The organism is Kocuria palustris, assembly GCF_016907795.1.
Lineage (GTDB): Bacteria > Actinomycetota > Actinomycetes > Actinomycetales > Micrococcaceae > Kocuria > Kocuria palustris.
The window spans coordinates 691427-805608 of record NZ_JAFBCR010000001.1 but is presented as its reverse complement, the minus strand read 5'-3'; the positions used below and the strand labels follow the sequence as shown (position 1 = coordinate 805608).

Below are 114182 nucleotides of genomic sequence, written 5' to 3'. Positions count from 1 at the left end.
TGCCACCGGCAGGATCGCTCCGCGGGCCTCATCGAGCATCACGAGCACGGTGAACACCGAAGACAGCAACACCGAAGAACAAGGAGCGTGCATGTCCGCGATCAGTCGCGATGAGGTCGCCCATCTGGCAGACCTCGCGCATATCGAGATGTCGGAGGATGAGCTGCAGTCGCTGGCCGGCGAGCTCGGCCAGATCGTGCAGTCGGTCGCCTCCGTCAGCGAGGTCGCCGGGGACGACGTCCCCGCCACGAGCCACCCCCTGCCCCTGCGCAATGTGATGCGCGAGGACGTCGTGGGGCAGACGCTCAGCGCGGAAGAGGCCCTGTCGGGCGCACCGGACGCGGAGGACGGGCAGTTCAAGGTCCCGGCCATCCTGGATGAGGACTGAGGCGATATGAGCGAGAACATCATCGAACTGTCCGCGGCCGAGCTCGCGCAGAAGCTGCAGGCCGGTGAGGTCACCTCGGTGCAGGCCGTGCAGGCGCACCTGGACCGCATCGCGGCCACCGACGGCGCTGCCGCGCAGGAGCGCAGCCACGGCAAGGCCGGTCTCAACGCCTTCCTGCACCTCAATGCGGAGGAGGCCCTCGAGGTCGCCGCAGACGTGGATCGGGATCGCGCCGAGGGCAAGCAGCTGCCGCCGCTGGCCGGCGTGCCGATCGCGGTCAAAGACCTCATCGTGACCAAGGGCCTGCCCACCACGGCGGCCTCGCGCATGCTCGAGGGCTGGATGAGCCCCTACGACGGCACCGTCACCGAGAAGCTGCGCGCGGCGCGCATGCCGATCCTCGGCAAGACCAACCTCGACGAGTTCGCCATGGGCTCCACCACGGAGCACTCGGCCTTCGGCCCCACCCGCAACCCCTGGGACCTCACCCGCATCCCGGGCGGCTCGGGCGGCGGCTCGGCTGCGGCCGTCACTGCGTTCCAGGCCCCGCTCGCTCTGGGGACGGACACCGGCGGCTCCATCCGCCAGCCCGCTGCCGTGACCGGATCGGTCGGCGTGAAGCCCACCTACGGCTCGGTCTCGCGCTACGGCGTGATCGCCATGGCCTCGTCGCTGGACCAGGTCGGCCCGTGCGCGCGCACCGTGCTGGATGCGGCCATGCTGCACGAGGTCGTCGGCGGCCATGACCCCAAGGACTCGACCTCGCTGAGCGATCCGGCCGAGGGCTTCGTCGAGGCCGCACGGGCAGGTGCTGCCGAGGGCGGGCTGAAGGGCCTGCGCGTCGGCGTGCTCAAGGAGCTGACCGGCGAGGGCTTCCAGCCCGGCGTCGAGCAGCGCTTCCGCGAGGCCGTCGAGGCACTGGAGAAGGCAGGGGCGAGCGTCGTCGAGATCGAGACGCCGAACTTCAAGTACGCCCTGGGCGCCTACTACCTGATCATGTCCTCGGAGGTCTCCTCCAACCTGGCCAAGTACGACGGCGTCCGGTTCGGCCAGCGCGCCCTGCCCAAGGACGGGCACGTGACCATCGAGCGCGTCATGTCCGCCACGCGCGCGGAGAACTTCGGCGCGGAGGTCAAGCGCCGCACGATCCTGGGCACCTACGCCCTGTCGGCCGGCTACTACGACGCCTACTACGGCTCGGCGCAGAAGGTCCGCACGCTCGTGCAGCGCGATCTGGACGCGGCGTTCGAGCAGGTCGACGTCCTCGTCTCGCCGACCGCTCCCACCACGGCCTTCCCGCTGGGCTCGGTCGACGAGCAGGCCGATCCCATGCAGATGTACCTCAACGACATCGCCACGATCCCCACCAACCTGGCGGGCGTCCCGGCGATCTCGATCCCGGCGGGCCTCTCGCCCGAGGACGGGCTGCCGGTCGGCTTCCAGTTCATGGCCCCCGCTCGTGAGGACGCGCGCCTCTACCGCGCGGCTGCCGGTCTGGAGCGGCTGCTCGAGGAGGCGAACGGAGGCCCGATCTGGAAGGACCTGCCGGACGTCGTCGAAGCCGTGGCCAAGCTGTCGGAGACCACTGAGGGAGGCGCCAAGTGAGCGATCAGATCCTGTCCTTCGAGGAGGCCATGCAGGACTTCGACCCCGTGCTCGGGTTCGAGGTCCACGTGGAGCTCAACACCGCGACCAAGATGTTCGACTGGGCGCCGAACACCTTCGGCGACGAGCCGAACACCAACACCACGCCCGTCTCGCTGGGACTGCCCGGCGTGCTGCCCGTGGTCAACGGCAAGGCCGTGGAGTACGCGATCAAGCTCGGGCTCGCCCTGGGCTGCCAGATCGCCCCGGTCTCGCACTTCGCCCGGAAGAACTACTTCTACCCGGACACGCCCAAGAACTTCCAGACCTCCCAGTACGACGAGCCCATCGCCTTCGACGGCCAGCTCACCGTCGAGCTGGAGGACGGCACGCCGTTCACCATCGAGATCGAGCGGGCCCACATGGAGGAGGACGCCGGCAAGCTGACCCACAAGGGCGGTGCCGGTCGCATCCAGGGCGCGGAGTTCTCGCTGGTCGACTACAACCGCGCTGGCGTGCCGCTGGTCGAGATCGTGACCCGCCCGATCGTCGGAGCCGGGGACCGCGCTCCGGAGCTCGGCAAGGCCTACGTCAAGGCGATCCGCGAGATCGTGAAGAACCTCGACATCTCGGATGCCCGCATGGAGCGCGGCAACGTGCGCTGCGATGCCAACGTCTCCCTGATGCCCAAGGGCACCACCGAGTTCGGCACGCGCTCGGAGACCAAGAACGTGAACTCCCTGCGCGCGGTCGAGCGCGCCGTGCGCTACGAGATCCAGCGCCATGCCGCGGTGCTCAAGGCCGGCGAGAAGATCGTCCAGGAGACCCGTCACTGGCACGAGGACACGCGCTCGACCACCTCGGGCCGTCCCAAGTCGGACGCCGATGACTACCGCTACTTCCCCGAGCCGGACCTGGTGCCCGTGTGCCCGGATCCCGCCTGGGTGGAGCAGCTGCGGGCCTCGCTGCCCGAGCCTCCGGCGCAGCGCCGCGCTCGCCTGAAGGAGGAGTGGGGCTACTCGGACGAGGAGTTCCGCGACGTCGTCAACGCAGGCGTGACCGAGGAGATCGCCGCCACCATCGAGGCCGGCGCCTCCAAGGCCGCTGCCCGCAAGTGGTGGATGGGCGAGATCGCTCGTCTGGCCAACAACGCGGGCGTGGAGATCGCGGATCTGGGCGTCACCCCGGAGCACGTGGCCGAGGTCGAGTCGCTGATCGGCGAGAAGACCATCAACGACAAGATCGCCAAGCAGGTCCTGGGCCACGTGGCCGAGGGCGAGGGCACCCCGGCGCAGATCGTGGAGGCCCGCGGCCTGGCCGTGGTCTCCGACGAGGGCGTGCTGATCTCCGCGATCGACGACGCCATGGCGCAGATGCCGGACGTCGTCGAGAAGGTCAAGGGCGGCAAGGTCCAGGCCGTGGGCGCTCTGATCGGTCCGGTCATGAAGGCCACCAAGGGCCAGGCGGACGCCGGCCGCGTCCGCGAGCTGATCCTGGAGAAGCTCGGGGTCTCCTGAGCCGTCTCGTGAAGGTCGATCGCGCCCGGGAGCCATGCTTCCGGGCGCGATCTGCACTCCGGCCCGGATCGGCATTCCCGGCCCGACGACACCCTGAAGGAGCACACATGACCACCATCTGGAACTACCGCGGCGACGACCGGGCCCTGTGGGCGGTGATCGCCGCGATCGTCGGCTCCTATGTGCTGGCCATGCGCCTGGCGCGGTGGGATGCCACCTGGCAGTGGGTTCCGCTCGCCTTGCCGGTCGCGGTGCTGCTCATCTGGTTCTTCCTGGCCGAGGCGGGTGTGCGTGATCTGGGGTTCCCCGCGCCCAGGGATCGGGGCAGCGCCGCAGCCGGGCCGCTGGGCGGGGCGAGCGCGCTCGTGATCGGCGCTGCGCTCGGTGGCGCCGGGGCGGCGGTCCTGCCGCTGCTCCAGGGCGGCCAGCCCGAGCTGCTGGGCCAGGCGGCGGTCTCGAGGCTCGGCGGACCGGCGGTGGCCGCTGTGCTGGCTGCGGTCGCTGCGGCGGCGCTGGAGATCGTGTTCCGCGGTGCGCTGCTGCGGCTGGCGATCGCACGGTGGTCGTCAGGCACTGCGATCACGGTCTCGGTCCTGCTGGCGGTGCTCGGGCTTCTGCCCGTCATGCTCACGCGCAGCGCAGGCACCTGGTCCTGGCTGGCGGCCTCGGCGTGCGCGGTGGCGGTGCTGAGCCTGATGCTGGCCTGGGCTGCCGTGCGCACCAGGTCGCTGTGGATGCCCCTGGGCTGGGCGGCGGGACTCGCAGGAACGGGCGCCGCCGTGCTGCAGGGCTGGCCTGCTCAGGCCCTCGGGGCATGGGCCGCCGCCGGCGCCGCTGCCGCTGCCGGTCTCCTGCTGATCCCCGCGGTCCTGGTGCTCGAGCGGGTGCGGCCCTCCGGCTCAGAACGCCGGGCGGCGTGAACGGGCGGATTCCTTCGGGTCAGGCCAGCCCCAGGCGCTCCAGGGCCCAGGCGTCCTCCCACGCGTTGTCGCGCCACTGCTGATAGCGCCCCGAGGCTCCGCCGTGGCCGCCGGCCATCTCGATGCGCATGAGGATCTGCTCGCGCTTGTCCGGGTTCTCGTGACGCAGGGCCGCCACCCACTTGGCGGGCTCCACGTAGAGGACGCGGGTGTCGTGCAGCGAGGTCACGGCCAGGATCGGCGGGTAGTCCCTGGCGGAGACGTTCTCGTACGGGGAATAGGCCTTCATGGTCCAGTAGACCTCCGCGGAGTCGAGGGGATTGCCCCATTCCTCCCATTCGAGCGCGGTCAGCGGCAGCTCGGGCATGAGCATGGAGGTCAGCGGGTCCACGAACGGCACCGCGGCCACCGCACCGCAGTACAGCTCGGGGGCCAGGTTCAGCACGGCGCCGACCAGGAGTCCGCCGGCCGAGCCGCCCATCAGCACGACCCTGTCGGCGTCGATGTCCGAGCGCGCGCCCAGGTGCCGGGTCGCCGCGACGACGTCTGTGAAGGTGCGCCGCTTGTGCTCCTTCTTGCCGGACTCGTACCACTGCCGCCCGAGCTCGCCGCCGCCGCGCACGTGGGCGATGGCCCAGACCGCACCGCGGTCCAGCAGCGAGATCCGCGAGTACGAGAACGACGGATCCATGCTGATCTCGTACGAGCCGTAGGCGTAGACCACCGCGGGTGCCGGCTGCGCGGCGTCCCGGCGGCGGATGAGGGTGATCGGGACCCGTGTGCCGTCCTCGGCTTGGGCCCAGTCGCGCTCCACGCTGTAGGCGGCAGCCGAGTAGTCGCCCAGCACCGGCTGCTCGCGGCGCAGGACCGGATCGGGCAGCTCGGTCCCCGGCGCATCCAGGATGAGGTCGAAGACGCGCCGCGGGATCACGAAGGACTCGGCGGTGAAGCGCAGGACGGGGGAGTCCGGCTCAGCGGCGGTGAGGGAGACAGCCGTGAGCTCGCCGGGCACCTCGAGGACATGGGGCTCGGCCTGGCTCTCCGTGCCGAGTCCCTTCAGCGGGAGGATGCGCAGCCCCGGCAGGATGTCCTCACGGACCTCGAGAACCAGGTGATGCTGTGTGGCGGCGAAGCCCAGCACGCGCAGTCCCTCCCTGGGCGCCACGATGTCGATGCCGGGCGGGAATCCGTCGCCGGGCAGTTCCGCCGACTCGCCGGGCAGGTCCGACAGCTCGATCAGGCTCAGGCGTCCATCCGGAGCCTGGCGATCGTGCTGGAGCAGGACGACGTCCCGGCCGTCGATCCGCACGGGCTCCGCCGAGGCGAGAACGCCCGCCCCGCGCGGCACGACCACCTGTGGGGCCTGCTCGCCGGCCTCCTCGATGCGCAGGATCGAGACCTCGGAGTACTCGGAGCACCCGGCCTCGAGCACGAGCCAGCGCCGGTCCGAGGAGAGCTCGGCCCCCAGCCACAGGCCGGGGTCGTCCTCCTGGGCGATGGTGATGTCCTGCTCGAGCGGGGTCCCGAGCACGTGCCGGCGCAGGCGCCAGGGCCGCCAGGTGTCGTCGACCTCGGTGTAGAAGACGGCGTCTCCGGCGGGCGAGAGGAAGGCGCCGTAGGAGGTCTCGGGGATCTCGTCGTCGAGCGTCCGATCGGCGTCGAAGTCGTGGACGCGCACCGTGAAGCGCTCATCCCCGGTGGTGTCCTCGGCCCAGGCCATCCGGGTGCCGTCGTGGGTGATGTCGAAGGCGCCCAGCGACCAGAACTCGTGCGGCTGCGCCCGGGCGTTGCCGTCCAGGAGGGTCTGCTCGCCGGGCAGGGACTGGCCTGCCACGATCTGCGGCGGCTCCCACCCCTCCTCAGCAGCCGGGACGCGGCACTGCACCGAGTGCTCCCCGCCCTCCACGGTGCGCGTGAAGTACCACCAGTCGCCGCGCCGCCACGGCACCGACAGGTCCGTCTCCTGCACGCGGGTCCGGACCTCCTGGAAGAGCTGCTCGCGCAGCGGGGCCAGCTGGGCGGTGGCGGACTCGGCGTAGGCGGTCTCGGCCTCCAGATGCGCGATGACCTCCGGGGACTCCTTGTCCCGCAGCCACTCGTACGGGTCCAGGAAGGCATCGCCGTGGAACTCGCGGACGTGGTCGCGACGCACGGCCGACGGGGGAGCGAGCGGAAGATCCGAGTTCTGGGAGGTCATGGCGCCCATCGTAGGAAGCCCGGCAGACAGTACAGCGAGGTGCTGGCCGGACGCGCCGGCGTCCTTGTGCTGTCGTGGCGCCCGCCGACAATGGTCCTCATGACCGAAGCACGTGCCCCTGAGACGTCACACCCGTCGTTCGGCTCCCAGCGCGCCGATCTGTGGCTGCAGATCCTGCTCGTGCTGGGCGTCTCGCTGGGGGCCAGCGCCCTCTGGTCGCTCCTCGACCTCGCCGAGACGCTGTCCACCAGTTCGATCGCCGAGTCGAGCGCCTCCATGAACGCCGCGCAGAGCGGCTTCCCGCTGTTCGACGTCCTGCGCCGCAGCCTCGGGATCCTCTTGGCTCTGGTCCCGCCGCTGCTGGCGCTCTATCTGCTGGCGGGCTCGGCCGGTCAGCTGCGTGGGCTGCTGCACCGGATCGGCCTGGACCGCCGGGCCCCGCTGGCGGATCTGGGCCTGGGGACGCTGCTCTTCGCCGTCATGGGACTGGGCACCCTGGCGCTGTACCAGGCGGGCCGCCAGCTCGGGATCACCGCCGAGATCGTCACCAACGCGGGCGGGACCTCCTGGTGGGAGGTCATCCTGCTGCTGGCCTCGGCGCTGCGACACTCGCTCGTGGAGGAGATCATCGTCGTCGTGTTCCTGGCCGATCGCCTGCTGCGCGTGGGATGGACGTGGCCGGCCGTGCTGATCGGCTCGGCCCTTCTGCGCGGCAGCTACCACCTGTACCAGGGCGTCGGTCCGGCGCTGGGCAACGTGGTGATGGGACTGGTGTTCCTGTGGCTCTACCGCCGCACCGGACGCGTGATGCCGCTGATCATCGCCCACTTCCTGCTGGACGCCGTCGGCTTCCTGGCCGGACCCCTGCTGTTCTGACGGAGGGCTCCACAGACCACGGAACCCTGGTTTGCGCCGGAGCCGTGCTCGTCCGAGAATGGGAACCAGGTCACGAGAGCCAGCGACAAGCCCCAGCTAGCTGGCCGGCAACCCTCCTTCCGCGGTGGGGTGCCCTGGGTGAGGACCGGGCCGGTCGCGCACGCGGCACGGCAAGCGCGGGTCACGGCACCCGGTCCGACGGGTGCGTCGGACCTCGGTCCGCGGCCCCGGAAGACAAGGAGTCGCCGACATGTCCGCTCAGCAGCCCACCCCCTCCGCCCCGCAGGGCTGGAGCTTCGAGACCCGTCAGATCCACGCCGGCCAGGAGCCCGATCCCGTCACCGGCGCCCGCGCGCTGCCGATCCAGCAGACCACCTCGTACGTCTTCCCGGACGCCGAGACCGCAGCCGGTCGCTTCGGGCTCAGCCAGGTCGGGCCCATCTACACCCGACTGACCAACCCCACCACCGAGGTCGTCGAGAACCGCATCGCCTCCCTGGAGGGCGGGACCGCGGCTGTCATGGTCGCTTCCGGTCAGGCGGCCACCACCTACGCGATCCTCAACGTGGCCGGGGCCGGCGATCACATCGTGGCCAGCCCGTCGCTGTACGGAGGGTCGTTCAACCTGTTCAAGCACACGCTGTCCCGGCTCGGGATCGAGACCACGTTCGTCTCCGATCCGGACGATCCCCAGGCCTGGCGCGACGCCGTCCAGCTCAATACGAAGGCCTTCTACGCGGAGTCCATCCCGAACCCCCGCAACGACGTCCTGGACCTGGAGACGGTCTCCGCGATCGCCCACGAGTCCGAGGTCCCGCTGATGGTCGACAACACCATCGCGACCCCCTACCTGCTGCGGCCGTTCGAGCACGGCGCGGACGTGGTGATCCACTCCGCCACCAAGTTCCTCGGCGGGCACGGAACCTCGGTCGGCGGGTTCATCGTGGACTCCGGGCGCTTCGACTACACCCGCTATCCGGATCGCTTCCCGGGCTTCACGGAGCCGGACGAGTCCTATCACGGCCTCGTGTTCGGCGAGGTCTTCGGGGAGAACGGGCCGTTCGGGGCCAACGTGTCCTTCGCGTTCAAGATCCGCACCCAGCTGCTGCGCGACATGGGCGCTGCCATCTCCCCGTTCAACGCCTTCCTGATCGAGCAGGGCATCGAGACGCTGTCGCTGCGCATGGAGCGCCACGTCGCCAACGCTCAGACGGTCGCCACCTGGCTGGAGGCCCACGAGGGCGTCGAATCCGTGTCCTACGCCGGGCTCGAGTCCTCTCCGTGGCACGAGCGTGCGCAGAAGTACGTCCCCGGCGGCGCAGGTTCGATCCTCGGCTTCGTGCTCGACGGCGGCTCGGAGGCCGGCCAGGCCTTCGTGGACGCGCTGAGCCTGCACTCGAACGTCGCGAACATCGGTGACGTCCGCTCGCTGGTCATCCACCCGGCCTCCACCACGCACGCTCAGCTCTCCCCGGAGGAGCAGCTGGCCGCCGGCGTCGCCCCGGGGTTCGTGCGCCTGTCCGTGGGACTGGAGCACATCGACGACATCCTCGCGGACCTGGAGCTCGGCTTCGCCGCGGTCAAGGCGCGCGGCGCAGGGGGAGCGGTCTGAGGTGACCGCCATCCAGAGCACGACCGCGCGCTCGCAGCAGCCCTTCCGCACCGAGGGGCTGTTGCGCCGCGCCCGCATCGGCGACCTCGGGCTGGAATCCGGGGCCGTGCTGCCCGATGTCGAGCTGGCCTACGAGACCTGGGGCGAGCTCGACGACCGCGCCTCCAACGCGGTGCTCGTCCCGCATGCGCTGACCGGAGACACCCATGTCACGCGCGGACGGGTCGCCGAGGACGCCACCTCCTTCGACCGTGTCTCCGCCGAGGCACCGGGCTGGTGGGACGGACTGGTCGGGCCCGGGCGGGCGATCGACACCGACCGCTTCTTCGTGGTCGCCATCAACATGCTCGGGGGCTGCTACGGCTCCACGGGTCCGTCGACTCTGATCCCGGAGGACAGCCCGCGGGCCGGTCTTCCGTGGGGATCGGACTTCCCCGCGGTGACGATCCGCGACTCGGTGCGCGCCGAGCAGCGCCTGGCCGAGCAGCTGGGCATCGCGTCCTGGCGGCTGGTCGTCGGCGGTTCCATGGGCGGTGCGCGGGCCCTCGAGTGGGCCGCCACGTTCCCCGAGCAGGTGCGCGCCTGTGCGGTGATCGCCTCGACCGCCGCCTCGAGCGCCGAGCAGATCGCATGGGGCCAGGCGCAGCGCCTGGCGATCCGCAACGACCCCGACTTCCGCGGCGGCGACTACTACGACGGCGTCATCCCCTCCGTGGGCCTCGGAATCGCACGGCGGATCGCGCACACCACCTACCGCGCGGCACCGGACCTCAATGCGCGCTTCGGCAATGCGGCGCAGGCCGGCGAGGATCCGGGGGCGCCGCTGCCGGGGCGCCGTCGGGGCCGGTATGCGATCGAGAGCTACCTGGATCATCAGGCCGCCAAGCTCGTGGGCCGCTTCGACGCCAACTCCTACCTGGTGCTCAACGACGCCCTCATGGGCCACGACGTCGGCCGCGGCCGCGGCGGCGTCAGGCAGGCGCTCGCGGCCACCACCTGCGACTGGCTCGTGGCCTCGGTCGACTCGGATCGGCTCTACCTGCCCTCGGAGTCCGAGGACCTCGCCCGGCTTCTGCCCGGCGACGTCCCCCACCGCACCATCCGCTCCGGCGCCGGGCACGACGGCTTCCTGATCGAGCACGAGCAGATCGGCGAGCTGGTCCGAGCCGCCTTCCTCTCCTGAGGGGGCCCTACCGAAGCGACGCATCGACCCTCCTCGCCGCCGAGGGGACCCATTCGTCACGATTCACGCCGGATTAGACGTCCGATGCGTCCCGTCGGCGATCCCGTGCGCCCTGTGCGTCCCCTCGGGGTACTGGGCGCACGAGATCCCCGGTCCACACGGAATCCCGGGCAACGGAGATCCGAAGTACGGAGTTCATGCCTCCACAGACGCCCTTTCGGGCACTGGACCGGGGCGACGACGGCGGGGAGCGGATCCGTTCGCATCTGTCGGCGCCGTGATCCGCTGCACTGTCTGCCATGCCGAGACCACGTCACAGTCCACCTGCCTGCCTGCAGGGCCGCGTCTTCACGACCGCCGAGGCTGAAGCGGCAGGCATCGCGAAGCGTCATCTGTCGGGGAGGCAGTACTGCTCCTGGGGCGAGGGCCTGTGGTCCTGCGCCGATTCGCGCCCTGACCCCCGCACCAGATCCGGTCTGCTGAGGATCCTCCCGGCTCTGCAGCAGGAAGGCTGGGCAGCCAGCCACACGACGGCCGCCATCCTCCACGACTTCCGGCTCCCCGGCAGGCTCGGGCATGTCGGCGGCATCCATCTGTGCTCCTCGACAGGATCAAGGCCTCGAGGACGCGGCGTTGTCGGGCATCGGAGTCAGTTCCATGCCGAGGATCTCTGGACCGACGGATCGGTCCGCATCACGTCCCCGGCCCGAACACTGCTGGACCTGGCCGCATCGACAGACGCTCGCGGTCGGCACGTCATGACTCACCAGCAGCTCGTGGCCGTCATCGACGGTGTGATCTGCGAGCACCGCACGGGCATCAGCCGGGGCGTGCCGGCGCTTCGCAGCCAGAGAGACCTCAGCACCGATCTCGAGCGGTTCGAGAGCTATCGCGGCGTCCGCAGGGTGCGCCAGGCCCTGCTGCGCGCGGTCGTCGGAGTGGACTCGCCGCTGGAGACCTATACGCGGCTCGTGCTGGAGGACCATCGCTTCACCGGGTGGGAGGCTGATGTCGAGATCCGATCCCCGGGTGGCCGTCGGGTCCACCCTGACCTCGCGGATCGCAGGCACCGGCTGGCCGTGCAGGTCGACGGTGCGGTCCACGAGGACCCGCGGCAGCGACTTCGGGATGTGGAGCGGCAGCGGGCTGCGGAAGCGGCCGGGTGGACGGAGCTGCGTGTGGTGCACACGGATCTCGACGTCGTGGATCCGACGGATCCTGGATGCGAGCCGAGGATCGCCACCCTGGTGCGGGCACATCGGCAAGCGGTCCGGGCGCGGGAGCTCGCAGGGCCCTGACGAGCCGCCGCCCGAGTGCGAGATCTCGTGAAGGGACGCGTGCGACACGATTCAGGCGCGGGAAGACGTTCGTTGCGTCCCCTCAGCGGCAGTTCCTCCGCGCGGGAGCGAGAGGAGCGACGGAAGCGGGGCGTGCTGCGCGCGGATGCCATGATGGTCGGCATGAGCGAGAACCCCGTCGTGATGTGGAACCGTGACCCCGCCGAGTCCCCGGAGGCGCCCCTGCTGGTGCTCTTCCACGGCTACGGCTCGAACGAGCAGGACCTCATGGGCCTGGTGCCGCAGCTGCCGCAGGATTTCGTGGTGGCCTCGGTGCGCGCCCCGCTGGCCCAGCCTCCCGGCTACAGCTGGTTCCCGCTCTACGACGAGGAGGCCTTCGGCCCCGATGCCATCCGCGCCGCGGTCGAGCCGCTCGTGGGGTGGCTGCGGGAGCAGGCCGAGGGGCGTCCGTCGACCACGCTGCTGGGGTTCTCCCAGGGCATGTCGATCGCCACGTCGCTGGTGCGGGCCATGCCGAGCGAGATCACTGCGGTCATCGGGCTGTCGGGCTTCGTGGTGCCGGAGCCGCTGGAGATCTTCCGCGACGACGAGCTGAAGGAGAAGCCCTTCAAGCTCTTCTGGGGCCGCGACCCGCAGGACCCGATCGTCAACGACCAGCTGGTGGACATGACCGCCGAGTGGCTCGTGGAGCATGCGGACACCATGAAGGTCCACTACCAGGGCATCGGCCACAGCGTCTCGCCGCAGGAGATCGGGCACGTCAATGAGTACCTGACCCGCATGGTCCTGGGACGCTGAGCCAGGCCGGGGTCCGTTCAGCCCTCGGCGCGGATGACCAGCGAGGTCCCGTTGTAAGTGATGACGTCGCCGTCGTGCAGCTGTCGGCCGCGGCGGGTCTCGATGTCGTGGTTGACCTGGACCATGCCCTCCTCGACGGCGGTGCGCGCCATGGCGCCGTCCTCGACCAGGCTGCCGAGCTTGAGGGCCTGGCCCAGTCGGATCATCTCGTCGCGGATGGGCAGCTCTTCGGGGGTGCTTCCGGTGGTGGTCATGGCTCCATTGTGGCCCACCGAGGCCATGAGCCCAGCTCGGGGAGGACCGGAAGGGCCCGGGAGTAGCCTGATCCGGTGCCCACCTCAGAACCCCTCCCCGAGAATGCCGACCAGCCCGAGAACCCGCAGCCGCCCCAGGATGTCGTGAGGGCCCCGGCGCAGACCCACAGTCCCGTCACGGTGCTGATCGCCCAGATCGCAGCCGTGCTCGCAGGCGGCGCCATGGCCGTCCAGTCGCGCGTCAACGGCGAGCTGGGCGCGCGCACCGGGGACTCCGTGGCCGCAGGCCTCACCGGCTTCTCCGTGGGCTTCGCGATCGTGCTGCTGGGCACCGCGCTGATCCCCGCCGGTCGGCGCGGCCTCATCACGGCGCTGGGCGCCTTTCGGGCCCGACGCCTGCCCGCGATCTTCCTGCTCTCCGGCGTCTTCGGTGCGTTCCTGGTGGTGGTGCAGACCGTGACCACGCCGATGGTGGGCGTCTCGGTGTTCATCCTGGGCATGGTCGTGGGCCAGTCCGTCGGCGGGCTCGGGGTGGATCGTGCGGGCATCGGCCCCGGAGGCATGAAGCCGCTGACCGGTTGGCGCCTGCTGGGCACGGCGATCATCGTGGTCGCGGTGCTGATCGCGCAGCTGCCCCACCTGGGCGGCGAGGAGGGAGCTCCTCAGCGCAGCATGGCGGTGGTCCTGGCGCTGCTGCTCCTGCCGGTGCTGGCCGGGCTCGGCTCCGCCCTGCAGACGGCCTTCAACGGGCGGATCGGGGCGGAGGCCGGGACGCCGATCACCCCGACCGTGCTGAATTTCGCCGAGGGCGTGCTGGCGCTGATCGTCGCCACGGTGATCCACCGGCTCACCGCTGACCTGCCGCCGTGGCACTTCCCCTCCGAATGGTGGCTCTACCTGGGCGGCGTGTGCGGCGTGCTGTTCGTGGCGGCAGGAGCGGTGCTCTCGCGGATCATCGGGATCCTGCGCACGAGCCTGTCCCTGACCGCCGGGATGCTCACCGGCGCGCTGCTGCTGGATCTTCTCGTGCCGACCAGCGGCGCGGTGGTCGCCCCGCTGACGGTGCTGGGGACGGCGCTGACCTTCGTGGGCCTCGTCGTCGTGTCCCTGCCCTGGAAGCGGCGGGCGAGCACCGCCTGAGACGACGACGGCCGCCGCGCTCGTCAGGGAGCGCGGCGGCCGACGTGAGCGGTCGGGTCAGCGGGCTGCGTGCCGTCCGCTCTGAGCGGCGGTCGGTGAAGAGCCCGACGAGTAGTCGATCGACGTGTCCTGGGCGGCCGGCTTGGAGCCGCCCGAACGGCGCACCGCGCGTCGCTCGGAGGCCAGCCCGATGCCGATCAGCACGATGCCGAGCACCAGCCACCCCGAGAGCACGAGCCACTGCATGGTGGTGTCGGCTTCCGGGAAGTAGGAGATGTCGCGGATCAGCGTGGAGATCGCCCCCGGCGGGAGGTACTGCCCGATCTCGCCCCACGGGCCGGGCAGGAACTCCTTGGGGGAGTTGGTGCCGGAGATCGGGTTGGCGAAGAACATGAACAGCAGCGCGGCCACCGGGATGCCGGGGGTGCGCAGCACGGTCACCAGACCGGCGACGGTCGCGGACATCGCCGCGAACGCCAGTCCGACGGCCAGCCAGGTCAGCTCGAACTCGCGCTGGAAGACGTCGAGCAGCGGCCCGCCCAGAGCGGTCACGGCGAAGCCCGCGAGCACGCCGTAGAGCAGCACTGCCACGATCTTGCGGCCGCCGCCGATCACCTGCAGCCCGATCACGATGCCTCCGGCGAGCCCGCCCATGACCATGGGGAAGGACAGCACGCCGAGCCCGGCGCCGTTGGGGTCGTTCTCGCTGAACGGAATCAGGTCCGTCTGGGTCACGGGCATGCCTGTCTTCTGCCCCAGCTGCTCGCCCACGCGGCGCAGGATCTGGCCGGTCGCGGCGTTGTTCGCCGAGGCGGAGAGGACCTCCACGGGCTGGCCGATCACGATGGCGCCGTAGACGTCGCGGTGCTCGATGGCCTCGACGGCGGCGTCGCGGTCATCGCCCGTCGTGATGTCGAACAGATCCGGCTGGGTGTCCTCGAGCTGGTCCTGGACCATCTCGACCTGCTGCTCGGGGCCCGCGATCATCAGCGGGATCGACTTGGGCTCGGAGGTCACCGTGGGCCAGGAGAAGGCCAGGACGATGATCGAGATGACCACGGCGGACATCAGCGCCGTGATGAGGACCTTGGGCCACGGCGTGACCGGCTTGGCGCTGAGCTGGCCGTGGACTTCCAGGCTGGGACTGGACATGGGGAGACCTCTCGATCGGGCACTGGCGCCGTGGATGGGAAACGGAGAGCTGATCTCCGCGCGGGAGGCTAGCACGCAGATGGAGATGGCGTCTCCGGTTGTGCGACCATGGGACCTATGTCCTCTCCCTCATCCGGTTCCCGCAGCGACGCCCGCGCCAACCGCAGAAAGATCCTGGCGGCCGCAGACAGGGTCTACGCCGCCGAGGGCGTCGACGTCACGCTCGATCGGATCGCCCAGGAGGCGGGCGTGGGCGTGGGGACCGTGTACCGGAACTTCGCGAACAAGGGGGAGCTGATCGAGGCGGTCCTGGCGGATCGCCTGGACGGCATGCTGAGCTTGGCGCGCTCGTGCGCCGAGCACGACGACGCCCGCGAGGGCCTCTTCCGCTTCCTGCGCACCGTGGTGGGCTGGATCAGCGACTCCGTGGCCATCGGGCAGCTGCTCGACGGGCGCTCGGAGCACCAGGCGCGTCTGCTCAGGGTACGCGCGCAGTTCATCCCGCTGATCGCGCGCGCTCAGCGCGACGGCCAGATCCGCGCCGACTTCAGCTCCGCCGACCTGCCGATGTTCTTCACGATGCTCGGGGCGGTGCAGGAGCGCGCCGGGGCGGTGGACCCGCAGCTCGTGCACCGCTACGCGGATCTGCTGCTGGACGCCATCGCCCTGCCCGAGGCGACCTCGACGCACCCGCCGCTGAGCGAAGCGCGGCTGGTCGAGCTGCTCGGTCGGAGCGGCTGATCAGGGTCGCCGTACGGGGAGCAGACATGACCGCATTCGCCGTCTGGAGAGCTGAGCACCGTTGAGCGCACCGGGAGTCGCAGGCCGTCGTCGTCGTTGACTACCCTGGCGGTCGGTGCCTTCGTGCACCCGAGGACCCCGTACGGAAACCCCACGCCAGGCCGCAGCCAGCGGTCGCGGCAGATACCGGAGTGTGCATCTCATGGCCCCCAAGTCCACGCTGGACAACGTCATCTCGCTGTGCAAGCGACGCGGCTTCGTGTTCCAGGCGGGTGAGATCTACGGCGGCTCGCGCTCGGCCTGGGACTACGGCCCCCTGGGCGCGGAGCTGAAGGAGAACATCAAGCGCGAGTGGTGGCAGACCTTCGTGCGCGGACGCCAGGACATGGTGGGCCTGGACTCCTCGATCATCCTGCCCTCGGCGGTGTGGGAGGCCTCGGGCCACGTCGCCACGTTCACGGACCCGCTGGTCGAATGCACCTCGTGCCACACTCGCCACCGCCAGGATCACCTGGAGGAGGCCTTCGAGGACAAGAAGGGCCGCGCGCCCGAGTCCATGGCCGAGGTCAACTGCCCCAACTGCGGCGCCAAGGGCGAGTGGACGGACCCGCAGCAGTTCTCGGGCCTGATGAAGACCTACCTGGGCCCCGTCGACGACGAGAAGGGCAAGCACTACCTGCGCCCGGAGACCGCCCAGGGCATCTTCGTGAACTTCCTCAACGTGGTGACGGCCGCCCGTCAGCGTCCGCCGTTCGGGATCGGCCAGATCGGCAAGGCCTTCCGCAACGAGATCACCCCGGGCAACTTCATCTTCCGCACCCGGGAGTTCGAGCAGATGGAGATCGAGTACTTCGTGCACCCGGACGAGGCCAAGCCCTCGTTCGACACCTGGGTCGATGACTGCGAGCGCTGGTTCACCGATCTGGGCGTGAACCCCCAGAACCTGCGCCGCTTCGACGTGCCGGACGGCGAGCGCGCCCACTACTCGGACGCCACGATCGACCTGGAGTACCGCTTCGGCTTCCAGGGCTCCGAGTGGGGCGAGCTGATGGGCGTGGCCAACCGCACGGACTTCGACCTGAGCAACCACACCGAGGCCTCGGGCACCAAGATGCAGTACTTCGACCAGGCCTCCGGCGAGCGCTACACCCCGTACGTGATTGAGCCGTCCTTCGGCCTCACGCGCTCCATGATGGCGTTCCTGGTGGACTCCTACCGCGAGGAGGAGGCTCCCAACACCAAGGGCGGCACGGATGTGCGCACCGTGCTGGGCCTGGATCCGCGCCTGGCCCCGGTCAAGGCCGCGGTCCTGCCGCTGTCCAAGAAGGACGACCTCAAGGGCGTGGCCGGGGACCTGGCCGCCGAGCTGCGGCGCCGCTGGAACATCGACTACGACGACGCCGGGGCCATCGGCCGCCGCTACCGCCGCCAGGACGAGATCGGCACGCCGTACTGCGTCACGGTGGACTTCGACACCCTCGAGGACCAGGCCGTGACCATCCGCGAGCGCGACGAGATGACCCAGGAGCGCGTCTCCCTGGACAAGGTCAGCTCGTACCTGGCCGACAAGCTGGGCTGCTGAGCGGGGGGATCGCATGAGTGTGGAACTGCGCTCCTGGGAGCAGGGCGATGACCTCGCCCTGCTCGAGGTCCTGCCTGCGCCCGAGGCCGACCCCGTCGTCGCCCTGCGGGCACTGTTAGGTCCGGACACCGACGAGCCCGCGTGGTCGCGCACGGTCGTGGCCATCGACGACGACGTGGTGATCGGCGGCGGAGCCGTGCAGCTGCACCCGCTGCACCCGGAGCGGGTGTGGGCCTTCGCAGAGGTCGCCACGGCCAACCGCGGCGAGGGCACGGGCCGGCTGATCGCGGACCGCCTGCGGCAGATCGCAGCCGAGGCCTTCCCGGACAAGCCGCTGCGCACCAAGGCCGCACCCGAGACCTCGGGGGCGGGCTTCGCCGAGCACTCCGGCATGGTGCCGGTCATGACGCACCGCCATGTCGTCATCGCGCCCGGCGCCCTGCCGCCGCAGCCGATCGGCGAGGGCGACTCGGCCACCGAGGCGATCGAGGACCTGGCCACCGGCTCCGTCGAGCTCACCAAGGCGGTGGGGGAGTTCTACCGCGCCGTCAACGCCTGGGACGCCCCGGCCGAGCTGTCGCTGGGGAAGGTGAACCAGCAGTTCCTCTCCGAGACCTCCCAGGCCTACGGGGCGATCGTGCTGCGCCACGGGATCGACCGCGGGGCGGGGCGCAGCGGGAGCATCGGCGCCTTCGCGATCAGCTACCGCTCGCTCGAGCTGGATCAGGAGCGCTCGCAGGCCGACGCCGAGCGGCTCGAGGAGCTCGACGACCTGCCCACCGACGTCCTGGTCGGCTGGGACCCGCAGCTGCCGGACGAGGAGGCCGCGATCGCGGTCGCCAAGCTCCTCGGCCTGCTCGTGGCCCGCTACCCGGTGCGCGTGGAGGTCACCGACGCCATGCGCCCGCTGGCGATCGTGTGCGCCCAGCTCGTCGCGGACGGGGTGGCCAAGGTCGTGGACGAGTCCGTGACCTATGCCGATCCGGCCGAGTGAGCCTCACCGTCTGAGCCCGCACCTTCTGGGCTGATGACAGCGGCCGGTGCCTCCCCATCACTGGGGAGGCACCGGCCGCTGTCGTGGCATGGGAAGCGCGCGCCGGCCGCGCCGCTCAGAACGCCCAGGGATCGACGCCGTGGTCGCGGGAGAGCTCCTGGCGCAGCTGCGCGTCCAGGCGCTCGAGCCGTCGGCTCATGCCCACGCCGTCGACGATCCACCAGATGACGGTCACCAGCCCAGTCAGAGCCATGACGATCAGCGCGGCCCAGAAGACGGGGCCCGGCCCGGTGATGGCCGCGTCCCCGACGCTTCCGGGCTCGACGGTGTCGAAGCCCTCTTCATAGGTGACCATGAGCATGGCGTAAGCCGTGATGGCCCCCGCCCAGGCGGTGCCCGCCAGGATCAGCTTGACCAGCCCGCGGCCGACGGCGCCGAGGTAGAAGTCGTGCACGGGGACGTGGAGGAGGAACGGGCCGAGGATCCACAGGATCCAGGCCGCGATGGGCTTCTTGGCGCGGGCCTCATAGCGCACCGCGGCCTGGCGGTGCGCGGGATCCATGGGCGCAGGGGCCCAGGGGCCGGGGCGTGCGGGCCAGGGGCCGGCGGGGTGCGGGTAGGTCATGGCCGACTCAGAACGACCAGGGATCGACGCCCTGTTGGGCGGCGATCTCGCGGCGGATGCGGTCGTTGGTGCGCTCCAGGCGCGAGGTCATGGTCACGCCGTCCACGATCCACCAGATCAGGATGGCGACGAACGAGCCGATGCACAGCACGACCCCGAGAATGATCAGCACGCCAGCGGTGCTCTCGCTGCTGCCGGAAGCGGCGACCCCGCCGATCATCCCGCCGAACAGGGTGATGAACGCGAAGACGATCAGCCCCAGCTTCAGCAGACCGCGTCCCACGGCGCCGAAGTAGAAGTCGTGGATGGGCAGGCCGATCAGGAACGGCCCGCCCAGCCACAGCAGCCATGCCACGGTGTTGTTCTTGGAGCGCGCCGAGTAGCGCCAGGCGGCCTGCGTGGCCGCCGGATCCATGGGGGCGCCCCAGCCCTGACGCGGTCCCGGCTGAGGAGCCGCTGCCTGTCCGGGCGTCCCGGGCGCGGGCTGGTGACCCCAGGGGCCCTGCGCCGCATCGGGGGTCGGCTGCGAGCCGGTCGGAATGTGCGTCACGGCGATCTCCTGTCGGTCGGGGAGGAGCGGCATCGAGGTGCACCACCGGGCCTGCTCCCATCTTAGACGACTGATTTGCGCATGTGAACTCCATCGCCGGATTCCGGACCAGGCATCGGCGACCCTGGAATGTGCCGGAGATCGCCCGAACAGGGCGACGGTCCTGTGGGAAGATGCCCGGATGACCACCACCGCCGAGCCCCGCCAGGAGACCGCCCTCGCGCAGCAAGCGCAGGGGCCGTCGTCGTACCGTCAGCCGTTCGGCCCCGGGACGATCGAGACCACGCTTGCCGACGAGGCCGTGACCCTGGACCTGCCGCCGCTGCGGCTGGGCGGGCTGACGATCGACGTCCCCGTGGTGCTCGCGCCCATGGCCGGGGTGACGAACAAGGCCTTCCGCGCGCTGTGCCGCGCCCACGGCGGCGGGCTGTACGTGACCGAGATGGTCACCGCCCGCGCCCTGGTGGAGCGGCGGGAGAAGTCCCTGCAGATCGTCCACCACGACCCGCACGAGACACCGCGCTCGGTGCAGATCTACGGCGTGGACGCGGTCAACGTGGGCAAGGCCGTGCGGATGGTGGTCGAGGAGGACATCGCCGATCACATCGACCTGAACTTCGGCTGCCCCGTGCCCAAGGTGACCAAGCGCGGCGGGGGATCGGCGCTGCCGTGGAAGACGGATCTCTTCGAGGCGATCCTCTCCGCCGCCGTCCGCGAGGCCCAGGGGCTGCCCGTCACGATCAAGACCCGCAAGGGTATCGACGACGACCACCTCACCTACCTCGAGGCGGGTCGGATGGCCCGCGACCTCGGCATCGCCGGGATGACCCTGCACGGGCGCACCCTGGAGCAGCACTACTCCGGCCAGGCCGACTGGTCGTCGATCGCGCGGCTGCGCGAGGCGATCCCGGACATGCCGATCCTGGGCAACGGCGACATCTGGTCCGCCGAGGACGCCGTGCGCATGGTGAACGAGACGGGTGTGGACGGCGTGGTCATCGGCCGCGGCTGCCAGGGGCGGCCCTGGCTGTTCGGCGATCTGCAGGCCGCTTTCGACGGCAGCCGGGAGCGAGCCCGCCCCGGACTGCGCGCCGTGGCCGCCACCATCTACCGCCACGCCCAGCTGCTGGCCGATCAGGACGGCGACGAGCTGCAGGGCCTGCGGGAGATCCGCAAGCACGTGGCCTGGTACTTCAAGGGCTACCCGGTCGGTGGCGACCTGCGCGCGAAGCTGTCCCTGGTCGAGACGCTGGATCAGCTCGAGGAGCTGCTCTCCTCCATGGACCTGGATCAGCCGTACCCCGGTGCGGATGTTGAGGGGCCGCGCGGTCGCGCCGGCAACCCCAAGAAGGCCGCTCTGCCGGACCGGTGGCTCGAGGACCGGCAGATCCACGACGACCAGCGCCTGGGTCTGGTCGACGCAGAGCTCGACGTCTCCGGCGGCTGAGGCGCCCCCGAGCGGGCACAATGGCCTGGTGATGGATGAGCTGAGCCACGAGAACCAGCAGGAGCTTCCCCTCGAGGGCGTGGCGGAGATGCTCGCTGCCGTCGACCGCACCCGCGAGGCCGAGCCCGGCTACAGCGCCCGCGACATCGAGCGGTGGGTGCGCGAGGACCACCACAACAAGTACCGCTCGCACTTCGAGCGCGACCGCGCCCGCGTGCTGCACTCCTCGGCTCTGCGCCGACTGGCCGCCAAGACCCAGGTGGTCGACCCCGGGGCCGACGACTTCGCGCGCAACCGCCTCACGCATTCGCTCGAGGTCGCCCAGATCGGCCGGGAGATCGGCCGGCTCATGGGCTGCAACCCGGACGTCGTCGACGCCGCCTGTTTGTCTCACGACCTCGGCCACCCGCCGTTCGGGCACAACGGGGAGACGGAGCTCAACGCGCTCGCCGGGGATATCGGGGGCTTCGAGGGCAATGCGCAGACCCTGCGGCTGCTCGTGCGCCTGGAGCCCAAGGTCATCGCCCCGGACGGCAGCCCCGCCGGGGTGAACCTCACCCGCGCCGCGCTGGATGCCACGTGCAAGTACCCGTGGCGGGCCTCGGAGGCGCCCCAGCAGGCGGACGGGACGCGCTCGCGGAAGTTCGGCGTCTACGAGGACGACCTGCCGGTCTTCGAATGGATGCGCGAGGGCGCCCCGGCGCGCACCAAGTGCCTCGAGGCCCAGGTCATGGACCTGGCCGATGACATCTCCTACTCGGTGCACGACGTCGAGGACGCCGTTGCCGCAGGAGCCGTGCGGCTGTCCCGGCTGAAGGACCCCGCCCAGCGCGAGCGCGTGTTCGACAAGACCCGCGAGTGGTACCTCCCGGGTGCGGAGGACGCCGAGATGGACGAGGCGCTGACCCGCCTGGAGAACGCCCCGGAATGGGCCTCCGAGATGCGGGGATCGCGCCAGGACCTGGCTCGGCTCAAGGACATGACCTCCCAGCTGATCGGGCGCTTCGCCACGTCGGCCGTGGCCGCCACGCGTCGAGTCACGGGCTCGGATCCGCTGACCCGCTACGACGCCTCCCTGGTGGTCCCGCACGAGACCGACGTGCAGATCGCCGTGCTCAAGGGCATCGCCGTGACCTACGTGATGACCGAGCGCGACTCGCAGGTGGTCTACGACCGCCAGCGCGAGACCCTGCGTCTGCTGGTGGAGGCCATGATGGACTCGGATGGCCGCTACCTGGCCCCGGAGTTCCGCGGCGACTGGCACGACGTCGGCGGAGGCCCCGGTGCCGGGGCCCTGCGCCTGCGCATCGTGATCGACCAGGTGGCCTCGCTGACCGACACCTCGGCGGTGCGGCTGCATCACCGCATCCTGGGCACGGACCGGCGGCTGGGGGACACCCCTCTGTGGTGAGCGCGCCGTCGTGACCGCTGCTCCGGCGACGGGCCGAACTGCCAGGTTCTCCTCAGCCCGCGCTCAGCTCCCTTAGACTTCCCCCGCGTCCGCATCACGGCGGAGGCACAGCGGGACTCTGCAGGTGAGCTCCCGCACCACCGATTCGCCGACAGGCACCGACGACACGCGCAGGACGCGGGAACAGGCGGCACACCGTGATCGGAATCCTCTGGGGCATCGGCGGCATGGCAGGGATCCTGCTCATCGCCTTCCTCCTCTCCTCGAACCGACGGGCGATCAAGGTCCGCACCGTCGTGGCCGCGCTCGGCCTGCAGGTCGTGTTCGGCATCGCCGTGCTCTACTGGCCCTTCGGGCAGCGGGTGCTCGGCGTCGTCTCCGACGGCGTCCAGGAGGTCATCGGCTCCGCGAACGCCGGCATCAGCTTCGTCTTCGGCGGACTCGTGCCGGAGGACGGCGTGGTCTTCGCGCTGCAGGTCCTGCCGGTCATCATCTTCTTCGCCTCGCTGACCGCGGTGCTCTACCACTGGGGCATCCTGCAGTTCGTCGTGAACTGGCTGGGCCGCGGCATCGGCTGGCTGCTGGGCACCCGCCGCGCCGAGTCCGTGAACACCGCAGCCAACATCTTCGTGGGCCAGACCGAGGCGCCACTGGTCATCCGTCCCTACATCCCCGGGCTCACTCGCTCCGGGCTGTTCGCCGTCATGGTGGGCGGGCTGACGACCGTCGCCGGCTCCGTGCTGGTCGGCTACTCCCTGCTGGGCGCCCCGCTCGAGTACCTGATCGCCGCCTCCTTCATGGCCGCGCCGGGCGCGCTGCTGATGGCCAAGATCCTGGAGCCGGAGACGGTCTCGGATGAGGAGGCCGACCGCCTGGAGAAGGCCGGTGCCGCCAAGCTGGCCGCCGAGAACAGCGACGTCCCCGTCGTCGCCGCGACCCACGACGCCGCAGCCGATGCCCCCTGGGCCGATGGCGAGCGGCCTGAGGAGGCCGTCGTCGTGGAGGATCCGGGAGACGCTCTCAAGCACCGCAACGTGATCGACGCCGCCGCGGCCGGCGCCAGCGACGGCCTGCGCCTGGCGCTGACCGTGGGCGCCATGCTGCTGGCGTTCATCGCGCTGATCGCCCTGGTCAACCTGATCATCGGCACGGTCGGCGGCTGGTTCGGCGCCCCTGATCTGACGTTCGAGCAGATCCTGGGGTGGGTCTTCGCCCCGATCATGACCATGATCGGCGTGCCGTGGAACGAGGCCGTGGCCTCCGGCAGCTTCGTGGGGCAGAAGGTCGTGGTCAACGAGTTCGTGGCCTTCGCCGACTTCGGCCCGCAGATCGAGAGCTTCAGCCCCAAGACAGCGGCCATCACCACGTTCGCCCTCACCGGCTTCGCCAACCTCAGCTCGCTGGGCATCCTGCTCGGCGGCCTGGGCGGGCTGGCCCCGGAGCGCCGTCCGGAGATCGCCGAGCTCGGCATCCGCGCAATCCTGGCGGCCACGCTGGCCAACCTGATGTCCGCTGCCATCGCCGGCATCATGCTCGCCTGAGCGGTTCAGGCGCACGCGACGCGGCCCGTCGGACACCTCAGTAGGATGGGGCGCCGAGGGGCCGCGTCATTGTCGGCCGCCGGCCCGAGACCGGACCAGCCCCCAGCACCGGGCCCCGCCCGCACCCACCCTCCAAGGAGCGCCAGATCATGGCATCGGCACAGCAGTCCCCGAACGGCCGCGTCCCCGCCGGGATCGACTCGTCAGAGCTCCAGGAGGCATCGCGCGCCCCCGGGATGATCGTCTCCGCCATCGTCCTGCTGATCGCCGCGATGTCGATCGTGGTGCCGCACCTGATCGAGGTGGCTGCGTGGGTGCGCTTGCTCGGGCTGGTCGTCGGGCTGATCCTCGTCGGCGTGGGCACCGTGGTCTTCGTCCAGGAGCTGCGTCGGCAGTCGATCATCCGGCGCTGAAGACGGCCCTCCGGCGGCAGCGACTGTCGGCATGCCGTCATCCCGTTGAACGGAACCGGCCTTCGAGCGGCGAGTGACGCGGATTACAGTGAACCGGCCCGCGCCCCGTGGGTCCGAACCCCGAATCGCCCTGCGCGAAGGAGACACGACCGTGCCCGCTGAGACCCCCGTGAACCAGGTCCTGCGCGGCCGCGCCTGGGTGGCGCCGCTGTGCTGGATCGCCGTGCTGCTCGACGGGTTCGACGCCGTCGTGCTGGGTGCGGTCATGCCGTCCATGATCGAGGACCCGGGCTTCGGCCTCACGCCCGCCTCCGGCACGGCCGTGGCGACCGCCGGACTGTTCGGCATGATGGTCGGCGCTCTGGGGATGGGGTGGGCCACTGACCGCTTCGGCCGCCGTCGGATGCTGATCGGCGCGGTGACGATCTTCTCCCTGCTGACCCTGGCCATGGCGTTCACCGACTCGATCGCCGTGTTCGGGATCCTGCGCTTCCTGGCCGGCGTGGGCCTGGGCGGCTGCCTGCCCACCGCGATCTCCATGGTCACCGAGTTCTCCTCCGCCCGTCGCACAGGCAACGCGACCACCACGGTCATGACCGGCTACCACGTGGGGGCGGTGCTCACCGCCGCCCTGGCGATCTGGATCGTGACGCAGCTGTCCTGGCACGCCATGTTCATCGCTGGCGCCCTTCCGGCCGTGATCCTGGTGCCGCTGATGCTGCGCTACCTGCCGGAGTCCCCGGAGTTCCTGCTCTCCCAGGGCCACCGCGACGAGGCCCGGGCGGTCGCGGAGCACTACGGGATCGACTTCGCCGCGCGGCTGGAGCGCCAGGAGGCCCTCACCCGGGCCGGATCGGACGCCCAGCAGGAGAAGGTCGGGGCCGGCCTGCTGCTGTCCGGTCCGTACCGTCGCAACACCGTGATCCTGTGGATCGCCTCCTTCATGGGCCTGCTGCTGGTCTACGGCCTGAACACCTGGCTGCCGCAGATCATGCGCGCCGCCGACTACGACCTCGGCAACGCCCTGGGCTTCCTGCTGATCCTCAACGTGGGCGCGATCGTCGGGCTGTTCATTGCCGGACGGGCCGCCGACCGGTTCACCCCGCGGGTCGCGGGCATCGTCTGGTTCATGGGCGCTGCCGTGATGCTCGCAGCGCTGGTGATCCGACTGCCGCTGGGCGGGATCTACGTCATGGTCTTCATCACCGGCTGCTTCGTGTTCTCCGCGCAGGTGCTGGTCTACGCCTTCACCGCCTCCAACTACCCTGCGCAGGTCCGGGCCACCGCGCTGGGCATGTCGGCCGGCACGGGGCGTCTTGGCGCGATCTCCGGACCGCTGGTGGGCGGCACCCTGCTCTCCGCCGGGCTGGCCTACCCGTGGGGCTTCTTCGCCTTCTCGCTGGCCGCGCTGCTGGGCGGCGGGGCGCTGTCGGCCACCCGGACCCTGGACCCCGAGGCCCAGGACAGCCCCGTCCACAGGCAGCCGATCGACTGATCGGGGGCTTGGCGGCGGGTCGTAGACTGGTGCGGTGGCAGGACTGATCAAGCGCGAGGACATCGACGAAGTGCGCTCGCGGACGGATATCCGCGAGATCGTCGAGGGCTATGTCACGCTCAAGTCCGCCGGCATCGGCTCCTACAAGGGGCTGTGCCCCTTCCATGACGAGCGCACGCCGTCGTTCCACGTCCGCCCGCAGTACGGCACGTACCACTGCTTCGGCTGCGACGAGTCCGGCGATGTCATCGCCTTCGTCCAGGCCATGGAGCACACCACATTCGCCGAGACCGTCGAGCGGCTGGCCGCCAGGATCGGCTACGAGCTGCACTACGAGCAGGGCAGCGGCCCGGACAAGGCCATGGTGGGCCGCCGTCAGCGGCTGCTGGACGCCCACAAGGTCGCCGCCGAGTACTTCCAGGCCCAGCTGCGCACCGCCGGGGCCCGCGCCGCGCACACCTACCTGGGCGATCGCGGCTTCTCCCCGCAGGACGCCGCCGACTACGGCGTCGGCTACGCCCCGCAGGGCTGGACCAGGCTCCTGGATCACCTGCGCAAGCGCGGCTACACGGACGATGAGCTCGAGGGCACCGGCATGTTCTCCTCCGGGCGCAGCGGGCTGATCGACCGCTTCCGCGGCCGGCTGATCTTCCCCATCCGGGGGATCGGCGGGGAGATCATCGGCTTCGGCGCCCGCAAGCTCTACGACGACGACCAGGGCCCCAAGTACCTCAACACCCCCGAGACCCAGCTCTACAAGAAGTCCACCGTGCTCTACGGCATCGACAAGGCCAAGCGCCAGATCGCCAAGCAGCGCCAGGTGGTCGTGGTCGAGGGCTACACGGACGTGATGGCCATGCACCTGGCCGGGGTGCCCACCGCCGTGGCCACCTGCGGCACCGCATTCGGCGCCGAGCACATCAAGGTCGTGCGCCGCTTCCTCTCGGACGACGGCTCCGGCGGCGAGGTCGTGTTCACCTTCGACGGCGACGAGGCCGGGCAGAAGGCGGCCCTGCGTGCCTTCGAGGAGGATCAGCGCTTCATGGCCCAGACCTTCGTGGCGGTGGAGCCGAACGGCATGGATCCGTGCGAGCTGCGCCTGGCTCGGGGGGACGCCGCTGTGCGCTCGCTGCTGAGCGCCAAGCGGCCGCTGTTCGAGTTCGCCATCCGCGCAGCCATGAAGCGCTACGACTTGGAATCGCTGGAGGGCCGGGTCCAGGCCATGCGTGCGACCGCTCCGATCGTCGGGCGCATCCGCGACACCACGCTGCGCCCGGCCTACGCCCGCCAGCTGGCCGGGTGGCTGGGGCTCGAGGTCCCGGACGTCGTGCAGGCCGTCGAGGCCTCCGCCCGCGCCGACGCCCGCGGTGAGAGCGGCGGTCAGGGGCGCGGCGCGGGGCAGCAGCGCACGTTCGACCGCCCGGTCGACGGCTCCGATCAGCAGCCGCGCAGTCCCCAGGGCGGCCCAGGGGCTCCCGACGACGACACCGCCCAGCCTCCGCGCATCGAGTGGCCGGATCCCCGCGATCCGCTGCTGCGCACGGAGAAGGAGGCGCTGGAGGTCGTCGTGCAGGTCCCGCACCTGCTGGGTCCTGCCGAGTGGCAGCAGTTCACCGAGGCCGAGTGCGCGCATCCGGTGCACACCGCCGTGCACCGCGGGGTGGTCCAGGTGCTCGCCGGGATCGGCGCGGATCAGCAGATCACGCCCGGGCGCGGCTGGATCGAGGCCCTGCGCGCTGCGCTGCCGCAGGAGCTGCACGGCTATCTGGCGGGACTGTCCATGCGGGCGCTGCCGGCCTCGTCCGAGCAGCAGCTCGAGCGCTACGCCTCCGGGGTGATCAACCACCTGTTCGACCGCCAGATCCATCGCCGCCAGGCCGATCTGCGCGCGGAGCTGCAGCGGACGTCGTCGGTGGAGCAGCCCGAGCGCTTCCGCGAGATCAGCCGCAGCCTGCTCGATCTGGAGGCCCGCCGTCGCCAGCTGCGTCCGGCCTGAGCCGAGCCTGTGACGGGTTTTGCGCGGGCGCACCGCACGGGGTAGGGTGTATGTCTGTTGCACCGCGATGTGCACATTCCCCCGTAGCTCAATTGGCAGAGCATTCGACTGTTAATCGAAGGGTTACTGGTTCGAGTCCAGTCGGGGGAGCAGCACGAACGAGGCCCCACCAGGCATGATGCCCGGTGGGGCCTTTCTCGTCTCGAACCAGAAACTAGCCGGATCCCACGCTTACCCCGCGTTTTCGTTCGAGCTCGTGCGAGGCATCCATCTCTCTTCCACCTCGAGGAATCCATCCGCGTGCCGTTGGTAGCTGAGTCCACGCACCCGATCTCGGAGCCTGGTCGGGAGTGCGATCGGGTCGGGTCGGTCAGCTACCTCGGAGAACGGGCCAAGGACCTTCTCCTTGAAGTACACAGCGGTGAGGTACTGGTCCGCACTGTTCCTGAGTGGCCCCAGTGCGGCATCGCGTCTGTGAGTCTGCCTGCCCCACGGCCACCAGGGCTGGCCCTGGCTGACGTAGAAGTCCAGGTGGGCGACGTGAAACAGGTCAGGAGCCGAGAGCAAGCACGCCTGCGAGTACTCCTTGAGGCGCTTAGGCGGTGTGCCCGAAGGCGCTCCAGGCTGAAAGAGGTCACCAACCCAGCGGATCCGAACCGCATGTCGGACGGCTGCGCCGAACGGACGCCCGGGGAAGATCAGAGGCTTGGTGTCGTCCTGCATGTCTTCCGAGGCGTAGGTCACAAAGCCACTGGTGCCGTGCTTCTGAACGTAGCTCCTGATCTGTTCGAGCTTCCAGTAGTCGCTACAACCGGGGCGTTCTGGCCCGTGAAGGCTGACCTTGAGGTGCTTGAGGGTGCTTCGGGTGGCCAAGTAGAAGGACGTTCCCTGGGCCCAGACGCGCCACTCCAGACCCAGGATGATGGGCGTGGCCCCATCCGGGGTCTTCGGTAGGACATAGAGGGGTGCGTTCTCCGTTGCTCGGGTCTCAGGCATCGTTACCGATCACCTCGAGCGCGGCAGATGCGTCCGGCGCCACGGACGCTCGCTGAACGTAGTGCTTCGAGGTCACAGCCGTGCCGGAGTGGCCCAGCACCGCTGCCGCATCCTCCGTGCCGGAATGCCGATCCACCAGCGTGGCCACCGTCTTGCGGAACGTGTGCCAGGTGACCCACTCGAAGCCCCGCAGGTGCTCCGATTTCCGGGCGTCGCGCCACTGCCGCTCGAGGTTGTTCACCTCCCGCAGTGTCCCCGTGGACGACGGGAGCACCAGATCGCGGGTGTTCGGCAGCTCTTCCACTCATCGGCGCAGCAGCACATCGGCGGCGAACCGCGGCACGGACACCGTTCGGAAGCCGGCCGCCGTCTTGGCGTGGCCCTGCCTGATGAGTCCGGCCTCGGTGCGAACTACGGTGCCGGTGATGGTCACCGTCACGGGGGAGGCCCCGAGGTCCACGTCCGCCCATCGCAGGGCCAGGAGCTCGCCCACACGCGCCCCGGTGCCCAGTGCCACGTCCACGACTTCCGCGAGGTCCTGGGCCCGCGCTGGTCCGCTGCTCGTCGGCTCCGCCAGGTAGGCCCGCAGGCCGCGCCGCAGCGCCCGCACCTCGTCCACGCTCAGCGCCCGCACCGCCTTCGCACGGCGCTCAGGCAGCCGCGTGTCCGGCACCGGGTTGGCCCGCACAGCGTCATGCCGGGCCGCCAGCCCGAACATCTGCGCGAGCACCGTCTTGGCCGTCTTGGCCCGCCCTGGCGTCGTCGCGGCCACACCCTTCAAGAAGCGATCCAGCTGGCCCGTGGTCGCCTCCCACAGCGTGAGCCCGCCGACGCCCGGCACGATCACCGTCTCGATGATGCGCCGGTACTGCGCCACCGTCTGCGGCGACCGCGAGGACTGCGCGATCTCCGCCACCCACACCTCGGCCAGTGCGGCCACCCGCATGGACGGGGTGATGAGGTCGCCGGCTGCGGCCATACGCTGCGAGAAGGTGCGCTCGGGAGCGCGCCGCGCCGCGGTCGCGCTCGTGCTCGTGGCCTCGAGCTGCCGTGTCTTGCCGGTCAGATCCCGGTAGCGGGCACGGGCGCGCACGCGGCGCTTCCCGAACTCGGTGGTGCTGATCTCACCCAACGTGCCGATGGGCAGCTGCGGCCTAGGCATCGATCTCGCCTTCCTCGCCCAGGGCCTCGGTGGTGCCCTTTCGGCTGTGCCTCTGATGGATCCCTCGTGCTGACTGGAGGGTGAGCTCTCGGTATTCCTCGTAGCTGTACATCTCGGCGGCCGCTGCAAGGTCGATGACACCTTCCATGGCCACATCGCCGGGGCTCTCCCTGGTGATGGTGGAGGCTTCTGTGGCGTCCATGCCCTGCAGCGCGTCCGGCGGTACCTCCAGCGCCACGGTCAGCGAGATCTGGCGTCGGAAATAGGTGGCGGCCAGGGCTGCCAGTTCATCACGGGTCCGCATCGCGGCTTGGTAGGACCGTTGGACCGTCATTGCGTCCTGGTCGTTGACCAGCCTGGTGAGGTCTACATCGAGGCTCCCAGCGATCGCAATGGCCTCGTCCAGCTTGACCGGCCGGCTGCCAGCTTCGATGCGGGCAATCGTCGTCTGGTGGAACACAGGCCACCCCGACTCTATCGCCCTGGGTCTGGTGGAGGCTCTTATCCCACGGAAGGTTGCAGAGCATGGCAGCACCGAGGAAGTACCCTGACGAGCTTCGCGAACGCGCGGTCCGGCTGGCGGTGGACCAAGCAGAAGAAGGCAACGGCCGTGCGGTGTTCCGCCGAGTCGGTGAGCAGCTCGGGATCAATCCCGAGACCCTGCGCGGCCGGGTCCGCCAGGCCCAGATCGATGAGGGCCAGCGCCCTGGAACCACCACCAGTGATGCGCAACGACTCCGCGAGCTGGAGTCCGAAGTCCGTGAGCTGCGCCGAGCGAATGCGATGGCGGATTCAAGCGGTGAGCGCAAGGAACTCTGCGAGCTTCTCTGATGGTGTCAGATAGCCCAATGTCTTCCGAGGGCGTCCGTTGAGACTGTCCTGGATCATGTCGAGTTCCCTGCGGCTGAGGCCGCTGAGGTCGGTGCCTTTGGGGAGGTACTGGCGCAGCAGGCCGTTGGTGTTCTCGTTGCTGCCGCGTTGCCAGGGCGAGTGAGGATCGCAGAAGTAGATCGGAATGCCCGTGGCGGTAGTGAACGCAGCATGCTTGGCCATCTCCGCGCCCTGGTCCCAGGTGATCGTTCGGGCCAAGGAGGACGGCAGCTTGCTGACCGCCTCGCGCATTGCTGCCTCGACCTGCTCGGCGCTCTTGCCATCGGGCAGGTGCAGCAGCAATGTCATCCGTGTCGAGCGCTCGACGAGCGTCCCGACAGCGCTGCGGCTGCCCTGACCAAGGATGAGGTCACCCTCCCAATGCCCGGGCACTGCACGGTCGTCGGCTTCGGCAGGGCGCTGGCTGAGCATCACCATGCCGGGGATGCGGCCACGACCCTCGATGGCCCCGCGAGGCTTGCGAGCCGTCCTTCCGGACCGCAGGCACCGGGCCAGTTCACGGCGCAACTCGCCTCTGCCCTGCACGAACAGCGACTGGTAGATCGTCTCGTGGCTCACACGCATCTGCGGATCATCGGCATGATCCAACCGTAGGCGCACCGCGATCTCGTCGGGCGACCACAACTGCTCCAGCCGACTGGCGACCTCCTCGAGCAGTCGGCCGGGCCTGAGCTTGAACGGCTTCGGCCGACGAGTCTGCTGGCGGGCACGTTCATGTGCGCGCCAAGCCGAGTATTCGCAGCGGCCTCCGCCGCGCTTGACCTCACGGCTGATGGTGGACACCGTTCGCCCCAGCTGCCCGGCGATCGCGGTGAATGTGTCGCCACGATTGATCCCCAGAAGGATCTGCTCGCGCTCATCGATCGTCAGGCAGCCCTGGCGTGGTTTCCAGCCGAGCGGTTTGGCATCGAGGTGCCTGCCGCTCCGGGCCATGACCCCGACCATCGGCGCGCTGCAGCCGATCTCCTTGGCGATATCGACCAGCCGCCAGCCCCTCGCGTGCAACCTGAGCGCCAGCTGCTTCTGCTCCCGGCTGAGATGACCGTGCTTGCCCTGCATCCGGATCCTCCTGTGGTCAGTGACTGTCCCATCTCACAGGAGATGTTGCGCTGACCGCTTGAATCCGCCGATCCTGCGATCGGCCTCGGCTTCTTTCGCAGCGGAGCTCGACCGCCCACAGCGCTGATTGTGGAGTTCATCGACCAGCACAAGCAGAAGTTCAGTGTCGAGCCGATCTGCCGCACGCTCATGTCGGCGGGCACGCAGATCGCACCGAGCACGTACTACGCCTTCAAGACCCGCCCACCCTCGAGGCGATCGGTTCGAGATGAACAGCTGCTGGTGCAGATCCGGCGCGTTCACGCGGAGAACTTCGGGGTCTACGGCGCCCGAAAGCTGCACGCTCAGCTGCACCGTCAAGGACTCGCGGTGGCCCGCTGCACGGTCGAGAGACTCATGCGCGCAGCCGGACTGCGCGGGATCAGCCGCGCCAAGGGGCCACGCACGACCATTCCCGGCCATGGCCGCGAGACTCGACCTGATCTGGTCGAACGCGATTTCACGGCGACGGCTCCGAACCAGCTGTGGGTCGCCGACATCACCTACTGCCGCGCGTTCACCGGCTGGGCGTACGCGGCACTCGTCACGGACGTGTTCTCTCGGCGAGTGGTTGGCTGGCAGCTGTCGAAGTCGCTGCGCACCAATCTGGCCCTGGACGCGCTGGAGATGGGGATCTGGACCCGCCAGCGCGCTGGCCAGGACGTGGAAGGGCTGAAGCACCACAGCGACAAGGGTGTCCAGTACGTCGCGGTGCGCTACACCCAGCGCCTGTCAGAGGCCGGGGTAGTCGCTTCAGTCGGCTCGACGGGAGATGCCTACGACAACGCCCTGGCCGAGGCCTTCAACTCATTGTTCAAGGCCGAGCTGGTCCGCAATCGCGGGCCCTGGAAGAACATCGACGAGTTGGAGATCGCGACCGCGGAGTACATCGACTGGTTCAATCACCGAAGGCTCCATGGAGAGATCGGTATGATCCCACCCGTCGAGTTCGAGGACGTCTACGATCACGACCAGGCCGTGCCGGCGACCGCCGCTACGGCACTTGCGAGCCTCTAGCAAACCCGGGGCGATACAGTCGGGAGCGCCCGCCGGGGCGCGCGGTCAGGCGGCGCCGAGCATCCCGCCGGGGTCGATCACCCGGAGGTCTACGCCGTCGGCCTCGAACCGGCGGACGCCCTCGGAGACGAGGAGACGGCCCACGCGCGTCACGCGGTCCCCGTGCCCGGGCGCCACACCCTCGGCCGCGCCGAGCACCTCGTCCTCCCACTCCGTCGATGGGGGAGGCGAGGTAGTCCTGCACGGGGTCCTTCCGGAGGGGCCGGGTCGGCACGGACCGGCCCGGGGCGCACGGGGCCGGATGGACCAGCCTGCGGGCCGGCCGGCTCAGCCCCGGGCCGTCACGACGTCCTCATCGACCCAGTCGCGGGAGCGTTCCACGGCCTTCTTCCACAGCCGCAGGGCGCGCTCAGCCTCCTCCTCGTCCATGGTGGGCTCCCAGCGCTTGTCCTCCTCCCAGTTGGCCCCGAGCTCGTCCTGGGACGACCAGAACCCCACCGCCAGGCCTGCGGCGTAGGCGGCGCCGAGAGCTGTGGTCTCGATGACCTTGGGGCGCACGACGGGCACGCGCAGCAGGTCCGCCTGGAACTGCATGAGCAGCTCGTTGGCGACCATGCCACCATCGACCTTCAGCTCGGTGAGGTCCACGCCGGAATCCGCGTTCATGGCGTCTAGGACCTCGCGGCTCTGGAAGGCGGTGGCCTCGAGCGCCGCGCGGGCGATGTGTCCCTTGTTGACGTAACGGGTCATGCCCACCATGGCGCCGCGGGCTGTGGCGTCCCAGTGCGGAGCGAAGAGGCCGGAGAACGCGGGGACAAAGTACACGCCGCCGTTGTCCCCTGCACCGGCGGCCAGGGTCTCGACCTCCGGGGCGCTACCGATCATCCCGAGGTTGTCCCGCAACCACTGGATCAGCGAGCCGGTGACGGCGATCGAGCCCTCCAGCGCGTACACCGGCTTCTGGTCGCCAATGCGGTACGCCACCGTGGTAAGCAGGCCGTTGTCCGAGTGCACCGGCTCCTCGCCGGTGTTGATCAGCATGAAGTTGCCGGTGCCGTACGTGTTCTTGGCCTGGCCGACCTCGAAGCACGCCTGGCCGAAGGTCGCCGCGTGCTGGTCGCCCAGGATGCCGGTGATCGGCGTCTCGCGCAGCAGCTGGTGGCCGGCCACGGTGCCCACCTCGGCGGAGGAGCTGACGATCTCCGGGAGCATGGACATCGGGATGCCCATGTCCGCGCAGATCTCCTTGTTCCAGTCGAGGGTGTCCAGGTTCATCAGTATGGTGCGGGAGGCGTTGGTGACGTCGGTGACGTGCCGGCCGCCGGCGCCGCCGCCGGTGAGATTCCACACCAGCCACGAGTCCATGGTGCCGAAGACGAGGTCGCCGTTCTCGGCGGCCTCCCGGGCCCCGTCCACGTTCTCCAGAATCCAGGCCACCTTGGGGCCGGCGAAGTACGTGGCCAGCGGCAACCCGACGCGCTCCTTGTAGCGGTCCGCGCCGGCGTCGCCGGCCAGGCGCTCACAGAGGCGGTCGGTGCGGGTGTCCTGCCACACGATGGCGTTGTACACCGGCCTGCCGGTGCTGCGGTCCCACACCACGGTGGTCTCACGCTGGTTTGTGATGCCCACGGCTGCGACGTCGTGCCGGGTCGCCTCGGCGCGGGCCAGGGCTTCGCCGATGACCTCGCGCGTGTTCTTCCAGATCTCCACCGGGTCGTGCTCCACCCAGCCGGCGCGCGGGAAGATCTGCTCGTGCTCGCGCTGACCGGAGGACACGATGGCCCCATTGTGGTCGAAGAGGATCGCGCGCGTGGACGTGGTGCCCTGGTCGATGGCCATCACGTAGCGGGATGTGGTCATGTCCTACTCCTTCGAAGGTGGGTCACGGGGGTGTGGGGGTGGCGGGCACGTTCCCGCAGGGGAACGTGTCCGCCCGGGTCGGACGGGCAGACCGCTCAGACGGACGAGCTCCTCAGACAAGCAGAGGCGCGGCGAGGCCGGCCAGGACGGCGCCGACGAGCGGGCCGACGATCGGCACCCAGGCGTAGCCCCAGTCCGAGCTGCCCTTGTGCCGGATCGGCACGACGGCGTGGAACAGGCGGGGGCCGAGGTCGCGCGCCGGGTTGATGGCGTACCCCGTGGGGCCGCCCAGGCTCGCGCCGATCGCGACGACGAGCAGGGCCACCGCGAGCGGGCCGAGCCCGGAGGGAGTGGAGCCGAACAGCAGGACCACGAACACCAGGACGAACGTGGCGATCACCTCGGTGACCATGTTCCACAGCGGGTTGCGGATCTCGGGGCCTGTGGCGAAGGTGGCCAGGATCGCGCCCTGGTCCGTCTCCGCCCGGTAGTGGTCGCGGTAGGCCAGCCAGGCCAGGGCCGCGCCGAGGAAGGCGCCGATCAGCTCCGCCGCGAAGTACGCGAGCGTGGTGCCGAGGGTCACGGCGATGCCGGGGGCGTACTCCTCGGCACCGCTGACGAGCAGGCCGACGGTCACGGCGGGGTTCAGATGCGCACCGGTCGCGGCAGCGACATAGACGCCCGCGAAGACGCCCAGCCCCCAGCCGAAGCTGATGAGCAGCCAGCCTCCGCCGTTGCCCTTGGTCCCTGTCAGGACGACGTTGGCGACGACGCCGACTCCGAGCAGGAGGAGGATCGCCGTGCCGGCGATCTCATGCAGGAAGATCGTTCCCATGGACGGGTTCCTCTCAGTGGATGGGGGCGGCGTCGGCGGCTGCGAGCGCGCCGGCGGCGGTGACGTCGTCGTGGGCGGTCTCGCCGCGGAGGCGGGCGGCGACGAGGTTCTTGTACGCGCGGATCTCACCGGCGATGCGCTCAGCATCCCAGCCCAGCTCGGGGGCCACGAGGGACGCGATCTCCTCGGCCGCCGCGACGCCGCGGTCGCGGACCTCGGTGGACAGGCGCGTGCGGCGCTCGATGACGTCGTCCAGGTGGACGACGCCCTCGGTCCGGGCGGCGTGGACGATCTCGGCGCGCAGGTAGCGCGGCGCCTTGGCGAGTGGGACGCTCAGGGACCGGTCCGCGTCGATCAGGTCGAGCACGTGGCGCAGCACGGTGCCGTAGCGGAACAGGAGCCGGTCCACGCGGGCCTCGTCCAGGCCGTAGTCGACGGCGATGCGGTCCGCCTCCGCCTCGATCTCCGAGTAGCCGAGGCCGCCGAGCACGGGGATGTGCTCGGTGAGGCTGGGACGGGTCGGGTGGGTCTCGCGCACCACGAAGTCCACGACGTCCTCGGACATGGCCCGGTACGTGGTCCACTTGCCGCCGGCCACGGCGGTGAGGCCGGGGGCCACCTCGGTGACCGTGTGCTCACGGGAGATCTTGGTGGAGGCGCCGTCGGATCCGGCGGCCGGCTGAAGCAGCGGCCGCAGGCCGGCGTACGTGGCGATCACGTCCTCACGCGTGAGGTCCTCCTTCAGCACCGCGTTGGCGTGCTCGAGGATGTAGTCGATGTCGTCCGCGGTGGTGGCCGGATGGGCCACGTCCTCTGCCCACGGGGTGTCCGTGGTGCCGATCACCCAGTACTCGTCCCACGGGATGAGGAACAGCACGGACTTCTCCGTCTTGGTGATCACGCCGGTGGCGGCGTCGGCGCGGATGCGGTCGCGCGGGACGGTTATGTGGGCGCCCTTGGAGGCGAGCACCTCGAGGCCGCCGTCGGCCTCGGCCAGCTCCTGCTGCTCCTGGGTCCACACGCCCCCGGCCAGGATGACGGCGCGCGCGTGCACGTCGAACTCCTCGCCGGAGGTCTCCTCGCGGACGCGCACGCCATGCACACGGCCGTCGTCGCCGCGCAGGTAGTCGGTGACGGCGGTGTAGTTGGCGGCCACGGCGCCATGGTCCACGGCGGAGCGCACGAGCATCATGGCCAGGCGGGCGTCGTCGAACTGGGCGTCGGCGTACTCCACCGCGCCGACGATCTTCTCATCGTCGAGGGAGGGGAAGGTCGCGGCCATGGAGCGGCGGCTGAGATGGCGGTGCGCGCCCACCGCGCGGCGGCGGCCGAGCGACTGCATGGCGTCGTACATGGTGACGCCGGCGCCGATGAAGCCGCGGTCGATCACCTTGTGGAAGAACGGGAAGACGAAGCGCAGGGGGCGCACCAGGTGGGGCGCGGTCTGGGTGAGCAGCAAGTCGCGCTCACGCAGCGCCTCGTACACCAGCTTGACGTCCAGCATCTCGAGGTAGCGCAGGCCACCGTGCATGAGGCGGGAGGAGCGGGACGAGGTCCCGGAGGCCCAGTCGCGGGCCTCGACGATGCCCACGTCGAGGCCGCGGGTGGCCGCGTCGAACGCGGCGCCCACGCCGGTGGAGCCGCCGCCCACGATCAGGATGTCGAGGGGGGCCTCCGGGCTGGTGGCCCGGAGGCGGGCGAGGTGGCCCTCCCGCGTGGCGGCGGAGAGGGGGACGGTTCGCGGGGTCGACATGGAGGGGTCGCTCCTTTATTGGTGGAGCCACAGTGTAGTGGCGTGGCTCACGCTACCAGGTGTCACATCACGAGATCCGGTATCAGCACGAGCCGAGGTCCATGAGGGACTGCCGCACGGATAGGTGACATCTGATCTGGCTTGCCCGTTGGGCGGCCTGGAAGGATGTGCATCATGCCCGCTGCCTACCCCCAGGAGTTCCGCGAAGACGTCGTGCGAGTGGCCCGGTCCCGTGAGGACGGCATCACGATCGCGCAGATCGCGAAGGACTTCGGAGTCCAGGAGATGACGCTGCACAAATGGATCCGCCAAGCCGATATCGACGACGGCAACCGCCCCGGCAGGACACGGGAGGAGTCGACCGAGCTGCGTGAGGCGCGCAAACAGATCCGGCTGCTCCAGCAGGAGAACGAGGTCCTCCGCCGCGCCGCGGCCTACCTGTCCTAGGCGAACCTGCCGGGAAAAGGTTCTACCCGCTCGTGAGTGAGCTCGCCGCTGACGGCATCCCCGTCGCGGTGTCCCTGCGGGTCCTGAAGCTCTCCCGCCAGCCCTACTACCGCTGGCGCCACCAGCAGGTCACCCAGGCCGAGCTGATCGAGGCATATCGCACCAACGCGCTGCTGGACGCCCACGTCGACGACCCCGAGTACGGGTACCGGTTCCTGGTCGGCGAAGCCGCCGAGGCCGGCGAAGTGATGTGCGAGCGGACGGCATGGAGCATCTGCCGGGACAACCAGTGGTGGTCCGTGTTCGGGAAGAATCGCGGCAAGAACGGAAAGCGTCCCGGGCCACCGGTCCACGACGATCTCGTGAAGCGGGACTTCTCCGCCGATGACGTCAACGAACTGTGGCTGACCGACATCACAGAGCACTGGACCGACGAGGGAAAGCTCTACCTCTGCGCGATCAAGGACGCTTTCTCCGGCCGGATCGTCGGCTACTCCATGAGTGACCGGATGAAGGCCCGCTTGGCGGTGAACGCGGGGCCTACCCCCGGTTCGTGGACACGGGGGTTGTTTACGCTGCGAGCGCCAGCGTAGCGGTGTAGGCGCGCTCGTAGGCGTTCGGGGAGAGGTAGCGGCACCAGGAATGGCGGCGCTTGGTGTTGTAGCGGGTCAGCCATCGGAAAATCTTGCGGCGGCAGGACAGCTCGTCGGTGAAGCACGCGGCGTCCCGGAGAACCTCGCGCTTCAGCGTCGCGTTGAATGACTCTGCCATCGCGTTGTCGGCGCTGGTGCCGACGGCTCCCATCGACTGGATGACGCCGAGTTGCTGGCAGAGCTCGGCGTAGGCCTTGGAGGTGTAGACCGACCCGTGGTCGCTGTGGAAGATCGCTCCTGCCAGAGATCCACGGGTCGCGGCGGCGGCCTTGAGCGCGTCGGCGACGAGGTCGGTGCGCATGTGATCGGCGATGGCCCATCCCACCAGACGGCGGCTGTAGCAGTCGATCACGGTCGCCAGATATAGGTTCCCGCCGCCACTGGCCTCGGACAGCGGCAGGTAGGTGATGTCGCCGACGTAGCGCTGGTTCGGCGCCTCGGCGGTGAAATCCCGTTTCAGCAGGTCAGGAACGACCTGGTCGGCCGGTTCGGGCACCGTCGTGCGGTGCTTGCGCTTCTTGACGTACCCGCTGAGTCCGGCCTCCCGCATCACGCGGGCGACCCGCTTGTGGTTGACGCGGTCCTCGGGCGCGGCCCCGTCGTTGAGCTCGGCCGTGATCCGCGGGACGCCTTGGGCATCGTCCTCCGCGTGGATGATGCGGATCCGCTCGAGCAGCTCGCCATCGGAAGCGGCCCGCGCGGACCGAGCTGGGATGCCTGTCTGCCAGGCGTAGTAGGAGGAGCGCTCGATCTCGACGAGCTCGCACAGTCGCTTCACCGGGTAGGTGGTGGAGTTCTCGGCGACGAACTGGAAGCGACTCACCAGCGCGTCTCCCCGGCGAAATACTTCGCGGCCTTCTGGAGGATCTCCCGCTCTGTGGTGAGCTTCGTCGTCTCGGCTCTCAGCTGGGCGTTCTCCGCCTCCAGCCGTGCCACGCGCTGCTCGAGCGGCTCATCAGGATCCGATGTGGAAGCCGTCGGCGCGGACCGCAACGGGCTGTCTGTCAGCGTGCCGTCAGCCGCCGTTTTCTTCCCGGTCCCGTGAGTCTCCAGCCACTGCCGCAGCGTTCCCCGGACGATCCCGAGGTCCTCCGCGATACCGCGGAGCGTCGCTCCCGGAGTCGACTCATACAGGTCGACCGCCTGCCGGCGGAACTCCTCGGAGTAGTTCTTTCTGGCCATGGTTCATAATCTCGCTTCCCCAGCCAATGCTGGAATCAGCGTGTCCACGAACAAGGGTCAGGCCCCAGCCCTGGACAACGCGGCAACCCGGCGCGGCGACGTTGCTGGCTGCATTGTTCACTCAGACCGCGGGTCGCAGTTTCGATCCCGGAAGTTCGTCCACGCCCTGAACCAGCATCACCTCATCGGATCCATGGGCCAAGTCGGTGCTGTCGGTGATAACGCGGCGATGGAATCGTTCTTCGCACTGCTCCAGAAGAACGTCCTGGACCGCAAGCGGTGGCGGACCCGCGACGAGCTCCGGATCGCGATCGTTACCTGGATCGAACGCAAGTATCACCGCCGCCGTCGACAGGCCCGTCTGGGTCGATTGACCCCCATCGAATACGAGACCATCATGAACCCCGCCGTGAGCCTCGCGGCCTGACACCCCAACTGTCACCTATTCGTGCGGCAGTCCCGTTCACGAGCCTGAAGCGGTGGCGATTCGGCCGGCGGATGCCAGCGAGGTGTGGAATGGGCCTCTCGGAGGATGATCGCGGAGTGAGGCTCAGAGGGCCTTCGCCAGTGAGCGGCCGACCGTCCTATCTGTGAAGAGGCACCCGCCCAGGAAGGTGCCCTCCAGTGCGTTGTAGCCGTGGGCACCGCCGCCGCCGAAGCCGGCCGCCTCGCCTGCCGCGTACAGCCCGGGGATGGGCTGTCCATCGGCGCGCATGGCCCGGCCAGCGAGATCGGTCTGGATCCCGCCGAGGGTCTTGCGGGTGACGATCCACCGGCGAACGGCGATCAGGGGGCCGTGGGCGGGGTCGAGGATCCGGTGCGGCTTGGCGATGCGGGTGATCTTGTCGCCCAGGTAGCGCCGGCTGTTACGGACGCCCATGGCCTGGGCGTCCTTCGAATACGGGTTGGTCATCTCGTGATCCCGTGCTCGGGGGATGTCCTCGACCTCGGTGAGCTCCAGGAGGTCTTCGCCGGTGAGGGCGCTCATGCCCTCGACGAGCTCCGGCAGCGTGTCCGCGACCACGAAGTCCTCGCCGTGGTCCATGAAGTCCTGCATGGGCCCCGGGACGCCTGAGCCCAGACGGCTCTTGAGCAGCAGCTTCAGGTCCCTGTTGGCGATGTCGAGATTCTGCTCGGAGCCCGACAGCGCGAACTCCTTCTTGATGATCGACTGATCCAGGATGAACCAGGAGTAGTCGTACTCGGAGATGTCCGGGGTGGCGCGCAGGAGCTCCAGGGTGCCCAGCGTGTCGTAGCCGGGCAGGCCCGGGGCGAGCAGCTGGCGCCCGCGCGCATCAAGCCAGACCGACGATGGACCGGGGAGGATCCGGATCGCGTGATCGGGCCAGACGGGATCCCAGTTCTGCAGGCCCTCCGTGTAGTGCCACATCCGATCCCGGTTCACGAGCCGGACGCCCTGATCGGTCGCGATGTCCAGCATGCGTCCGTCGACGTACTCCGGGACGCCGGTGATCATCTTCTGCGGCGGCGTGCCCAGGCCCGAGGGCCACCACTTGCGCACCTGCTCGTGATTGCCGCCGATGCCGCCGGTGGCGATGACGACGGCCTGGGCACGCAGCTCGAAGCTGCCGCCGGGATTGCGGCTGGACGGCGCACCGCGGCGGGCGGCATCCGGCTCCAGCACGGTCCCGAACACGCCGGTGACCTGGTCGCCGTCGAACAGGAGGCCGTCGACCTGATGCCGGAAGGCGAAGCGCACCAGAGCTGATTCGGCAGCCGCCCGAGCCTTGGCGACGAACGGGTCGGAGATGCCAGTGCCGGTGCCCCAGGTACGCGGAACCTCGGCACGGAGTTGCCGTGGCCGCGTGCGGTGAGGTCGCCTCGCTCGGCCCAGCCCACGAGCGGGGTGAATTTCACACGCAGCTCCTTCAGCCATGGGAGCTTGTTGCCGGCCGCGAACTCGACGTAGGCACGGCCCCACTGCCGGGCCCATTCGTCCTCGAGGTGCTCGCCCTCCAGGCGATCCCAGGCTGCCGAGCCCTGCCAGTCCTGCCAGGCGAGCTCGAAGGAGTCGCGGACCCCCAGCCTGCGCTGCATGGGGGAGTCGACCAGGAAGAGGCCTCCGAACGACCAGTGCGCCTGGCCGCCGAGGTTGGCCTCGTTCTCCTGCTCGTCGACAGGCGGCCGACGGGGCGGCTCGGCGGAGCCGGTGCCGCTGGGGGCGGGTGCGCCGGTCGATTGGATCTCATACCCCATGGGGGTATAGTCATGTGTAGGAGGAATGGTGGAAACGACGCACTCACAGCATCAGCAGCACGGTCATCCGGCCGCGCACGAGGAGCATGACCACCAGGACCATGGCGGCCATGAAGGCCACGGGGGACATGGAGGTCACGGCGGTCATCACGACCATGTGGCCATGTTCCGCCGCCTGTTCTGGATCTCGGTGGTCCTGGCGATCCCCACGGTCCTGCTCAGCGGGGCCTTCGCGCATCTGGTGGGCTACGACCTGCCGGACAGCCCTGTCATCGCCTGGATCCCGGCGATCCTGGGCACCGTGCTCTACGTCTGGACCGGCCGCCCGTTCCTGACGGGCGCGGTCGACGAGATCAAGCAGCGCAGCCCCGGCATGATGACCCTGATCGCCCTGGGCATCACCGTGGCCTTCCTGGCCTCGTGGGGAAGCCACCTGGGCCTGCTGGACCCGCAGCTCGAGTTCTGGTGGGAGCTGGCGCTGCTGGTGGTCATCATGCTGCTGGGCCACTGGGTCGAGATGGCCTCCCTGGCGCGCACCTCGAGCGCTCTCGATGAGCTGGCGGCGCTGCTGCCCGACGAGGCCGAGCTGCTCCAGGACGACGGCTCCACGCGCACGGTCGCGCCCTCGGAGCTCAGCGTGGGGGACCGTGTGGTCGTCCGCCCGGGGGGACGCATCCCGGCCGACGGCCGCGTCATCGACGGCCAGGCCGACGTCGACGAGTCCATGGTCACCGGCGAGTCCACCCCGGTGTCCCGTGGCGAGGGCGAGCGGGTCGTGGCCGGGACCGTGGCCACCGATCGTCCCCTGACCCTCGAGGTCACCGAGATCGGCGAGGACACCGCTCTGGCCGGCATCCGCCGTCTGGTTGAGCAGGCGCAGTCGTCGTCGACCCGCGCGCAGCGCCTGGCCGACCGTGCCGCGGCACTGCTGTTCTGGTTCGCCCTGGGGGCCGCGGTGATCACCGCGGTGGTCTGGACGATCGTCGGCACCCCGGACATGGCCCTGACCCGCGTGGTCACGGTGCTGGTCATCGCCTGCCCGCACGCCCTGGGCCTGGCGATCCCGCTGGTCGTGTCCATCTCGACCGGTCGGGCCGCCCGTCAGGGCGTGCTGGTCACCGACCGCAGCGCGCTGGAGACCATGCGCGGGATCGACACCGTCGTCTTCGACAAGACCGGCACCCTGACCCACGGCGAGCCGGCCCTGCTGGGCGTCGAGCTGGCCGATGATCTCCCCGTGGGCCTCGACGAGGACCGGCTGATCGCCCTGGCGGCTGCGGCGGAGGCTCGCAGCCAGCACCCGCTGGCCCGTGCCATCGACCAGGCTGCGCAGGATCGCGGTCTGGATATCCCGCAGGCCTCGGGGCACGACAGCTCCACGGCGATCGGCGTGTCCGCGGTCGTCGACGGCGCGCAGATCCGTGTGGGCGGTCCCGGACTGCTCGAGCAGACCGGCGCACAGGCGCTGCCCTCCGAGCAGTGGGACCGCGACGGCCGCACCGTGCTGCACGTGCTGCGCGACGGCCGCACGATCGGTGCGCTCGCCCTGGCCGATGGGGTGCGACCGGCCGCCCGCGAGGCGATCCAGGCCCTGCACGATCTGGGCATCGAGACCGCCATGCTCACCGGCGACGCCCAGAACGTGGCCGAGGCCGTGGGTCGAGAGCTCGGGATCGACCGGATCGAGGCGCGGGTGCGCCCCGAGGACAAGAACGAGCGCGTCAGCGATCTGCAGTCGAAGGGCCGCAAGGTCGCGATGGTCGGCGATGGTGTGAACGACGCCCCCGCCCTGGCTCAGGCGGATGTCGGTCTGGCCATCGGCGCGGGCACGGACGTGGCGATGGCCTCGGCCGGGATCGTGCTGGCCTCGGACGATCCGCGCTCGGTGGTCTCCGTGGTCCGGCTGTCCAGGGCGTCCTACCGGAAGATGGTGCAGAACCTCTGGTGGGCCGCCGGGTACAACCTCATCTCGGTGCCGCTGGCCGCCGGCGTGCTCGCCCCGATCGGCTTCGTGATGCCGATGGCCGTGGGCGCGCTGCTGATGGGCGCCTCGACCGTGGTGGTCGCGCTCAACGCCCAGACCCTGCGCGGACTGGACCTCTCGCCGGAGGCGTCCGTGCAGTGGGCCTCACGCCAGGGCTGACGCCCTCCCCACAGGGCCGCAAGGCCCGCTATCCAGCACGGCAACTGAAGAATCAGAGGAGATCGATCACATGAACAGGACCTTCAGGACCACCGGCGCGGCCGCTGCAGCAGCGGCAGGGCTGCTGCTGTTGAGCGCGTGCGGCACCGGTGAACAGGATCAGAGCGCCGGAGGCGGCCACGAGGGCCACTCGGCCGCTGCGTCGTCGACCTCGGAGTCCTCGGGCGCCGCCTCCGAGAACGCGCACGAGGGCCACTCCGAGGAGGGCGGGCATGCCCACAATCCTGACGGCGGGCCTGCGCCCGAGGGCATCCAGGAGGCGTCGGACCCGACCTTCGCCGTGGGGGACACGGTCCGGGTCACTGCCGATCACATGCCCGGCATGGAGGGCGCGGAGGCCACCGTCTCCGGGGCCTTCGACACAACCACCTATTCCGTGTCCTACACCCCGACCGATGGCGGCGAGCCCGTGGAGGACCATAAGTGGGTCGTGCACGAGGAGCTGCAGGACCCGGGCGAGGCACCGCTGGCCGACGGCACCGAGGTCGTGCTCCAGGCAGATCACATGGAGGGCATGAAGGGTGCGGAGGCGACCATCGACAGCTCCACCGACGAGACCGTCTACATGGTCGACATGACGATGGACGGCATGGAGATGACGAACCACAAGTGGGTCGTGGAGAGCGAGCTCGAGCCGGTGGAGTGATCCATCGGCGACAGCGTCCCGAGCATGTCGCGGACGAGCTGCGCCCCGGTCGCCAGGCGACGGCCGGGGCGCAGCCCTGTTCGGTGAGGGGTCAGGCGCTCGGGGCCACCATGTTCTGCGCGAAGAACTCGGCGATCTCGTCCCTCGCACTCAGCGGCAGGACATGGGCCACGTACATGTCCGGACGCTGGATCACCAGTGCGCCTGAGCGGTCCACCTGGCGCAGGTCGAAGATGTCGGCGTCCTGATCGGCGGCGAAGACCTCCTCGCGATCGGTGAGCCCGTACGGCCCCACCTTCGGCAGGAACAGCGACGGGACATCGGCCAGCTCGATCTCCGTGTACGGCTGCTGGTAGATCACCTTGGCGTCGAACACGCTGTTGAGATCGGCGCTGGCCGGCGTGAAGCGGCGCACGGGCGAGTCCTCGGAGCCCTCCAGCCATTCGGCCAGCTCCCGGACGGCGGAGCCGTCCTGGTCCGCGAACGCGTACAGGCGCCACCGGCCGTCGGCCTCGAACAGGTGCCCCAGCTCTCGTGGGGACGTATCGGCCACTCGGCGCACGGGCGCGGAGTGGAAGCGCTTGCCGATCGGGAAGCCGGCGGCCAGATGCTGGTGGGTATCCTGGCCGATGATCGACGACGCCGGGTACTGCGTGGCGAAGCCGTTGGGGAACTCGGCGTTCTCGGCGTAGAAGCGCCCGACGTCCTGGGGGTCGTCGAGCTCCTCCGGGCGCTTGGACATCATGGACGACCATTCCTTGTCGAACGCGATGAGGTTCTCGGCGATCTGCTGCCGCTCGGCCGAGTACGTGGCCAGCAGCGAGGGATCGCTGCGGCCCTCGAGCACCTGCCCCAGCTTCCAGGCCAGGTTCCAGCCGTCCTGCATGGAGACGTTCATGCCCTGGCCGGCCTTGGCGCTGTGGGTGTGGCAGGCGTCGCCGGCGATGAAGACGCGCGGGTCCTGGCTGCCGACCCGATCCACGGGGACGTCGTCGAACTTCTTGGCCACCGTGTGGCGCACCTCATAGACGCTGAACCAGGTCACCTCCTTCACGTCGATCGAGTACGGGTGCAGGATCTGATTGGCGCGCTCGGCGGCCTCCTCGACGGTCGTGGCGCGCAGCTGCTCGCGGTTGCTGTCGTCGATATCGCCCAGGGACACGTAGAACCGGAACAGGAAACCGCCCTCACGGGGGATCAGCAGGATCGAGCCGTGCTTGTCCGAGAGGATCCCGCACTTCTGGCGGATGTCCGGGAAGTCGGTCTCGGCCAGCACGTCCATCACCGCCCAGGCATGAGCGGACGGGTCCTTCTCGACCTCGATGTCCGTGCAGTCGCGCACCCGGCTGCGGGCTCCGTCGTTGCCGATGACGTACTTGGCGCGCACCGTGCGCTCGCGGCCCTGGGGATCGCGCAGCAGCACCTTGATCGGATGCTCCTGGGACTCGTCCACCTCCAGCTCCAGGAACTCATAGCCGTAGTCGGGCGTGATCCTGGCCGGGCCGCGCTCGGCGTACTCGGCGAAGTAGTCGATGACCCGTGCCTGGTTGACGATCAGGAACGGGAACTCGCTCACGCCCGAGGGCGGGTCCTCGGCTCGCACGCCGCGCATGATCCGGCTGGGATCCTCGGGATCGGGCCCCCAGAAGTGCACATCGACCAGCCGGTGCGCCTCGGCGTTGATGCGATCGAAGAAGCCGTAGGCCTGGAAGGTCTCGCTGCTTCGGGCCCAGAGTCCGTCGGCGCGGCCTACCTCCAGGCGGCCCGGGCGGGAGTCGATGATCCGCGTGCTGATGCCGGGGTAGCGCGAGAGCTGGGCGGCCTGGATGATCCCGGCCGGTCCCGCGCCCACGATGAGCACGTCCATGGTGTCCGGCAGGTCCGTCGGCCGATCGACTCCTGTGCCGGCCGGCTCCTTCACAAGCGGATCATGGGCGACGTATCCGTGGTGGTGGTACTGCACAGTGCACCTCTGTCTTCCTCGCCGGGTGATGCTGCGGTCGTCGGACGGATCGGATCGATCTGCGGTCCTGACGACGCGGCAGGCATCGGGACATCTTGAACGTTACGTAGATCACACGCCGGGGTCCAATATCTGGAACTGAATGATCGGCAGCGGGGAGGGGCAGGGTCTGCTGACGGACGGTGTGATGAGTAGCGGCCGCTCCGGTCCTCGGGCTCAGCATCGGCTACGTCGTGGTGGCCTTCGTGGTGGCCGCGGGGATCGGACCGCTGATCGCCGCGGTGCCTCTCGCGCTGACCGCGGTGACTCTCGTGGGGGCGGTCTATCTGATCGTGCTGAGCATCGGAGTCCTGCGGGCCCCGCGCCCCGATGTGGGCTCGCTGGCCTCCTCGGTGCAACAGGGGCGGCGCTGGCCGCGCCGAACGGGCGATCGATCATCCGTCAGGGCGCCACGGTGAGCGCGCTGAACGCCAAGTCGCTCGTGTTCTTCGTGGCGTTCCTGCCGCTGTTCGTCTCCCCGTCGGCCGCCCTCCCGCTGTGGGTCCAGCTGGCGGTGCTGGGCCTGACGTGGGCCGCGATGGTCGCGGTCTTCAACCTCGTCCTGGGCCTGGCCTCCCGCCGGCTGCTCACCGGTCAGCCGACGGCCGCCGGGATCATCAGCCGCGTCACCGGCATCGCCATGGTGGTCATGGGGCTGTGACTGATCGGCGAGCGGATCTGGGCCCTGGTGGCCCACCAGGGCTGACCCGACGGGCCATCGCGGTCCCGAGCCGACGACCGAGCCGCTCAGGCTGTGGCGTCGTGCTCCCGGGCGCGCAGGGCGAGCTCCAGCTCGAAGCGCGACTGCGGATCATCGAGCTGATCGCCGAACAGCGCGCGCAGCTGATGCAGCCGATAGCCCACGGTCTGGCCGTGGACGCCCAGCTCCGCGGCCATGGGGGAGCGGTGCCCCTGGTGGCGCAGCCAGGACAGCAGCGTGGCGCGCAGTCGGCCCTGCGGGCCGTCCTTGAGGTGGCGCAGGGGCCCCAGCCGCTGCTGGGCGAGCTCGTCCACGAGCACCCGGTTGCTCGTGAGGATCAGCTGGGGGAGGTGGTCGGTGACCCAGCGGGCGGAGCGGTCCTGGGGCGCATCCGCGGCCAGCAGCCCGCGGGCGGTCTCGGCGAGGGCCAGGGACTCGCCGGCCGCGCTCCACGGCCTCCCGGGCCCGATCATGGCGTCGTGCCCGGCCAGCGCGGTCTCCAGCCCAGCCCGCTGCGCGGCGCCGAGCGGCTCGGGGGCGATCAGCACCGCTCCGCTCGCGCGCGTCAGCAGAAGGCTGCGGTCATCGAGCCGGGTGCGCAGGCGGGCGTGGTGGTCGGTGTCCAGGACGGCGACGACGATCCGCTCCGGCAGTCTCCAGCCGGCCGCAAGCGCGGCAGCGCGCACGGCGGCCTCGTCGGCGTCGCCGCGGATGAGCAGGGTGGCCGCCGCCTCTCGCAGCCGGTCCCGCTCCCCGGCGCGCTCGGAGCGCTCCATGGCGTAGCCCTCCGCACCGGCGGCGGAGAGCTCTTCGATGTAGGCGAAGACCGACTCGGCCAGCCCCACCAGCACGGCAGCGCCGTAGCCCGCGGCCATGGTGTGCTGGGACAGCGAGTGCAGGGTGGTGCGGGCCCCGGAGCGGTACGCCGCGAACAGCGCGTTCAGGGGCCGGCCCTGCTGGAACTCCCGGTGACCCAGCCCCAGATGGAGCCGGTGCTGCTCCTCCGTCAGGGCCTCGTGGTTGGTGCCGAGCACCTCTAGGAAGCGGGCGAGGGAGACCAGCACGCGCTGGCGGGTCGGCTCTCGGGAGGCGCCTCGCAGCACCGCGGCGTAGTCGGGGACGTCGTGCTGGGCGGCTTCCAGGAGATCGTCGGCCACGGTCTCGAGGTGCGGCAGGAGCACTGCCGAGAGCCCCTCCGGGAGCATGGCCCAGGGCTGCTGCCGGGTCTGCCACTTCCCCATGGGGGCTCCTCGTCGTCGAGCTCGTCGAATTCATCGCCGCACAACAGTTCACGGTGTCCGAACAGTATCCCTGATGACGAGAGCGGAAGGCCACGGCCGGAACAGACTGGTCTCATGCACCGTCCGACCCTGCTCTCCCGCGCCGCCTCCGTATTCACCACTCCCCGCTCGCCCCAGGACTTCCTGCGCCTGGTGGATCCCCTGGCCAGCTCGCGTCAGCTGCGGGGGGCCGTGACCGCCGTCGTGCCGGAGGGGCCCGACGCCGCGACGATCCGCTTCCGCCCCGGTCGAGGGTGGCAGGCGCACCAGCCGGGCCAGTGGGTGCGCATAGGCGTGGAGATCGACGGCGTGCGCCACTGGCGCTCCTATTCGCTGAGCTCGGCCGGCGACGAGGACCCGGCCATCACGGTGACGGCCTACGGTCTGGTCTCCGAGGCCCTCGTGCGCCGGACCCGCCCCGGCAGCATCCTGTTCCTGGACCGGCCCGAGGGCGACTTCGTCCTGCCCTCGGCGCCTCGGCCCCTGCTGATGCTCACCGCCGGCAGCGGCCTGACGCCCGTGATGTCCATGATCCGCACGCTCGTGCCGCGGCGCGTCGATGCCGATGTGGTCCTGGTGCACTGCGCCCCCAGCGCGCCGCGCAGCCTGTTCCGCGAGGAGCTGGCCGAGCTCGCGGATCAGTTCCCGTCCCTGCGGGTCGTCGAATGGCTGCGCGAGGACCGCGGCCGCCGCCTGGATCTGGCGACCCCCGACGATCTCGCGGCGGCCTGCCCCGACTGGCGCGATCGCGCCGCCTACGCCTGCGGACCGGGGAGCTTCCTCGATGACGCCGAGAGTCTCTGGGCCCGCTGCGGCGGTCACCTCCAGGTCGAGCGCTTCGCCGCCCCCGTCGCACCGGGCCCGCCCGGGGACGGGGGACCGGTGGTCTTCGAGGCCTCGACCGTCGAGACCGTCGCCGACGGCACCCAGACCCTGCTGGAGGCGGGCGAAGCCGCCGGCATCGCACTGCCCAGCGGCTGCCGCATGGGGATCTGCCACTCCTGTCTCACCCCGCTGGGCTCCGGGCGCGTGCGCGACACCCGGACCGGTCAGATCCACGGCGATCCCGGCGATCTGATCCAGACCTGCGTCTCCGCCGCGGCGGGACCCGTCAGCCTGCGCGCCTGAATGCTCGCGACCACCCCCTCAGCTCCCATCACCGCACCTGGAGGATCCTCGATGACCATCGCCCCGCAGCGCCTCGACCAGCCGCTGGAGACAGAGTCCGAGGCTCCGGCTCATTGCGAGCCGGCGCCCCGACCCCGCACCTCCGCCCACCTGAGCAGCGAGCAGATCGACGAGCTGGGCCGTGAGCTCGATGCCCTGCGCGCCGAGATCATCGATGCCCGCGGCAGCAGGGACGCCGCCTACATCCGTCGGGTGATCGCCGTGCAGCGCAGCCTGGAGCTGGCCGGGCGAGCCGCCCTGCTGCTGGCCAGGCACCGTCCTGCCTGGATCGCCGGGACGGCCATGCTCTCGGTGGCCAAGATCCTGGAGAACATGGAGATCGGCCACAACGTCCTGCACGGGCAGTGGGACTGGATGCGCGATCCGGACATCCACTCGCGGACCTGGGAGTGGGACTTCGTGACCCCGGCCCGCGCCTGGCAGCACACCCACAACGACCTGCACCACGTGTGGACCAACGTGCTGGGCAAGGACCAGGACATCGGCTACAACCTGCTGCGCATGGACGAGGATCAGTCGTGGACCCCTCGCAGCCTGGGCAACCCGCTGTACAACGCGGTGCTGGCCCCGTTCTTCGAGTGGGGCATCGCGATCTACGACCTCGAGCTCGAGGACTACCGACGGGGTCTCAAGTCCCGCGAGGACCTGGTCCTGGGCCTCAAGGCCCTCGGCCGCAAGTTCGTCCGCCAGGCGGCGCGCGACTATGCGGCCACCCCGGCCGTCGCCGCTCTCACGGGCTCGGGCCGTCAGGCGCTGACCGCGGCCCTCGCGGCGAACGCGGTGCGCAACGTCTGGGCGCACGCCGTGATCTTCTGCGGTCACTTCCCGGCGGGCGCCGAGACGTTCACCGAGGAGCAGATCGAGGGGGAGACCCGGGGCGACTGGTACGTGCGTCAGGTGATCGGCTCCGCCAACATCTCCGGCTCCCGCCTGCTGCACATCATGACGGGACACCTCTCGTTCCAGATCGAGCACCACCTCTTCCCCGACCTGCCGTCGAACCGGTACCCGGAGGTCGCGGTGCGGGTCCAGGAGATCTGCCGGCGCTACGGGCTGCCCTACACGACCGGCCCGCTGCCCAAGCAGGTCGCCTCCGTGTGGAAGCGGGTCTGCCGCCTGGCGCTGCCCTGACCCGACGGGGGCTCTGCGCGCCGCTCGCCGGCGGCCTGCAGAGCACCGCAGAGCTCAGGCCCCGGGCTCCGCGGAGCGGTGCCCCTCCGGCAGGGGATCGTGCTCGGCGGCGGCGGCCACGACGTCGTCGAAGGTCTCCCGGAAGATGCCGCTGAGCAGCGCGGTCGCGTCGTTGTCGGTCCCGGCCAGGTCGGGCAGGCGCAGGCTGAGGATGGTGTTGATCAGCATGCCGTGGGCCAGGAACGCCCGGGTGCGCTGCTGCGACAGTCTGATCTCGAAGCGCAGCAGGCGGTAGATGCTCAGGAAGCCGTCGCGGGCCATGGGCCCGAAATGCGGGTCGTGGCCCATGCTGAAGAGATGGCTGACGGTGCGCAGCACGCCGGGCTGGTGCATCAGGCGCACGTAGGCGAGTCCGAGCCGGTCATCGAGCGGAGCCTGGGCCTCGGCCTCCTGGGCCGCGGCGCTGCGGAAGGCCTCCTCCGTGCGCTCGTGCGCACGCTGGGCGACCTCGGCGAACAGCGCTTTCTTGGAGCCGAAGGTCCGTACCACATAGGCCTGGCTCACTCCCGCGGCCAGGGCCACGGCATCTGTCGTGGCGCCGGTGTAGCCGCGCTCGCCGAAGACCCGGCTGGCGGCCTCGAGCATCTGCTCCCGGCGCTGGGCCGCCGTCGGGTCTTCCTGGGCGACCTGATCATCTTCACCCTGGCCTCGATCGCCCGCGGGCTCAGCAGCGAGGTCTGGATGCTCATCCTGGCCCGAGCGATCCAGGGTGCCGGGGGAGCGGCGATCATGCCGCTGTCGCTGACCCTGCTGTCCACATCGGTCCCGGAGCAGATGCGCCCCCCCTGGTTAGCGGCGTGTGGGGCGGAGTCTCCGGCCTGTGCATCGCCCTCGGTCCGCTGATCGGCGGCGCGGTGGTCGAGGGTCTGAGCTGGCAGGCGATCTTCTGGCTGAACATCCCCAGCGGAGTGCTGTGCCTTCCTCCGATCCTGGCTGCACTTCCGGAGTCCTACGGACGGCCGCAGCGCCTGGACCTGCTGGGGCTGGCGATCGCCGGTGTCTTCCTGGTCGTCTTCGGCATCGTGCGCGGCGAGGAGGCCGGCTGGTCCAGCGGCGAGGTCCTGGCCTCGCTGATCGGCGGCGGCGCGCTGCTGATCGCGTTCATCGCCTGGGAGGCTCGCGCCCCGGAGCCCATGATGCCGCTGCGTCTGTTCCGCAATCGCAGCTTCGCCGTGGCCAACATCGCGGGCGTGCTGTTCTCGCTGGGCATCTTCGGGGCGGTGTTCATCCGCATCCAGTTCCTGCAGGTGGCTCAGGGCGCCTCGGCACTGAAGGCCGGCGGGCGGACCATGCCGTGGACCATGGCGCCGCTGGTCGTCGCGCCGCTGACCGGGGGGCTGATCACGCCCAAGATCGGACTGCGTCCGGCGATCGTCGCCGGGCTGGCGTGCATGACGGCGAGCCTGGTGTGGATCGCGCTGGTGCTGGAAGCGGATGTCGACTACCTCCGTCTGGTGTCTCCGTTCGCACTGGCCGGCATCGGCATGGGGCTGGTGTCCGCCCCGATCGCCTCCGCCGTGCTGGAGGGGATCGCCTCGGAGGACCAGGCCGTGGCCTCCGGGACGAACTCGACGGCCCGTGAGATCGGCGTGGCCCTGGGCATCGCGGCGCTGTCGGCCGTGTTCACGACCGCGGGCGGCGAGCTGAATCCGGACGGCTTCATCGACGGCGCCGTTCCCGCGATCGCGGCCGGTGCCATCGCGCTGGCCGCTGCCACGCTGGCAGGACTGCTGCTGCCGGGATTCAAGCCGGTGCGGATCTCCCCGCTGACCGGCGAGCCGGTGGTCCGCCACCGCGCCGAGTCCCCCCCCGGGCCAAGCACCTGCCTCGTTGAGGACTCTGGGTCCGCGGCGCAGTCGAGGCCCGGTCCTAAGCTGACGCCTATGAGCGCCTTCCTGAGCATCCCCGTCCTGCGCGGTGCGCTGGCCTCGCTCGTCCCGCTGGGCGACGAGCACGCCGAGGACCTGGCGGATGCCGCCGGACAGCACGGCATGCAGTCGCTGTGGTACACCCGCATCCCTGCTGCCGATCCAGCGGACGTGGCCGAGGAGATCGCGCTGCGCCACCGCCAGCACGCCGACGGCTCCATGGTCCCGTGGGCCGTGCTCGATGCCGACGGCCGCGCGGTCGGGATGACCACGTTCATGCACATCGAGCCCGAGCATCGGCGACTGGAGATCGGCTCCACCTGGCTGGCCCCCAGCGTGCAGGGGACAGGGGTCAACCCTCAGATCAAGCTGCTGATGCTGGCCCGGGCCTTCGAGGACCTGGACTGCATCGCCGTCGAGTTCCGCACGCACTGGCACAACCGGCAGTCCCGGGCCGCGATCGCCGCACTGGGGGCCAAGCAGGACGGCGTGCTGCGCAGCCATCAGCTCATGGACGACGGCTCGCTGCGCGACACCGTCGTCTTCTCGATCACCGCCGCGGAATGGCCGATCGTGCGCCGCGGTCTGCTCGAGCGGTTGCGCTCGCGGCATGGGATCGAGCCCGCCGATGCCCTCGGCGGGCCCTGAGCGTCCGAGCGGACGGGCCCGCCGGCCGGGGCTCAGCCCAGGTGTCCCGGCCCGAACCTCCGCCTGTTCGAGTGCTCGGTGAACTCCCTGGCGGCGCGCATGGAATCGACGTTGCCGGTGACCGGATTCGGCTGGTGCCGGCTGCGTGCGGCGTAGAGGGAGATCAGGTTCATGGTCACGGCGCGGCGATTGCGTCCGCCCATGAGCTTCATGACGTGGATCCCCAGCCAGGCGAACCATCCGGCGGTGCCGGTGATCGCGACCTCGCCGGGGGCGACCACGATCGCAGCGCGTCGCCCGATCGTGGCCGCCTCGCCCAGGTTGGTGTAGTGGAACGGCCGCAGCGGCTGGCCCTCGATCTCGGCGCGGACCATGCGCGCAGCATGGACGCCGGTCTGGATGGCCGGCTGTGCGAGCTGGGCCAGGGGCTCGTCGAGCGAAGCGATGTCTCCTGCGGCGTAGATGCCCGGATGGCCCTTGACCTGCAGGGTCTCCTCGACGGCGAGCGCACCGCGGCCCGTGACGGGCAGGCCCCATTCGGAGACCCGCTTCTCCGGACCGGTGCCGGCGGCCCAGATCGTGATGTCCGATTCCAGCACGGTGTCATCGGCCAGCACCACGAAGTCGTAGCCGACGGCCTTGACCCCCTGGCCGGTGCTGAGCTCCACGCCGCGCTCGCGCAGCTCGTCGGCCGCGTAGTCGCGCAGCTTCTGGTCCTCGAACTGCTTGAGGATGTCCTTGCCGCGCTGCAGGATCCGGATCTGCAGGACGCGCTCGTCGAGCTCCGGGTACATGGTCATCAGCTCGTCGCGGCGGAAGTCGGCCAGAGCACCGGCGACCTCCACGCCCGTGGCTCCGCCGCCGACGATCGAGACGTGCAGGAAGTCATCGGGATCGGAGCGGGTCGAGCGCTCGAGCTCTGCGAAGATCCGATCGCGGATGGCCGTGGCGTCCTGGCGGGTGTACATGGGCATGGCGTGGCGTCGTGCCCCCGTGGTGCCGAAGTAGTTGGCTGAGATGCCGTTGGCAATGATCAGGTGGTCGAAGGAGATCTGCTGCGTCTGCGCACCGCCGTCCTCGACGGACACGATGCGGCGCTGCGGATCCACGCCCACCACGTCGCCCTGGCGCACGCGGAGGTTGGGGGCCTTCCGTGACAGCCCGCGCAGCACCATGGTGACGTCGCCGGGGTTCAGGCCGCCGGTGGCCACCTGGTACAGCAGGGGCTGGAAGGTCTTGTAGATGTTGCGATCGATCAGGGTCACGCGAACGCGCGCATCCCGCAGCTCGAGCGCGGCATTGGCCCCGGCGAACCCGCCGCCGATGATCACGACGTGCGGCCAGGACATCCCGTCGGGCGCCGGGATGCGGCGGCGGAAGGCGGACAGCGGGGACATGGCGCTCCTTCGCAGAAGGCGGTCGGTGAGATCTGATGGCTCGGCAGGGTGTTCGGGCCCGTGGACCGGACATCGCCGTCGGCTCCCCAGTATGCGACCTGACTCGGACGCCGCGCGGTAGCGTGGGGCGGATCACCCCGTCAGTCCCGCAGTCGAGAGGCGGAGCATGAGCCCGATCGAGGCGCTGGTCGTCCTGCACCCCGTGAGCGCCCGCGCGGCGGCAGGGCGTCCCGTGAGCGAGTGCCTCCATCCGCTGCCCGCTGAGGCACCGGCCCTGCGGGTCGAGGACCGCGGCGTCTCCCGCGGCGACGGCGTGTTCGAATCCCTCACGGCCTACGACGCAGACCCCGTGGATCTGCCGGCGCATCTGCAGCGACTGGCCCGCTCTGCCGACCGCCTGGAGCTGCCGGAGATCTCGGGCGCCGTCGTGGAGGCAGGCGTACGCCGCGCCCTCGAAACGGCCGGAGCGGGGGAGACGACCGTGCGGATCGTGGTGACCCGCGGCCCGGAGGGCGCCTCCGAGCCCACGGCCTGGGTCACTGCCGCCCCTGCTGCGGATCTGTCCGACCAGCGCCGCGACGGAGTGCGAGTGGTCCTGCTCGATCGCGGCATGCGCTCGGATGCTGGACGAGAGGCCCCCTGGCTGCTCACCGGCGTGAAGACGCTGTCCTATGCGATCCACGCGGCGGCAGCTCGGGAGGCGCGGCGCCGCGGGGCGGATGATGCCGTGTTCGTGAGCACCGACGGCTTCGTGCTCGAGGCCACCACGGCCTCCGTGCTGGTGCGTCGAGGGCGGCGGATGATCACGCCGCCGCAGGAGCACGGGATCCTGCAGGGCACCACGGTGACCCGCGCTGCCGCGGTTCTGTCGGAGCTGGGGATGCCGCTGGAGTCTCGTGCGCTTCCGGCTGCCGAGCTCTCGGACTGCGATGCCCTGTGGCTGCTGTCGAGCGGGCGGCGCGCGGTGCCGGTGATCGAGCTCGACGGCCGCCCGGTGCCGGTGGACCGCGAGGTCACCGCGGCGCTGGAGCGGGGGCTGGGCCGCCCGCAGGACTGATGCCGGGAGTGATCAGACGAAGACGCTGCAGGACGCGGTCTTCGAGGAATCGGTGCCCTTGCGCTCGAACACGACCTCGTCGTCGAGCTTGATCGAGCACTCGAGGGACAGGTCGCTGTCCTTCGTGTCGCCCGTGACCACCAGGCGGGGCCAGCTGCCCGACGGGATCTCGATCTCCTTGGACCAGCTGTCGCTGAATTCCTCGGTCTCGACCTGGCCGTCGACCTCCCACTCGACCGACCCGCCGGAGCTGGCGGCGGCCTCAAGCGTGACCTTCTGCATGGCCTCGTCCGGCAGCTCGGTCTCCTCGGTCATGGCCGACGCATCGTCCGAGGCGCCGTCGTCAGCCGAGGCGGTGCTGACCACGAACGCCGTGGGGATCATGACGGCCGCGACCACCAGTCCGATGGCGACGGCGAAGCCGATCACCCAGCCGAGCGCTGCGGCGCTGCGGCGCGCCCAGGGGACGCGAGGCTGATCGTCGGTCGAACCGGCGTGGTCTTGGGGCTGAGGCACGGTGGGCGTTCCTGCGGGTCTAGGGGGTGCTGCGAGTGTCCTGCACAGAATACGTCCCCGAGGGCCCCTGCGCGTGCGCCGACGCTCATGGCGGGGGAGTCGTCGGGCGGATCGCGAGCCGTCTGGACGGAGGGCAAGTGCGGAGGGAGTCCTCCGCACAGGACGAAGGGCCCGGTCCCTCACCAGTTCAGCGAGAGGCCGGGCCCTTCGAGCAGGCGGGTCAGAGGAAGGTGTAGAAGCCGTCCACCTTCATGGCGTTCACCGGGTGGACCAGGGTGCCCTGGCCCGGGTTCAGGGCCGAGATCATGAGACCGTCGCCCAGGTAGATGCCCACGTGGGAGCCGTTGTTCTGGGAGACCAGGTCGCCGACCTGCGGGGTCGAGGTCTTCTGCGCGGCGCCGAACTGCTGCCAGGTCACGCGGGGGATGGAGACCCCGTTCTGGGCGTACACCCATTGCGTGAAGCCGGAGCAGTCCCAGTTCTTGTACGCGGTGCCGCCCCAGACGTAGTTGCCGCCCAGACCGCGCATGGCGGTCTCGACGATGGCCTTGCCGTCGGCGCTCGAGGCACCGTCGGTGATCGACTGCACGTCGACGGCCATGGTGTCGTCGTTCGAGGCCGCCTGAGCCTGGGCCTGGGCCGAGGTCTCGTAGCCGGAGCCCGAAGCTGCACCGGCGGAGCCCCAGGGAGTCTGCTCCGTGTCGTCGGCGACGACACCGGCGGCGACCGCCGCGTTGAGCACGGAGACGGCCTCTGCGCGGGTGATGCCGTCCCCGACGCCCAGTCGGCCGTCGGTGTCCGGCAGGACGTCCTCCTCGTGCAGCCAGTCCAGCTCGGTGTATCCGGCCTGCGAGGCGGAGACGTCCTGGAAGCGGCTGGTCTCCGGGGCGGTGTGGGCCGGTGCGCCGGCCGTGCGGTGCAGGATCAGGCCCAGGGCGGTGGAGTCCACCGGGGCGTCCGGACGCAGGGTGCCGTCGCCCCAGCCGTTGATCAGGCCCTCCTCGACGGCCCAGGCCAGTGCACGCTTCTGGTGGTGGTCGGAGCTGTCGGCGTAGCCCTCGAGGACGCTGAGATCGGCCTCGGGCTGACCGGCGAGCCGGTAGAGCATGGTCAGGAAGTCGGCGCGGGTGACATCGGCGTCGGGGCGGTAGGTGCCGTCGTGGTGGCCGACGATGACTCTGGTCGAGGACGCCCAGTCGATGTCGGCGGAGGCCCAGTAGGCGTCGGTGACGTCGCGGAAGTCGATGGGACCGGTGGGGCGGGGGCCCACGGACTGCGTGGAGACCGCCGTGCCGGCGGCTGCGGAGTCGGTCGCGGCCTCGGCCGAGGACGAGGAGGTCGAGGCGGGGCCGGCCGCCATCGGGTTGGCGACGGGCTCGGCTGCGCTGCTCAGGCCCAGACGGGAGGAGCAGGCGGGCCAGGCGCCCCAGCCCTGCCCTGCCAGGACGTTCTCGGCCACGGCGATCTGCTGCTCGCGGCTGGCGTCCTGCGGCTGGCCCGTGCCGCCGAACGAGGACCAGGTCGACTGGGTGAACTGCAGGCCGCCGTAGAAGCCGTTGCCCGAGTCGATGGCCCAGTTGCCGCTCGACTCGCACTGCGCGAGCTTGTCCCAGTCGGATTCGGGAGCGGCCTGCGCGGGAACCGCGCCGAGGGTTGCGAGGGTGCCGCCGGTGACTGCGACGCTGAGGGCGCGGGGAGATCTCATGTGGTGCTGCAACTTCCTGAAGGGGGGGCATCGGTATCCGAGCCGGGGCTCTTATGACCTGGTCCGAGGACCGTGGGGAAGCGGTCGGGAACCTGCCGGCGGGCCAGATCGCTGTGGTGCTGACAGGTTCCGTGTCACCTCGTCCGATGCTCAGCGTCGCGGGCGACTGAAGATCACGGTTGAGTAACGCGGATGACTCTAGGGTGGGCTCCGGGGAGGGGCAAGACGGCTCGGTGACCGCAGCGTTAATTTGGGGTGATTTTCCCTGGCTGCGGACGCGAATCGCCTGGTCGCAAGTGTATATCACTTTGCATGTACCAAAATGCGGGGCGTTCGTCACTGTGGATCTGCCGCTTGGGCGGGTCTCGCGCGCGGCGCACCGGATCGGCTTGTCAGCGGTGATACTTTGTTGGCGCACTGCGGTGTCCGAGTGGCCACTGCCCATGAACCATCGATACCCCCACGGAGGCGGGAATGTCCCACGCGGCGGGCTCTGATCAGGGCCGTTCGGCCGAGACGGGTTCGGCACCCATAGCGGATGTCGTGAAGGTCTTCGGCAAGCTTCTTCCCCGTCAGCTCCAGGATGAGCTGGCACTTCTCAAGCTCGAGCTCAAGGACAAGGGCGTCAGCCTCGGCAAGGGTGCCGCGCTGCTCGGCGCCGCGCTGGCCTTCGGTGCTCTGCTCGTCATCGCGCTGGTCGCCGCCGCGATCGCCGGCCTGGCGACCGTCATGCCCCTGTGGCTCTCGGCGCTGATCGTGGCCGCCTTCTTCCTGGTGGTCCTCGCGATCCTGGGCCTGATCGGCTTCCTGCAGATCAAGAAGGCCATGCCGATCACCCCGGTCCAGACCATCCGCGGCCTGAAGTACGACCTCGGCGTCGTCAAGGAGGGCTCGGCCTACACCGAGGCCCGTGTGCGCCGCGAGGAGGCCGAGGCCAAGGAGCGCAAGGCCGAGGAGAAGCGCAAGAAGGCCGACGAGGCCGCCACCGCGCCGCCCGCGCCCACCGAGGCTCAGCTGCGTCAGCGCCTGAAGGTCCGTCGCGACCGGCTCAAGGAGCTGCGCGACGACGTCGAGGGCCGCAAGAACAAGGTCCAGTCCACCACCAAGGGCTTCGTGGACCGCACCCGCAGCTCCGCCTCGGGCGTCGACCTCAAGAAGGCGGCCAAGGAGGAGGCCCTCGGCGGCCGTGCGGCGCCGATGGGCGTCGCCGCCGCAGCCGGCACTGCGTTCCTGGTCCTGCTGATCCGGCTCATCCGCCGCTGATCCGGCTCCTTCCGCCGCAAGGCGCCAGGTCCCCGTCCGAAGGCCCGGCTCCCGCAAGGGGGCCGGGCCTTCGGACTGTCCGGGACTGAGTCAGGCACGTCATGCGAGGATGCCTCGAGGGGCTCGCCCGAGGTCGACGCCCGGGCTGCGGCGGCCGATCCGCACGCGGCGGTGAGCCGACTGTGAGTCTGCTCATGCGGGGCTGGGCGAACGGTGCGGATCCGACGCGCCAGCGTGCATCGTCCCTACACTGGCGGGCAGTGTTCGCCCCGCACCCACCGGTCCGGGGCTGCGACGCGCCTTCACGGCTCGTCGCACGGAAGCCGCAAGCAGAGGGCTGGAGGTCCCCGCATGGTCTGGTGCGCCCTGGCACTCGCCGTGCTGTCGGCGGTCTTCATGGCCCTCGGGACGCATCTGCAGTCGATCGCGGTCGTGGCCGGCGCCGCTGATGGGAAGCTCACGCTTCCGATCATGCTCGGCCTGCTGCGCTGCCCCCGCTGGGCGACCGGCCTGATCTGCCTGGGCCTCGGAACAGCCCTCAACGTGACCGCGCTGAGCCTGGCTCCGGTGAGCGTCGTCCAGCCCGTGGGCGTGCTGGGCCTGGCCCTGGTCACCCTGCTGCACTGCCGTCACGCGGGCCTGTCGATCAATGCCGCGACCTGGCGCGCGCTCGGTCTGTGCGCCGGGGGAGCGGCGCTGTTCGTGCTCAGCGCCGTCCGCTTCACGGATCCGGCCCTTCGCATCACTCACCGCGCCGGCACCGCCGTGACGGTGATCCTGGCGGTGGTGCTGCTCGTCGTCGCGCTGGCCCTGCTCCTCCTGCGGCACAGAGGGCGCGCGCTGATGCTGCTCGTCTCGGCCGGCACGCTCTACGGCTTCGTGGCTCTGGAGATGAAGATCATCACCGCGCAGCTGCGCATCGGCGACGGCCCGTGGTGGCAGAGCATCGACCCGGTGAACGTCGCAGGCCTGCTGGTGGCCGCCGCTGTGGGAGGCTGGCTCGTGCAGTCCGCCTACGCCAGTGGACCGCCGGAGCTCGTGATGGCCGGACTGACGGTCGTCGACCCCATGGTGGGCGTGCTGATCGGCCTGTCGATGCTCGGCGAGGCCGGGCCCGACTTCGGTCCCGGTCCCGCGGTGCTGCTGATGGTGTGCGCCGCAGCCTCGATCAGCGGCGTCTTCGTCATGTCCCAGTTCCACCCCGAGGTCCTGGCCCGACGGCCCGCGGACCCCGCCCTGACCCTCAACCCTTCGGGAGTCGATTCTCCGTGAGCCCTTCCCCGGCAGATCCGCAGCCGCCCCAGGACCCCCGCGGGGTGATCCGGGATGACTACATGCTCCCGGAGCTCCCGCTGGACGGCGTGCCGGAGCCTGTCGACGGGCGCCTTCGGGTCCTGGTGGTGGCGGAGACCTACCCGCCGGACATCAACGGCTCGTCGCAGTTCTCCCACCGCCTGGCGCAGGCCATGGCGGGCAGGGGCCACGACGTCCACATCGCCGCACCGCGCCCCAGCAGGGGACGGACCATGACCCGGATGGACGGCGCGGTCACCGAGCACCGCTTCCGCTCGCACACCGCCTTCACCTACGACACGTTCCACCTGTGCTTCCCGTGGGAGGTGCGGGGCGAGATCTCCCGGCTGATGGACGAGCTGCGCCCTGACGTGGTGCATATCGAGTGCCACTACATCCTGGGCAGGTACTTCGCCAAGGAGGCTCAGTCGCGCGGCATCCGCCTGATCGGCACCAATCACTTCATCCCGCAGAACATCGAGCAGTACCTCCCGCTGCCGGACCCGCTCCGACGCCTGTACCGCAGGTTCTCGTGGCGGGATATGGCCTCGGTGTTCCGCCGCTGCGACGTCGTCACGGCACCCACCCCGCTGGCGGTGGAGTCCATGCGAGCCAACGGCTTCGACTTCCCCATGCATGCGCTGTCCAACGGGATCGACGCCGCTCAGTACGACCTCAAGCCCGGGGAGGTCCTGCCTCGGCGGGACCGCCCGACCGTCCTGTTCGTCGGGCGGCTGGACCCGGAGAAGCACATCGACGTCCTGCTGCGTGCCGTGGCGAGCATCGCGGATCGCAGCGACGTCGGCGTGGAGATCGTGGGCCAGGGCGGTGAGTACGACCGGCTGGCCGAGCTGGCGCAGCAGCTGGGCATCGCGGATCGAACCGTGTTCCGGGGATTCGTCTCCGATGAGGAGCTGCGGGCGGCCTACCTGCGCGCCGATGCCTTCTGCCAGCCCGGCACCGCCGAGCTGCAGTCCCTCGTGTCCCTCGAGGCCATGGCGGCGTCCTCGCCCGTTCTGCTCGCCGACGCCCGCGCCCTTCCGCATCTGGTCGACGAGGGCGTCAACGGGTGGCTGTTCCCGCCCGGTGATCACGAGCAGCTGGGCAGACTCCTGCTGCGGCTCCTCGAGCTCCCCGAGGATCGGCGCCGCGAGATGGGAGCGGCGAGCAGGAGGATGGTCGCCGAGCACAGCTTCTCGGCCACGATCGATGTCTTCGAGCAGCTCTACCGCGGCGTGGACCCGGATCTGCTGCTGGGGTCCTGGCCGCAGACCGGACCCCTCCCGATCGTCCCGCCGGCTTCGGGCCCGGGATCGGGCGACTGATCAAGCCCAACCCGACGGCTCGACTAGACTGTCGAGTCGTCGTCCTCGCGTCCGCACCGCAGTGCAGGCGCCCGGGGCGGACGAGGGGCGGTAGCTCAGCTGGTCAGAGCAGAGGACTCATAATCCTTGGGTCGCGGGTTCAAGCCCCGCCCGCCCTACGCAGCGAACCTCAGCGCCCCGAGCACCCTGGCTCGGGGCGCTTCGCGCGGCAGACGCGGCCTATGGCAGGGGCAGCAGGACCGACGGTCGCTGGGCCCCCACGAACGGCAGGGGATGGACGTAGTCGTCGTCCAGGCGCACGCCCCAGTGCACGCAGGCCCGCACTGTGGTGAGACAGTGGTTGCGGCCGGAGAGCACGCCGATGACCTGTCCCTTGCGCACGCGATCGCCCTTCTTCAGATCCGATTCGACCGGCTCGAAGCTCGAGCGCAGGCCGTCGCCGTGATCGATGGTGATGGTCGCCCGGTCCACGACCGTGCCCACGTGGCTGACGCGCCCGTCCGCCGGGGCCAGGATCTCGCCGTTGAGGCCGACGGTCAGATCCGCGCCTCGGTGCCCAGCCAGCCAGCGCTCGGACGGCGGATCGAAGTCGCGGACCACCCTGGGCTGGATGGTCACGGGCCACTGCCAGGTCCCGTGCACGGCGGCCAGCAGCTGCTGATCGGCGGCATCGAGGGAGCCCGGGACCAGCGGCAGCGCGGTGGAGATCGCCGCAGCTCGGACAGGCTGGCCGGAGGCGGCATGTGCCAATGGGGGAGTCGCCGGAGCGGACAGCGCCCAGCTGACCAGCACCGCAGCCGCGACCAGCAGCGTGCTGCGCGATCTTCGGGCCCTGGGGGACGGCGAGGGCTGCTCGGGGCCGGCGGAAGCGGTTGCGTGGGAGGCGAGTGCGTTCATGCGGGCAGGATGCGGTGGATCGCGGCAGCGCGGCTCCGACTGTGGATGCAGCGGAGCCTCGAGCCCCGCGTCGCGGCCCGGACAGGCGCCTGTGGAGTCCCCGCACCTGGCCCGTCATGACGCGGTTCATGTAGTACCCTGGTTCCGCAGTGTCACCACATGCGCTGTCAGCATGCCTGATTCAGGTACCGGCGGCGGCGCTGGGCACTGACTTCGCGCGCATCGTCGTCGGGATCCGACAGGCTCCGTCCTCTCGCAGACCCGACCCGCCCGCCACGGTCCTCGGCCTCCCGGTCGCAGGCGGCGGACGGAGAGCAGCCCCCCGGTTCCCGGGGCCGCCCCACGCGGTGCGCCAGGGACGATCCGCCGACCCGGCGGACACGTCGACCAACCGCAGACCGCGCTCCGCATGCCCGGACCAGGGGTGCGCGAGCGCAGAAACGAAGGAGCACGACATGTCTGTCGTCACCATGCGCCAGCTGCTCGACAACGGCGTCCACTTCGGCCACCAGACCCGTCGCTGGAACCCGAAGATGAAGCGCTTCATCCTCACCGAGCGCAACGGCATCTACATCATCGACCTCCAGGGCTCGCTGGCCTACATCGACCGCGCGTTCGAGGCCGTCAAGTCCACGGTCGCCCACGGCGGCACCATCCTGTTCGTCGGCACCAAGAAGCAGGCGCAGGAGACCATCGCCGAGCAGGCGACCCGCGTGAACATGCCCTACGTGAACCACCGCTGGCTCGGCGGCATGCTCACCAACTTCTCCACGGTCTCCAAGCGGATCGACCGCATGAAGGAGCTCGAGCAGATCGACTTCGACGACGTCGCCGGCTCGCAGTACACCAAGAAGGAGCTCCTGCTCATGCGCCGCGAGGCGGAGAAGCTGGAGCGCACCCTGGGCGGCATCCGCAACCTGTCCAAGACCCCCTCCATGGTCTGGGTCGTGGACACCAAGAAGGAGCACCTCGCCATCGACGAGGCGCAGAAGCTTGGCATCCCGGTCGTCGCGATCCTGGACACCAACTGCGATCCGGATGAGGTCACATTCCCGATCCCGGGCAACGACGACGCCATCCGCTCCGTGAACCTGCTGACCCGCGTGGTCGCCGACGCCGTCGCCGAGGGCCTGCTGGCCCGCGGCGGTGCCAAGGGCGGCTCGGAGGCTCCCGAGGAGCCCATGGCCGAGTGGGAGCGCGAGCTGCTCGAGCAGCACAACGCCGCCGCCGAGGCTGAGAAGTCCGCCGAGTCGGCCGCCGAGTCCGCCAAGGTCGCCGCTGCCGGCGAGCAGACCGAGGCTCCGGCCGCTGAGGCCGAGACCGCCGAGGCCCCGGCCGCCGAGTCCACCGAGAGCTGATCCTCTCTCCGTCCGGTGCCCTCACCGGCGCCGGACGGAGCCCGCGGGCGGAGACGATCCCACCCGCTGTTCACCTGACATTCGCTCCGATCCCGCATCATCGGGAGCGGAGCACGCTCGGAGCGGACCGTCGACGGTCTGCACAGGGCGACGATCGATCAAGGAGCTCACATGGCGAACTACACCGCCAAGGACATCAAGGAACTGCGCGAGCGCACCGGCGCCGGCATGCTGGACGTCAAGAAGGCCCTCGACGAGGCTGACGGCGATCAGCAGAAGGCCCTCGAGATCATCCGCGTGAAGGGCCTCAAGGGCGTCTCCAAGCGCGAGGGCCGCGCGACCGCCGAGGGCATCGTCGTCGGCCGCGTCGAGGGCCAGAAGGGCTACCTCGTCGAGGTCAACTCGGAGACCGACTTCGTGGCCAAGGCCGAGCCGTTCGTGGCCTTCGGCGAGAAGGTCATGGACGCCGCCGTGGCCGTCGACGCCCAGGATCTGGACACCCTGCTGGCCGCCGAGGTCGACGGTCAGAAGGTCTCCGACCTGGTGACCGAGACCGGCGCGCTGCTCGGCGAGAAGGTCGTCGTGCGCCGCATCGCCCGCGTCGAGGCCCCGCTGGTGGAGCTGTACCTGCACCGCACCTCCAAGGACCTCCCGGCCCAGGTCGGCGTGCTGCTGGCCGTGGACGGCCAGGGCGCCGAGGCCGAGACGGCCGCTCACGACGTCGCCGTGCACATCGCTGCGCTGTCCCCGAACTTCCTCACCCGCGAGGACGTCCCGGCGGAGACCGTCGAGAACGAGCGCCGCGTGGCCGAGGAGACCGCCAAGGCCGAGGGCAAGCCGGAGCAGATCCTCCCCAAGATCGTCGAGGGTCGCCTCAACGGCTTCTACAAGGAGAACGTGCTGGTCGACCAGGACTTCGCCAAGGACGCCAAGCAGTCCGTCGGCGCCGTCCTGAAGGCCGCCGGTGCGACCCCCAAGGCGTTCGCCCGCTTCCGCGTCGGCGCCTGATCCGCAGCGCTTCAGCGCACAAGCGCCCCCGTTCGCGCCCCTCACGGGACCGGGCGGGGGCGCTTCGTCGTCTGCGGAGCCTGCCTCCGGCCTGGTCTGCACCGTTGCTTCCCGTCGACCGAGCTCGCCGTGCGGGGAGAGCCCGGTGCGTGCCGCAGAGCAGGTCCTAGCTGGCCGCTATGCTGGTCCGTGCCCAGCGGCCGTGACACGGCCGCGGCGCCCGCGGCCTCGCCCATCGCCGCGGGGCACGTCAGCGACTGCCAGGAGGCACCATGCCCACCACCACCCCCTCGGAGATCCGCGACGGAGCGCTGCGCGCAGGTCGCGAGACCGATCGCTCGGCCACGAGCCCGGGGGAGCGAGGGCAGCGTCGCCGCATCCTGCTGAAGCTCTCCGGCGAGGTGTTCGGCGGCGGCCGCGTGGGCGTGGACACCTCGGTGGTGCGCAACATCGCCGAGCAGATCGCCGCCACGGTCGGACAGGTCGAGACCTCGATCGTCGTCGGCGGAGGCAACTTCTTCCGCGGGGCAGAGCTCTCCCAGGCAGGCATGGACCGCTCGCGCGCCGACTACATGGGCATGCTCGGCACTGTGATGAACTGCCTGGCGCTGCAGGACTTCCTGGAGCAGTGCGGCGTGGACACCCGCGTCCAGTCGGCCATCTCCATGGAGCAGGTCGCAGAGGCCTACATCCCTCGGCGGGCGATCCGGCACATGGAGAAGGACCGCGTGGTGATCTTCGGCGCCGGAGCCGGCCTGCCCTACTTCTCCACGGACACCGTCGCCGCCCAGCGCGCCCTGGAGATCGAGGCCGACGAGGTCCTGATGGGCAAGAACGGCGTGGACGGCGTCTACACCGCCGACCCCAACGTGGACCCCTCGGCGGTGCGCCTGGAGTCGCTGACCTACGACGAGGCCATCACCCGCAACATCCGCGTGATGGATCAGACCGCGTTCTCGCTGTGCCGGGACAACAACGTGTCCATGCGCGTTTTCGGCATGCAGGGCGAGGGCAGTGTCACGCGCGCGATCCTGGGCGAGGACATGGGCACCCTCATCACCGTCTGAGCCGCCGTCGTCCCGCGGCGCGTGCACTCGCCTCGCTAGACTGGGCCTCAGTGCCCGCAGCCGCGCTGCCCACCTGATCGGTCCGGACCTCGCACCGATCCCGCAGACCACGCAAGGAGCTTGAAGTGATCGACGAGATCCACAACGAAGCCAAGACCGGCATGGACAAGGCCGTCGCGCACGCTGCCGACGAGTTCGCCGCCATCCGCACCGGACGGGCGAACCCCTCCCTGTTCGCCAACGTGACGGTCGAGTACTACGGGGCCCCCACGCCGCTGAACCAGCTGGCGTCCTTCCAGAACCCGGAGGCCCGCACGCTGCTCATCACGCCCTACGACCGCTCCGCCCTGGGTGAGATCGAGAAGGCGCTGCGCAACTCGGACGTCGGCGCCAACCCGGCCAACGACGGCAACGTGATCCGCGTGGTCATGCCGGAGCTGACGGAGGAGCGCCGCCGCGACTACGTCAAGATCGTGCACTCGAAGGCCGAGGACGGCCGCATCTCGGTGCGCAGCATCCGCCGCACGGCCAAGGAGGCCATCGAGAAGCTCGTCAAGGACGGGGAGATCGGCGAGGACGAGGGCAAGCGCGCCGAGAAGGAGCTCGACGCCCTGACCAAGAAGGCCTCGGAGCAGATCGACACCGCGGCCAAGAACAAGGAAGCAGAGCTGCTGAAGGTCTGATGCCCACCGTCGTCGAAGAGCCGTCGTCCGCCCCCGCCCAGAAGACCTCCCGCGCAGGCCGCAATCTGCCTGCCGCGATCGGAGTCGGCGCGGGGCTGATCGTCGTGCTCCTCGTCGGCCTGTTCCTGGTGCCGCCGGTGGTCGCCCTCCTGGCCGCCGCGGCCGCGGGCCTGGGCGTGTGGGAGGTCTGCGGCTCCCTGGCCCGCGGCGGCATCAAGGTGCCTCGCACTCCCGCCGCCGTGGGCGCGGCCGTGCTGCCGCTGGCCGCCTTCGTCGGCGGGTCCGAGGCGCTGATCATCGCGCTGATCCTGGTCTGCACCGTCGTGATCCTCTGCCGCGTCTTCGGGCGGACCGACGGCATGGTCCTGTCCGTGATGTCGTCGCTGTTCGCGGTGACCTGGGCGGGCCTGCTGATCTCGCTGGCGGTCCTGCTGTTCCACGCCCCGGAGGGCCCCGCCAAGGTCCTGCTCGTGATCCTCATGGCGGTCGGCAACGACACCTTCGGATACATCGCCGGCGTGCTGTGGGGCAAGCACCCCATGGCACCGCGGATCAGCCCCAAGAAGACCTGGGAGGGCTTCGCCGGGTCCATGCTGGGCTCCCTCCTGCTCGGCACGGTGCTGGGCGCGCTCATGCTCGACGTCCCCTGGTGGCACAGCACCGTCCTGGCCTTCTTCCTCGTCATCGTCTCCGCACTCGGCGACTTCTCCGAGTCCATGGTCAAGCGCGAGCTCGGGGTGAAGGACATGGGCGACCTCCTTCCCGGCCACGGCGGGGTCATGGACCGCATCGACTCGATCCTCTTCGCGATCCCGGTGGGCTACGTGGTCTTCGAGCTGCTGGTCGCGGTCGGCAGGCTCGGCCAAGGAGGCTGATCCGTCATGAGCACCGCAGCCGACACCCCTGACGCCGAGGGGACCGCAGGCGCGCAGGCGCCGCAGGACGGCCTGGGCCTGGGACGGGTCGCCTCGCGCTCGTGGGGCTACCGCGTCGCCGACGTCGACGCCCTGCTGCTCCCGCTGCTCGGCTCGGGCCCCGGGGATGACGAGCCTGACGACACCGTGCTTCCCGAGCCCGAGACGCTGCGCACCGCGACCTTCCGGCGTCAGCGCGGCGGCTACATCCCCGCCGAGGTCGACGCGGCGATCGACCGGCTCGAGGACCGTGCGGCCGCACCCCATGCCCGGCGCCGTCAGGCGGAGGACGGCCCCCAGGCCTGGGACGACCGCATGGACCGCCGGCTCGAGCAGATCTACGGCCGGCTCCGCCGTCCGAGCGGACACCGCTTCCGCGCCCCGTCGTCGGCCTCGACCCGTGGCTACAGCGCCCGACAGGTCGATGAGCTGTGCGAGACGGTGCTCACCGAGATCGATCGCCAGCAGGCCCCGGATGTCGACATGATCCGCCGCGCGGTGTTCGACCCCGCCTACGGCCAGGACGTGTACGAGGAGAACCAGGTCGATGCCTTCCTGGACGCCCTCGTGGACCTGGGGCTGATCCTGGACTGAGCGCCGGCCGGGGGAAGTCTTGGCAACTCGATGCCATTTCTCGGAGTGGCGCCCTCAACCTTGAAGATCGCTGATTATGGTGTGTGTCACACCTGTGAGTAACAGAGCTCACGTCGACTCTTCATCGAGAGGATCCCCGTGGCCGACCAGCCCCGCATCGCGGAGCCGACGGCAGAGGACTTCATGGCGGCCCAGGCTTCGCCTCAGTTCCAGTCCCTGCGCAGCACGCACCGCCGCTTCGTGTTCCCCATGACCGTGTTCTTCCTCGTCTGGTTCTTCCTCTACGTCCTGCTGTCCATCTACGCGCCGTCCTTCATGGGCCGCGAGGTGCTCGGCAACGTGAACCTCGGAGTGATCCTGGGCCTGCTGCAGTTCGTGACGACCTTCGGCATCACCGCGGCCTACGTGGTCTTCGCGAACAAGAACCTCGACAGCCAGGCGCAGGACATCCGCGCCGATCTCGAGGCCGGCGACTTCGCCTCCCGCTCCCGCAGCACCGGACAGGAGGCCTGAACCCATGAGCCCCCAGATCTCCCTGGCAGAGACCTCCTCGAGCACGGTCGGATCGCCCTGGATCAACATGTCGATCTTCCTGGCCTTCGTGGCGGTGACCCTGGTCGTCGTCATCCGCGCCTCGAAGTCCACGCAGAGCGCGGCCGACTACTTCGCCGGAGGCCGCTCCTTCACCGGCACCCAGAACGGCCTGGCGATCGCCGGCGACTACCTCTCGGCCGCGTCGTTCCTCGGCATCGTGGGCGCGATCGCCGTGCAGGGCTACGACGGCTTCCTGTACTCGATCGGGTTCTTCGTGGCCTGGCTCGTGGCTCTGCTGCTGATCGCCGAGCCGCTGCGCAACACGGGCAAGTTCACGATGGCGGACGTCCTGTCCTTCCGCCTGCGCCAGACCCCCGTGCGCATGGCGGCGTCGATCTCCACTCTCAGCGTCACGCTCTTCTACCTCCTGGCGCAGATGGCAGGCGCGGGTGCGCTCGTGTCCCTTCTGCTGGGGGTGACCTCCCGCACCGGGCAGTCCGTGGTGATCCTGGCCGTGGGCGTCCTGATGATCGCCTACGTGCTGATCGGCGGCATGAAGGGCACCACGTGGGTGCAGATCATCAAGGCCTGCCTGCTGGTCGCCGGCGTGGCGGTCATGACGGTGTGGGCACTGGCGCTGTTCGGCTTCAGCTTCTCCGGCCTGCTCGGGGGAGCCGTGGACACCGCAGGCGACCACGCGATCCTGGAGCCCGGGCTGCGCTACGGGCTCAGCGAGGTCACCAAGCTCGACTTCGTCTCCCTCGGCCTGGCCCTCGTGCTCGGCGCGGCGGGCCTGCCCCACGTGCTGATGCGCTTCTACACGGTCCCCACGGCCAAGGAGGCCCGCAAGTCGGTGGTCTGGGCCATCGTGCTGATCGGCACCTTCTACCTCTTCACCCTGGTGCTCGGCTATGCGGCCGCGGCCCTGATCGGCGCCGACCGCATCGCGGCGGCTCCGGGCGGAGTGAACTCGGCGGCGCCGCTGCTGGCCTACGAGCTCGGCGGATCCCTGCTGCTCGGATTCATCGCAGCCGTCGCCTTCGCCACGATCCTGGCGGTCGTGGCGGGTCTGGCCATCACGGCATCGGCGTCGTTCGCCCACGACATCTACGGCAACGTGATCAAGAAGGGCAAGGCCACCGGCAAGGAGGAGCTGCGGGTCGGCAAGATCACCGTGGTCGTGATCGGCGTCGTGGCCGTCCTGGGCGGGATCGGTGCGCAGGGGCAGAACGTCGCCTTCCTGGTGGCCCTGGCCTTCGCGGTCGCAGCCTCGGCGAACCTGCCCACGATCCTGTTCTCGCTGTACTGGAAGCGCTTCACCACCCGCGGCGCGGTGTGGTCCATGTACGGCGGCCTGATCACCGCGGTCGTGCTGATCATCTTCTCCCCGGTGATGTCCGGGGCGGAGACCTCCATGATCGCCAGCGCCGACTTCGCCTGGTTCCCGCTGACCAACCCGGGCATCGTCTCGATCCCGGTCGGCTTCCTGCTGGCCATCATCGGCTCGCTCACGGAGCGCCGCCGCGAGAACCGCGAGAAGCAGGCCGAGATGGAAGTCCGCTCCATGACGGGAGTCGGGGCCGAGCCCCCAGTCGATCACTGAGCTGCGCGGCTCTCGGATCATCTCGGGGCTGACCTGGGGCGATTCGACGCACAAGTGCATCTGAGCGAAGTGTGAGAGACGCCTCAGCGGCTCGGGGCAAGGATGCTCGCCTCGAGCCGCTCAGGGGATACTCTCAAGTAGATGCTCAGCAGTCTGAGCACTCGACCCCCAGTTCAGGGACGTCGCACTGGCGTCCCGGAAGAGGAGAAGCACCATGATCGGATCCATCATCGCCTGGTTGGTCCTCGGCATCATCGCCGGCGCCATCGCCAAGCTCATCATGCCCGGCAAGCAGGGCGGCGGCATCGTGATGACCATCATCCTGGGCATCGTCGGCGCCTTCGTCGGCGGCCTGATCGCCATGGTCATCCCGGGCCTGCACCAGGCCGGCAGCACCCTGTCCATCGGCTCGATCGTGCTCGCCATCATCGGCGCGCTCGTCGTGCTGTTCATCTACGGCGCCCTCACCAAGGGCAGCCGCGGCGGTGCCGTCGAGCGCTGAGCCGACGCGTTCCGCAGCACCTGCAAGCGCCCCGTCCCTCGTCGAGAGGGGCGGGGCGCTTCGTCTCCTCCGGGCCAGGGGGCGTGCGCGGAAGGGGGGCGCGTCCAACGCGCTCCGGCAACGCTGGAGGCAGGTCGGCATACTGGAGCCATGTCCGAGATCTCCAGCGAACAGCGTCCCGCACCCGAGGCTCCCCTGTGGGCCGAGTCCCAGCGCCGCATCTGCATCCTGGGCTCGACCGGCTCCATCGGCACACAGGCGCTCGACGTCGTGCGCACCGCCGCGGCGTCGGCCGATCAGCAGGACCCATTCCGGGTGGTGGCCCTGGCGGCCGGCTCGTCGAACCTCGAGCTGCTCGCGGAGCAGGCCGTCGAGACCCGGGCCCCGCTCGTGGCGACGTCCGGCGATGTCCAGGACGCGGCGCTGCTCGAGCGCATGATCGCCTCGCGGGTCCTGGCGCTGGGGGAGGACTATTCCCCGCAGATCCTCGCGGGATCGAAGGCCGCCGTGCAGGCGGCGCGAGCGCCGGAGGCCGATCTCGTCCTCAACGGCATCACCGGCTCGATCGGGCTGGCCCCCACCCTTGCCGCCCTGGAGGCCGGCAAGCTGCTGGCCCTGGCCAACAAGGAGTCGCTGATCGCCGGCGGTGAGCTGGTGCGCCGGGCCGCGCAGGCCTCCCCGCACGACGACCCGCTGATCCCCGTGGACTCCGAGCACTCAGCCCTGGCCCAGGCGCTGCGCAGCGGCGCGTCGGCAGAGGTCGATCGGCTCGTGCTGACGGCCTCCGGCGGACCCTTCCGCGGGCGCTCGCGCGATTCCCTGCGGGACGTGCGCCCGCAGGACGCCCTGGCACATCCCACCTGGGACATGGGGCTGATGGTGACCACGAACTCCTCGACCATGGTCAACAAGGCCCTCGAGGTCCTCGAGGCCCACCTGCTCTTCGATATCCCCTTGGAGCGCATCGACGTGGTGGTGCACCCGCAGTCCGTCGTGCACTCGATGGTGCAGTTCGTGGACGGCTCCACCATGGCTCAGGCCTCCCCGCCGGACATGCGCCTGCCGATCGCGCTGGGCCTCGGCTGGCCGCATCGGGTCCCGGGCGCCGCCTCGCCGTGCGACTGGACTCAGGCGGCGACCTGGAGCTTCGAGCCGCTGGATGAGGAGGCCTTCCCAGCGGTGCGTCTGCTCAAGGAGGCGGCGGCTTCCGGGTCCACCGGCCCTGCCGTGTTCAACGCCGCGAACGAGCAGGCGGTCCTGGCCTTCCACGCCGGGCGCCTGGGCTTCCTGGAGATCGTCGAGCTCGTGGCCGAAGTCGTGCGGGAGCATGAGCCCATCGACGAGCTGAGCCTCGAATCGGTGCTGGCAGCCGAGGCCTGGGCTCGCTCCCGCGCTGATGAGCTGGTGAGGCAGAGGCGTCGATGAGCCGGCCTCCGGGACGCGGCCGACGTGCAGTCGGTGCCTGAGCCAGAGCCCGTGCCAGGCCTCGTGGGGGGCTCGCCCGCACCGGACTCAGATGCTAGGATCTGCGCCGGATGACGAGATCCGGCGCGAAGCTCTGGCTGGCCGGACGGCAACCCTCTCACCGTGGTGGGGTGCCCCAGATGACCATCCGGCTCCGGTTCCGCACCGCGGCAAGCACGGATTTGGGTTCGTGCGCAGCATCGATGCGCACGCCTGACGTTCAGCGCCGCCGGTCACCCCGATGGGATCGGACAGCTCGCTGAACGAAAGGCAACCCCTCCCATGCGCGCACACCGTCTCTCCGCCCTGGCCGTGACCACAGTCCTCGGCCTGACCCTCGCCGGCTGCGGCGGCGGCGACTCCGATGAGGCCCCCTACGACGACGGGGTCATCAAGATCGGCGTCGTCGGCACCACCCCCGTGAACGAGGCCCTCGTGGAGAAGGCCGAGGAGGAGGGCATCACCGTCGAGCTGGTCGAGCTCTCCGAGTACAGCCAGGTCAACCCGGCGACCGTCTCCGGCGACGTCGACATGAACTGGTTCCAGCACATCGCGTACCTGGCGGACTACAACAACAGCTCCGGGGAGACCATCACCCCGATCGCCTCGACCTCGATCTACCCGCTGGGCCTGTACTCCAACAAGTACGAGTCGCTCGAGGACATCCAGGACGGCGACGAGATCGCCATCCCCAACGACTCGATCAACCAGTCGCGCGCGCTGCTGCTGCTGCAGGCCAACGGCCTGGTCGAGTTCACCTCGGACACCACCGCCCCGACCGAGTCGGACATCGACACCGAGGCCTCGAAGGTCTCCGTCACCCCGGTCTCGGCCGAGCAGACCGTGCTGTCCCTGGACTCCGTGGCTGGCTCCGTCATCAACAACGACTTCCTGGCCCGCGGCGACATCGATCCCGATTCGGCCCTGGCCTCCGACGGCGCCGAGAACGAGAACGCCCGTCCGTACGTGAACCTGTTTGCCACCACCGAGGCCAACAAGGACGACGAGACCCTCCACAAGGTCGCCGATCTCTTCCACACCCCGGAGGTCGAGGAGGCCGAGAAGGAGGACAGCAAGGGCACCGCGGTGACCATGGACCTCTCGCAGGAGGAGCTGGAGCAGGTCCTCTCCGATTACGAGGAGGACCTCCAGAAGTGACCCCGGCCGAGCAGTTCCACCCCGACAGCGAGCCGGTGGCCGACGCCGCTGACACGCAGCGGCGTCGGCCCGGGCCCGAGACCGAGGCGATCGTGCGCTTCGACGGCGTCACCAAGTCCTTCACCACGGGCAAGGGCAGGACCAAGCGGGACGTGACCGCAGTCGACGATGTCACCCTCGACATCCGCCGAGGCGAGATCTTCGGCGTGATCGGCTACTCGGGTGCCGGCAAATCCACGCTCGTGCGCCTGATCAACGGCCTGGAGCCGGTGACCTCCGGCGTCGTCGAGGTCGACGGCCGCCGGGTCGACGGCCGCACCGAGAATCAGCTGGCCCCGATCCGTCGCGACATCGGCATGATCTTCCAGCAGTTCAACCTGTTCACGTCGCGCTCCGTGGCCGGCAACGTCGAGTACCCGCTGAAGCAGGCGGGCTGGTCGGCGGCCGATCGCAGGGCGCGCGTGAAGGAGCTGCTCGAGTTCGTCGGGCTCTCCGAGCGGGCGGGCAACTACCCCGAGCAGCTCTCGGGCGGGCAGAAGCAGCGCGTGGGCATCGCCCGGGCGCTGGCTGCCAACCCCAAGATCCTGCTGGCCGACGAGTCCACCTCCGCACTGGACCCGGAGACCACCCAGGAGGTGCTGGCGCTGCTGCGCCGGGCCAACCGGGAGTTCGGGATCACGGTCGTGCTGATCACCCACGAGATGGACGTGGTGCGCTCGATCGCCGATCGCGTCGCGGTCATGGACAGCGGACGCGTGGTCGAGATGGGCCCCACGGCCCAGATCTTCTCGGCCGGGCAGTCGCCCACGACCCGTCGCTTCGTCTCCACCGTCGTCCACGCCGAGCCGGACGCCGAGGAGCTCGCGCACCTGCGCGCGCGCCACGACGGCCGCCTGGTGGTCATGGAGATCCGCGAGGGCGTCGATGTCGGCACGGTGCTCAGCCGCGCCGCCGCTGAGCGCGGCGTGGGCTTCAGGATCGTGTTCGGCGGGGTGTCGGTGCTGCAAGAGCAGTCCTTCGGCTCCCTGACCGTCGAGCTGCTGGGCGAGCCGCAGGCCGTGGAGGACACGATCGCCCGGCTTGCAGAGGCCACGACCGTGAAGGAGGTGTCGGCATGACCAACTGGTCCGTTCTCGGCCCTCAGCTGCTGACGTCCATCGGCGAGACCCTCTACATGGTCGTGGTGACCATGATCATCGCGGGGTTCCTGGGCCTGGTCTTCGGCGTCGCGCTGTACGTCACGCGTCCGGGCGGCATCTATGCGAACCGCCCGCTGAACACCGCGATCAACCTGATCGTGAACTTCGTGCGGCCGATCCCGTTCATCATCCTGCTGGCGGCCCTCGGCCCGCTGACGGAGACGGTGATCGGGACCAGGCTCGGGCAGAACGCCGCGATCTTCGCCATGACGATCGCCGCCCTGTTCGCGGTCGCGCGCATCGTCGAGCAGAACCTCATGTCGGTGGATCCCGGTGTGATCGAGGCGGCTCGCTCCATGGGCGTCTCGCGGTTCCGGATCATCACCACGGTGATCCTGCCGGAGGCCCTGGGCCCTCTGGTGCTCGGCTACACGTTCCTGGTCATCGGTGTGACCGACATGTCCGCCATGGCCGGTGCCATCGGCGCTGGCGGTCTGGGCGACTTCGCGCTGCGGCTGGGCTACCAGCGCTTCAACGACGAGGTCACCTGGGCTGCGGTCGCGGTCATCATCGTCCTGGTGCAGACCGTGCAGTTCGTCGGCAACGCCATGGCGCGCAGGATCATGCGCCGCTGACCCGTCAGCGGCACCGCCTCACGGGCGTGGGCCCGGCTTCCTCCAGGGGAGCCGGACCCGCGCCCGTCGTCGTGATCCTCATCCTTCCCCGGGCCCCGTCCTGAGGGACCACGACGACGGGCGAAGCCCACGGAAGCCCAAGGGCGAGGCAACCGCTGTGCCGTCCTGCCGGTGTGGTGGGATATGCGCGTGACCGTCCTGATCTTCGTCCTCGGCGTCCTGCTGGCAGCCCTGGCCCTCATCGCCTCGATCGCCCTGCACGAGGTGGGACACCTGCTGCCCGCCAAGCTGTTCCGGGTGCGGGTGATGCAGTACATGGTGGGCTTCGGGCCCACGCTGTTCTCGCGGGTGCGCGGGGAGACGGAGTACGGGATCAAGGCCGTCCCCCTGGGCGGCTACGTGGCCATGGTCGGCATGTATCCGCCGGTGGCCGGCCACCGAGCCGGCGTGGACTCCACCGGGGTCATGCAGCAGATGACGTCGCAGACCCGACCCGTGGCAGCGGCCCAGCTGCTGCCGGGGGACGAGGACCGGGCCTTCTATCGCCTGCCGGTGTGGAAGCGCATCGTGATCATGCTCGGCGGGCCGATCATGAACCTGCTGATCGCGATCGTGTGCATCACGGTGCTCGTCACGGGCTTCGGCTCCCAGCAGCCCACCACCACGCTGGCCACGGTGAGCCGCTGCGTGCAGGCCGTGGACCCGGCCGCCGCCTCCCAGTCCGCACCGGCCTCCGAGGGGGAGTGCGCGCAGGACGACCCCGCGGCTCCGGCGCACGCGGCGGGGCTGCGCCCCGGAGATGTCGTCGTGTCCCTGGGCGGCAGCCGGGTCGAGTCCTGGGACGAGCTCACCGAGATCGTCCGGGAGGGGGCCGGCCAGCCGATCGAGGTCGTCTACGACCGCGACGGCGAGCGCGCTTCGACCACGATCACTCCGGTGGAGACCTCGCGTCCGGCCGTCGACTCCACCGGTGCCCCGATCGTGGAGGACGGGCGCTACGTCATGCAGGACGTGGGATTCATCGGTGCCTCATCGCTCACCGAGCTGACCCCGCAGCCGATCAGCGCGGTGCCGGGGGAGGTGCTGAACGGTCTGGAGCGCGTGGCCGGCGGGCTCATCCGGCTGCCGGTCAACGTGTGGAACGTGGCCGTGTCGACCTTCACGGACGCCCCGCGCGACCCGGAGGGGCCCATGTCCGTCGTGGGCGTGGGGCGGATCTCCGGTGAGGTCGCCAGCACGGATCAGCTCGAGCTGCGGGAGAAGACCGCCACCCTGGTGGGGCTGGTGGGGTCGGTGAACCTGGCCCTGTTCGCCTTCAACCTCATCCCGCTGCTGCCCTTGGACGGCGGGCACATCGCCGGTGCGCTGTGGGAGCGGATCCGCCGCACCGCCGCGCGCGTGCTGGGCCGCAGGGACCCCGGGCCGTTCGATCCGCTGCGGCTGCTGCCGATGACCTACGCCGTCTCGCTGGCCATGCTCGGGATGACCGCGGTGCTGGTGCTGGCAGATTTGATTGAGCCGGTGCAGCTGCTCTGAGGCGCCGCAGTCAGGCATGAGCCGTGGCTCACTCCGCGGACGAACCGGGTTGACCACTGGGGCACAATGGAGGCCGATCCATCCTCGACGCAATCAGGAGCCAACTGTGAGTCCGGTCAGCCTGGGCATGCCCGCCGCACCCCTTCCCGTCCTCTCGCCTCGCCGCAAGACCCGGCAGATCCGCGTGGGCTCGGTGGGTGTGGGCTCGGACTCCCCGGTGAGCGTGCAGTCCATGACCACCACGCCCACCACCGACATCAACGGCACGCTGCAGCAGATCGCCGAGCTCAACGCCGCCGGCTGTGACATCGTGCGCGTGGCCTGCCCTTCCCAGGACGACGCCGACGCGCTGCCGATCATCGCCATGAAGTCCCCGATCCCGGTGATCGCGGACATCCACTTCCAGCCCAAGTACGTCTTCGCCGCGATCGACGCAGGCTGCGCCGGAGTGCGTGTGAATCCGGGCAACATCCGCAAGTTCGACGACCAGGTCGGCGAGATCGCCCGTGCGGCCAAGGACGCCGGCGTCTCGATCCGCATCGGCGTGAACGCGGGCTCGCTCGACAGGCGCCTCATGGAGAAGTACGGCAAGGCCACCCCGGAAGCGCTGGCCGAGTCCGCGCAGTGGGAGGCCTCGCTGTTCGAGGAGCACGACTTCCACGACTTCAAGATCTCGGTCAAGCACAACGACCCCGTGACCATGGTGCGCGCCTACCAGCTGCTGGCCGAGCGCGGCGACTGGCCCCTCCACCTGGGCGTGACGGAGGCCGGTCCGGCGTTCCAGGGCACCATCAAGTCCGCCACGGCCTTCGGCGCCCTGCTCTCCCAGGGCATCGGCGACACGATCCGCGTCTCGCTGTCGGCTCCTCCGGTCGAGGAGGTCAAGGTCGGCGCCCAGATCCTGCAGTCGCTGGGCCTGCGTCCCAAGAAGCTCGAGATCGTCTCCTGCCCGTCGTGCGGGCGGGCCCAGGTGGATGTCTACAAGCTGGCCGACGACGTCACCGAGGGGCTCAAGGACCTGACGGTGCCGCTGCGGGTGGCCGTCATGGGCTGCGTCGTCAACGGTCCCGGTGAGGCGCGCGAGGCCGATCTGGGCGTGGCCTCCGGCAACGGCAAGGGCCAGATCTTCGTGAAGGGCGAGGTCATCCGCACCGTCCCGGAGGATCAGATCGTGGAGACCCTGATCACCGAGGCCAACCGCGTCGCAGAGGAGATGGGCCTGGAGGAGGACGAGGAGTCCGGCGCCTCGCCCACCGTCACCGTCGGGTGAAGCTCTTCTCGAACGCGCAGACGCGGCTCGTCCCGCCCCACACCGTTCCGCGCTCGGAGCTCGACCGGCTCCTCGGACAGGATCCGATCTCCTCGGTGTTCGTCGCCGAGCACGTGGCGCAGCTGCGCGACGTGCCCTCCCGCGCGACGCAGCCGGTCGTCGGACTCGCACGCGGTCATCGTCCCCGCCCCGGCGCAGCGGGGCGCTCGCTCGAGCTCTCGGGCGCCTGCTGGGTCGGCTCCAACGTGGTCCCCGTCCATCTGGGGGAGGGAGGGGCGGAGGCCGTCGGTGCGCACCTGGTCGGCGCGCGCCAGGCCCGAGCCTCCTTCTTCGGCCCCCGCGACGACGTCCTGGCGCTATGGGCAGCGGTGCAGCGCCGCTGGCGCGAGCCGTTCGCCATTCGGCAGTGCCAGCCGCTGCTGAGCATCGATCAGGCCCCTGCGATCGAAGGGCATCCCGAGGTGCGCCTGGGGCGTCCCGGCGAGATCGAAGCCGTGCTGCCGGCCAGTGCGGCCATGTTCGAGGAGGAGGTCGGCTTCTCCCCGTACGTGGAGGGCAGGGAGTCCTATGTCCGCCGCGTCCAGCAGCTGCTGGCCCGGCAGCGCACCTTCGTGCTGATGCGCGACGGTCGGGTGGACTTCAAGGCGGATCTCGGCGCCGCGGCGGGCGATGTCTGCCAGATCCAGGGCGTGTGGGTGCGCCCCGAGCTGCGGGGCAGGGGGCTGGCGGCTCCCTGCATGGCCGCCGTCGTGGAACAGGCGCTGCAGCGCTTCCAGGCCGTGAGCCTCTACGTCAACGACTACAACACCGCCGCGCTGCGGACGTACGGGCGGGTGGGATTCCAGCGGCACGGGACCTTCGCGACCGTGCTCTTCTGAGGCCGGAGTGCCGGTTCGCGCGGCAGGTTCACAATAGTTTTTGTTGCTCCCGGCATTCGACGCCGAGCAGCTCGTCCCGACTCGCTCGTCTGCCTTCCCGAGCGCACCCGCCGAACGGCGAGCCTACGAAAGGCCCTCACGCCATGGCCCAGCAGCTGCGCTTCCGCACCCTCTTCGCGGGCACCGCCATCGCGGCGCTCGCCCTCACCGGATGCGGCCAGGGCGGCGGCGACTCCGTCCCCGATGTCTCCAGCCTCAGCAGCTCGCAGAGCCAGGAGACCAAGGATGGTCTCGAGGGCATGCGGTCCCTGTTCGAGACCGCCTCGCAGTCCTGATCCCGAGGACGGGGCAGCCGCCTCGACGCTTTTCCTTTCGAAGTCATACAGCCCCCGCCGGTGAAACATTCCGGCGGGGGCTGTTGCGTGTGCGATAGTTATCAACATGAGGTGGCGTGCATCACACGCACCTCAGGGCGGCCGTCGCCCGCATCCATGAAGCTCTTCTCCGGCGCTCGTCGCCCGGAGCCGTCGAAAGGCTGGGACCTCCCATGGCAGCATCGCTTCGCTTCCGCACTCTCTTCGCAGGCACCGCCATCGCCGCACTCGCCCTCACCGGTTGCGCCGGCGGCGGCGGCGGGGGAGACGACTCCTCGGGCGGCGAGGAGAGCGCCGCGCCTGAGGCTCCCACCGACTACACGACCGAGCAGGTCGAGTCCACGCTGGCGGCCTCCACGGTCGACGGCGAGGAGCTGTCGAATGTCACTCCGGCGGCAGATGCCGTGGGCGAGGACATGAGCCAGGAGGGCATCTCCATGATGGAGGGCATCCTCGAGGAGGCCGAGATCGATCCGGCCGAGTGCCAGGATCCGCTCCTGGGGCAGCTGACGGGCGGCCTGCTCGAGGACGTCATGGAGGACTCGGTCATGGGCGCCACTGCCGACGGCGTCTCCGTCACGGCCTACCCCATGGACTCCAAGGAGGCGGCCGACGACCACGTCAACGGCCTGCGCGATGCCTACAAGGACTGCGGCGACGTCACCATGACCCTCATGGGCGAGGAGATGGGGATCAAGACCACCACCGAGGAGGTCGATGTGGAGGGTGCCGGCGCGGCCATCTCGCAGGACGCCGAGGTCGAGGCCCAGGGGCAGACCAGCACGACCTCGACCGCCATGATGAGCGTCGGCAACGTCGTCGTCTCGATCTCGGATCCCAGCGCGGGCATGGGCGGTGAGGAGAGCGCCGAGCCGACCGACTACACCTCGATGCTCGAGGAGATCGCACCCACCTTCGTCGAGGGTCCGGCCGAGCCGTCGGAGGGCGCCTCGGATGAGGCATCTGCGGAGGCCTCCGACTCGGAGTCCTGACCGTGACGGCTTCGCAGCACGACGACCGCACCCGCGCGACGCTTGCGGGTGCGGCCGTCGTCGAGCGGACGGTGCGCAGCTCGGATGTCGACGGCCAGGTGGAGCAGAGGCTGCGGGGTGAGCGTGGGGCGCGGCGCTGAAGAAACATTGCCGACGCGCGTGCGCGAATGTGCGATAGTGATCCCATGAGGTGTCATCCGTCATAGCGGCGCCTCGTCGGGCAGATCCCGCATCCTTGAGCTCGCCTCCGGCGCTCGTCGTCCGGACCCACGAAAGGCTGAAACCCCCATGGCAGCACAGCTTCGCTTCCGCGCCCTCTTCGCCGGCACCGCCATCGCGGCGCTCGCGCTGACCGGCTGCGTCCAGTCCACCGACGACGAGGGCGGGGACGACAGCTCGTCGTCCTCCGAGGAGAGCTCGGCCCCCGAGTCGAGCGCCCCCGAGGAGACCACCGAGGCCTCGGAGGAGAGTGCGGAGTCCACCGACGAGGAGTCGTCGGATGACGAGTCGGCTTCGGAGGACGAGTCCGCCTCGGACGACGCATCGGCCTCCGAGGACGAGTCCGAGTCCTCGGACTCCTCCTCCAGCTCTGCCGCTTCCGGCGAGGCCCCGGAGGACCTCTCGGACTCCGACCTGCTCAGCAGCCTGTCCACGCAGGTCAACGGCGCCCAGCTCATGGCGATCACCGCCGACCAGCTCGCCTCCACCGGCACCGATCCGGAGGAAGATCTGCTGGAGGCTTTCGGGGAGGACTTCGCCGTCTCGCCCGCCAGCTGCCAGGACCCGTTCCTGAACGCCCTGCTGGGCGGAGTCCATGACACGGACGGCGTCCTGGCTGTGGATCAGGAGGGCTCCCTGATGGTCTCGGCCGAGACCTTCGATGACGCCGCCGCCGCAGAGGACGCCCTGCAGGCCGACCGCGACGCCGCCGATGGCTGCGGCGAGGTCGAGGTCACTGCGGACGGCACCTCCGGATCCGCTGAGCTGTCCACCTCGGATCTCGAGGTCGAGGGCGCCGACAGCGCCTACGAGGCCACCGTGGAGATCGAGGGCGAGTCCGTCTCCACCGCCGGAATGGCCTATGGCAACACCGTGATCACGGTGGTCGACACGGGGCAGTTCGAGGGCGATCCCGCCCCGGACAATGCCGCGCTGCTCGAGGAGGTCGCGACCGCCCTCTCCGAGGGCTGAGTCGCAGCCTCCGGAGCGTCCGGCCCCTGACGGGAGCCGCACCGGCTCGACGGCCCGAGGAGCACCTGCAGCGCCAGGTGCTCCTCGGGCCGTCGTCGTTCCCGCCCTGTCCCGGATCGTGGTGCTGCGTGGCCTGACAGCGCGCTGTCCGGACGCCCGCGGAAGCGGGCCGTCGGGGCTAGGATGGGCGGGATCCGGACCCGGACGTCAATGCTGACGGCACCGCGCACCGCCGGAAGGGCGCCGCTCATCGGCGGTGCCGAACGTGACGACCTGTGAAACGGAGCGCCTGTGGCACTGCGCCTCTCCTCCCTGTTCCTGCGCACCCTGCGCGAAGACCCGGTCGATGCCGAGGTCGCCAGCCATCGTCTGATGGTCCGCGCCGGGCTGATCCGCCGAGCCGCGCCGGGGATCTACACATGGCTTCCGCTGGGGCTGAGCGTTCTGCGGAAGGTCGAGGAGATCGTCCGCGAGGAGATGGCCGGGATCGGGGCCCAGGAGGTCCACTTCCCGGCCCTGCTGCCGCGCGAGCCCTACGAGGCGACCGGCCGCTGGGAGGACTACGGCGACAACCTCTTCCGCCTCAAGGATCGCAAGGACGCGGACTACCTGCTGGCGCCCACGCACGAGGAGATGTTCACCCTCCTGGTCAAGGACCTGTACTCGTCGTACAAGGACCTGCCGGTGCGGCTCTACCAGATCCAGACCAAGTACCGCGATGAGGCCCGCCCCCGGGCCGGGCTCATCCGCTCGCGCGAGTTCATCATGAAGGACTCGTACTCCTTCGACATCGACGACGCCGGCCTGGAGGAGTCCTACCGCCTGCACCGCGAGGCCTATGTCCGGCTCTTCGACCGGCTCGGGCTGCCCGTCGTGGCCGTCGCCGCCACCTCCGGGGCCATGGGCGGCTCGCGCTCGGAGGAGTTCCTGCACCCCACGCCCATCGGCGAGGACACCTTCGTGCGCTCGCCGGGCGGCTACGCGGCCAACGTCGAGGCCGTGACCACCGTGGTGCCGGACTCCCTGCCGCTCGAGGGCCAGCCGGAGGCGCATGTGGAGCACACGCCGGACTCCGCCACCATCGAGACCCTTGTGCAGCGCTCCGAGGAGATGCACCCCAAGGACGACGGCCCCTGGTCGGCCGCTGAGACGCTGAAGAACGTCGTGCTCGCCGTCACCACCCCGGAGGGCGAGCGGCGCCTCGTGGTCATCGGGCTGCCGGGCGATCGCGGCGTGGATCTCAAACGCGTCGAGGCCGGGATCGGCGCCCTGATCGGCGTCGGGGGAGAGGTCGAGGTCGAGCAGGCCACGGAGGCCGATCTGGCCAAGCACCCGCAGATCGTCAAGGGCTACCTGGGTCCGGGCCTGAACCTGGAGGAGCCGCTGCTGGGCGTGAAGTCGACCACCGGGCTGCCCTACTACGTGGATCCCCGCGTGGTCCCGGGCTCGCGCTGGCTCACCGGTGCGAACATCGCCGACCGACACGTCTACGACCTCGTGGCCGGCCGCGACTTCACCTGGGACGGCACGGTCGAGTGCGCCGAGGTGCTGCCCGGCGACCCGGCCCCGGACGGCTCCGGGCCGCTGGAGGCCGCTCGGGGCATCGAGATGGGCCATGTGTTCCAGCTCGGGCGCAAGTACGCCGAGTCCCTGGGGCTGAAGGTCCTGGACCAGAACGGCAAGCAGGTCGTGGTGACCATGGGCTCCTACGGCTTCGGCGTCACCCGCGCGGTGGCCGCGCTCGTGGAGTCGAACCACGACGACAAGGGCATCATCTGGCCGCGCCACCTGGCCCCGGCGGACATCCACGTGGTCCCCACGGGCAAGGGCGAGGAGGCCGCCGAGGCGGCCGAGCAGATCGTCGCCCAGCTCGAGGAGGCGGGCGTCAGGGTGCTGTTCGACGACCGGAAGAAGGTCTCCCCGGGCGTGCGCTTCGGCGACTTCGAGCTGCTCGGCGTGCCGAGCATGCTCGTGATCGGCCGCGGGCTGGCCGATGGCCTGCTCGAGATCAAGGATCGGGCCACGAGCGATTCCCGCGAGATCCGCCGCGAGGACGTCGTCGCGGAGGTCCTGGCCGAGATCGGCCGCTGAGTCCGTCGCACCCATGACGAGGGGGCCCGAGCCGCACGGCTCGGGCCCCCTCGCGATCTGCTGCGGTGCGGCCTCAGTCCTGAAGACCGGGCAGCGGCCCCACGGGCTGGTCGTCCTGCGCCCGGGCGATGGCCAGGCGCATGAGCACCGCAGTGCCGGGGTCGGGGGAGGGGGAGTCGAGCTCCTGGGCCTGGGGATCGGATGCCGCGGCGATCTGGGCCAGGGCGTTGTCCTGGAGCTGATCCACGAGCCGGTCGCGGGCGGCATCCGGATCGTCGCGGAAGCCCTCGGGCATGCCGGGGGAGCCGTCGATCACGGACGGGTGGCGCTGCTCGAGGGCGGCGAGCCAGTCGCTGTCCTGGACCGGCAGCAGGGCCTCTGCCCAAGCTGAGGAGTCCGGCCTCTGGTGGGACGGCAGGCGCGACCAGGTCCGGGCCGCGTCCCTGGCCTGTCCGAGCTGGCGGGCCAGGGCCAGCTCGGGATGCGGCGACTCTCCCGCGGCCGTCGGCGCCGGGTCCTGGCCGTCCTGCGCGGCCGGCAGGGCGTCGTCACCGGTGAGCTCGGGGACGGCGCGCTCGACCTTCTTCGCGTCGGCGCCGAGCTCCAGAGCCGTGGCGGCGCGATGGGCGGCGATCGAGCTGAGGACGACCTGCTGCTCGGGCGGTGCGGACGGGCCGTGGACGGTCATCCGAGCACTGGACAGGAAGGCGCCTGGCAGGCCGGGGACGTAGTCGGCCTGGCTCACGCCCGCGGGTGCCCCCTGCTCGTCGGCGGCCTCGAGCGCGCGCTGGGAGGGCTGCAGCGCGTCGAGCTGGTCCTGCAGCTCCGCTCGCAGCTCGTCCTGCTGCGCCTGGGGAAGCTCGTCGAGGCCCTCCGAGTCCAGCAGCTGCTCGGTGTCCCGGTAGACCTGTGCCACGGCGATCTCCCCGTCGTCGGCGGGACGCCCCGGGCCCAGCCGCCAGATCAGCACCGCCAGAAGGATCACGACCAGAGCCGCCGCGACGATCGCGGCGGCTCGGCCGCGGGAGGTCAGCTTCATGCCGGGAGGCTCCTTGCTGCTCAGGCGGGGCATCCCGCTCGGGCTCATGTGCGCCCATGGTAGGTCGCACCCGGGGGCGGCGGTGGGTCGGGCTGTCCCAGCCAGCCGCTACGCTCGTGCGCACAAGCGCTCTCGGCGGCTCGGACTCGGCCCGCGTGCCGGGAGCGGGATGCGGAGAAGCTGCCCGAACGCGGCCGGTCCCGCACCGACTACCCCAAGACGCAGGAGGACATCGTGAGCGAGCACCCCGCCCAGGACCCGCTGGCGGCCAAGCTGCAGGAGCTGCTGAGCCCCGTCGTCGAGGCTCAGGGCCTGTTCCTGGAGGACGTCGAGGTGGAGGGCTCGGGCTCCCAGCGGATCGTGCAGGTCCTGGTCGATCTGCCGGAGGACCGCACCGACGGCGTCGACATGGAGGACATCGCCCGCGCATCGCAGGCCGTCTCGGAGGAGCTCGACCGCACGGATCCGGTCGACGGTCCCGCCTACGAGCTCCAGGTCTCCTCGCCCGGGGCCGCCCGCGCGCTGGAGCGCCCGCGGCACTGGCGGCGCTCGATCGGCCGGCTCGTGGACGTGCAGCCGGTGGATCGCACCACGCACGGGCGCAGCTTCGAGGCCCGCGTGCTGGAGGTCCAGGGCGAGCAGGTCACCCTGCAGCGCAGCACCCAGGTCAAGAAGGGCATGCCCATCAAGCTGCAGGACCCGGAGACCTGGGACCTGTCGCAGATCAAGCAGGCCCGGGTCCGCGTCGAGGACTGAGCTGCTCGTCCCGCCGGGGCGGTGGTGAGCGCACCGGTGTAGACTGCCTGGCTGACACCGGCGGCGCCGAGGGCCTCGAGCACCCTTCGCAGGCACCCGCGCAGCGCCGTCATAGACCCGCGAACAGCGTTCCGTCCCACCGGACGGTGCGCTGTCGTCGCACTCGGGGTCCTCGCGCGGCGGGGAGCCCGATCGGCTCGATCCGGAAAGGCCCCTCGATGGACATCGATATGAGCGCCCTGCGCATGCTGGAGCGCGAGAGCGACATCCCGCTGGATCTGCTGATCCCCACCATCGAGCAGGCGCTCGTGCTCGCCTACCAGCGCTCGCCCGGGGCCATCAAGGACGCCCGCGCGGAGCTGGACACCAAGACCGGTCGCGTGACCATCTGGGCCGCCGAGGTCGACGAGGATGGCAACCGGGTGGGCGAGTTCGACGACACCCCCTCCGGCTTCGGGCGCATCGCCGCCTCCACGGCTCGCAGCGTGATCGTGCAGAAGCTGCGCGACGTCGAGGACGACACCGTGCTGGGCCACTTCAAGGGCCGTGAGGGCGAGATCGTCTCCGGGCAGATCCAGCAGGGCCGCAACCCCCAGATGATCCAGATCGATCTGGGCACCGTGGAGGGCGTCCTGCCCCCGCACGAGCAGGTTCCCGGCGAGAAGTACACCCACGGCAGCCGGATCCGCGCCTTCGTCGTGGAGGCCAAGCGCGGTCCCAAGGGGCCGTCGATCACCCTGTCGCGCTCCCACCCGGACCTGGTGCGCCGCCTCTTCGAGTTCGAGGTCCCGGAGATCGCCCAGGGCGACGTCGAGATCATGGCGATCGCCCGCGAGGCCGGCCACCGCACCAAGATGGCGGTCGTGGCCAACACTCAGGGGATCAACGCCAAGGGCGCGTGCATCGGCGAGATGGGCACCCGCGTGCGCGCGGTGATGAACGAGCTCGGCGGCGAGAACATCGACATCGTCGACTGGTCGGGCGACCCCGCCCGCTTCATCGCCGCCGCGCTGTCGCCGGCGAGCGTGGTGCGTGTGGACGTGCTCGACGAGCGCGGCCGCTCGGCCCGCGCTGTGGTCCCCGACAGCAAGCTGTCGCTGGCCATCGGCAAGGAGGGGCAGAACGCCCGCCTCGCAGCCAAGCTGACCGGATGGCGGATCGACATCCTCTCGGAGTCGGACGACCGCCAGCGCCGCGAGGCCTGAGCGGATCGCGAGGCCCGGCCTCCGCTGCGCCCGGCTCGACGGCACGGGAGAGGGCAGCCCCCGGGCATCGGATGGTCCCGATCCCTCTGGCCGTTCGGGCCGGCCCGGAGTGCGCTGTGCGCGGCGATACTGCGCGGGCGTCCAGGGAGGAGTAGGATGGTCGTCGGTCCAGCCGCAGCCGTGCCCGCCTCCAGCAGGAGCGCTCGGCCCTCGCGGATCCGGCAGGAAGAGGTGCGTACACACGTGGGACACGTTCCGCAGCGCACCTGCATCGGCTGCCGCGAGGTCGTCGGCCAGGACCGGCTCGTGCGTCTGAGCCTCGTCGCAGGAGAGCAGGAGCCCGTCGTGGTTCCTGATCCCGCGCGTCGGCTCGGAGGTCGCGGAGCGTGGCTGCACCCTTCGCGCGAATGCGCGGACAGGGCCCTTCGACGGAGAGCCTTCAATCGGGCCTTCCGGCGATCCGTTCCGATCCAGGACGAGGCGCTGCTGATCGAGCAGATCCTCCAGGGCGATCGGGACGGCAGCACCAGTACGACCGCCGCAGTCCGCACTGCGGCCGGAAGATGACCTCATCCCGTACGGCATGGGACTGAGGACACAGGATGCACTTGATGGGGAAGCGAGCAAGAAGCTGATGGACATCCGATGAGTGCCGAACGATGAGTGCCCCAGCGCACTCGGCAATGGATGCCCTCCTACGGTCCGAGCGACTCGGAGGGTCTCCGACAGACCGTTAGTCGGTCCGCCTCCTGTCACGAGCGCGGGCCGGGACAGGAGAGAAGTGGCTAAGCAGAGAGTTCACGAGCTCGCCAAGGAGCTCGGGATGACGTCCAAGGAGGCGATCTCGACCCTGCAGGAGCTGGGCGAGTTCGTCCGGGGCGCGTCCTCGACCGTGGAGCCCCCGGTCGCCAAGAAGCTGAAGGAGTCGCCGCAGGCTAAGGCCGCGCTGGCGAAGAAGGGCGAGAAGGAGGGCTCGGCCAAGGCCGAGACCTCCAAGCCCGCCGCCAAGCCGTCCTCGACCGGTGCCAAGCCGGCAGGCGGCGCCAAGCCCGGCGCGTCCTCCGCACCGAAGCCCGGACAGTCGGTTCCCACGCCGGCGACCGCCGGTCAGACCGCGCAGCCCGAGCAGAAGACCGAGGAGCAGGCCAAGCCTGCTGAGCAGGCGCCGCCGGCGCCTGCCGCCGAGTCCGAGCCGGCCGCGGCCCAGCCGGAGAAGCCCGCCGCCGAGAAGCCCTCGGCCGAGCAGGCTCCCGCACCCGAGGCCCCGAGCAAGCCCGCCCCCAAGCCGGGCAGCGCGGCTCCCAAGCCGGGCGGTCCCCGCCCGGGCAACAACCCGTTCACGCCCAAGCAGGCCGGCGGGGCGCAGCGCCCCGCCCGCTCGCAGGGCGGCCCGCGTCCGGGCAACAACCCGTTCGCCGCCCAGCAGGGCATGGGCACGCAGCGCCCCGGCCAGGCCGCTCAGGGCGGTCCCCGTCCTGGCGCCCCGCGTCCGGGTCAGGGCGGTCCTCGCCCCGGTGCACCTCGTCCGGGCGCCCCGCGCCCCGGCCAGGGTGCCGGTGCAGGCGGTCCCCGTCCGGGCGGTCCGCGCCCCAGCCCGAACATGATGCCGGGCCACACCAGCAACGTTGCTCCGGTCGGCACCCGTCCGGCCCGCGGCGGCGGTGCCGGCGGCGGTCGACGCGGCGGTCCCGGTGGACCCGGCGGCGGTCCGGGCGGCGGCTTCCGTCCCGGCGGCGGCCCCGGTCGCGGCGGTCGCGGCGCCACGCAGGGCGCCTTCGGCCGCGGCGGTCCTTCGCGCAAGGGCCGCAAGTCGAAGCGCGCCAAGCGCCAGGAGCTGGAGCAGATGAATGCTCCCAAGGTCGGCGGCGTCTCGGTGCCGCACGGCGACGGCACTACTGTGGTGCGCCTGCGCCGCGGTGCCTCGCTGATGGACTTCGCGGAGAAGATCGACGCGAACCCGGCCTCGCTGGTCACCGTGCTCATCCACCTCGGTGAGATGGCCACGCAGACCCAGTCGCTGGATGAGGAGACCTTCGAGGCCCTGGGCGCCGAGCTGGGCTACGTCATCCAGATCGTCTCCCCGGAGGACGAGGAGCGCGAGCTCTTCGAGTCCTTCGACATCGACCTCGAGGCCGAGCAGGCCGCCGAGGGCGAGGAGCAGCTCGAGAAGCGTCCTCCTGTCGTGACCGTCATGGGCCACGTCGACCACGGCAAGACCCGACTGCTGGATGCCATCCGCAACACCCGCGTGATCGAGGGCGAGGCCGGCGGCATCACCCAGCACATCGGCGCCTACCAGGTGTCCCAGGAGGTCGACGGCGAGGATCGCGCGCTGACCTTCATCGACACCCCGGGTCACGAGGCGTTCACCGCCATGCGTGCCCGCGGTGCGCAGGTCACGGACATCGCCCTGCTCGTGGTGGCCGCCGACGACGGCGTCATGCCGCAGACGGTCGAGGCCCTGAACCACGCCCAGGCGGCGAACGTGCCGATCGTGGTCGCGGTCAACAAGATCGACAAGCCCGAGGCGAACCCGGAGAAGATCCGCGGTCAGCTGGCCGAGTACGGCCTGGTGCCGGAGGAGTACGGCGGCGACACCATGTTCGTCGACGTCTCCGCCCGCCAGTCCCAGAACATCGACGAGCTGCTCGAGTCGATCGTGCTGACGGCCGACGGCGCCCTGGAGCTGCAGGCGAACCCGAACAAGGACGCCCGCGGCGTGGCCATCGAGGCCAACCTGGACAAGGGCCGCGGCGCGGTCTGCACCGTCCTGGTCCAGTCGGGCACCCTGCGCGTGGGCGACTCGATCGTCGCCGGCGGGGCTCACGGCCGCGTCCGCGCCATGTTCGACGAGACCGGCGCCGCGGTCGAGGAGGCAGGTCCCTCCCGTCCGGTGCAGGTGCTCGGCCTGTCCACGGTGCCGCGCGCCGGCGACACCTTCATCGCGACCGAGGATGAGCGCACCGCTCGCCAGATCGCGGAGAAGCGCCAGGCGGCCGATCGCAACGCCCTGCTGGCCAAGCGCCGCAAGCGCGTCACGCTCGAGTCGTTCGACCAGGTCGTGGCCGAGGGCAAGATCGACACGCTCAACCTCATCATCAAGGGCGATGTCTCCGGTGCCGTCGAGGCGCTCGAGGACTCGCTGCTGAAGATCGAGGTGGCTCCGGACGAGGTCCAGCTGCGCGTCATCCACCGCGGTGTGGGTGCGATCACGCAGAACGACGTCAACCTGGCCACGGTCGACAACGCCGTGATCATCGGCTTCAACGTCCGACCGGCCGAGCGGGTCACCGAGCTCGCCGACCGCGAGGGCGTCGAGATGAAGTTCTACTCGGTGATCTACAACGCCATCGACGACGTCGAGGCGGCCCTGAAGGGCATGCTCAAGCCGGAGTACGAGGAGGTGGATCTCGGCAAGGCCGAGGTCCGCGAGGTGTTCAAGTCCTCCAAGTGGGGCTCTATCGCCGGCTCGTACGTCACCGAGGGGCTCATCCGCCGCAACGCGAAGGCCCGCCTGGTGCGCGACGGCAACGTCGTCAAGGAGGGCCTGACCATCGAGTCGTTGCGCCGCTTCAAGGACGACGCGACCGAGGTCCGCGAGGGCTACGAGTGCGGCATCGGCCTGGGGTCGTTCAACGACATCAAGGAAGGCGACGTCATCGAGACGTGGGAGATGCAGGAGAAGCCCCGCGCCTGATCGTCGTCGATCCCTCGTGCGGCCCGCATCGCTGGGTCCGTTCCGCAGCCGCCCTCGGGCGGACGGGTCGGACCCGCGGTGCGGGCCGCACGCTCCGGCACCGCCTCGGTGCCGCCCCTGACACTGCACTGCAGCGCACGGACCCGCGGGTCCGCGCGCGAGAACGGGAGAGATCATGGCCGATGCACAGCGGGCTTCCCGCATGGCCGACCGCGTCAAGGTGATCGTGGCGAAGGCTCTGGAGCGCCGGGTCAAGGACCCGCGCCTGGGCTTCGTGACCGTCACCGACGCCCGCGTGACCAACGACCTGCAGCACGCGACCGTCTACTACACGGTCTACGGCAGCGCCGAGGAGAAGGCCGATTCGGCCCGTGCCCTCGAGTCCGCCAAGGGCATCCTGCGCGCCGAGGTCGGCAAGAACATCACCGCCCGGCTCACGCCCACGCTCGAGTTCGTGGCCGATGAGATCCCGGAGGCGGCCTCCAACCTGGAGGACGTCCTGCGCCGGGCCAAGGAGAAGGACGCGGCTGTGGCGGCGTCTGCTGCCGGGGCCACCTACGCCAACGGCGAGAACTCCTACCGCACGGACGAGGCCGACGACGCCCAGTCCGCGGCCGCTGAGGCCGACGACGAGGATCCCAGCGGCACTCATGAGCGCTGAGCCGCAGGCGGGCGGATCGGGGCGCGGCGCGCAGACGCCGCGCCCCGATCCCTCGCTGACCGTGCCCGAGGGGCTCGTGGTCGTGGACAAGCCGAAGGGCTGGACCAGCCACGACGTCGTCGGGCGCATGCGCCGGCTGTGCGGGACGCGCAAGGTCGGCCACGCCGGGACTCTGGACCCGATGGCCACCGGCGTGCTGATTGTGGGCGTCGGGCGCGGGACCAAGCTGCTGACCCACCTGGTGGGCGCGGACAAGACCTACGAGGCCACCATTCGCCTGGGCGCCACCACGGTGACCGAGGACGCCGAGGGCGAGCTCACCGGCACCGCGGATGCGGGCGCTGTCGCAGCCGTCACGGACGAGCAGATCCGTGCGGCCGTCGCCGAGCTGACCGGAGACCTGGAGCAGGTGCCCTCGGCCGTCTCGGCGATCAAGGTCGACGGCAAGCGCTCCTACGCCCGCGTGCGCGCGGGGGAAGAGGTCGCCCTCGAGGCGCGGCCGATCACGGTCTCGCGCTTCGACGTGACGGAGATCCGCCGGGACCGCGATGCCCTGGAGCTCGACGCCGTCCTGGACGTCTCGTCGGGGACCTACATCCGGGCGATCGCCCGCGATCTCGGCGAGGCCCTGGGGATCGGCGGTCACCTCAGCGCGCTGCGCCGCACCCGTGTGGGCGCCCTAGGCCTCGAGCAGGCCCAGGAGCTGGAGGCGCTCGCCGAGATCGTCGCCGGGGGAGCAGCGGTGCCGTCCACCTCGCTCGACGAGGCGGCCCGGGCCATGTTCCCGACCCGTGAGCTCACCGCGCAGCAATCGGTGGAGATCGGGCAGGGCAAGCGCATCGGACCCACCGGCACCGGACCGGGGGAGCTCACCGCAGGCTTCGATCCGCAGGGCCACGTGGTGGCCCTGCTCGAGGACCGCGGACGCGCCGAGGAGCGCACCGCCAAGTCGGTCCTCGTCTTCCAGGCGCAGGGCTGAGAACGCACCGGTCGCCACGGCGGCCGCAGGACAGGAAGCAGAGAAGACACGGATGCTGTGGGGATATGACGGGTGGTTCTGGGCCTCGGTGGTCCTGGGCGGCCTCTCGACGCTGATCTGCGCCGTGGAGGCGCTGCGCAAGCGGCCCCCGGGAGATGCGACGCAGGGCTCCGTGCTCGTGCTGGAGGCCTTCCTGCTCGTCTACCTGATCGGCTCGATCTTCCTAGGGATCCTCGGTCCGGCGGCCTCGGGCTCGGCGCTCGAGTACTGGGGCTACCTGCTGACGGCGCTGCTGATCCCGGCGGGCACCTTCATCTGGTCGCTCGTGGAGCGCTCGAGCTGGTCCAACTGGATCCTGGCGGCCACGGGCCCCACGATCATCGTGATGGTGTACCGGATGAACTTCATCTGGTACTACCAGTGAGTCGAGAGGACGCCATGCAGCACACCGACCCTGAGAGCCCGCGCTCCGCCGGCTCCGAGCCGCAGCGTCCCGGGCGACTGCAGTCGCGCTTCGGGCCGCGGGAGGGCGCACGGCGCACCGACCCGAAGTCCTCGGGCTTGGGCCGGGTGATCATCGTGGTCTACGGGATCTTCTCGCTGTCGGCCGGAGTGCGCTCGCTGTATCAGATCCTCACCCAGTTCGACGTCGCTCCGCTGGCCTACCTGCTCTCGCTGTTCTCCGCGGCCGTCTACGTGGTGGCCGCAGTGGCGCTGGCGAAGACCGGGCCTGGCTGGCATCGGATCGCCACGGGTGCCGTGCTGGTGGAGCTCATCGGCGTGCTCGGCATCGGCGCGATGACCTTCGCCGCCCCGGAGCTGTTCGCCGATGAGACCGTCTGGTCGCACTTCGGCCAGGGCTACGGCTACATCCCGCTGCTGCTGCCGATCGTGGGACTGATCTGGCTGAGCCGCACCCGCCCCCTCACCGACCGCTCCACCGAGACCACAGGAGACCGCGCATGAGCACCGACGACACCGCCGCCAGCACCAGCCAGGGGCTCAGCGTCCCGCGGCTCACCGACGGGACCCTCACCCTCCGGGAGCTGACCCCCGCCGACGCCGAGGCTCTGACCGCGAACTGCCAGGACCCGGTGGCCGTGCGCTGGACGACCGTTCCCGAGCCCTACGGCGTGGAGTCGGCGCTGTGGTACATCCGGGAGTACGTGCCGGGCGCGCTGAAGGCCGGATCGGCGATCAACTGGGCGGCCGAGGATCCCCAGGGCCGCTTCCTCGGGACGATCGAGCTGTGCCGGCTGCGCGCCGGTGCAGCGGACATCGGCCTGAACTTCGGCCCGCATGCCCGCGGCACGGGTGCCGCCGAGGCGGCCTGCCGCCTGGTGATCGAGCACGCGTTCGGCACCATGGGGCTCACGCACCTGCACTGGCTGGCCTTCGACGGCAACTGGGCCTCGCGCAAGCTCGCCTGGAAGCTCGGTTTCTCCACGCCCGTTCTGGTCCGCGGTTACATGGAGCAGCGGGGCCAGCTGCGCGACACGTGGATCGCGACCTTGACCGGTGCCGATGACCGCAGCCCGTCCGAGCCCTGGGGCGGCCCGGCACCGGCCTGAGGCATCCGACCCACCGGGGAGTCGGTGTCAGCGACTACCCTGGAGCGAGTGCCGAGCGGTGCCCGTCCGGATGAGGTCCGCCGGCCCCATCCGCAGCCCGCGATCCGCTGAGCCCACCACCGTCCGACCGCCCAGATCCGCATCGCGGACGTCGTCCTGACGGACGACGCCGCGCCTGCCGAGGAGACCCGTTGCATCGCTTGCACGACCTGTCCGAGCTTCCCGAGGACCTCGGGCCCTGCGTGGTCACCGTCGGGAACTTCGACGGCGTCCATCGCGGGCACCAGGAGGTCCTGGGGATGGTCGTCGAGCGCGCACAGCGCGAGGGCGCCAGCTCGGTCGTGCTGACCTTCGACCCGCACCCGGCCCTGGTGCACCGCCCGGATCGGTACCGGGGCCAGATCATGGGCACCTCGGACAAGCTCGATGCCATGGAGCAGCTCGGCGTGGACGCTGTGCTCGTCCAGCACTACGACCTCGCCTTCGCCTCGCAGGACCCGCTCGAGTTCATGAGGCGGTACCTGCTGCGCGGGCTGCGCGCCTGCTGCGTGGTCGTGGGCGCCGACGCCCGGTTCGGGCGCGGCAATCAGGGCGATGTCTCCGCCCTGCGCCGCTTCGGCGCCGAGCACGGCTTCGACGTCGTCGTGGTCGAGGATCTCGAGTGCTGTGGCACTGTGCCGGCCCAGTTGCGCACCACGAACCTCCCGCTGGTCGGGGTCGACGGCCCCGTCTCCTCGCAGGAGGACACCGACCACGATCCTGAGGACCGGCGGATCTCCTCGACCTGGATCCGCGAGCGCCTCATCGTCGGCGACGTCGAGGACGCTGCACGCCTGCTGGGTCGTCCGCACCGCATGCGCGGCACCGTGGTCCACGGCGCCGCGCGCGGTCGCGAGCTCGGCTTCCCCACGGCCAACCTCGCCCCGGACTCCGACGGCTACATCCCCGCCGACGGCGTTTACGCCGGCTGGCTCACCGACGCCTCCGGACAGCGCTGGCCGGTGGCGGTCTCGGTGGGCTCCAACCCCACATTCGAGGGCGTCTCCCGGGTGGTCGAGGCGCACGTGATCGACCGGCCCCGCGAGCGGGTGGAGGACTTCGACCTCTACGGCCAGGAGGTCATCGTGGAGTTCATCGCCCGCCTGCGCGGCATGGTGGCCTACGAGGGCGTGGAGAAACTCGTGCAGCAGATGAGCCTGGACGTGGAGAACACCCGCAAGATCCTGGCCCAGCACCCGGAGGGCATGGCCGACGTCGCCCCCTGACGGCGCGCTGCAGGCGCCGCCGACTGAACGACCAGAGGCAGAGACGGACTGAGGGCCGCCCGGGGGAGTCCCCGGGCGGCCCTCAGTCCATCAGGCGGAGCGCGCGGTCAGCGCGCCCGACTCACATCTCCTCGTGCTCGTCCGGGTCGAAGCCCGAGCCGGAGAGACCGGTGTGCAGCAGGCGGATGCGCTCCATCTGCTGATCGCTGAGCTCCCAGCCGAAGACGTCTAGGTTCTCGGCCATGCGCTTGGGGTTCGAGGACTTGGGGATCGGCAGCACCGCGGACTGGATCTCCCAGCGCAGGATGACCTGGGCCGGGGTGCGGTTGACCTGCCCGGCGATCTCGGCGAGCCACTCGTGGTCGAGGATGTCGGTCTTGCGCCCCAGCGGCGACCAGGCCTGCACCAGGATCCGCTTGTCGTGGTGGTGGGCGCGCAGGGCCTCCTGCTGGTACTGCGGGTGCAGCTCGACCTGGTTGACCGCCGGGGTCTCGCCGGTCTCGGCGATCAGGCGATCCACGTGGGCCGGGGTGAAGTTGGAGACGCCGACCGAGCGGACCAGGCCCTCCTCGCGCAGGGCGAGCATGGTCCGGAAGGTCTGCACGTACTTGTCCTGCTGGGGATTGGGCCAGTGGATCAGCAGCAGGTCCAGGCGGTCCAGGCCCAGCCGCTCGAGCGAGCCCTCCACGCTGGCGCGCACCGTGGCCTCGTCGCCCTGATCGCGGCCGGGGATCTTGGTGGTCACGAAGACCTCGTCGCGGGGGAGCCCGGCCAGGGCGATGCCGCGGCCCACGCCGATCTCGTTGCCGTAGTTCACGGCGGTGTCGATCAGGCGGAAGCCCCGGTTGATGCCCTCGTAGACGCCGACCTCGGCATCGGCGTCGTCCATGGGGTAGGTGCCCATGCCGATCTGCGGCAGCTGGTGGCCGTCGTTGAGGGTGTGGCGGCGCTCGGAGACGCCCACCTGGTCGGCCAGGGCCGGATCGATCTGCGTGGTCTCGGACTCGCGGCTGTCTGCGGACTCGGTCATGGGCCCACTCCTCACTGCTCGGGACGGTGCGCCGGGGCCGCAGCGGAACGGGCCCGGAGGGGTTCGCCCTCCAGTCTTGCACTGTCCCCGGACATCGTCCGGCTCACAGCCCGTGTGCCGCGCGCCTGCTACCATGATCGGCGGTCCGCCTGCAGTCCGTGGCGGACGGGCCCCTGAGTCCGTACGATCCTCTCGTGCGAGCTCCTGCCCCGGCGCGGTCACCTTCGCAGCCGGGACGCACGGCACTGGACCCCGAAGGAGTTCACACATGGCACTCGACGCAGCTGTCAAGCAGTCCATCATCGAGGAGTACGCGACCCACGAGGGCGACACCGGTTCGCCCGAGGTCCAGGTCGCGGTCCTGACTCGCCGGATCTCGGATCTGACCGAGCACCTCAAGTCCCACAAGCACGACCACCACACCCGCCGCGGCCTCATGGCCATGGTCGGTCGCCGTCGTCGCATGCTGACCTACCTGCAGAACACGGACATCGAGCGCTACCGCTCGCTGATCCAGCGTCTCGGCCTGCGCCGCTGATCGCATTCTGACCCTTGCCTCGGGCGGGGCCGCCACGCAGCTCGCGGCGGTCCCGCTCGTAGTCTACGGGCGCGGATCCCGCCACATCCGCCGCCGACGCCCGCCCACCGGCTGAGCGTCCGGACGAACACTCGCAGCCCCTCAATGCTGGTCCGCGCGTCGCGGACCTGTCAGGCTGGGTCTGCACGAACAAGCCCCGGGGCCCACGGATGGGTCCGCAGGGCATCCGCGATGGACGGCTCCAGCCGTCCTCGTCGATCCGGCCCGCACGCCGCCCGCGTCCCGGTCCTCGACAGTGGTCCACGGAATCCCCGCAGCCTCGCTGCCGCGGCCGTGGACTTCGATCGAAGACCGTGCGCCGTGCGAGCGGGGCGGATCGGACACTGCCAGATCACCCCGATCGTGGAGACGATCGCGACGAAAGGAAGGTGGCCCTTGGAGGGTCCCGAGATCCAGTCCGCCGAAGCCGTCATCGACAACGGCCGCTACGGCCAGCGCGTCGTGCGCTTCGAGACCGGTCTGCTCGCGCAGCAGGCAGCCGGCTCCACCCTGGTGTCCATCGACGATGACACCACCCTGCTGTCCACCACCGCGGTGGGCAAGAAGCCCCGCGAGGGCTTCGACTTCTTCCCGCTGACCGTGGACGTGGAAGAGCGCATGTACGCCGACGGACGCATCCCCGGCTCGTTCTTCCGCCGCGAGGGCCGTCCCTCGACCGACGCCGTGCTGGCCTGCCGCCTGATCGACCGCCCGCTGCGCCCCGCCTTCCAGAAGGGCATCCGCAACGAGGTCCAGGTCGTCGTGACTGTGCTGGCGATCGACCCCGACGAGATCTACAACACCATCGCGATCAACGCCGCGTCGATGTCCACGACCCTGTCCGGCCTGCCCTTCGGCGGCCCGGTCGGCGGCGTGCGCCTGGCCCTGATGGCCGAGGCCGACGGCACCCACCAGTGGGTCTGCTTCCCCAAGCACTCCCAGCTCGAGAACGCCGTGTTCGACATGGCCGTGGCCGGCCGCGTGGTCACCAAGGCCGATGGCACCGAGGACATCGCGATCATGATGGTCGAGGCCGAAGCCACCGACCGCTCGTGGGAGCTCATCAAGGGCCAGGGCGCTGTGGCGCCCACCGAGGAGATCGTGGCCGAGGGCCTCGACGCCGCAAAGCCCTTCATCAAGGCCCTGTGCCAGGCCCAGTCGGACCTCAAGGCCCGCGCCGGCAAGCCCGAGATGGAGCTGCCGCGCTTCGGCGGCCACGGCGACGACGTCGCCCAGGCCGTCAAGGACGCCGTGGGCCAGCGCCTGGTGGAGGCCTACTCGATCGCCGGCAAGCAGGAGCGCGAGGACGCCACCGACGCCCTGCACCAGTCCGTCCTGGAGGAGCTGACCGGTGAGGGCAAGCCCTTCGCCGAGCGCGCCGACGAGGTCAACGACGCCTACCAGGCCCTGACCAAGCACACCGTGCGCCAGCGCGTGCTCTCCGAGAACGTGCGCATCGACGGCCGCGGCCCCCGCGACATCCGCGAGCTGACCGCCATGGTGGAGATCCTGCCGCGCGTGCATGGCTCGGCGATCTTCCAGCGCGGCGAGACCCAGATCATGGGCGTCACCACGCTGAACATGCTCAAGCTCGAGCAGCAGATCGACTCGCTGTCGCCGGTGAAGTCCAAGCGCTACATGCACCACTACAACTTCCCGCCGTACTCCACCGGCGAGACCGGCCGCGTGGGCTCGCCCAAGCGCCGCGAGATCGGCCACGGCGCTCTGGCCGAGCGCGCACTGGCCCCCGTGATCCCGTCGCGCGAGGAGTTCCCCTACGCGATCCGCCAGGTCTCCGAGGCCCTGAGCTCCAACGGCTCGACCTCCATGGGCTCGGTCTGCGCCTCGACCCTGTCGTTGCTCAACGCCGGCGTGCCGCTGCGCGCCCCGGTGGCCGGCATCGCCATGGGCCTGATCACCGGCGAGGTCGACGGCAAGCCGGCCAGCGTCGCGCTGACCGACATCCTGGGCGCGGAGGACGCGCTCGGCGACATGGACTTCAAGGTCGCCGGCACCTCCGAGTTCGTCACGGCCATCCAGCTGGACACCAAGCTCGACGGCATCGATGCCGAGGTTCTGGGCGCCGCCCTGGCCCAGGCCCGCGATGCCCGCCTGGCCATCCTCAACGTGATCGCCTCCGCGATCGATGCACCGGACGAGATGTCCGAGTACGCCCCGCGGATCATCACGGTCAACGTGCCCGTCTCCAAGATCGGCGAGGTCATCGGCCCCAAGGGCAAGATGATCAACCAGATCCAGGAGGACACCGGCGCGGACATCTCCATCGAGGACGACGGCACCGTGTTCATCGGCGCCGTGGACGGCCCCTCGGCCGAGGCCGCGCGCTCGGCTATCAACGCGATCGCCAATCCGCAGGTCCCCGAGGTGGGGGAGCGCTACCTGGGCACGGTCGTGAAGACCACGACCTTCGGCGCCTTCGTCTCGCTGACCCCGGGCCGCGACGGCCTCCTGCACGTCACCGAGCTGCGCAAGCTCAACGACGGCAAGCGCGTCAACGACGTCGAGGACGTCGTGGGCGTGGGCCAGCAGGTCCAGGTCGAGATCACCAAGGTCGATGACCGCGGCAAGCTCTCGCTCTCGCCGGTCGTGGCCGACGACGACGCCGCTGAGGCGGACGAGGACTCCGCCGCCGAGTGATCCCTCCACCGGCTCGCACCTGAGCCGCACGAGGCCCCGGGCCCCGCATCCGCCGTGGATGCGGGGCCCGACCCGTCTGAGCCCCTCGCGGGAGGCATGTCTCCGGGTGGCGTGCGGACACGGGATCCGGGGTACGGTCGAGGCGGGCCTGATGCTGAGGCAACGGGCCGTCTCCCCTTGTCGGCGCCTTCCGCACGTGAAAGCGAATGCCTTGTCCGCACACACCTCAGACAGCCGTCCGCCTCAGGACGGGGCCAGCGGCGCGGCGGAATCGGCCTCCGTGGCGGGCGTCCTCGTCGTCCTGCTGTCCACCGCCTTCGTGATGATGCTCAACGAGACCACGGTGGCCGTGGCCCTGCCGGCGATCATGGGCGAGTTCCACGTCTCCGCGGCCACCGCCCAGTGGCTGCTCACCGGCTTCATGCTGACGATGGCCGTCGTCATGCCCACCACGGGCTGGATGCTCGAGCGGTTCTCGACCCGGGCGGTCTTCATCGTCGCCGTCGCCGCGTTCCTGCTCGGCACCCTGCTGGCCGCGCTGGCGCCGTGGTTCGGGGTCCTGCTGCTCGGCCGGCTCTTCCAGGGCGCGGGCACGGCCGTGGTGCTGCCCCTGATGATGGCGGTGACCATGACCCTGGTGGCCGCCGAGCGGCGAGGGACCGTGATGGGTCTGATCGCCGTCGTCATGGCCGTGGGTCCGGCCCTGGGGCCCACAGTGGCCGGAGCCGTGCTCTCGGCTGCCTCCTGGCACGCGATCTTCTGGGTGATGGTCCCGCTGGTGGCCGCCTCGGGCCTGCTGGGCCTGGCCAGGCTGCGCAATGTGGGGGCCCCGCGCCGTCTACCGCTGGACGTGGTCTCCGTGGTGCTCTCCGTCCTGGCCTTCGGGGGCCTGATCTACGGCCTGAGCTCGATCGGGCAGATCCTCGCCGGCGGCTCGGCCGCGGTCGTCGCGCTGAGCGTGACGGGCGTCGGGGCCGTGGCGCTGGTGCTGTTCGCGCTTCGGCAGATCCGCCGGGCCCGGACCGGAGAGGTCCTGCTGGACCTGCGGCCGCTGGCCGTGCGCGGATTCACCCTGCCGATCATCGTGCTGCTGATCCTCTTCGGGGCGATGCTCGGCGTGATGAACACGCTTCCTCTCTATCTGCAGGGCTCCCTGCTGGCCACGGCCCTGGTGGCGGGGCTCGCGCTGATGCCCGGAGGCCTGGTCGAGGCCGTCGTCTCCCCGCTGGCAGGGCGGCTCTTCGATCGCGTGGGCCCCCGTCCGCTGATCATCCCCGGCCTGGTCATCGAGGTCGGCTCCCTGGTCTGGCTGTCCACGGTCGACGAGTCCACCGCGGTGGCGGAGATCATCGCCATCCACGTCGTGTTCTCGATCGGGCTGGCGGCGCTGTTCTCCCCGCTGATGACCACGGCCCTGGGCTCGCTGCCGAGGGAGCTCTACGGCCACGGATCCGCGATCCTCAACACAGGCCAGCAGCTGGCGGCCGCGGCCGGAACGGCAGTCATGATCGCGATCTACAGCGTGGTCTCCGACGGCGCCCGGGATGCAGGCGCCGCGGAGACCACGGCCCTGGCGGACGGGGCGAACTCGGCCTTCCTCACCAGCGCCGGGCTGGTGGGCATCGCCCTGGTGCTCTCCCTGTTCATCCGGGCCCCCAGATCGGGGTCCCGGACCGAGATCGAGGGCTGAGCCGGCAGTTGGCCGCCCCGAGAGCCTGGTTCTAGACTCGACGGGTTCCCGAGAGGAGCCGCGGCTGCGGCCCCCGGGGCCATCCCTCATCGCCGTCAGGAGTCGAGCCCCCACATGTCGTATGCGCTGGAGCTGCGCCCGCAGGACCCCGCCGGTACGCACTCGCCCGAGCTGGTCTGGTCCGGCGACGGCGGTGCCGCCGTGCGCCGCACCGTCCTGCCCAACGGCGTGCGGATCCTCACCGAGTCCATGCCTGGGCTGCTCTCTTCCTCCGTGGGCTTCTGGGTGGGGGTGGGCTCGCGCGACGAGCAGCCCGGTCACCTGGGCTCCACGCACTTCCTCGAGCACCTGCTGTTCAAGGGGACCGCCCGGCGCAGCGCGCTGCAGATCGCAGAGGCCTTCGACGAGGTCGGCGGCGAGTCGAACGCCGCCACGGCCAAGGAGTCCACGTGCTACTACGCGCGGGTGCTCTCCGAGGACCTGCCCATGGCGATCGACGTCCTCGCGGACATGGTCACCGCGCCGCTGCTGGAGACCGATGAGCTCGAGCGCGAGCGCGGGGTCATCCTCGAGGAGCTGGCCATGGACCAGGACGACCCCACGGACGTGGCCTTCGAGCACTTCGTCGAGCACGTTCTGCACGGCAACCCGCTTTCGCGCCCCATCGGGGGCACGCCCGAGGAGATCACCGGGGTGGCCCGCCAGCGCGTGCTCGAGCACTGGCAGGAGCACTACCGCCCGGAGAACCTCGTGGTCACCGCCGCCGGCGGCCTGGATCACGACCGCGTGGTCGAGGAGGTGCGCGAGCGCCTGGCCCGCGCCGGCTGGGACCCCGAGGCTCCCGGCAGTCCGCGGGCCCGTCGTTCGGGGCAGCCCGACGGCCTGGCACAGCTGAGCCCCGAGTGGGGCCGTCACCTGCTGCACCGCCCGGTCGAGCAGACCAATGTGGTGATCGGGCGCCCCGGCCTGGTCGCCGGCGACGAGCGCCGCTACGTCATGACCGTGCTCAACGCCGCGCTGGGTGGGGGCATGTCCTCGCGGCTGTTCCAGGAGATCCGGGAGAAGCGCGGGCTGGCCTACAGCACGTTCTCCTTCTCCGGCTCCTACTCGGATGCGGGATACTTCGGGATGTACGCCGGCTGCGCGCCCGCGCGCACCGACGAGGTGCTGGAGCTGATGCAGGCCCAGCTCCAGGAGCTGGCCGCCGACGGCCCGGGGGAGCGCGAGCTGGCCAAGGTCGTCGGGCAGCTGGCCGGCGGGACCGTCATGGCGCTGGAGGACTCCGGTTCGCGCATGAGCCGCCTGGGCTCGGCAGAGCTGGGCATCGGCGAGTTCGTGGACCTCGAGGAGACCATGAACCGGGTCCGCTCCGTGACCGCGCAGGACGTCCAGCGCCTGGCCGCCGAGCTCGCGGAGGGCCCCGCCGTCGTGCAGGTCGTGCAGCCCCCCGACGGGCAGTGAGCCCCCGGGCAGGCGCCCGCCCGCACGGCACGCGGGACGATCATCATTCGAGCCGCCGATCGGCGGAGCAGCGAAGGAGCACAGCATGAGCGAGAACACCGCGAGCGGACTGCGCGTGGCCGTCCTGGGCGCCCACGGGCGCATGGGCTCGGAGGCCGTCAGGGCCGTCGAGGCCGCCGAGGGGCTGGACCTCGTGGCGGCCCTCGATCACAGCGACAGCCTGCAGAAGCTCGTGGAGGCGCAGGCGGAGGTCCTCATCGACCTGACGGTGCCCGCGGCCTCCGAGGACAACGTCCGCTTCGGCGTGGAGCACGGCATCCACTGCGTCGTGGGCACGACCGGATGGGACGACGAGAAGCTGGCCCGCCTGGAGCAGCTTCTCGGCGAGCACCCGGAGGTGGGGGTGCTGATCGCCCCGAACTTCTCGATCGGCGCGGTGCTGGCCATGCGCTTCTCGGCCCAGGCCGCCAGGTTCTTCGAATCGGCCGAGATCGTGGAGCTGCATCACCCGGACAAGGTCGACGCCCCCTCTGGCACCGCCGCCAGGACGGCCGCGCTGATGGCCGCCGAGCGGGAGGAGGCCGGTGTGCCCGTCTCCCCGGATGCCACCCAGACCGATCCCACGGGCGCTCGCGGGGGAGTCGTGGACGGCATCCACGTCCACTCGGTGCGCCTGCGCGGACTGGTCGCGCACCAGGAGACGCTGCTGGGCTCCGTGGGGGAGCAGCTGAGCATCCGCCACGACTCGTTCGACCGCGTGTCCTTCATGTCCGGCGTGCTGCTGGGCGTGCGCACCGTCGGGCAGCGCCCGGGGCTGACCCACGGGCTCGACGGCTACCTGGACCTGGAAGCGTGAGCGCTGAGGACGTCCGGCAGTCGCTCAGTCCGCTGCGGCGGCTGGGCTGGGTGGTGCTCGCCGCAGCGCTGCTGACCCTGCTGCTGCTCCCGCTGCCGAGCGCGTCCAAGGTCTGGATCCTGGTGGTCGTGGCCTTCGCGGGCGTGTTCACGCTGCTCGAGGCCCGCGCCAAGGGCAAGGCGCTGGCCGCGATCATGGCAGCGCTGCTGGCCCTCTATCTGGGGCTGAGCCTGCAGCGGGCGTGGATCCTGCTGAGCTCGGACGTGCTGGTCTCCAAGCTGTTCGCCGTCGGGATGATCGTCCTGCCCGTGCTCGGCGTGTGGGCGCTGGTCCGCGAGGTCGTCTTCGGCTCCCGGCTCGAGGGCCTCGGCCGTCGTCTGGAGGCGGAGGGCGGACTGCCCGAGGACCTGCCGCGGCGCCCCAGCGGGCGGATCGTGAGCGAGGCCGCAGACGAGGACTTCGAGCGCTGGGCGCAGGAGGCCGAAGCCGCGCCCGGGGACTGGCGAAGCTGGTACCGGCTCGGCCTGGCCTACAGCGCCTCGGGGGACACTGCGCGCGCACGCCGGTGCATGCGCGATGCCGTGGCCCTGTCGCGAGGGCGCGCCCCGCGGGGCCCTGCCAGCACCGGTGACTGACGGAGGCGGTAGGGTGGTCGCATGACTGCGCACCACGACAAGCCCCTGTTCGGAACCCTGCTCACCGCCATGGTGACTCCGTTCCGCGCCGATGGTTCCGTGGATCTGGACTCCACCGCGGCGCTCGCGCAGCGCCTGGTGGACCAGGGCTGCGACGGCCTGGTGGTCGGCGGCACCACCGGGGAGTACTCGACCATGACGGACGACGAGCACGAGGCGGTCTTCCGCGCCGTGCGCGAGGCCGTCGGCGATCGGGCCGCCCTGGTGGCCGGTGCGGGGTCCAACGACACCGCGCACACCATGCACCTGTCCGAGCAGGCCCAGAAGGCCGGCATGGACGGGCTGCTGATCGTCACCCCGTACTACAACAAGCCCACGCAGGCCGGCGTCGTCGCGCACTTCGAGAAGGTCGCCGACTCCGTCGAGCTGCCGATAATGCTCTACGACATCCCCGGCCGCACGGGCATCCCGCTGTCGGCGGACACGCTGATCCGGCTGGGCAAGCACCCCAGAATCGCCGCGGTCAAGGACGCCAAGGCGGATCTGACGGAGGCCACGCGCGTCATGGCCGAGTCCGATCTGCTGTTCTACTCCGGCGACGACGGCCTGACCGTCCCGTGGATGGCCATCGGCGCCGTGGGACTGGTCGGCGTGACCTCGCACGTGGACACCCCGCGCTTCCGCCGGATGATCGATGCCATGCGCAGCGATGACCTGGCCACGGCCCGCGGCCTGGCCTACGAGCTGGAGCCCGTGGTCCGCGCGACCATGACCCATGTGCCCGGCGCCGTGGCCGCCAAGCAGATCCTGCACTGGCAGGGCGTGCTGCCCGGGCACACCGTGCGCCTGCCGTACGTGGAGGCCACCCAGGACGAGCTCGCCGCCATGCGCGCGGACCTGGAGGGCAGCGTCGTCCAGGACACGATCGGCGCCTGAGCCGTGCCTGCCGCTGCGCTGCAGCGAGTCGACGGCGCAGCCTGTCGGCGAACCGCGCTCCGCACCGCCCCGTCCTCGGGCGGCGGAGCGCGGACCCATGACATGAAGAACTGAATGACCAGCAGCGCGAGATCGCGCTGACAACCGCACATGAAAGGGGTCACATGGTCCACTGGATCGAAGACCTGAAGGCACCGCCGTCCCTGTCCAAGGACACCCTGCGAGTCACCCCGCTGGGCGGCCTGGGCGAGGTCGGACGCAACATGACCGTGTTCGAGATCAACGGCCAGCTGCTGATCGTCGACTGCGGCGTGCTCTTCCCCGAGGAGCACCAGCCCGGCGTGGATCTGATCCTGCCGGACATCTCCCAGATCGAGGACCGCCTGGACGACGTCGTCGCGGTCGTGCTCACGCACGGCCACGAGGACCACATCGGCGCGATCCCGTACCTGCTCAAGCGCCGCCCGGACATCCCTCTGCTCGGCTCGCAGCTGACCCTGGCCCTGGTCGAGGCCAAGCTGCAGGAGCACCGCATCAAGCCGTTCATGCTCACCGTCCGCGAGGGCCAGGTGGAGAAGCTGGGCGAGTTCGAGTGCGAGTTCGTCGCCGTGAACCACTCCATCCCGGACGCCCTGGCCGTTTTCATGCGGACCAAGGGCGGCACGGTGCTGCACACGGGCGACTTCAAGATGGACCAGCTTCCTCTCGACGGCCGCATCACCGACCTGCGCCACTTCGCCCGCCTGGGCGAGGAGGGCGTGGATCTGTTCCTGACCGACTCGACCAACGCCGAGGTCCCGGGCTTCACGCCCACCGAGAAGGACATCGGGCCGGTGCTCTCCGGCGTCATCGCCAAGTCGACCCAGAAGGTCGTCGTCGCGTCGTTCTCCTCGCACGTCCACCGCGTGCAGCAGGTGCTCGACGCCGCCGTCGCGGCCAACCGCAAGGTCGTGCTGATGGGCCGGTCCATGGTGCGCAACATGGGCATCGCCGAGGAGCTCGGCTACCTGGACGTGCCCAAGGGCGTGCTGGTCGATCAGAAGAAGATCGACAACTACCGCGACGACGAGATCGTCGTGATGTGCACCGGCTCCCAGGGCGAGCCCATGGCGGCGCTGTCGCGCATGGCCCGCGGTGATCACCGGGTGCAGCTGCAGGAGGGCGACACCGTCATCCTCGCCTCGTCGCTGATCCCGGGCAACGAGAACTCCGTGTTCCGCATCATCAACAGCCTCATGCGCATGGGCGCTCATGTGGTGCACAAGTCCAACGCCAAGGTCCACGTCTCCGGGCACGCCTCGGCAGGCGAGCTGCTGTACTGCTACAACATCGTCGAGCCCGAGCAGGTCATGCCGGTGCACGGCGAGGTCCGCCACCTCATGGCCAACGGCGAGCTCGCCGAGGCCACCGGAGTGCCGCCGGAGAACGTGCTGCTGATCGAGAACGGCACCAGCGTGGATATGAAGCAGGGCCGGGCGCGCATCGCCGGTCGCCGCGACATCAAGTTCGTCTACGTCGACGGCTCGTCGGTCGGCATGATCACCGAGGACGACCTCCAGGACCGCATCGTGCTCGGCGAGGAGGGCTTCGTCTCGATCGTCGTCGTGATCGACCGCAAGTCCAAGTCCGTCGTCACCGGCCCGGACGTCCACGCCCGCGGCGTGGCCGAGAACGATCGCGTGTTCGACGAGATCAAGCCCAAGATCACCGCCGCGATCGAGGACGCCCTCAAGGACAGGCGCGAGCACACCACGCACCAGCTGCAGCAGACGGTGCGTCGCACGATCGGCCCGTGGGTGGGGCGCAAGCTGCGCCGCAAGCCCATGATCGTCCCGGTCGTGCTGGAGGCGGACCGGAGCTGATCCCGGCCGCCGCCCCGTGATCACCGGGCGGTCAGGCCACACCGCGGCCCGCAGACGAGCCATCGTCTGCGGGCCGTCGACTACCCTGGGGGCCATGGCGACTCGTACTTCCCCCGCCCGCAAGGGCGCCTCGACGTCGCGCGGCTCTGGCTCCAGGCCCAAGAGCGGATCCTCCAAGTCCCCTCGCGCCACGTCCTCCAGCTCCCGCGCAGCAGGCCCCGGCGCCGGCGAGCGCATCCTCGATGCCCTCCTCGGGCTCTGGCTGTGGTGCGCCCACCTGGTCGGCGGCGCCGTGCGCCGCATCGGCACCGTGCGCACCGATATGGAGCCCCAGGACCGTCGCGACGGCGGAGCCCTGGTGCTGCTGTGCCTGGGCGCGGCGATCGCCGTGGTCGAGTGGTGGAGCCTCTACGACTCCGGCGTGCCCGTGCTGGGCGCCGCCGCCTCGGGCATCCACGTGGTGGTCGCCGGGCTGATCGGCTGGGCGGCTCTCGTGCTGCCGCTGGCTCTGGGCGGCTTCGCCCTGCGGATCTTCCGCCGTCCCGTGCCCACCCCGCCGAACAACCGGATCGCGCTGGGCCTGAGCCTGGCGCTGCTGACGGCCAGCGGGATCGCCCACGTGCTGGGCGGCTCGCCGGGCGTCGCGGATTCCTTCCAGGCCCGCCTCACCGCCGGCGGAGCCATCGGCTACCTGATGGCCGGCCCGCTGGGCGGGGTCATCACGCCCGTGGGCGCCGCGATCGTCTGCGCGCTGCTGCTGGCGATCTGTGTCCTGATCATCACCGGGACCCCGCTGTCGCAGATCGGCCCGCGCCTGGGGGCAGCCTGGCGGACTCTGGTGGGGGAGTCGGAGCCCCACAGGCGTGCGGGCACCGACCTCTCGGCGCAGGAGCACGACCGCTCCTACCTCGATGACCGCCAGGCCGAGCCCGAGTCCCGTGCGGCCCGCCGAGCTCGCAAGCGGCAGGAGAAGCAGGACGCGCAGCGCCGAGCCGAGCTGGACTCCTACCACGGCGACGAGGCCTTCGAGACGGCCGTGCTGCCGGACGGTCCCGAGGGGCAGGAGGCCGAGCAGCAGCCCCGCCGCTCGGGCCGTCGCCCAGCGGCGCGGGACACGGGCGAGAGCTTCGTCTACGACGTCGAGTCCGGAGAGGCGCCGAGCCCCCAGGAGGATTCCTCGGCCGCGGCTGCCGCTTCCCAGGAGGAGCGCCCGCGTCCCGGGCAGAAGCGCCCCACCCGCGATCAGCAGGCCGCGCGCAGGCTGCTGGCGGAGCAGGGACTCGAGCCCGGCGGCGCGGCGGCCTCCTCCGCCTCGGACACCGCGGCCGGCTCCGGCTCCTCCGCGCTCGTGGACGACCAGGGCGTCGACGAGCACGAGCCCGTCGTGGGCCGAGCGGTCATGCGCCGGGCGGAGACTCCGGTCGAGCCCATCCCGGCGCGCACCGAGCAGCTGCAGCTCGAGGGCGATGTCGCCTACACGCTGCCGGACCCGTCCTCGCTCGTGCTGGGGCCGCCGTCCAAGGAGCGCTCGGAGGCCAACGACGCCGTCGTGGCCGCGCTGACCAGCGTGCTGGAGCAGTTCAAGGTCGACGCCGAGGTCACCGGGTTCTCCCGAGGCCCCACGGTCACCCGCTACGAGATCGAGCTGGGTGCCGGCACCAAGGTCGAGCGCGTCACGGCGCTGTCCAAGAACATCTCCTATGCGGTCGCCTCGGCGGACGTGCGCATCCTCTCGCCGATCCCCGGCAAGTCCGCCATCGGCATCGAGATCCCGAACACCGACCGCGAGACCGTCGCCCTGGGCGACGTCCTGCGCTCGCAGGCCGCGCGCAAGAACGATCACCCCATGGTCATGGGCGTGGGCAAGGACGTCGAGGGCGGCTTCGTCGTGGCGAACCTGGCCAAGATGCCGCACATGCTCGTGGCCGGTGCCACCGGCGCGGGCAAGTCGTCGTTCGTGAACTCCATGATCGTCTCGCTGCTCATGCGGGCCACCCCGGATGAGGTCCGCCTGGTGATGGTCGACCCCAAGCGCGTGGAGCTGACCGCCTACGAGGGCGTGCCGCACCTGATCACCCCGATCATCACGAACCCCAAGAAGGCCGCCGAGGCGCTGCAGTGGGTCGTGCGGGAGATGGATGCCCGCTACGACGACCTCTCGCGCTACGGCTACAAGCACATCGACGACTTCAACAAGGGCGTGCGCGCGGGCAAGGTCCAGCCGGAGCCGGGCTCCAAGCGGGTCATCCGCCCGTACCCCTACCTGCTGGTGATCGTGGACGAGCTCGCGGACCTGATGATGGTCGCCCCTCGCGATGTCGAGGACTCGATCGTGCGCATCACCCAGCTGGCGCGCGCGGCCGGCATCCACCTGGTGCTGGCCACCCAGCGCCCGTCGGTGGATGTGGTCACGGGCCTGATCAAGGCCAACGTGCCCTCGCGCATGGCGTTCGCGACCTCCTCGGTCACGGATTCCCGCGTGGTCCTGGACCAGCCCGGTGCGGAGAAGCTGATCGGACAGGGCGACGCCCTGTTCCTGCCCATGGGCGCCTCCAAGCCCATGCGCGTGCAGGGCGCGTGGGTCGCAGAGTCCGAGATCCACGACGTCGTCGAGCACGTGAAGTCGCAGATGCAGACGCACTACCGCGACGACGTCATCCAGGAGCAGCCCAAGAAGCAGATCGACGAGGACATCGGGGACGATCTGGACGTCCTGCTGCAGGCGGTCGAGCTCGTGGTCACCACGCAGTTCGGCTCGACCTCCATGCTGCAGCGCAAGCTGCGCGTGGGCTTCGCCAAGGCCGGACGGCTCATGGACCTGATGGAGTCCCGCGGGGTGGTGGGCCCGTCGGAGGGCTCCAAGGCCCGCGACGTCCTGGTGGGTCCGGACGACCTGGCCGCCACCCTGGCCGTCATCCGCGGCGAGGAGCCCCCCACCGCGGCCGAGCCCGCCCCGGCGCATCCGCATCAGGGCACCGGCGGCTCCGGTGAGATCGCGTCCTCCGGCGCCGACGCCCTGGACGACTCGGACGTCGAGGCCGCCGCCGAGTACCACGACGACGCGGACGAGGAGTCCAGCCAGGACGCCTGGCAGCTCACCGGCCGCTGACCCTAGCCTCCGGCGCTGTGCCGTCTGCGACGACGACGCGCCGGAGGCCTCATCGCACGCAGACCGACGCGGCGCATCGCGCGCCGCAGGACAGGAGCACTTCATGACCGCAGCGGCCGATCAGGGCGGACGCCCCGCTCCGTCCAACTGGAACCTGCCCAATGCGCTGACCACGCTGCGGATCGTCATGGTCCCGTTCTTCGTGTGGTTCGCCGTGCTGGGCGGCTCGTTCGGCGAGGCCTCGCTGGGGTGGCGCTGGGCGGCTGTGGGCGTGTTCGGCCTGGCCATGTTCACCGACAAGCTCGACGGCGACATCGCCCGCGCCCGCGGGCTGATCACCTCGTTCGGCAAGATCGCCGATCCGATCGCGGACAAGCTGCTCACGGGGGCCGCGTTCATCGTCCTGTCGGCCATGGGCGAGCTGTGGTGGTGGGTCACGATCGTGATCCTGGTCCGCGAGTGGGGCATCACCGTCATGCGCTTCGCCGTGATCCGCTACGGCGTGATGGCCGCCTCGAAGGGCGGCAAGCTCAAGACCGTCCTGCAGACCATCGCGCTGCTGCTCCTGCTGCTCCCGCTGGGGCCGGTCGTGGGGCAGTGGTGGCCGTGGCTCGGCTGGTTCTTCATGGCCCTGGCCACGATCGTCACCGTGGTCACCGGAGCGGACTACGTGCTCAAGGCGGTCCAGCTGCGCCGCGATTCCCTGGCCGCGGGCAAGCCGGTCGACAACAGCTGATGAGCGCGCCCATGGACGGCTCCTCGGCCCCCACGACGGCCACGGGGATCGCGGGTGCGGGAGGCGACGCCGGCGCCGCGACGGAGGCCATCGACTCCTTCGCCGCCCGAGCGGTGCACGCGGCTGCCGAGGCCGGGCTGAGCCTGGGCACCGCCGAATCGCTGACCGGGGGCGCCCTTGCCGCCGCGATCGTCTCGGTCCCCGGGGCCTCGTCGGCCTTCGAGGGCTCGGTGGTCTCGTACTCGCACGCGGTCAAGCAGCGCGTGCTGGGCGTGGAGGCCGAGCTGCTCGAGCGCACCGGGGCCGTCAGCGCCGAGGTGGCCGAGGCGATGGCTTCCGGCGCGCGGACCGCGCTGGGCATCGACGTCGCCGTGTCCACCACCGGAGTGGCCGGGCCGGAGCCGCACGACGGGCAGCCCGTGGGGACGGTGTGGCTCGGTGCCGCCGGTCCTCGCGGGCTCAGCTCCCGGCTGCTGCGGCTCGAGGGCGATCGGGAGCAGATCCGCCGCCTGAGCGTGCGGGCCGCCCTGGAGATGCTCGTGGAGGTCCTGGGCGCCTCCCAGTGAACTCCTAGCCGAACGGCCGTCGAGCACGGAACAATGGAGTCCTGTCGGCGGTTGCACCCACCGACGGCCCAGAGAGGGCCATCCGGGCCCGGTCGCCGACCGGTTCGGACAACGCGGAGGCATCGTCCTCCGCACGACCGAGGAGCCACATCATCACCACCACCAAGACCCCTGTGTCCGTCAACGGAATCATTCGCTGGAAGGACATGGACCAGACTTCGACGCAGGAGGCGGAGGCCGCGCAGTCCCGGCCCGTCGTGCTGCGTCAGGAGATCGGTGAGGTCCTGCGTTCGGTCCGCCAGCGTCAGGGCCGCACGCTGCGCGAGGTCTCCCACTCCGCACGCGTATCGCTCGGCTACCTGTCGGAGGTGGAGCGCGGGCAGAAGGAGGCGTCCTCCGAGCTGCTCGCCTCGATCTGCGCCGCACTCGACATCCCCGTGTCGGCCATGCTGCGCGAGGTCGCCGATCGCATCGCCGAGCTCGAGGGCAACTTCGCCCCGGACACGGTGCCGGCGGAGCTGCACGAGGAGTTCGGCTCGAGCTTCGCGGGGACCGTCCAGGCCTCCTGAGGCCCAGCGCCTCCCGCGGCGACCCGACTGGTCGCCGCCCCATGACCAGCTGCAGGGCCCGGTGCCGACAACGGCGCCGGGCCCTGCGCCGTGCCGGGCCCGTCGGCTGTCCGGCTCGGATCCGATCTGAAGAGGAGCGATCGCCCGCATGCGCGTGAGCAGGTTCAACGAGATGGTCGTCCACGAGTTCGGACAGGCGCAGGGCCGGATCCTGGTGCGCGACACCGTGCTGGGGGAGCTCGGCCACCGAACCGCCGAGCAGGCGCTGGCCGACGGCGAGGATCCCAAGCTCGTCTGGTTCGCGCTGTGCCGCGAGCAGCAGGTCCCCGAGTCCCGGCAGTGGGGGCCGGACCAGGAGCCGCGCTCCTGAAGCGGACCCGTCGCGACACGCGCAGGTCCGCTGCATTCGAAGAGGTGTTCGAATCGGCTATCGTGGGGCCTGCGCCCGCAGGGTCGCCGCCTCCGGCCGCATCTCGGTGTGCTGAGGTGGCGCCGGCGGGCCCCGCAGGCTCCACAGCTGCTGGTCGCAGGCCCCCTTCGGGGCGGCTGATCGGCAGCCCCCACGGTCCGTCTTGTGCTGTCGGACCCCGTCCATACGTTGGTGCGCAGCAGCACCGTCGGGCCCCTCATCGAGCGGACCCGCCCCCACGATCCACGCGAGGTGAATGATGGCTCCCAAGAAGTCCGCAGCTTCGGCTGCCTCCGGCGGCTCGGACCGCGAGCAGGCGCTCGAGACCGTCCTGGCCCAGATCGACAAGAGCTACGGCAAGGGCTCAGTCATGAAGCTGGGCGAGCGCCCGGCGCAGAAGGTGGAGGTCATCCCCACCGGCTCGATCGCCCTGGACGTGGCCCTCGGCACCGGCGGCTTCCCGCGCGGACGCGTCGTGGAGATCTACGGCCCGGAGTCCTCCGGCAAGACCACGGTGGCCCTGCACGCGGTGGCCAGCGTCCAGCGCGCCGGCGGCATCGCGGCCTTCATCGATGCCGAGCACGCCCTGGACCCGGTCTACGCCCAGAAGCTCGGCGTGGACATCGACAACCTCCTGGTCTCCCAGCCGGACACCGGCGAGCAGGCGCTCGAGATCATGGACATGCTGGTCGGCTCCGGCTCGATCGACATCGTCGTGGTGGACTCCGTGGCGGCGCTGGTGCCCAAGGCGGAGATCGAGGGTGAGATGGGCGATTCGCACGTGGGCCTGCAGGCCCGCCTGATGTCGCAGGCGCTGCGCAAGATCACCGGTCGCCTGTCCAATTCGAACACCACCGCGATCTTCATCAACCAGCTGCGCGAGAAGATCGGCGTCATGTTCGGCTCGCCGGAGACCACCACGGGCGGCAAGGCGCTGAAGTTCTACGCCTCCGTGCGCGTGGACGTGCGCCGCATCGAGACCCTCAAGGACGGTGCGAACCCCGTGGGTAACCGCACCCGCGCCAAGATCGTCAAGAACAAGATGGCCCCGCCGTTCAAGCAGGCCGAGTTCGACATCCTCTACGGCCAGGGCATCTCCACCGAGGGCGGCCTGATCGACCTGGGCGTGGAGCAGGGCATCGTCAAGAAGTCCGGCGCCTGGTACACGTACGAGGGCGACCAGCTCGGTCAGGGCAAGGAGAACTCGCGCCGGTTCCTCAAGGACAACCCGGAGCTGGCCGAGGAGATCGAGCAGCGCCTGCTGGTCAAGCTCGGCATCGTCGAGGACCCGAACGAGGAGGTCGACCAGGAGGCGATCGCCACCGCGGGCATCGATGCCCCGCTGGGCGGCGACTCCGAGAAGGCCCCGGCGGACGCCGCCTTCTGAGCGGCTGCCGGCCTGATGCGCTGAGCCAGCCCCCGCCGCCCGCTCGGGCAGCGGGGGCTGCTCGCCTCAGATCCGGGCTCGTGCCTGTCCACAGCGCGATGACGGTGCTGCGCCAGGCCCCAGCCCGCTGACCGGAGATCGCACGGGCCAGAGACCCTGCAGACCAGAGACAAAGCTCAGGAGCGCCGATCCTCGTGGACCCAGACGACCTGCCCGTGCAGGACAGCGATCAGCTGCCGCAGGACACGCTGGCGAATGAGCTCGGCGAGTCGGACTACGACCGCCGCCGTCTCAGAGCCCAGCAGCGCGCCCGCCGCATGGGGCGTGCCGTGCGCAGCGACCGCGACATGCCCTCGGATCCCACGGAGGCCGCTGAGCAGCAGGAGCAGCTGCATGAGACGGCGCGCGCCATCGTGCTGCGCCAGCTCACCGCCTCGGCCAAGTCGCGCCAGCAGCTCGAGGACAAGCTCGCGGACAAGGACATCCCGGAGTCCGTGGCACGGGCGGTGCTGGATCGCTTCGAGCAGGTCGAG

General features: G+C 70.4%; 103 protein-coding genes, 2 tRNA genes, 4 pseudogenes, 2 riboswitches and 1 other annotated feature (1 of these 112 cut by a window edge). Of the genes and pseudogenes, 84 read left to right on the top strand and 25 right to left on the bottom strand.

Translation table 11 applies throughout. The features are described from left to right. Window positions 1–91 precede the first annotated feature (91 nt). The 4 genes from gatC (at window position 92) to JOE55_RS03470 (ending at window position 4409) form a co-directional block, all read left to right on the top strand. On the top strand, window positions 92–388 hold the full coding sequence (gatC, locus tag JOE55_RS03485; RefSeq protein WP_006215007.1) for an Asp-tRNA(Asn)/Glu-tRNA(Gln) amidotransferase subunit GatC: 297 nt from the start codon (window positions 92–94) through the stop codon (window positions 386–388). Between the two features lie 6 nt (window positions 389–394). Continuing rightward, window positions 395–1993 (top strand): Asp-tRNA(Asn)/Glu-tRNA(Gln) amidotransferase subunit GatA, encoded by a 1599-nt coding sequence (gene gatA, locus JOE55_RS03480; protein ID WP_204782043.1) that lies wholly within the window; start codon window positions 395–397, stop codon window positions 1991–1993. Continuing rightward, window positions 1990–3489 carry an Asp-tRNA(Asn)/Glu-tRNA(Gln) amidotransferase subunit GatB gene (gene gatB, locus JOE55_RS03475; RefSeq protein WP_204782042.1) on the top strand — a complete coding sequence of 500 codons (1500 nt, stop codon included), beginning with the start codon at window positions 1990–1992 and terminating at the stop codon, window positions 3487–3489. The genes gatA and gatB overlap by 4 nt, the downstream gene beginning before the upstream one ends. A gap of 107 nt (window positions 3490–3596) precedes the next feature. Continuing rightward, a complete protein-coding gene (locus tag JOE55_RS03470; protein WP_053447695.1) occupies window positions 3597–4409 on the top strand; it encodes a CPBP family glutamic-type intramembrane protease in 813 nt (270 codons plus the stop codon). Window positions 4410–4428: 19 nt separating this feature from the next. Here JOE55_RS03470 and JOE55_RS03465 read toward each other — a convergent pair whose 3' ends face one another. Next, window positions 4429–6606, bottom strand: coding sequence for a S9 family peptidase (locus JOE55_RS03465; protein ID WP_204782041.1), 2178 nt, complete (start codon window positions 6604–6606; stop codon window positions 4429–4431). A 90-nt stretch (window positions 6607–6696) separates the two neighbouring features. On the opposite strand from JOE55_RS03465, the gene JOE55_RS03460 reads away from it, so the two are divergent. From JOE55_RS03460 to JOE55_RS03440, 5 genes are all read left to right on the top strand, one after another. Next, complete coding sequence (locus JOE55_RS03460) at window positions 6697–7482, top strand: CPBP family intramembrane glutamic endopeptidase (protein WP_425545651.1); 786 nt, start codon at window positions 6697–6699, stop codon at window positions 7480–7482. A 68-nt stretch (window positions 7483–7550) separates the two neighbouring features. Further along, a riboswitch (SAM riboswitch) is annotated at window positions 7551–7665 on the top strand. A 67-nt stretch (window positions 7666–7732) separates the two neighbouring features. Further along, window positions 7733–9094, top strand: a complete 1362-nt coding sequence (locus JOE55_RS03455) for a bifunctional o-acetylhomoserine/o-acetylserine sulfhydrylase (protein WP_024290102.1) — start codon at window positions 7733–7735, stop codon at window positions 9092–9094. A 1-nt stretch (window position 9095) separates the two neighbouring features. Continuing rightward, the gene (gene metX, locus JOE55_RS03450) at window positions 9096–10277 is read left to right on the top strand and encodes a homoserine O-acetyltransferase MetX (protein ID WP_024290103.1); all 1182 of its coding nucleotides are present in this window, start codon (window positions 9096–9098) and stop codon (window positions 10275–10277) included. A 758-nt stretch (window positions 10278–11035) separates the two neighbouring features. Continuing rightward, window positions 11036–11575 carry an endonuclease domain-containing protein gene (locus tag JOE55_RS03445; RefSeq protein WP_204782039.1) on the top strand — a complete coding sequence of 180 codons (540 nt, stop codon included), beginning with the start codon at window positions 11036–11038 and terminating at the stop codon, window positions 11573–11575. A gap of 162 nt (window positions 11576–11737) precedes the next feature. After that, a complete protein-coding gene (locus JOE55_RS03440; protein WP_024290105.1) occupies window positions 11738–12373 on the top strand; it encodes an alpha/beta hydrolase in 636 nt (211 codons plus the stop codon). A 17-nt stretch (window positions 12374–12390) separates the two neighbouring features. Here the strand turns inward: JOE55_RS03440 and JOE55_RS03435 are convergent, their stop codons facing one another. Next, window positions 12391–12627 (bottom strand): RNA-binding S4 domain-containing protein, encoded by a 237-nt coding sequence (locus tag JOE55_RS03435; RefSeq protein ID WP_053447689.1) that lies wholly within the window; start codon window positions 12625–12627, stop codon window positions 12391–12393. A 75-nt stretch (window positions 12628–12702) separates the two neighbouring features. Here JOE55_RS03435 and JOE55_RS03430 point away from each other — a divergent pair, with 75 nt between their 5' ends. Next, window positions 12703–13767, top strand: coding sequence for a DMT family transporter (locus JOE55_RS03430; RefSeq protein ID WP_204782038.1), 1065 nt, complete (start codon window positions 12703–12705; stop codon window positions 13765–13767). Between the two features lie 57 nt (window positions 13768–13824). On the opposite strand, the gene JOE55_RS03425 is transcribed toward JOE55_RS03430, so the two are convergent. Continuing rightward, on the bottom strand, window positions 13825–14919 hold the full coding sequence (locus tag JOE55_RS03425; protein WP_024290108.1) for an ABC transporter permease: 1095 nt from the start codon (window positions 14917–14919) through the stop codon (window positions 13825–13827). 117 nt (window positions 14920–15036) lie between these two features. Between JOE55_RS03425 and JOE55_RS03420 the strand changes: the two genes are divergently transcribed. The 3 genes from JOE55_RS03420 to JOE55_RS03410 all read left to right on the top strand — a co-directional run bounded on the left by JOE55_RS03420 (window position 15037) and on the right by JOE55_RS03410 (window position 18236). Beyond that, window positions 15037–15660, top strand: coding sequence for a TetR/AcrR family transcriptional regulator (locus JOE55_RS03420; RefSeq protein ID WP_204782037.1), 624 nt, complete (start codon window positions 15037–15039; stop codon window positions 15658–15660). 202 nt (window positions 15661–15862) lie between these two features. Then, window positions 15863–17242: a glycine--tRNA ligase gene (locus JOE55_RS03415; protein ID WP_204782036.1), complete on the top strand. Its 1380-nt coding sequence runs from the start codon at window positions 15863–15865 to the stop codon at window positions 17240–17242. Window positions 17243–17255: 13 nt separating this feature from the next. After that, window positions 17256–18236: a GNAT family N-acetyltransferase gene (locus tag JOE55_RS03410; RefSeq protein WP_204782035.1), complete on the top strand. Its 981-nt coding sequence runs from the start codon at window positions 17256–17258 to the stop codon at window positions 18234–18236. A gap of 115 nt (window positions 18237–18351) precedes the next feature. Here the strand turns inward: JOE55_RS03410 and JOE55_RS03405 are convergent, their stop codons facing one another. Beyond that, entirely contained in the window at window positions 18352–18861 is a 510-nt protein-coding gene (locus JOE55_RS03405) for a TM2 domain-containing protein (protein WP_204782034.1), read from the bottom strand. Between the two features lie 7 nt (window positions 18862–18868). Then, window positions 18869–19411 (bottom strand): TM2 domain-containing protein, encoded by a 543-nt coding sequence (locus JOE55_RS03400; protein WP_204782033.1) that lies wholly within the window; start codon window positions 19409–19411, stop codon window positions 18869–18871. A 274-nt stretch (window positions 19412–19685) separates the two neighbouring features. Here JOE55_RS03400 and dusB point away from each other — a divergent pair, with 274 nt between their 5' ends. The 7 genes from dusB to JOE55_RS03365 all read left to right on the top strand — a co-directional run bounded on the left by dusB (window position 19686) and on the right by JOE55_RS03365 (window position 27864). Further along, the gene (gene dusB / locus JOE55_RS03395) at window positions 19686–20858 is read left to right on the top strand and encodes a tRNA dihydrouridine synthase DusB (protein WP_204783190.1); all 1173 of its coding nucleotides are present in this window, start codon (window positions 19686–19688) and stop codon (window positions 20856–20858) included. Between the two features lie 88 nt (window positions 20859–20946). After that, entirely contained in the window at window positions 20947–22269 is a 1323-nt protein-coding gene (locus JOE55_RS03390; protein WP_204783189.1) for a deoxyguanosinetriphosphate triphosphohydrolase, read from the top strand. 197 nt (window positions 22270–22466) lie between these two features. Beyond that, a complete protein-coding gene (locus JOE55_RS03385; RefSeq protein ID WP_204782032.1) occupies window positions 22467–23810 on the top strand; it encodes a nucleoside transporter C-terminal domain-containing protein in 1344 nt (447 codons plus the stop codon). A 149-nt stretch (window positions 23811–23959) separates the two neighbouring features. Beyond that, a complete protein-coding gene (locus tag JOE55_RS03380) occupies window positions 23960–24223 on the top strand; it encodes a hypothetical protein (RefSeq protein WP_204782031.1) in 264 nt (87 codons plus the stop codon). A gap of 151 nt (window positions 24224–24374) precedes the next feature. Then, complete coding sequence (locus JOE55_RS03375) at window positions 24375–25718, top strand: MFS transporter (RefSeq protein ID WP_204782030.1); 1344 nt, start codon at window positions 24375–24377, stop codon at window positions 25716–25718. A gap of 34 nt (window positions 25719–25752) precedes the next feature. Then, entirely contained in the window at window positions 25753–27714 is a 1962-nt protein-coding gene (gene dnaG, locus JOE55_RS03370) for a DNA primase (RefSeq protein ID WP_204782029.1), read from the top strand. Between the two features lie 77 nt (window positions 27715–27791). After that, window positions 27792–27864: transfer RNA gene (locus JOE55_RS03365), tRNA-Asn, on the top strand. Window positions 27865–27945: 81 nt separating this feature from the next. Here the strand turns inward: JOE55_RS03365 and JOE55_RS03360 are convergent. Genes JOE55_RS03360 through JOE55_RS03345 form a run of 4 tightly spaced genes read right to left on the bottom strand, consistent with a single transcriptional unit; the run spans window position 27946 to window position 30332 of the window. Continuing rightward, the gene (locus tag JOE55_RS03360; RefSeq protein ID WP_204782028.1) at window positions 27946–28710 is read right to left on the bottom strand and encodes a hypothetical protein; all 765 of its coding nucleotides are present in this window, start codon (window positions 28708–28710) and stop codon (window positions 27946–27948) included. Next, on the bottom strand, window positions 28703–29014 hold the full coding sequence (locus JOE55_RS03355; RefSeq protein ID WP_204782027.1) for a site-specific integrase: 312 nt from the start codon (window positions 29012–29014) through the stop codon (window positions 28703–28705). The genes JOE55_RS03360 and JOE55_RS03355 overlap by 8 nt, the downstream gene beginning before the upstream one ends. Continuing rightward, window positions 29015–29872 carry a tyrosine-type recombinase/integrase gene (locus JOE55_RS03350; protein ID WP_204782026.1) on the bottom strand — a complete coding sequence of 286 codons (858 nt, stop codon included), beginning with the start codon at window positions 29870–29872 and terminating at the stop codon, window positions 29015–29017. Then, on the bottom strand, window positions 29865–30332 hold the full coding sequence (locus JOE55_RS03345; protein ID WP_204782025.1) for a hypothetical protein: 468 nt from the start codon (window positions 30330–30332) through the stop codon (window positions 29865–29867). Before JOE55_RS03345 ends, JOE55_RS03350 begins: the two co-directional genes overlap by 8 nt. 65 nt (window positions 30333–30397) lie before the next feature. On the opposite strand from JOE55_RS03345, the pseudogene JOE55_RS03340 reads away from it, so the two are divergent. Then, window positions 30398–30652 (top strand): annotated as a pseudogene (locus tag JOE55_RS03340) (transposase); the annotation flags it as partial. Window positions 30653–30664: 12 nt separating this feature from the next. On the opposite strand, the gene JOE55_RS03335 reads toward JOE55_RS03340, so the two are convergent. Beyond that, on the bottom strand, window positions 30665–31822 hold the full coding sequence (locus JOE55_RS03335; protein WP_053446838.1) for an IS30 family transposase: 1158 nt from the start codon (window positions 31820–31822) through the stop codon (window positions 30665–30667). 87 nt (window positions 31823–31909) lie between these two features. After that, window positions 31910–32038: a sequence feature (AL1L pseudoknot), on the top strand. Between JOE55_RS03335 and JOE55_RS03330 the strand changes: the two genes are divergently transcribed. Continuing rightward, on the top strand, window positions 31952–32878 hold the full coding sequence (locus JOE55_RS03330; protein WP_204782023.1) for an IS3 family transposase: 927 nt from the start codon (window positions 31952–31954) through the stop codon (window positions 32876–32878). It overlaps the preceding feature by 87 nt. A 45-nt stretch (window positions 32879–32923) precedes the next feature. Here JOE55_RS03330 and JOE55_RS03325 read toward each other — a convergent pair whose 3' ends face one another. The 4 genes from JOE55_RS03325 to JOE55_RS03310 form a co-directional block, all read right to left on the bottom strand. After that, a complete protein-coding gene (locus JOE55_RS03325) occupies window positions 32924–33076 on the bottom strand; it encodes a hypothetical protein (RefSeq protein WP_006215658.1) in 153 nt (50 codons plus the stop codon). Between the two features lie 129 nt (window positions 33077–33205). Next, the gene (gene glpK, locus JOE55_RS03320) at window positions 33206–34738 is read right to left on the bottom strand and encodes a glycerol kinase GlpK (RefSeq protein ID WP_204782022.1); all 1533 of its coding nucleotides are present in this window, start codon (window positions 34736–34738) and stop codon (window positions 33206–33208) included. A gap of 112 nt (window positions 34739–34850) precedes the next feature. After that, window positions 34851–35573 carry an MIP/aquaporin family protein gene (locus tag JOE55_RS03315; RefSeq protein WP_061711362.1) on the bottom strand — a complete coding sequence of 241 codons (723 nt, stop codon included), beginning with the start codon at window positions 35571–35573 and terminating at the stop codon, window positions 34851–34853. Window positions 35574–35586: 13 nt separating this feature from the next. After that, on the bottom strand, window positions 35587–37326 hold the full coding sequence (locus JOE55_RS03310; protein ID WP_204782021.1) for a glycerol-3-phosphate dehydrogenase/oxidase: 1740 nt from the start codon (window positions 37324–37326) through the stop codon (window positions 35587–35589). A 174-nt stretch (window positions 37327–37500) separates the two neighbouring features. Between JOE55_RS03310 and JOE55_RS03305 the strand changes: the two genes are divergently transcribed. Continuing rightward, on the top strand, window positions 37501–37773 hold the full coding sequence (locus JOE55_RS03305) for a transposase (protein WP_204782020.1): 273 nt from the start codon (window positions 37501–37503) through the stop codon (window positions 37771–37773). 32 nt (window positions 37774–37805) lie between these two features. Continuing rightward, window positions 37806–38366: a DDE-type integrase/transposase/recombinase gene (locus JOE55_RS03300; RefSeq protein ID WP_204782019.1), complete on the top strand. Its 561-nt coding sequence runs from the start codon at window positions 37806–37808 to the stop codon at window positions 38364–38366. On the opposite strand, the gene JOE55_RS03295 is transcribed toward JOE55_RS03300, so the two are convergent. Further along, window positions 38344–39608 (bottom strand): IS3 family transposase gene (locus JOE55_RS03295; protein ID WP_390886458.1). Its coding sequence is split into 2 segments (ribosomal slippage): window positions 38344–39266 and window positions 39266–39608, totalling 1266 coding nucleotides; the frame shifts between segments, so codons are not numbered across the junction. The genes JOE55_RS03300 and JOE55_RS03295 overlap by 23 nt on opposite strands. A gap of 67 nt (window positions 39609–39675) precedes the next feature. On the opposite strand from JOE55_RS03295, the pseudogene JOE55_RS03290 reads away from it, so the two are divergent. Continuing rightward, a pseudogene (locus tag JOE55_RS03290) lies at window positions 39676–40035 on the top strand (transposase); the annotation flags it as partial. Between the two features lie 123 nt (window positions 40036–40158). Here JOE55_RS03290 and JOE55_RS03285 read toward each other — a convergent pair. Further along, window positions 40159–41825 (bottom strand): annotated as a pseudogene (locus JOE55_RS03285) (FAD-binding dehydrogenase). 25 nt (window positions 41826–41850) lie between these two features. Here JOE55_RS03285 and JOE55_RS03280 point away from each other — a divergent pair. Then, window positions 41851–43968: a heavy metal translocating P-type ATPase gene (locus JOE55_RS03280; protein WP_239546412.1), complete on the top strand. Its 2118-nt coding sequence runs from the start codon at window positions 41851–41853 to the stop codon at window positions 43966–43968. 70 nt (window positions 43969–44038) lie between these two features. After that, a complete protein-coding gene (locus tag JOE55_RS03275) occupies window positions 44039–44674 on the top strand; it encodes a YdhK family protein (protein ID WP_204782016.1) in 636 nt (211 codons plus the stop codon). A gap of 91 nt (window positions 44675–44765) precedes the next feature. Here the strand turns inward: JOE55_RS03275 and JOE55_RS03270 are convergent, their stop codons facing one another. After that, window positions 44766–46637, bottom strand: a complete 1872-nt coding sequence (locus JOE55_RS03270; RefSeq protein ID WP_204782015.1) for an FAD-dependent monooxygenase — start codon at window positions 46635–46637, stop codon at window positions 44766–44768. A 218-nt stretch (window positions 46638–46855) separates the two neighbouring features. Here JOE55_RS03270 and JOE55_RS13545 point away from each other — a divergent pair. Then, window positions 46856–47095 (top strand): annotated as a pseudogene (locus JOE55_RS13545) (hypothetical protein); the annotation flags it as partial. After that, entirely contained in the window at window positions 47047–47337 is a 291-nt protein-coding gene (locus JOE55_RS13540) for a LysE family transporter (RefSeq protein WP_390886459.1), read from the top strand. The pseudogene JOE55_RS13545 and the gene JOE55_RS13540, both read left to right, overlap by 49 nt. Before the next feature lie 86 nt (window positions 47338–47423). On the opposite strand, the gene JOE55_RS03260 is transcribed toward JOE55_RS13540, so the two are convergent. Then, entirely contained in the window at window positions 47424–48617 is a 1194-nt protein-coding gene (locus JOE55_RS03260; protein WP_204782013.1) for a PucR family transcriptional regulator, read from the bottom strand. Window positions 48618–48731: 114 nt separating this feature from the next. Between JOE55_RS03260 and JOE55_RS03255 the strand changes: the two genes are divergently transcribed. Then, complete coding sequence (locus JOE55_RS03255) at window positions 48732–49784, top strand: ferredoxin reductase (RefSeq protein WP_204782012.1); 1053 nt, start codon at window positions 48732–48734, stop codon at window positions 49782–49784. A gap of 51 nt (window positions 49785–49835) precedes the next feature. Continuing rightward, window positions 49836–50975: a fatty acid desaturase family protein gene (locus JOE55_RS03250; protein ID WP_239546410.1), complete on the top strand. Its 1140-nt coding sequence runs from the start codon at window positions 49836–49838 to the stop codon at window positions 50973–50975. A 54-nt stretch (window positions 50976–51029) separates the two neighbouring features. On the opposite strand, the gene JOE55_RS03245 is transcribed toward JOE55_RS03250, so the two are convergent. Further along, entirely contained in the window at window positions 51030–51620 is a 591-nt protein-coding gene (locus JOE55_RS03245; RefSeq protein WP_204782010.1) for a TetR/AcrR family transcriptional regulator, read from the bottom strand. On the opposite strand from JOE55_RS03245, the gene JOE55_RS13010 reads away from it, so the two are divergent. Both JOE55_RS13010 and JOE55_RS13410 read left to right on the top strand, forming a co-directional pair. Further along, on the top strand, window positions 51525–51878 hold the full coding sequence (locus JOE55_RS13010; protein ID WP_314301577.1) for an MFS transporter: 354 nt from the start codon (window positions 51525–51527) through the stop codon (window positions 51876–51878). The genes JOE55_RS03245 and JOE55_RS13010 overlap by 96 nt on opposite strands. After that, window positions 51833–53551, top strand: a complete 1719-nt coding sequence (locus tag JOE55_RS13410) for a GNAT family N-acetyltransferase (protein WP_314301575.1) — start codon at window positions 51833–51835, stop codon at window positions 53549–53551. The genes JOE55_RS13010 and JOE55_RS13410 overlap by 46 nt, the downstream gene beginning before the upstream one ends. A gap of 32 nt (window positions 53552–53583) precedes the next feature. Here JOE55_RS13410 and JOE55_RS03230 read toward each other — a convergent pair whose 3' ends face one another. Next, window positions 53584–54948, bottom strand: coding sequence for an NAD(P)/FAD-dependent oxidoreductase (locus JOE55_RS03230; protein WP_204782009.1), 1365 nt, complete (start codon window positions 54946–54948; stop codon window positions 53584–53586). A gap of 166 nt (window positions 54949–55114) precedes the next feature. On the opposite strand from JOE55_RS03230, the gene JOE55_RS03225 reads away from it, so the two are divergent. Further along, window positions 55115–56005, top strand: a complete 891-nt coding sequence (locus JOE55_RS03225; protein ID WP_024290130.1) for an aminotransferase class IV — start codon at window positions 55115–55117, stop codon at window positions 56003–56005. Window positions 56006–56017: 12 nt separating this feature from the next. Here JOE55_RS03225 and JOE55_RS03220 read toward each other — a convergent pair whose 3' ends face one another. After that, on the bottom strand, window positions 56018–56521 hold the full coding sequence (locus JOE55_RS03220; RefSeq protein WP_204782008.1) for a hypothetical protein: 504 nt from the start codon (window positions 56519–56521) through the stop codon (window positions 56018–56020). A gap of 220 nt (window positions 56522–56741) precedes the next feature. Then, window positions 56742–58226 (bottom strand): transglycosylase family protein, encoded by a 1485-nt coding sequence (locus tag JOE55_RS13405; protein ID WP_314301574.1) that lies wholly within the window; start codon window positions 58224–58226, stop codon window positions 56742–56744. Window positions 58227–58700: 474 nt separating this feature from the next. Here JOE55_RS13405 and JOE55_RS03195 point away from each other — a divergent pair, with 474 nt between their 5' ends. The 4 genes from JOE55_RS03195 to JOE55_RS03180 all read left to right on the top strand — a co-directional run bounded on the left by JOE55_RS03195 (window position 58701) and on the right by JOE55_RS03180 (window position 62265). Next, the gene (locus tag JOE55_RS03195) at window positions 58701–59489 is read left to right on the top strand and encodes a phage holin family protein (protein ID WP_204782007.1); all 789 of its coding nucleotides are present in this window, start codon (window positions 58701–58703) and stop codon (window positions 59487–59489) included. Between the two features lie 351 nt (window positions 59490–59840). Further along, the gene (locus JOE55_RS03190; RefSeq protein ID WP_204782006.1) at window positions 59841–60761 is read left to right on the top strand and encodes a DMT family transporter; all 921 of its coding nucleotides are present in this window, start codon (window positions 59841–59843) and stop codon (window positions 60759–60761) included. Between the two features lie 62 nt (window positions 60762–60823). Further along, window positions 60824–62107, top strand: a complete 1284-nt coding sequence (locus JOE55_RS03185) for a glycosyltransferase (protein WP_204783186.1) — start codon at window positions 60824–60826, stop codon at window positions 62105–62107. 84 nt (window positions 62108–62191) lie between these two features. Next, window positions 62192–62265 (top strand) — tRNA-Ile (locus JOE55_RS03180). A 61-nt stretch (window positions 62266–62326) separates the two neighbouring features. Here the strand turns inward: JOE55_RS03180 and JOE55_RS03175 are convergent. Beyond that, on the bottom strand, window positions 62327–63004 hold the full coding sequence (locus tag JOE55_RS03175; protein WP_204782005.1) for a M23 family metallopeptidase: 678 nt from the start codon (window positions 63002–63004) through the stop codon (window positions 62327–62329). 455 nt (window positions 63005–63459) lie between these two features. Here JOE55_RS03175 and rpsB point away from each other — a divergent pair, with 455 nt between their 5' ends. The 21 genes from rpsB (at window position 63460) to JOE55_RS03070 (ending at window position 83995) form a co-directional block, all read left to right on the top strand. Further along, on the top strand, window positions 63460–64362 hold the full coding sequence (gene rpsB, locus JOE55_RS03170; RefSeq protein ID WP_024290135.1) for a 30S ribosomal protein S2: 903 nt from the start codon (window positions 63460–63462) through the stop codon (window positions 64360–64362). A gap of 171 nt (window positions 64363–64533) precedes the next feature. Beyond that, window positions 64534–65370 (top strand): translation elongation factor Ts, encoded by an 837-nt coding sequence (tsf, locus tag JOE55_RS03165; RefSeq protein WP_204782004.1) that lies wholly within the window; start codon window positions 64534–64536, stop codon window positions 65368–65370. A 272-nt stretch (window positions 65371–65642) separates the two neighbouring features. Next, window positions 65643–66437: a UMP kinase gene (gene pyrH, locus JOE55_RS03160; RefSeq protein ID WP_006214446.1), complete on the top strand. Its 795-nt coding sequence runs from the start codon at window positions 65643–65645 to the stop codon at window positions 66435–66437. Between the two features lie 125 nt (window positions 66438–66562). Beyond that, a complete protein-coding gene (gene frr / locus JOE55_RS03155; protein ID WP_006214447.1) occupies window positions 66563–67120 on the top strand; it encodes a ribosome recycling factor in 558 nt (185 codons plus the stop codon). Then, window positions 67120–67995: a phosphatidate cytidylyltransferase gene (locus tag JOE55_RS03150; RefSeq protein WP_204782003.1), complete on the top strand. Its 876-nt coding sequence runs from the start codon at window positions 67120–67122 to the stop codon at window positions 67993–67995. Before frr ends, JOE55_RS03150 begins: the two co-directional genes overlap by 1 nt. Before the next feature lie 6 nt (window positions 67996–68001). Beyond that, on the top strand, window positions 68002–68628 hold the full coding sequence (locus JOE55_RS03145; protein WP_204782002.1) for a DivIVA domain-containing protein: 627 nt from the start codon (window positions 68002–68004) through the stop codon (window positions 68626–68628). Between the two features lie 183 nt (window positions 68629–68811). Beyond that, window positions 68812–69141, top strand: a complete 330-nt coding sequence (locus tag JOE55_RS03140; RefSeq protein WP_053448291.1) for a DUF485 domain-containing protein — start codon at window positions 68812–68814, stop codon at window positions 69139–69141. A gap of 4 nt (window positions 69142–69145) precedes the next feature. Next, window positions 69146–70765, top strand: a complete 1620-nt coding sequence (locus JOE55_RS03135; RefSeq protein ID WP_204782001.1) for a solute symporter family protein — start codon at window positions 69146–69148, stop codon at window positions 70763–70765. 214 nt (window positions 70766–70979) lie between these two features. Next, entirely contained in the window at window positions 70980–71267 is a 288-nt protein-coding gene (locus tag JOE55_RS03130) for a GlsB/YeaQ/YmgE family stress response membrane protein (RefSeq protein ID WP_029643713.1), read from the top strand. Window positions 71268–71417: 150 nt separating this feature from the next. Then, entirely contained in the window at window positions 71418–72692 is a 1275-nt protein-coding gene (gene dxr, locus JOE55_RS03125; RefSeq protein ID WP_239546408.1) for a 1-deoxy-D-xylulose-5-phosphate reductoisomerase, read from the top strand. Window positions 72693–72801: 109 nt separating this feature from the next. After that, window positions 72802–72914, top strand: a riboswitch (SAM riboswitch). A 99-nt stretch (window positions 72915–73013) separates the two neighbouring features. Further along, a complete protein-coding gene (locus JOE55_RS03120; RefSeq protein ID WP_204782000.1) occupies window positions 73014–73889 on the top strand; it encodes a MetQ/NlpA family ABC transporter substrate-binding protein in 876 nt (291 codons plus the stop codon). A 35-nt stretch (window positions 73890–73924) separates the two neighbouring features. After that, window positions 73925–75007, top strand: coding sequence for an ATP-binding cassette domain-containing protein (locus JOE55_RS03115; protein WP_204783184.1), 1083 nt, complete (start codon window positions 73925–73927; stop codon window positions 75005–75007). Continuing rightward, window positions 75004–75663 (top strand): methionine ABC transporter permease, encoded by a 660-nt coding sequence (locus JOE55_RS03110; RefSeq protein ID WP_006214456.1) that lies wholly within the window; start codon window positions 75004–75006, stop codon window positions 75661–75663. Before JOE55_RS03115 ends, JOE55_RS03110 begins: the two co-directional genes overlap by 4 nt. A gap of 189 nt (window positions 75664–75852) precedes the next feature. Next, window positions 75853–77199, top strand: coding sequence for a M50 family metallopeptidase (locus JOE55_RS03105; RefSeq protein ID WP_338125411.1), 1347 nt, complete (start codon window positions 75853–75855; stop codon window positions 77197–77199). Window positions 77200–77305: 106 nt separating this feature from the next. Further along, window positions 77306–78469: a flavodoxin-dependent (E)-4-hydroxy-3-methylbut-2-enyl-diphosphate synthase gene (ispG, locus tag JOE55_RS03100; RefSeq protein ID WP_006214458.1), complete on the top strand. Its 1164-nt coding sequence runs from the start codon at window positions 77306–77308 to the stop codon at window positions 78467–78469. Further along, window positions 78466–79347, top strand: a complete 882-nt coding sequence (locus tag JOE55_RS03095) for a GNAT family N-acetyltransferase (RefSeq protein ID WP_204781998.1) — start codon at window positions 78466–78468, stop codon at window positions 79345–79347. The genes ispG and JOE55_RS03095 overlap by 4 nt, the downstream gene beginning before the upstream one ends. Before the next feature lie 143 nt (window positions 79348–79490). Next, window positions 79491–79682 (top strand): hypothetical protein, encoded by a 192-nt coding sequence (locus JOE55_RS03090; RefSeq protein ID WP_204781997.1) that lies wholly within the window; start codon window positions 79491–79493, stop codon window positions 79680–79682. 212 nt (window positions 79683–79894) lie between these two features. Then, a complete protein-coding gene (locus JOE55_RS03085) occupies window positions 79895–80713 on the top strand; it encodes a hypothetical protein (RefSeq protein ID WP_204781995.1) in 819 nt (272 codons plus the stop codon). Window positions 80714–80715: 2 nt separating this feature from the next. Next, window positions 80716–80853: a hypothetical protein gene (locus JOE55_RS03080; protein ID WP_204781994.1), complete on the top strand. Its 138-nt coding sequence runs from the start codon at window positions 80716–80718 to the stop codon at window positions 80851–80853. 148 nt (window positions 80854–81001) lie between these two features. Next, complete coding sequence (locus tag JOE55_RS03075) at window positions 81002–81904, top strand: hypothetical protein (protein WP_204781993.1); 903 nt, start codon at window positions 81002–81004, stop codon at window positions 81902–81904. A 291-nt stretch (window positions 81905–82195) separates the two neighbouring features. Further along, entirely contained in the window at window positions 82196–83995 is a 1800-nt protein-coding gene (locus JOE55_RS03070) for a proline--tRNA ligase (protein WP_204781991.1), read from the top strand. A gap of 73 nt (window positions 83996–84068) precedes the next feature. Here the strand turns inward: JOE55_RS03070 and JOE55_RS03065 are convergent, their stop codons facing one another. Then, on the bottom strand, window positions 84069–85034 hold the full coding sequence (locus tag JOE55_RS03065) for a serine/threonine-protein kinase (protein WP_204781990.1): 966 nt from the start codon (window positions 85032–85034) through the stop codon (window positions 84069–84071). A 234-nt stretch (window positions 85035–85268) separates the two neighbouring features. Here JOE55_RS03065 and JOE55_RS03060 point away from each other — a divergent pair, with 234 nt between their 5' ends. The 10 genes from JOE55_RS03060 to JOE55_RS03015 all read left to right on the top strand — a co-directional run bounded on the left by JOE55_RS03060 (window position 85269) and on the right by JOE55_RS03015 (window position 95168). Then, window positions 85269–85790: a ribosome maturation factor RimP gene (locus tag JOE55_RS03060; protein WP_061711541.1), complete on the top strand. Its 522-nt coding sequence runs from the start codon at window positions 85269–85271 to the stop codon at window positions 85788–85790. A gap of 218 nt (window positions 85791–86008) precedes the next feature. Then, window positions 86009–86995: a transcription termination factor NusA gene (gene nusA / locus JOE55_RS03055; protein WP_024290153.1), complete on the top strand. Its 987-nt coding sequence runs from the start codon at window positions 86009–86011 to the stop codon at window positions 86993–86995. Between the two features lie 156 nt (window positions 86996–87151). Beyond that, on the top strand, window positions 87152–87562 hold the full coding sequence (locus JOE55_RS03050) for a YlxR family protein (protein ID WP_006214466.1): 411 nt from the start codon (window positions 87152–87154) through the stop codon (window positions 87560–87562). Between the two features lie 214 nt (window positions 87563–87776). Then, window positions 87777–90692 carry a translation initiation factor IF-2 gene (gene infB / locus JOE55_RS03045; RefSeq protein ID WP_204781989.1) on the top strand — a complete coding sequence of 972 codons (2916 nt, stop codon included), beginning with the start codon at window positions 87777–87779 and terminating at the stop codon, window positions 90690–90692. A gap of 175 nt (window positions 90693–90867) precedes the next feature. After that, window positions 90868–91353, top strand: a complete 486-nt coding sequence (rbfA, locus tag JOE55_RS03040) for a 30S ribosome-binding factor RbfA (RefSeq protein ID WP_204781988.1) — start codon at window positions 90868–90870, stop codon at window positions 91351–91353. Further along, complete coding sequence (gene truB / locus JOE55_RS03035; protein ID WP_204781987.1) at window positions 91343–92332, top strand: tRNA pseudouridine(55) synthase TruB; 990 nt, start codon at window positions 91343–91345, stop codon at window positions 92330–92332. The genes rbfA and truB overlap by 11 nt, the downstream gene beginning before the upstream one ends. 52 nt (window positions 92333–92384) lie before the next feature. Then, window positions 92385–92756, top strand: coding sequence for a hypothetical protein (locus tag JOE55_RS03030; protein WP_006214471.1), 372 nt, complete (start codon window positions 92385–92387; stop codon window positions 92754–92756). Between the two features lie 14 nt (window positions 92757–92770). Further along, window positions 92771–93298 (top strand): hypothetical protein, encoded by a 528-nt coding sequence (locus tag JOE55_RS03025; protein WP_204781986.1) that lies wholly within the window; start codon window positions 92771–92773, stop codon window positions 93296–93298. Then, window positions 93295–93903, top strand: a complete 609-nt coding sequence (locus JOE55_RS03020) for a GNAT family N-acetyltransferase (RefSeq protein WP_204781985.1) — start codon at window positions 93295–93297, stop codon at window positions 93901–93903. The genes JOE55_RS03025 and JOE55_RS03020 overlap by 4 nt, the downstream gene beginning before the upstream one ends. 200 nt (window positions 93904–94103) lie before the next feature. Further along, window positions 94104–95168 carry a bifunctional riboflavin kinase/FAD synthetase gene (locus tag JOE55_RS03015; protein WP_204781984.1) on the top strand — a complete coding sequence of 355 codons (1065 nt, stop codon included), beginning with the start codon at window positions 94104–94106 and terminating at the stop codon, window positions 95166–95168. Window positions 95169–95289: 121 nt separating this feature from the next. Here the strand turns inward: JOE55_RS03015 and JOE55_RS03010 are convergent, their stop codons facing one another. After that, on the bottom strand, window positions 95290–96198 hold the full coding sequence (locus tag JOE55_RS03010) for an aldo/keto reductase (RefSeq protein WP_006214487.1): 909 nt from the start codon (window positions 96196–96198) through the stop codon (window positions 95290–95292). Window positions 96199–96466: 268 nt separating this feature from the next. Here JOE55_RS03010 and rpsO point away from each other — a divergent pair, with 268 nt between their 5' ends. The 15 genes from rpsO to JOE55_RS02935 form a co-directional block, all read left to right on the top strand. Continuing rightward, window positions 96467–96736 (top strand): 30S ribosomal protein S15, encoded by a 270-nt coding sequence (rpsO, locus tag JOE55_RS03005; protein ID WP_006214488.1) that lies wholly within the window; start codon window positions 96467–96469, stop codon window positions 96734–96736. Window positions 96737–97171: 435 nt separating this feature from the next. Further along, window positions 97172–99433: a polyribonucleotide nucleotidyltransferase gene (locus JOE55_RS03000; protein WP_204781983.1), complete on the top strand. Its 2262-nt coding sequence runs from the start codon at window positions 97172–97174 to the stop codon at window positions 99431–99433. A gap of 211 nt (window positions 99434–99644) precedes the next feature. Next, on the top strand, window positions 99645–101123 hold the full coding sequence (locus tag JOE55_RS02995) for an MDR family MFS transporter (protein WP_204781982.1): 1479 nt from the start codon (window positions 99645–99647) through the stop codon (window positions 101121–101123). Between the two features lie 114 nt (window positions 101124–101237). Beyond that, entirely contained in the window at window positions 101238–102584 is a 1347-nt protein-coding gene (locus tag JOE55_RS02990; RefSeq protein WP_204781981.1) for a M16 family metallopeptidase, read from the top strand. 85 nt (window positions 102585–102669) lie between these two features. Further along, complete coding sequence (dapB, locus tag JOE55_RS02985; RefSeq protein ID WP_204781980.1) at window positions 102670–103440, top strand: 4-hydroxy-tetrahydrodipicolinate reductase; 771 nt, start codon at window positions 102670–102672, stop codon at window positions 103438–103440. Next, complete coding sequence (locus JOE55_RS02980; RefSeq protein WP_204781979.1) at window positions 103437–104075, top strand: tetratricopeptide repeat protein; 639 nt, start codon at window positions 103437–103439, stop codon at window positions 104073–104075. Before dapB ends, JOE55_RS02980 begins: the two co-directional genes overlap by 4 nt. 21 nt (window positions 104076–104096) lie before the next feature. After that, window positions 104097–105011, top strand: coding sequence for a 4-hydroxy-tetrahydrodipicolinate synthase (gene dapA, locus JOE55_RS02975; protein WP_204781978.1), 915 nt, complete (start codon window positions 104097–104099; stop codon window positions 105009–105011). 164 nt (window positions 105012–105175) lie between these two features. Further along, the gene (locus tag JOE55_RS02970) at window positions 105176–106873 is read left to right on the top strand and encodes a ribonuclease J (protein WP_204781977.1); all 1698 of its coding nucleotides are present in this window, start codon (window positions 105176–105178) and stop codon (window positions 106871–106873) included. 94 nt (window positions 106874–106967) lie between these two features. Further along, window positions 106968–109982, top strand: coding sequence for an FtsK/SpoIIIE family DNA translocase (locus JOE55_RS02965; protein ID WP_204781976.1), 3015 nt, complete (start codon window positions 106968–106970; stop codon window positions 109980–109982). 103 nt (window positions 109983–110085) lie between these two features. Further along, window positions 110086–110718 carry a CDP-diacylglycerol--glycerol-3-phosphate 3-phosphatidyltransferase gene (gene pgsA, locus JOE55_RS02960; protein ID WP_204781975.1) on the top strand — a complete coding sequence of 211 codons (633 nt, stop codon included), beginning with the start codon at window positions 110086–110088 and terminating at the stop codon, window positions 110716–110718. Continuing rightward, the gene (locus JOE55_RS02955) at window positions 110718–111284 is read left to right on the top strand and encodes a CinA family protein (RefSeq protein ID WP_239546406.1); all 567 of its coding nucleotides are present in this window, start codon (window positions 110718–110720) and stop codon (window positions 111282–111284) included. Before pgsA ends, JOE55_RS02955 begins: the two co-directional genes overlap by 1 nt. A gap of 206 nt (window positions 111285–111490) precedes the next feature. Then, window positions 111491–111853 (top strand): helix-turn-helix domain-containing protein, encoded by a 363-nt coding sequence (locus tag JOE55_RS02950; protein ID WP_204781974.1) that lies wholly within the window; start codon window positions 111491–111493, stop codon window positions 111851–111853. A 148-nt stretch (window positions 111854–112001) separates the two neighbouring features. After that, window positions 112002–112223 carry a DUF3046 domain-containing protein gene (locus JOE55_RS02945; RefSeq protein ID WP_006214502.1) on the top strand — a complete coding sequence of 74 codons (222 nt, stop codon included), beginning with the start codon at window positions 112002–112004 and terminating at the stop codon, window positions 112221–112223. A gap of 298 nt (window positions 112224–112521) precedes the next feature. Beyond that, the gene (gene recA, locus JOE55_RS02940) at window positions 112522–113649 is read left to right on the top strand and encodes a recombinase RecA (RefSeq protein ID WP_006214503.1); all 1128 of its coding nucleotides are present in this window, start codon (window positions 112522–112524) and stop codon (window positions 113647–113649) included. A 194-nt stretch (window positions 113650–113843) separates the two neighbouring features. After that, a protein-coding gene (locus JOE55_RS02935; protein WP_338125410.1) for a regulatory protein RecX crosses the window boundary here: on the top strand, window positions 113844–114182 show its start. It continues 381 nt past the right edge of the window; 339 of the gene's 720 nt are visible here — the first part of the coding sequence; its start codon is at window positions 113844–113846; the stop codon falls past the right edge of the window.

Excerpts from the sequence above, each read along its gene's own strand:
- gatC (WP_006215007.1), top strand. The coding sequence starts at position 92 with ATGTCCGCGATCAGTCGCGATGAGGTCGCCCATCTGGCAGACCTCGCG.
- gatA (WP_204782043.1), top strand. The coding sequence starts at position 395 with ATGAGCGAGAACATCATCGAACTGTCCGCGGCCGAGCTCGCGCAGAAG.
- JOE55_RS03470 (WP_053447695.1), top strand. The coding sequence starts at position 3,597 with ATGACCACCATCTGGAACTACCGCGGCGACGACCGGGCCCTGTGGGCG.
- JOE55_RS03465 (WP_204782041.1), bottom strand. The coding sequence starts at position 6,606 with ATGACCTCCCAGAACTCGGATCTTCCGCTCGCTCCCCCGTCGGCCGTG.
- JOE55_RS03460 (WP_425545651.1), top strand. The coding sequence starts at position 6,697 with ATGGTCCTCATGACCGAAGCACGTGCCCCTGAGACGTCACACCCGTCG.
- JOE55_RS03455 (WP_024290102.1), top strand. The coding sequence starts at position 7,733 with ATGTCCGCTCAGCAGCCCACCCCCTCCGCCCCGCAGGGCTGGAGCTTC.
- JOE55_RS03445 (WP_204782039.1), top strand. The coding sequence starts at position 11,036 with ATGACTCACCAGCAGCTCGTGGCCGTCATCGACGGTGTGATCTGCGAG.
- JOE55_RS03440 (WP_024290105.1), top strand. The coding sequence starts at position 11,738 with ATGAGCGAGAACCCCGTCGTGATGTGGAACCGTGACCCCGCCGAGTCC.
- JOE55_RS03435 (WP_053447689.1), bottom strand. The coding sequence starts at position 12,627 with ATGACCACCACCGGAAGCACCCCCGAAGAGCTGCCCATCCGCGACGAG.
- JOE55_RS03425 (WP_024290108.1), bottom strand. The coding sequence starts at position 14,919 with ATGTCCAGTCCCAGCCTGGAAGTCCACGGCCAGCTCAGCGCCAAGCCG.
- JOE55_RS03420 (WP_204782037.1), top strand. The coding sequence starts at position 15,037 with ATGTCCTCTCCCTCATCCGGTTCCCGCAGCGACGCCCGCGCCAACCGC.
- JOE55_RS03415 (WP_204782036.1), top strand. The coding sequence starts at position 15,863 with ATGGCCCCCAAGTCCACGCTGGACAACGTCATCTCGCTGTGCAAGCGA.
- JOE55_RS03410 (WP_204782035.1), top strand. The coding sequence starts at position 17,256 with ATGAGTGTGGAACTGCGCTCCTGGGAGCAGGGCGATGACCTCGCCCTG.
- JOE55_RS03405 (WP_204782034.1), bottom strand. The coding sequence starts at position 18,861 with ATGACCTACCCGCACCCCGCCGGCCCCTGGCCCGCACGCCCCGGCCCC.
- JOE55_RS03390 (WP_204783189.1), top strand. The coding sequence starts at position 20,947 with ATGCTCGCTGCCGTCGACCGCACCCGCGAGGCCGAGCCCGGCTACAGC.
- JOE55_RS03380 (WP_204782031.1), top strand. The coding sequence starts at position 23,960 with ATGGCATCGGCACAGCAGTCCCCGAACGGCCGCGTCCCCGCCGGGATC.
- JOE55_RS03360 (WP_204782028.1), bottom strand. The coding sequence starts at position 28,710 with ATGCCTGAGACCCGAGCAACGGAGAACGCACCCCTCTATGTCCTACCG.
- JOE55_RS03350 (WP_204782026.1), bottom strand. The coding sequence starts at position 29,872 with ATGCCTAGGCCGCAGCTGCCCATCGGCACGTTGGGTGAGATCAGCACC.
- JOE55_RS03335 (WP_053446838.1), bottom strand. The coding sequence starts at position 31,822 with ATGCAGGGCAAGCACGGTCATCTCAGCCGGGAGCAGAAGCAGCTGGCG.
- glpK (WP_204782022.1), bottom strand. The coding sequence starts at position 34,738 with ATGACCACATCCCGCTACGTGATGGCCATCGACCAGGGCACCACGTCC.
- JOE55_RS03315 (WP_061711362.1), bottom strand. The coding sequence starts at position 35,573 with ATGGGAACGATCTTCCTGCATGAGATCGCCGGCACGGCGATCCTCCTC.
- JOE55_RS03310 (WP_204782021.1), bottom strand. The coding sequence starts at position 37,326 with ATGTCGACCCCGCGAACCGTCCCCCTCTCCGCCGCCACGCGGGAGGGC.
- JOE55_RS03305 (WP_204782020.1), top strand. The coding sequence starts at position 37,501 with ATGCCCGCTGCCTACCCCCAGGAGTTCCGCGAAGACGTCGTGCGAGTG.
- JOE55_RS03280 (WP_239546412.1), top strand. The coding sequence starts at position 41,851 with ATGGTGGAAACGACGCACTCACAGCATCAGCAGCACGGTCATCCGGCC.
- JOE55_RS03275 (WP_204782016.1), top strand. The coding sequence starts at position 44,039 with ATGAACAGGACCTTCAGGACCACCGGCGCGGCCGCTGCAGCAGCGGCA.
- JOE55_RS03260 (WP_204782013.1), bottom strand. The coding sequence starts at position 48,617 with ATGGGGAAGTGGCAGACCCGGCAGCAGCCCTGGGCCATGCTCCCGGAG.
- JOE55_RS03255 (WP_204782012.1), top strand. The coding sequence starts at position 48,732 with ATGCACCGTCCGACCCTGCTCTCCCGCGCCGCCTCCGTATTCACCACT.
- JOE55_RS03250 (WP_239546410.1), top strand. The coding sequence starts at position 49,836 with ATGACCATCGCCCCGCAGCGCCTCGACCAGCCGCTGGAGACAGAGTCC.
- JOE55_RS03245 (WP_204782010.1), bottom strand. The coding sequence starts at position 51,620 with ATGCTCGAGGCCGCCAGCCGGGTCTTCGGCGAGCGCGGCTACACCGGC.
- JOE55_RS03230 (WP_204782009.1), bottom strand. The coding sequence starts at position 54,948 with ATGTCCCCGCTGTCCGCCTTCCGCCGCCGCATCCCGGCGCCCGACGGG.
- JOE55_RS03225 (WP_024290130.1), top strand. The coding sequence starts at position 55,115 with ATGAGCCCGATCGAGGCGCTGGTCGTCCTGCACCCCGTGAGCGCCCGC.
- JOE55_RS13405 (WP_314301574.1), bottom strand. The coding sequence starts at position 58,226 with ATGAGATCTCCCCGCGCCCTCAGCGTCGCAGTCACCGGCGGCACCCTC.
- JOE55_RS03195 (WP_204782007.1), top strand. The coding sequence starts at position 58,701 with ATGTCCCACGCGGCGGGCTCTGATCAGGGCCGTTCGGCCGAGACGGGT.
- JOE55_RS03190 (WP_204782006.1), top strand. The coding sequence starts at position 59,841 with ATGGTCTGGTGCGCCCTGGCACTCGCCGTGCTGTCGGCGGTCTTCATG.
- JOE55_RS03185 (WP_204783186.1), top strand. The coding sequence starts at position 60,824 with ATGCTCCCGGAGCTCCCGCTGGACGGCGTGCCGGAGCCTGTCGACGGG.
- JOE55_RS03175 (WP_204782005.1), bottom strand. The coding sequence starts at position 63,004 with ATGAACGCACTCGCCTCCCACGCAACCGCTTCCGCCGGCCCCGAGCAG.
- rpsB (WP_024290135.1), top strand. The coding sequence starts at position 63,460 with ATGTCTGTCGTCACCATGCGCCAGCTGCTCGACAACGGCGTCCACTTC.
- tsf (WP_204782004.1), top strand. The coding sequence starts at position 64,534 with ATGGCGAACTACACCGCCAAGGACATCAAGGAACTGCGCGAGCGCACC.
- pyrH (WP_006214446.1), top strand. The coding sequence starts at position 65,643 with ATGCCCACCACCACCCCCTCGGAGATCCGCGACGGAGCGCTGCGCGCA.
- JOE55_RS03150 (WP_204782003.1), top strand. The coding sequence starts at position 67,120 with ATGCCCACCGTCGTCGAAGAGCCGTCGTCCGCCCCCGCCCAGAAGACC.
- JOE55_RS03145 (WP_204782002.1), top strand. The coding sequence starts at position 68,002 with ATGAGCACCGCAGCCGACACCCCTGACGCCGAGGGGACCGCAGGCGCG.
- JOE55_RS03140 (WP_053448291.1), top strand. The coding sequence starts at position 68,812 with ATGGCGGCCCAGGCTTCGCCTCAGTTCCAGTCCCTGCGCAGCACGCAC.
- JOE55_RS03135 (WP_204782001.1), top strand. The coding sequence starts at position 69,146 with ATGAGCCCCCAGATCTCCCTGGCAGAGACCTCCTCGAGCACGGTCGGA.
- JOE55_RS03130 (WP_029643713.1), top strand. The coding sequence starts at position 70,980 with ATGATCGGATCCATCATCGCCTGGTTGGTCCTCGGCATCATCGCCGGC.
- dxr (WP_239546408.1), top strand. The coding sequence starts at position 71,418 with ATGTCCGAGATCTCCAGCGAACAGCGTCCCGCACCCGAGGCTCCCCTG.
- JOE55_RS03120 (WP_204782000.1), top strand. The coding sequence starts at position 73,014 with ATGCGCGCACACCGTCTCTCCGCCCTGGCCGTGACCACAGTCCTCGGC.
- JOE55_RS03110 (WP_006214456.1), top strand. The coding sequence starts at position 75,004 with ATGACCAACTGGTCCGTTCTCGGCCCTCAGCTGCTGACGTCCATCGGC.
- JOE55_RS03090 (WP_204781997.1), top strand. The coding sequence starts at position 79,491 with ATGGCCCAGCAGCTGCGCTTCCGCACCCTCTTCGCGGGCACCGCCATC.
- JOE55_RS03085 (WP_204781995.1), top strand. The coding sequence starts at position 79,895 with ATGGCAGCATCGCTTCGCTTCCGCACTCTCTTCGCAGGCACCGCCATC.
- JOE55_RS03075 (WP_204781993.1), top strand. The coding sequence starts at position 81,002 with ATGGCAGCACAGCTTCGCTTCCGCGCCCTCTTCGCCGGCACCGCCATC.
- JOE55_RS03065 (WP_204781990.1), bottom strand. The coding sequence starts at position 85,034 with ATGAAGCTGACCTCCCGCGGCCGAGCCGCCGCGATCGTCGCGGCGGCT.
- nusA (WP_024290153.1), top strand. The coding sequence starts at position 86,009 with ATGGACATCGATATGAGCGCCCTGCGCATGCTGGAGCGCGAGAGCGAC.
- JOE55_RS03050 (WP_006214466.1), top strand. The coding sequence starts at position 87,152 with ATGGTCGTCGGTCCAGCCGCAGCCGTGCCCGCCTCCAGCAGGAGCGCT.
- rbfA (WP_204781988.1), top strand. The coding sequence starts at position 90,868 with ATGGCCGATGCACAGCGGGCTTCCCGCATGGCCGACCGCGTCAAGGTG.
- truB (WP_204781987.1), top strand. The coding sequence starts at position 91,343 with ATGAGCGCTGAGCCGCAGGCGGGCGGATCGGGGCGCGGCGCGCAGACG.
- JOE55_RS03030 (WP_006214471.1), top strand. The coding sequence starts at position 92,385 with ATGCTGTGGGGATATGACGGGTGGTTCTGGGCCTCGGTGGTCCTGGGC.
- JOE55_RS03025 (WP_204781986.1), top strand. The coding sequence starts at position 92,771 with ATGCAGCACACCGACCCTGAGAGCCCGCGCTCCGCCGGCTCCGAGCCG.
- JOE55_RS03020 (WP_204781985.1), top strand. The coding sequence starts at position 93,295 with ATGAGCACCGACGACACCGCCGCCAGCACCAGCCAGGGGCTCAGCGTC.
- JOE55_RS03010 (WP_006214487.1), bottom strand. The coding sequence starts at position 96,198 with ATGACCGAGTCCGCAGACAGCCGCGAGTCCGAGACCACGCAGATCGAT.
- rpsO (WP_006214488.1), top strand. The coding sequence starts at position 96,467 with ATGGCACTCGACGCAGCTGTCAAGCAGTCCATCATCGAGGAGTACGCG.
- JOE55_RS02990 (WP_204781981.1), top strand. The coding sequence starts at position 101,238 with ATGTCGTATGCGCTGGAGCTGCGCCCGCAGGACCCCGCCGGTACGCAC.
- dapB (WP_204781980.1), top strand. The coding sequence starts at position 102,670 with ATGAGCGAGAACACCGCGAGCGGACTGCGCGTGGCCGTCCTGGGCGCC.
- dapA (WP_204781978.1), top strand. The coding sequence starts at position 104,097 with ATGACTGCGCACCACGACAAGCCCCTGTTCGGAACCCTGCTCACCGCC.
- JOE55_RS02970 (WP_204781977.1), top strand. The coding sequence starts at position 105,176 with ATGGTCCACTGGATCGAAGACCTGAAGGCACCGCCGTCCCTGTCCAAG.
- JOE55_RS02965 (WP_204781976.1), top strand. The coding sequence starts at position 106,968 with ATGGCGACTCGTACTTCCCCCGCCCGCAAGGGCGCCTCGACGTCGCGC.
- pgsA (WP_204781975.1), top strand. The coding sequence starts at position 110,086 with ATGACCGCAGCGGCCGATCAGGGCGGACGCCCCGCTCCGTCCAACTGG.
- JOE55_RS02955 (WP_239546406.1), top strand. The coding sequence starts at position 110,718 with ATGAGCGCGCCCATGGACGGCTCCTCGGCCCCCACGACGGCCACGGGG.
- JOE55_RS02950 (WP_204781974.1), top strand. The coding sequence starts at position 111,491 with ATGGACCAGACTTCGACGCAGGAGGCGGAGGCCGCGCAGTCCCGGCCC.
- JOE55_RS02945 (WP_006214502.1), top strand. The coding sequence starts at position 112,002 with ATGCGCGTGAGCAGGTTCAACGAGATGGTCGTCCACGAGTTCGGACAG.
- recA (WP_006214503.1), top strand. The coding sequence starts at position 112,522 with ATGGCTCCCAAGAAGTCCGCAGCTTCGGCTGCCTCCGGCGGCTCGGAC.